The sequence below is a fragment of the Arcticibacter pallidicorallinus genome (genome assembly GCF_003002875.1).
Lineage (GTDB): Bacteria > Bacteroidota > Bacteroidia > Sphingobacteriales > Sphingobacteriaceae > Arcticibacter > Arcticibacter pallidicorallinus.
In genome coordinates, this window is sequence record NZ_PVTH01000001.1 from 57,672 (window position 1) to 173,014 (window position 115,343).

Sequence of the window (115,343 nt, forward strand, 5' to 3'; positions counted from 1 at the left end):
AAAACTGATGAGGGAAGAGTTGTTAAGGGACAGGGACAAACTTTCTACTCGGCTGAAGAGGTTATCATCGCTTACAATGAGCGTAAAATAGATCTTCACGCATTTATCAAGATAAAAGCGAAGACGAAAGAGAAAGATGGCACTATCGTTAGCAAAATCATTGATACTACTGTAGGACGTGTTCTGTTTAATCAGATGGTTCCGGAAGAAGTAGGATTCATCAATCAGCTTTTAACCAAGAAATCACTTCGTGACATTATTGGAGAAGTTGTGAAAGTAACAGGTATGGCGCGTGCTGCCCAGTTCCTTGATGACATTAAGGAGCTAGGATTCCAGATGGCATTCCACGGTGGACTATCTTTCAACCTTTTGGATATCAATATTCCTGATTCTAAGGTGACGTTGATTGAGCAGGCAACCAAGGAAGTTGATGAAGTAATGAATAACTACAACATGGGTTTCATTACCAACAACGAGCGTTATAATCAGATTATCGATATCTGGACCCGTATCAACAATCGATTAACCTCGAATGTAATGGATATTCTATCCAACGATAATCAAGGTTTCAATTCGGTATACATGATGCTTGATTCAGGAGCACGTGGTTCGAAGGAGCAGATTCGTCAGCTTGCCGGAATGCGTGGTCTGATGGCCAAGCCTCAGAAGTCTGGCTCAGGTGGTGAGATTATCGAAAACCCGATTCTTTCCAACTTTAAAGAAGGTCTTTCGGTTCTCGAGTACTTTATCTCTACTCACGGTGCGCGTAAAGGTCTTGCAGATACGGCACTTAAGACAGCGGATGCTGGTTACCTGACTCGTCGTTTACATGACGTTGCACAGGATATGATCGTTGGGGAAACGGACTGCGGTACTTTAAGAGGTATTTATACAACTGCTCTGAAAGATAACGAGGATGTAGTTGAGCCGTTATACGACAGAATACTTGGTAGAACATCATTACATGATGTTTACGATCCGATCAGCGGTGAACTTCTTGTTTCTGCGAATCAGGATATTACTGAGGAGGTTGCAGAAACGATTGAATCTTCTCCACTTGAAGGTATCGAGATCCGTTCTGTACTTACTTGCGAAAGCAAGAGAGGGGTTTGTGGACTTTGTTACGGCCGTAACCTTGCATCAGGTAAGCGTGTGCAGGCTGGTGAAGCTGTCGGTGTAATCGCTGCACAGTCTATCGGTGAGCCGGGAACGCAGTTAACACTTCGTACATTCCACGTTGGGGGTACTGCATCGAACATCGCTGCTGAATCTCAGATTGTGGCTAAGTTTGAAGGTGTGATTGAATTTGAGAACATCAGAACTGTACCTTACGAAACTGAGGAGGGACCTGTTGAAGTCGTTCTGGGTCGTTCTGGCGAGTTCCGTATCATCGAGCCGGGAACCGGCAGAATGATCATGTCAAATAATATACCTTATGGTGCTTATTTGTACGTGAAAGAAGGACAGAAACTGGTTAAGGGTGACAGAATTTGTAGCTGGGATCCATATAACGCGGTGATCATTTCTGAGTATACTGGTAGGGTTACTTTTGAAGCGGTTATTGAGGGTGTTACCTTCCGTGAAGAGTCTGATGAGCAGACTGGCCACAGAGAAAAGGTAATTATTGATACGCGTGATAAGACAAAGAATCCGGTTATTCAGATTGCTGATGGCCAGGGACAGATTGTTAAGGGCTATAACATTCCGGTAGGTGCTCACATTGCGGTTGATGAAGGTGCTAAGATTAAGATGGGTGAGGTTATTGCTAAGATTCCTCGTTCAACCGGAAAAACAAGGGATATTACGGGTGGTCTTCCACGTGTAACGGAGCTTTTTGAAGCACGTAATCCTTCTAACCCGGCAGTAGTAACGGAGATCGACGGTGTAGTAACCCTGGGTGGTGTTAAGCGTGGTAACAGAGAGATTTCTATCGAGTCTAAAGATGGACAGCTTAAGAAATACCTTGTTCCGTTGTCTAAACACATCCTTGTACAGGATAATGACTTTGTGAAGGCTGGTATGCCGCTTTCTGATGGGTCTATTTCGCCTGCTGATATTCTATCTATCAAGGGTCCGGCTGCGGTTCAGGAATATCTTGTTAATGGTATTCAGGAAGTTTACCGTCTGCAGGGTGTGAAGATTAACGATAAGCATTTCGAGGTGATTGTTCACCAGATGATGCAGAAAGTTCAGATTGAGGATCCGGGTGATACTCGTTTCCTTGAGAGGGATGCTGTTGATCGTTGGGATTTTATGCTGGAGAACGATGATATCTACGACAAGAAGGTTGTTACAGACCCGGGAGATTCTTCAAATCTTAAAGCCGGACAGATCATTTCTGTGCGTAAATTGAGAGATGAGAACTCTGTGTTGAAGCGTAAAGATCTTAAATTGGTAGAAGCTCGTGATGCTATTGCGGCAACCTCCAGTCCGGTTCTTCAGGGTATCACCCGTGCGTCATTGGGTACTAAGTCGTTTATCTCTGCAGCTTCCTTCCAGGAAACTACAAAGGTTTTGAACGAGGCGGCTATAAGTGGTAAACGTGACAACCTGTTAGGTCTTAAAGAAAATGTAATTGTTGGTCACTTGATTCCGTCTGGTACGGGCTTACGTAGCTACGAGCGTATAATCGTTGGTTCTCAGGAAGAATACGATAAGCTTATGGCTTCAAAGCTTGAAGAGACAGAAGCTTAGACTTCGACAATTAAATAATATTTGCAAGTCCCCCTATTTTAGGGGGACTTTTTTATTTTTACACCATGGAAGAACAGAACAGAAACAACGAGTTAAATATAGAGCTCTCTGAGGAGGTCGCTGAAGGTATTTATTCCAATCTGGCTATCATCACGCACTCCAGTTCTGAGTTTGTGCTCGATTTCATACGTGTGATGCCAGGGGTACCAAAGGCAAGAGTGAAGTCGAGAATTATTCTTACTCCTGAGCATGCCAAGCGTTTATTAGGTGCTCTTGCGGATAATGTAGAGAAGTTTGAGGAGCAGAATGGGAGAATTAAGATCCAGGAAGAGGCGGCGTTACCTTTGACTTTCGGAGGGCCCACAGCGCAAGCGTAAACATTCTGAAGCACTTGTGTTGGTTTTCGTGGGTGTATGACCCTTGAGGAAGCTAATTGCTGTTTAAACGATAGTTCTACCTGTTATCGTCCAGCCTGCTTTCCACAAATTCAAGGATAGATGAGTAATCTTGAGGGTCGAACCAAGCGATCTCGGGGTCTTTACGAAACCAGGTTAGTTGACGTTTAGCGAACCTTCTCGTGTTTTGTTTGATACGTTCTACAGCCCCGTCGAGACTCGATTTACCGTCGAGATAGTCAAATAATTCGGAATAACCTACGGTATTCAGCGCGTTCAGATTTCTGTATGGGAGAAGCTGTTCGACCTCTTTGAGTAACCCATGCTCCATCATTATATCAACGCGCCTATTTATACGTTCATAAAGCTGGAGACGGTCTATATTCAGTCCTATTTTTATCGATCGAAAGGGCCGGCTTTTGCAGATCCCCGTGTCCCTGAAGGAAGAATAAGGCCTCCCGGTTGTTAACGATACCTCCAAAGCTCTAATGATGCGCTGAGGATTCTCCAAATCGACCTGTGTAGCATAGGTCGGATCAAGGGTTTGTAGTTGTGATTGCAGGGGTTTAATCCCTTCAGTAGCATAAACTTTATTTAGATCCGCACGTACGGTGGGATCTGTTTCGGGAAACAGGTCAAATCCTTCGGTGACAGCCTTAATAAAGAGGCCAGAGCCTCCCACCATTACGGCGACAGGATGAGACTCGAAAATTCCGTTTATTGTGGCTAAGGCCTCCGTTTCAAACTTCCCGGCGGAGTAGGTGTCCTGAATGGAAATAGAATCAACAAAGTGGTGAGGTACAATAGCAATTTCCGATTTCGTAGGCTTTGCCGTACCAATGCTCATCTCTTTATAAAACTGCCTTGAATCGGCGGATACAATTTCAGTACCGTAATTCAAGGCAATTTTTATGGCAAGGTCTGTCTTGCCTATAGCTGTAGGGCCGGTAACGACGATCAGCGACTTAGAACTCATATTTTAAAAAGGCGATTAATAATCATCTTTGCTATTTGAATCGAAATCGTCAGCTTCATAGTTGTCGCTATCTGAGAATTCGTCCATAAATTCGTCTTTTTCCTCCTCTTCTTGTCCCACCGTTCCACTCAACTCATCAACCGAATCAACAGTATCCATATCTTCTGTCTCTTCTTCGTTGATTCCGTATTCTGTCTCGTTCAGGAAATCAAAGTCTTCATCGTCTTCGCCATCAACCGGGGGAACAGGAATGGATCCAGGCATCTTTGGCGCTTCTCCAACGCTGCGTGAGAGGTGGGGATATTGTTTTCCTGCGTCCTCGTCCAGAATCTTAACCAATTCGACGTGAAAATCATAGGGACGTTCAAAATTATATGTGTAATAGAACTTCTGGTGAGGATCATCAATGAAGCGGCTTAACTTCGTGTTGCCCATTAAAGCGACGCCTCTTTCTATTTTCCTTTGGTTGGGTAAGTATGCTATCTCATCGCTTTTGATCCAGTAGTCGTTGCAGACAAAAAAGGACGACGACGTATCTGGTTTGTAACCGGTGCTTTTGTGTATAGCGAGATGTAAGTCTTCAAATGTTTGAGTGGATTTGATATCAATTTCCCTGACAACATCATCGTAATCTTCAAAAGTTACCTTGAATCTGTAAATAGCCATGACAAGTTTTGTGTTATATGCGTGTTAGAAATTGGCGTAACATTAACGCCGCCTTCTTCAATATGTTTCAAATTATTTTAATTACTACTTTGTATGGGTTGCAATCCCAATTCCTTTCCCCGGGCAACCATATAAGCAAGGCCTTCTTCGCGCGAGTTCCTTATTTCCCCTTCCAGGATGGCCTCCCGTATCTGGTTTTTTATTATGCCTACTTCACGACCGGCTTTTATACCAAAGGTTTCCATGATATCGAGGCCAGTGACAGGGGGTTGCCAGTTCCTGATCTGGTCGCGTTCCTCCACGTCCTTGAGCTTTTGTCTGACCAGCTCGAAGTTATTCCGGTATTTCTTCTTTTTATATTCGTTTTTAGTGGTGACGTCTGCATGGCAAAGCAACATAAGCGCTTCGACATCTTCTCCGGCGTCGAACAATAGGCGTCTGACAGCTGAATCTGTAACAATATCCTGTGCGATGACAATTGGCCTCAAGTGAAGTTGTACGAGCTTCTGTACAAATTTCATTTTTTCATTGAGTGGAAGCTTAAGCTGCGCAAATATCTTGGGAACCATTCTGGCTCCGCGATCTTCATGACCATGGAACGTCCATCCGTGGTTCGCATCAAAGCGCTTTGTCGCCGGTTTGGCAATATCGTGAAGAATAGCGGCCCAGCGTAACCAAAGGTCATCACTGGTTTCGCAAATATTATCCAGGACTTCAAGAGTATGGTAGAAATTGTCTTTATGGCCTTTTCCATTTATATATTCGACGCCGAATAGTTCAGCCATTTGTGGAAAGATGAGCTGGAGTAATCCGGTATCAAACAGGTAATTGAAGCCTATGGAAGGCTTGGCAGACAAAATGATTTTGTTTAGCTCGTCCGTAATACGTTCCTTCGAAACGATGCTGATACGCTCCTTAGAGGTCTTAATAGCCTCAATGGCGCGTTCTTCAATGGTAAATCCAAGCTGGGAAGCAAAGCGAACAGCTCGCATCATCCGCAGGGGATCGTCTGAAAACGTGTCCATCGGGTCTAACGGAGTGCGAATTATCTTGTCGTTGAGATCGGTAATGCCGTAGAACGGATCCACGAGCTCTCCGTAAGTTTCGGTATTGAGAGAAATAGCCATTGCGTTAATGCTGAAATCTCTGCGTTGCTGATCGTCTTCAAGGGTGCCATTCTCTACGATAGGCTTTCTGGAGTCAGATCGGTAAGATTCTTTGCGAGCTCCTACAAACTCCACCTCAAGGTCCTTATAGCGGAGCATCGCAGTTCCGAAGCTTTTAAATATGGAAACATTTGTCTTAAGTTCCGCAGCAGCTTTCTCTGCAAATTGGATTCCGTTTCCTATAACGAGTATATCGATATCTTTGGAAGCGCGCTTTAAAAAAATATCGCGTACGAATCCACCTATTACGTAAGCATCCACGCCACATTCGTCGGCAAGACGACTGAGTTTCTTAAATAAAGGATTGTTCAGGTGTTGTTTCATAAAAACAAGTTAGCCTTAACCTCTTCTGTGAAAAGGAGCACTTACAAGGATTGCAAAAATAGTTTAATTTGAGTATTTAAGATTGTCTAATTTTAATTAGCCGTTCAGACTGACGAATGTCATCGTCTAATGAAGGAAAAGCGTCCGTCTGGCTCAAGTTTCATGATTGTGGACGACTTTTTAGCACTCAAATCTGAACGTTCGAGATTTACTACATAATCCACTCCATTGATAATCGCATCTGAAATCTCCGAAAAGTTCCCTGGAGAAGGTTCGCCACTGATATTGGCAGACGTAGATACGATAGGTTTTCGAAACCGTTGAATGAGTTGCTGACAAAAATTATGATTGGGCACTCTTATTCCGATACTACCGTCTTCATGAATTACGTTCCTGGCAAGGTTCTTTGCGTTTGAATAGATGATGGTGAGGGGATTCTCGGCATATTCGATTAACGTATAGGCGATCTCAGGAACATCATTCACGTAGGATTGCAGCTTGTTATCACTGTCGAGCAGAACGATGAGACTCTTGCCCGCATCACGTCCTTTTAACGCATAGATACGGTCAACCGCTTCGGGATTGGTAGCATCACAGCCTATGCCCCATATTGTATCAGTAGGGTAGAGGATTATACCTCCTGATTTGAGTACTTCCAGTGCTTTCGTTATTTCTGCATGCATGCTGTGATTACAATTTTAATGTGGTGCGGCTTCGTCCAATGGCTTTCTAAGGCTAAAAGAGGAAAGCTTCAAGATCCAGAGAAGGTTGTTGAAGTTTGAACTGCATAATCCGTAACCTTTTGGCAAGGGGATTATGCAGTTACTTAAGATATGACTAGATCGCTACGCTATGTTCGCGAAGCGCATCATTCAGAGAAGTTTTTTTGTCTGTCGACTCTTTACGCTTGCCAATGATAAGCGCGCAAGGTACCTGGTACTCTCCCGCAGGAAACTTTTTTGTATAAGATCCAGGAATAACAACAGAGCGCTCTGGCACAACCATCTTGTGCTCCACGGGCTCAGGGCCGCTTACATCAATAATTTTGGTAGAAGCTGTAAGAACGACGTTAGCTCCAAGAACTGCTTCCTTACCTACGCGCACCCCTTCAACAACAATAGCACGGGAGCCGATGAAACAATTATCTTCAATTACTACGGGAGCTGCCTGAACAGGCTCAAGCACGCCACCGATACCAACGCCACCGCTAAGGTGAACGTTCTTACCAATCTGTGCGCACGAACCTACGGTCGCCCATGTATCAACCATCGTGCCTTCATCCACGAATGCACCAATATTTACATAAGAAGGCATCATAATTACGCCCTTAGCCAGGTAAGCGCCATAACGCGCTATTCCGTGGGGTACTACGCGGACACCTAATTCCTTGAAATTTGTTTTCAGTTTCATTTTATCATGGAAAACAAAAGGACCCACTTCTATTTCCTCCATCTGGCGGATTGGGAAATATAAGATCACGGCTTTTTTGATCCATTCATTAACATGCCACCCTCCAGCAACGGGTTCCGCTACTCTGAGTTCTCCTTTATCCAGCATGTCTACAACACGCTCAATGGATGTTGCATATTCACTGAAAGTAAGCAGCGTTCTATCTTCCCAGGCGTCTTCGACGTGTTTTTGTAGTTTAGCAATCATTTCAATATATTTTTAGCAAAATAAAGCTTTTTTAAGGACTTTTGTTAGATGCGGTATCAATAATAGGCCCTTCGCCTACGCTGACCGATGTGCAATAGTAGATATAAGAGCAGGCATGGCTGAAAAAGAGAGACTTCGGATAGATAAATACCTTTGGGCAATACGGATATTTAAAACGCGGACGCTGGCGACGGATGCCTGTAAAGCCGGTCGGGTTAAGCTAAACGGTCAGAATGTGAAACCCTCTTATGAGGTAAAGGTTGGCGAAGTATATCATGTCTCAAAGGGCATTGAACGTAAGCAGGTGAAGGTAACAGGCCTACTTTACAATCGGGCAGATGCCAAAACCGTTGTAGGTTATTACGAGGATATTACCCCTGAACAAGAAACATATGGTTTCAAATCGATGTTTCATGCACCTGCACTTAAAAGAGACAGGGGCACAGGCCGACCTACTAAAAAGGACAGGCGGGAGATCGATGATCTGCTAAACGACGATGAGGACGCCAATCAGGGGTAGGGCGTTTAAACGGACCACACCGATTAGTAAGGAGTCTTATTTTCCGAATCTCGCCACAAGTTAAACACTATGTTCGCCTCTCCGGCTAATATTTGCTGGGTTGGTAGCTGTCGCTTTCCGGCAGGTAAAGCGAGCTCATTGTAGATGAAGTCGTCATCGAACCCTGCAGCTGCCGCATCAACTCTTGTGCTGGCATAGAAAAGCTGGGAAAGCCTAGACCAATAGACAGCACCTAAACACATCGGACATGGCTCGCAGCTGGTGTACAAGATGCAGCCGGAAAGGTCAAATGTGCGTAGCTTCTCGCAGGCTTTTCGAATCGCAGATACCTCGGCATGTGCCGTAGGGTCATTCGTAGAAGTTACGAGATTCTGACTTTCAGCTATAATTACGTTGTCTTTCACAATCACTGCACCAAAAGGACCTCCGAGACATTGATGTATATTTTCCTCTGCCAGCGTGATCGCGCGTTGCATAAATCTGAGGTGCTGATCTTTCATGTGAATTACGATTTAACTTAAAGCAAAGAAGGCTGCAAGTTGAATTTGCAGCCTTCTTTGCTTTAACTTTAAGTAGTTAAAAAACGCTTATTTCTTATCTTTCGCGTATTTATCATTAAGACCCTTGACTACTTCTGTAGTAACGTCAAGGCTTTCGTCTGCAAAGAGTAAAGATGGATTGCTCTTCGAATAAGTCAGTACCATTTTATACCCTTTTTCCTTCGCATAAGCCTTTAAATACTCGGCCACTTTATCGTATAACTTTTCGTTTTCTCCGGCAGATTCGTTTGCCAAAGCCGAGCTGGCGTTCTGATTAAATGCTTCAAGCTCCTGTTGTTTACGTGCCAGACGTTGTTCGGTTGATGCTCGTTCATCAGCACTCATACCTTGAGCCTTCTGCTGATAGTCGGCTACCTCACGTTGAAAAGCTGTTCCTTTAGAACTTAAATCTTGCTGGGCCTTCTTAGATTTAGCCTCAAGCCTGGTTTTGATATCTTTAAAGTAGTTATAATTGCTAACCAGTGAATCAGAGTTAACAAATACTATCGGTTCTGTAGCTTTAGCTGCTGATGCCGTTGTAGCCGGCGCACTTGTCTTCACTTGTTCTTTATTGCCGCATGAAGCAACCATTGCAGCAATCATTAGTCCCGCTGTTAGTTTAGAGAATGTTCCGAATGATATTGTCATTTTTAAGTTTAATTTCACGCAAATATAATCTTTCGGATGATGTAAACAATTCTGGGAATCAGAATTCGGTTCGCCTTTGGCGCTTTATTGCCTGAAAATGCTGTAGTTCCACCTAAAATGGCTAAATTTGGTGATTGTTTTAAGATAAAATATGAGCGAAGAAAAGGAAGACAAAACTAATTATTCAGCGGATAATATTCAGGTTTTAGAAGGCCTGGAGGCAGTACGTAAGCGCCCCGCGATGTATATTGGCGATGTTGGTATAAAAGGGTTGCATCACCTTGTTTATGAAGTTGTTGACAACTCTATCGACGAAGCTCTCGCAGGGTATTGTACAGATATCATGGTGACGATTCACGCTGATAATTCCATTTCTGTAGAAGACAATGGCCGCGGTATTCCTACCGGGATAATGGCCAAAGAAAAAAAGTCAGCCCTGGAAGTCGTAATGACTGTTCTCCACGCGGGAGGTAAATTCGATAAGGATACATACAAGGTTTCCGGTGGTTTGCACGGAGTAGGGGTGTCATGCGTAAATGCACTATCTACACTGCTTGTTGCTACCATCCGCCGCGAGGGTAAGATATTTAAGCAAGAATACAGCTGCGGAAAGCCTCTATATGACGTAAAAGTAGTGGGAGAGTCGGATACAACCGGAACGACCATAACCTTTAGTCCGGATAGCAGCATATTCACCATGACGACTGAATATAAGTTCGAAACTTTAGCGGCGCGTCTGAGAGAGCTGGCCTACCTGAATAAGGGTATTCGTTTGTCTCTTACAGATGAGCGGGAAACGAACGATGACGGAACCTTTATCAGAGAAGATTTTCATTCTGAAGGTGGCTTAAGAGAGTTTGTTAAGTACCTCGACGGAACACGTACTCCGATCATCCCCGAACCGATTTACGTAGAAGGGGTTAAGCAAGGTATCCCGGTCGAGCTCGCACTTCAGTACAATGAAACGTATTCAGAGAATGTTCATTCTTATGTAAACAATATCAACACCATTGAGGGTGGAACGCATGTTGCCGGTTTCAGAAGAGGACTGACGCGTACTTTGAAGTCTTACGCAGAGAGATCTGGTTTGCTCAAGAATGTGAAAGTCGATATTAATGGAGATGACTTCCGGGAAGGACTCACTGCTGTAATATCTGTTAAGGTTCAGGAACCCCAGTTCGAGGGACAAACCAAGACGAAGCTCGGTAATAACGATGTGATGGGAGCTGTAGATATTGCTGTAGGAGAGATCCTCGGTAATTATCTGGAAGAAAATCCTAAAGAAGCTAAACTCATCGTCGGCAAGGTTATCCTTGCTGCTACTGCACGCGCTGCGGCTCGTAAGGCTAGAGAGATGGTTCAGCGTAAAACCGTTATGGGTGGGTCTGGACTTCCTGGAAAGTTGGCTGACTGTTCAGATAAAGATCCTGAGAAGTGTGAATTATACCTTGTAGAGGGAGACTCTGCGGGTGGTACGGCAAAGCAAGGACGGAACAGACATTACCAGGCTATTCTGCCTTTGAGAGGTAAAATCCTCAACGTAGAGAAGGCCATGGAGCATAAGATCTACGAGAACGAGGAAATAAAAAATATCTTCACCGCTCTAGGCGTAAGTATCGGTACTGCAGATGACGCCAAAGCTCTCAATATGGAGAAGCTAAGATATCACAAGGTGGTTATCATGACGGATGCGGATGTGGATGGTTCTCACATCACCACTTTAATCCTGACCTTCTTCTTCCGTTACATGAAGGAGTTGATTGAGTTCGGATATATCTATGTTGCATCTCCACCTTTATACCTCGTGAAAAAGGGCAAGGAACAAGCTTATGCATGGGATGACTCGCAGCGTGACGCTGCCATACAACGCTTGAAAGGAACCGGAAAAGAAGAAAACGTTCATGTTCAAAGATATAAAGGTCTTGGAGAGATGAACGCGGAGCAATTGTGGGATACCACAATGAACCCTGAAACACGTACTCTAAGACGTGCAACGATCGAGAATGCCGCAGAATGTGATCATATCTTCTCTATGCTGATGGGCGATGAGGTAGCACCTCGTCGTGAATTTATCGAGAAGAATGCACGATATGCTAAAATTGACGTATAACGTTTAGTAGACAATAAAAAAAGAAGGGCTGAATTACATTGTGATTCAGCCCTTCCTTGTTGGTACTGGCCATATGCTTTCTAAGGCAACAACTTATCGCAGGATATCAGCACCTAATCATTGAACTACAGCGCTTCGCTAAAACGGTCTGGTTATCTTAAGGAGCATCAGGTCGGCTATTGAAGACGCCTTTTGTTTCGCGAGTAAGGCCATTTCGCCCGAGAAATGCTCATCCACAATCTCGAAGAAAATACTTTTCCATCTGTCGAAATGCTTTTGCTCCAGGGCATGGACTTTGTTTAACTTAAAATGAACTTCCATGGGATTACCCTTAAAACCTTTCCTTCCGAAAAGAATGGTCTCCCAGAAATCATACATCTTTGGAAGGTGATGGTCCCAGTTAACTTGAGCCACATCTGTAAAGATATACCCGATAAGTTCGTCCTCCTGAACTTTGTCATAAAACGAATTGACAAGTAATTCGATGTCCTCCCTGGTCTCTAAATTCTTATTCATAGCTAAACGATATCTTCTTCAACGGATAATTAATGATAGCATTATATTGAACAAGAATATCTCCGCCAATCACCCCTATCACAGGAGTGACAGATAGTGTTTCATATGCTGTATTGATGGTCGAAAGATCAAGAACCGCTACTTCCAAGTGATGTATTATGAGGTCACCAATCTGAATCTGGGCAAGGGACAACGTGTAGCTTTCCATCGAATTAGTTCCCAGGCCGGTAGAAAGTTTGTCGCTCACGAGAAGCGTGGTCCCGTCAACATGATTTTCGATAGCGGCCTTATCCAAAACCGTTCTGGAGGCCCCCGTATCAATAACAGCTTTAAAGGTCTGATTAAACAAAACGACTTCCACCAAAGGGTGGAAGCCGTCGTCATTCAAATTCAGAATTTCAATGTTTACGTCTATCATTAAAAGCTCAAAACATCATTCATGTTCCTTACTGCGTCAGCGCTCTTCGCAAATGCAGCCTTTTCATCATCGCTAAGTTGAAGATCAATGATCTTCTCCCAGCCATTCTTTCCGATCACTACCGGAACACCAATGGCTATATCAGACTGTCCGTATTCACCTTCCAGAGAAACGCTGCAAGGAAGTAGTTTCTTTTCGTCTCTCAATATACTTTCCACAATCGCGGCGGTTCCCGCTCCCGGAGCATACCACGCTGAAGTGCCAATGAGTTTCGTGAGAGTAGCTCCTCCAACCATAGTTGCCGAAACCACTTTTTCCTGCTGGTCCTGACTTAAAAATTGAGTAACAGGAATGCTGTTCCAGGTAGCGTGCTTAATCAGGGGAATCATGGTCGTGTCGCCATGTCCACCGATAACCATCGCATTTAAATCAGCAGGAGAGCAGCCCAGTTCCTGACTCAGGTAATATTTAAAACGGGCAGAATCTAGCGCTCCTCCCATTCCGATAATCCTATTTTTAGGTAAGCCGGAAGTCTTCAGCGTAAGATAAGTCATCGTATCCATTGGATTAGATACAACGATGATTACCGCGTTAGGAGAATATTTAAGAATGTTTTCTGTAACACCCTTAACGATGTCAGCGTTGGTTCCGATAAGTTCTTCACGTGTCATACCTGGTTTGCGAGGCAGGCCGGAAGTAATAACCACTACATTAGAGTCAGCTGTACTTGCATAGTCGTTCGTACAACCCTTAATTTTAGTATCAAAACCTAACAGGGCTGAGGTTTGCATCATGTCAATTGACTTGCCTTCTGCAAATCCTTCTTTGATATCTAGTAGAATAAGCTCCTCGGCTAACTCTTTTCTGGCGATATTATCAGTACAGGTTGCTCCAACGGCACCTGCTCCAACTACTGTAACTTTCATGCTTTGCGGTTTTAAGTGTTCTACAAAAGTTTGGCAATTTAAGTAAATCCAAGAAGCTATCGTTCACATATATTGTCAAACTGCGTTTTTATCCTGACTAGAATGGATATCCAATGGCGAGGTTAAACACCAGATTGTCCTTTCTCCATGCCTTATTGCCGAAGTCAATACTGTCGAAAACCCAGCGTTCGCCCTCAGGCAACCAAGGTTTGCGTAGGGGGAAGGCGAGATCGAGACGAAGAACGAGAATGGAAGCGTCGACACGCACACCCGCACCGGTACCTACAGCCAGCTCTTTCATGAAATCTTTGGAGAATTTAGCCCCCGGACGTTGAGGGTCGTTGTTGAGCAGCCAGACGTTACCAGCATCAAGAAATAATGCACCTCTTACAATACTAAATAGCTTCGGTCTGAATTCAGTGTTAAACTCAAACTTGATGTCTCCAGACTGGTCAGCCGAAAGATCATCTGATTCCAGCGTTGGATCTAGATGCGATCCCGGACCCAGGGAGCGTGCTCTGAATGCCCTCACGCTATTAGCACCCCCGATGAAGAACTGTTTAATAAAAGGCAGTGATCTCGAATTTCCATAAGCGTACCCATATCCAAGGATCAGGCGGCTGGCCCACTGCGAGTTTAACCCTATTTTATAGTAGTGTCTGAAATCTATTTCACCCTTCACGTACTGAGAATAAGGAGTGTCGAATATTTTCTTCTCCTCGGGTTCTTTAGCTCCCTGGATCAGCCCGAGTATATTGGCAGACATATCCAGATTCCCGTTAAAGTAGAAGGTGTTTTTCTTGTTCTGACGATGAGTATTGGTGAAATTGAAGTTATAGTTTGGACCGATGATGAACTGGTTGGCTATTGCATTCCGATAGGTAGAGTTTGTTCTGGCCAGCGAATCATACTCCGCGGATACATTGGAAGCATGTACATAAGTTAAACCAAAAACGTTAAGCTGATGCTCTTTCTCAATACTCTCCTTCCAGGTATAACCGAATGAAGTGCGGAAAGAGTTCAGTTTGTAGTTGTTCTGGCGTTCCAGCCTGTCAAAACCTAAGGTGATTTTCGTCCGCGGAATAAAGGCACTGGAAGTGTTTAGTTGGAATGGCGTTATAAAGCGTGGGATACTCAGGTTGGCTTCGGCACCATACCTGAAGATGTTACCGCCGCTATTGTTACCCGAATACTGAACGTCTGTTCCGATGTAAGCAGAAACAGTGAGAAGCTCTGCTCCCCGGAATGCATTTCTGTTCCTCCAGCTTAAGGTAAACTCAGAGCCAGTGAAGTTCGCCGAGTTAGTTTTTCCTGTAATCTCTGCCCGGATAGCCTTCTTGGGCATAGGCGTCAGGTAGTAATAAGCATCCAAAGCCGCATCTGTAGTATCTGAATCCTGAAATTGATTCTTAACGAACTTGAACGTACCCAGGCTGGTTAGTCTGCTCAGAGATAAGTTGTGGTCCGTACGATTGTAAATATCGCCTTTGTTGAAGAACATTGTGCGCTCAAATACCTGAGGTTTGAACATTTTTGTTCGGTCAATAACATAAAAATCCTTGTACAGAACGGCTTCAGGAGTGCGACCCCTCATGGTGTCTCTTAACTTGAAATTCGGATAAATGTAGATGTTGTTTATCGTGTAGGCATCCCTGGCCTTATCCGATGTCTCATCTTTCACATTCATATAAAGATCCACTTTGTGGCGCTCGGATGTGCTGTCAACCTGAACAATTAAGTTTTCCGGACTAAAGTAATAAAAGCCTTCTTCCTTAAGGCGAGAGTCGATCCGCTCACGCTCAGCCTTAATAATATCGAGGTCATAGCTGTCGCCCTTCTTCAGGAAACTGTTCTCTGCGGTCGCGTTTACAGCCTTTCCAAGAACAGAACTATCTGTTGTGAAGTTGACGCTCCTGATCAGGTACCGGGGGCCGGCGAGTGCGTTGTAAGTCAGCGAGGCCTTCTTACCGCTGATCGTTGTATCAGACGATGTTGTAGCCAGGAAGAATCCTTTGTTCTCTAATCTGTTCGATACGAGATCCCGGTTATAATCCACCTTGACGCTGCTGAATAGTACGGGAGGTTCTCCCCATTTCTTGATCCACTTAAGGGGACCCTTCTTCGCATTTTTGGTTATATTATAAATCCATAATTTAGGTCTCAAACCTAATATAGAAGAGTTTGGTTTCGGACGCAGTACGCTGGTAAGATCGGGTTCAAGTACCTTTTTTTCTTTCTTTTTGAGGTCCTTATCCTTTATCTCTACTTTTCCACCTGTATATAAGTAATCCCCCTCTGGAACATGTTTAGTAACATTACATGCAGCAAGTGCCATGCAACTTATCAGAAAATAATATATATGCTGTTTAGTCATTCTCTTTAGTTGTTTCTTTAGCGGATTTCTGAGCACGCTTGCGTCTGCGTTCTTCTCGTTTTTCTTCCCTTGTTTTAGCACCAAAAATCTGTTTGAACTTGTTGTAATCCATGGTAATCACAAAGCCTACTCCGGTTTCAATCACCTGACCCTGAAGTGCCACCTGATACTGGTTTTTCTGGTATGCCCGAAGCAAATACCGCCCGTTTTTGCTGAGTTGATACTCTGCCTGAATATCGCCCGCTATGTTCGTTGTTTTCCGGTTCTGCTGACGTGGACCTTCCAGTTCAAAATTACTACCCACCGTCACCTTCAGCCTGTCGTTGAGCAAACGCTTAGACAAACCAACATTAAGATCAGTTCGGTTGGCCATCTCACCGGTAGTGTAATCCTCGGTTGATTGAAGATCAAACTCCAGTTCAACCCCCGCTATCATATCACCTGCCAGATTATTGAGCTGGTCTGATAGCATACGGCTTACACTTTGGCGCGCCGCAGATTCGAGGCCACCACCACCTGCACTACTTGCAAACGGATTTTCCGAAACAAACCTGTTTAACAACAATACAGCAAAAACTTGCTTGTTTAACTCCGATGGTTCATTGCGAAGTTGCGTTAGGCGTGCATTAACCTGATCTATTACGTCTGAAGAAACGTTGTAATTATCTTCAGGCAGAATAATGTCGAAAGATATTTGTGGCTTCATTAATTCGCCTTTCAGCATCAAATTGACGTTGAAGGGGAGTTTTTGCTTATAAGTATTGAGCACTGTCTGAGGTTCTCCTCCTATTTGTTGCTCAACCAGGTCTAGAGGAGCGGTTTCCGCAACGTAGACTGCAGTAACATCTGCATCAGCCATTAGAGGTTCACCATTCCAGGTTAGTGTACTTCCTTTCTTGATCTCAAACCGCCTTTTCAGGAAGCTCAAGCTCAAGTCGTATGAACCCTCTTCCACCGTCAGGTTACCGGTTAGATTGACTTTTCCACTAGGGTCAATTCCACCTGTAAGCTGTGCAGCTCCTTTCATTCTCAGCATATCGCCGTTCGCCGGATCGACGAGCACATTTAGTTGCGCCTCTTTGTCCAGTTCAATGTTTATCGAGACATCCATGCCGGTAATGGTGGATGTATTGAGCGTGTCTGCAGGATCCTTAAATACCTTCGCCAATTCAGGATTGTCTTTATCCACGAATTCTACAATACCTTCGCGGTCTTCGATTCCGGGATCGGTGGCCGGAAGAACCAGCGTGAAATCCGTTTCCGGATTAATCTTCAGCGAGCCGTCCACTGCGGGTGCATTCATCGTCCCCTTGATACCCAATCTGGTATCGATGAATAACTTTCCATAGAACAAGTCATTGTCTAGAGCTGTAGAGTTGATTACCTTAAAGTTGTCAGCATCCAGACGGAGGTCAAAAGCAAAGTCGGTATATGTCTTCGTTTTGATCATTCCCGCTAATGCCATCGTATTATCGGCTGAATCAATCAGGGCAAAATTATTGAAGCTGATGCCCTCAGCCGTAAAACCTATCCGTGCGTTATCCTTAATTCTAAAGTCTGAATTGAGCATCGCCACATTAAAGCCTACATCGTTAAAGTTGATATCCCCCCTGATCGCCGGCGCAGTAGTAGTGCCTGTAATATCCAGTTTTCCTTTCAAGGCACCCTTCGCTTCTCTCACACTACCCATCGTAAATCCTTCAATGCTCTTCATGTTCAGATTAGCAATATCGAGGTCCAGATCAAAGCTGCTGTTGTTGGTGTAGTAATAGCCACTCAAATCAACCTGATTGCCCTTACCTGTAATCGCTACGTTTGCAGCAAAAGAGTTGGCCTGTTCATTATTTACTTTTAAAGCGATGTTACCCACAGTGTCTCCTCGGAAGCTGAAGTCGCTGATATTGATATCCGATGTAAAGACCGGACTGGTATCAAAGTTTCGCACAGTGGCGTTTCCGTTGATCGTACCCCCGGCCAGGAGTGAGTCCTGTTTTGCGATGTTGGTGAGGGTTTCAATTTGGAAGTTTTTAAAGTCAACCAGGAGAGGATTGTTTAAACCCGCAGGACTGGTGTTTATACTCAACTGTTGGTTGTTGTTTGACAAAATAAAGTTAGTAGCCTGTACTCCCTTGCCACCAAACTGGATATTATTATCGTCACTTACCGTCCATGGCTTTTTATTAAGAACCAGGCCGTCCGGATTTAGGCTAAACTGAAATGCGTCCTGCAAAGCCTCTAGTGCACCGGCTATACGGTAGTCCGTATCTCCCTTCTGATCCTGGGTTTTGATTTCAGTAGTTATGATGTTATTGCTTACGTCACCACCTACGCTTGCTTTCAAGAGCTGAAATGAGCCGGTATTGATCTTATCGAGCGTAACCAGATAGTTGATAGCGCTATCTGCGGTATTCACCTTCATCTGGAAATTGTTTAGATCGTTGGTCCCATACAGGATACGCGGAATCGACCCATTAACATTCAGTCGGCGGGCCTCGCTATCAAAGTCGCCTTGCAATACTACCGTCGCCAGTTCTTTCAAATCAGGTGCGAACTGCTGAATGATTGGCCCGTTGGAAATCTTCGCATTGAAACTAAGTCGCTGAGGATCGTATTTCGCCCGCTTTGCCACAGCGCCTGTGGAGTAGTATCTGCCAATAAGATCTTGCATAGCCGTTCCAAGCTGCGTAAGCTTATACTTGCCTTTGATATCTGCAGACATGATTTCAGACCGAAGCCGGAGCGTATTACTGTCAGCACTGGCAGTAGACACGATGCTTAGCGTATCCATCTGAATACGCTCGCCATTCCGCGCAAACAGCGCTTCAGTCAAAAGAATACTTCCATTGAGGTAATCAGGGTCTGCGGTAGGCAGATCCGCAGAAAGCTTACCGTGGAAGCGCATATCATCCTTCATCAAACGAAGCTTTTGCAGGTTGGCGCTATCCAGATCAAGATCAAGCTTTATAGCCGGATAGGTCTTTGACATATTTGCCGCGGCAGATAGATTAAACCGAAGATTGGGGTCATCCATTCCGGCTTTAGCCTGGATATTACCGCGACTCGCACTGCCGTCGATGTCCAGATTACGATAGGTATATCCATTGAATTCAGCCTTAATCAGCTTGGCAACAGCTTTTGCACGCATCGTTTTCGGATTAAGACCATTTCCCGCAACGTTCGCTGCGAGGGTTATCCGGCCCAGACTGTCGTTGCTGATCATACGACCCACATCGAAATTAAAGATGCGCACATTGGCCTTGTAAGACTCATTTCCCTTCACTGCGGCGTTATACGTTGCTATTGCCTTGGCACTACCGAAACTGGAGAATAAATCGAGATCCGTGCTGAAGTTGGTGATTCCACCCTTGAATTTTCCTTTAAGCTTAATGTTCTCAGGTATCCGGATATTGGCTGGAATGGTTCCGCGGGGAACAAGCGCAAGAATGTCCGCCCGCCGCGTAGTGAAGTCGTCAACCTGGATATCCAGCCAGGCCTTGTCCATATTCGGAAGACCTCTTGTTTTGGCAGAAGCTTTAATGTTTGTACCTCCCAGTCCGGATATGGTCAGATTCTGAATTTCCAGATTCTTCACTTTGCCTTTCACTTTTCCATTGATATTCACTACCGCATTCTGGTAGCCTTTTAGAGGCACAGTATTGGCGAGATCAGGCGCGAGCAAAAGAATGTCTTTAATGCCTATACGAGTTTTTTCCAGGTTGGCTTCAATGCCTAGCTCGCCCAGATTGCTGGAGATACTCGCAATAGAAGGATAGGTTACGCGTATATTATTGCTGATAGTGGTGGAGGGGGTTTGAACCAGCAGATCCTTCAGATACGCCTCTTTGCTACCGTAAAAGAACTCCGTCTCGAACTTTCTCAGATTAAACCCGCTCTTGTCGCTAAACGAACCGGAGTTTACTTTACCTGATATCGTGTCTATGGAGTAAGCCAAATCAGCTACATTCAGGTTCAAGTCCTTAATGTCAAGATGCGCAAAGTCCATTCCTCGTCTTTGCACCGGCATATTGAAGTTGTCGAAGCGGATATTGTTATTTTCCAGAATCAAATCCCCGGCACTGAATTTCCAGTTGTTAACCGTTGCTTCTGCTGCCTTCTCTGTCTCCTCGACTACCACCTTTGCCTGTGGGCTTTTTCCAAGCTGGAAAAGAATGTTGGAGTTGCTCAGGTCAATCTTATCCAGCACGATATTTTGGTTTCTCAGATCAATCTTGTCTGACTCTACCGCCAGCGCACCCAGATTAACGTCAGCCTTCATAGCCGAAATGTCATTCTGGTAATAAACCTTGATTTGCGAAAGATCCAGGGTCCCAAGCTCCAGGTCCAGGTTCATTGGCTCACTCGCTTCGGCTTCGTGTACAGCTGCCGGCTTGCTTTCCACCGCGGGCTTACTTTGTACCATCCGGGCATTCACGGATGAAAGCTTAATCTTCGGAATACTGAATTTCATTTTATCCAGGTCAAATTCCTTTACCCGGGTATCAAAATGACCTATAGAGAAGCGAATATCATTAGCTGAAGGAGCGTCCTGATAACTGATGTTGATTCTGTCAAGGTTAATCTTGTCCAGCGAAAACTTCATCGTAGAAGTAGTGTCGACAGGCTCCGGTTCTTTCTTCTGTTCGCTGACAAACGCTTTGATGATGTAATCAAAATTAAAAACACTATCCGGCCCACGCTGTATATTCGCAGTGATGCCACGCAGATCAATTTCATTGATCTCCAATTGGTTATCCAGTAGTTTTAGCAGGCTGATGTCCACCTTTAACGTATCTCCGGCAAGCAACGTGTCCTTCTTTTGATCTTCAAAATAAATGTCTTCCAGGACGATAAGCTTGGGTAAATTAAGGCTTATTTTGCTGATTTCTACCTTCGTGCCGATCTTGCCTTCCAGATAGTTCACCGCCTTGTTCTTGGCGTAATTCTGCACCGAAGGCACTCTGATGAGTACAAATACCAGTAAGATCAGGAAGATTAATATCCCAATTATCCAAAGAAAGATTTTTAAAGTCAGGGTACCGATTCTTCTCAAGTGTTCAAAATTTAGTTCAGTATTATAATTTTAAAACCAGCTAAATGTTTGAATTTTTACAAAGAATAATATTGGAGTTGTTTTACAGGTTACTCCATAGGCTGGTTCACCTGGCGGTGTGGTGGTAAGCAGTGTCAGTGCATACGGGCTCTTCACATGATTTCCCGGGAAAATCTGAAATTAATAGGCCTGGATTGCAGCGGAATCAGAGCATATGAATCAGGCTTTAGTGCGGCGGTTAGTAACGAATATTGGAAGATTGATCAACGTCAATCTTCCAGTGGAAAATAGGACTAGCCCTCAATATAAGATTCCAGTATCCGGAACCCTTCAGTGGTATGAAGCGTTACATTCTCTATCGTAGCCGGGATGAGTATGGAATCACCCATCTTAACATCGAGTTTTTGCTCGCCGTACTCCAGCATGTATGCTCCCTCAACACATACATGAATCACAAAAGAATCGAATGAATAATCGCGGCTTACCGTTTCAGTATAATCGAGGATGTTCGTAGTAAAGTAAGGACAGGTCACAACTTCAACAGGCTCATTCTGTTTTTTCTCGTAGCGTGATTTATACTCATCATGAAACGTATAGTCGATGGCCGCAAGCGCCTCCTCCGTATGTAGTTCTCTCTTGTTTCCCTGATCATCCACACGATCGAAGTCGTAGATGCGGTAGGTAACGTCCGATGTCTGTTGTATTTCTGCTATAAGCAGTCCCTTACCTATAGTATGCACCCTTCCTGCAGGCAAGAAAAATACGTCACCAGCTTTCGCTTCCTCTTTGTTCAATATTTCCGTAAGCTTGCCGCTGTTAAATTTTTCCAGGTAAATGTCCTGGTTAAGCGGTTGATTGAATCCGGTGATGAGACTGGAACCCTCATCGGCCTGAATGATATACCACATCTCTGTTTTTCCAAAGGAATCATGTCTCTCCCTGGCAAGCTTATCATCCGGATGAACCTGAATAGACAGGTCGTCGTTTGCGTCAATAAATTTAATTAATAAAGGGAATTCGTTCCCGAAGCGCTTGTAAACCTGCTCGCCAACCAGTTCTGCCTGATGTTTTTCCAGTAGTGCAACGAGCGACTGACCTGCCAGCTCCCCATTTGCTACTACAGATACATCACTCTTTACGCCGGAGATTTCCCAGGTCTCACCGCAATTAGGGAGCGGCGCAAAATCTTTTTTCAGTATGTCGCGGATTTTCTCGCCACCCCAGATCTTGTCTTTGTATATAGTCCTGAATTTGAATGGATATAAAGTTGCCATCATGTATTGAAACGTTTAGTGCCGCAAGTATACTTAAAAATCATTATTCAAAATTACTCATTTTCAAGACCTTGCCTGGTTTAGCAATAAATAGCGTATCTTTGCGCCAAATAAAAAAATCAACAATTTGTTATTCAAAGAATTAAATCTCATTGAGCCCCTTCTTAAAGCTCTGAGTGCCGAAGGATATACACATCCAACCCCCATACAAGAGAAAGCCATTCCAGTAGTACTACAGAAGAAAGACCTTTTAGGTTGTGCTCAGACAGGTACAGGCAAAACTGCCGCTTTCGCATTACCTATGCTCCAACTGCTGCAGGAAAAACAAGCACCAAAAAATACGCGCCGTAATATCCGTGCGCTAATTTTAACACCAACACGCGAATTAGCTATTCAAATCAGAGAAAGCTTCGAAGCCTACGGTAAGTTTACCGGTATAAGACAAACCGTTATTTTCGGAGGCGTATCGCAGGGTAAGCAGGTAGAGGACTTGAACAAAGGCGTAGACGTGCTCATCGCTACTCCTGGTCGTTTGCTCGACCTTGTTTCTCAACGCATCGTTAATCTGCAGCATATCGAACTGTTCGTCCTTGACGAAGCAGACCGTATGCTGGATATGGGTTTTGTCAATGACGTTAAGAAAATTATCGCTAAGATACCCGTGAAGAGACAGACACTGTTTTTCTCGGCTACGATGCCACCTGAGATATCTCAGCTTGCCAACACGATCTTAACAAATCCTACCAGAGTTGAAGTAACTCCGATTTCATCAACTGCAGAGAAGATTACGCAAGCTATCTATTCAGTAGAAAAGAAAAATAAGCCCAATCTGCTCATCCACTTACTACAGGATAAGAGCATTGAAAACGTGCTCGTATTTACTAAGACTAAGCACGGAGCAGATAAGCTGGTCAAAATTCTGGCGAAAGCGAATATAGTAGCTGAAGCTATTCATGGTAACAAGTCTCAAAATGCCCGTCAGCGTGCGTTAACTAACTTCAAGTCGGGTGAATTGCGTGTTCTGGTTGCAACAGATATCGCTGCCCGTGGTATTGACGTAGATGAGCTGAAGAATGTGATAAACTTTGAGTTGCCAAATATCCCTGAAACGTATGTTCACCGGATAGGACGTACCGGAAGGGCAGGAGCGAGTGGCACAGCATGGTCATTCTGTGATGAGGAGGAGCGTCCGTTTTTGAACGACATTCTGAAGCTTACACAGCAGGAGATCCCGTTGGTAGAAGATCACCCGTATCCTTTATATTTCAATAAGCTGGCTGTACCTTCATCGGTAAAGAAGACTAAAGCCAAGGAAAGTTTTCGATCTTCTACAAGGAAAAAAAGCTTCAGACCAAAAGAGAAGCCACAATCTTTTCACCGTAAAACAGCATCGTAGCTAAAAAATAAAAAGTGTTATAAAACAAAAGGGAATCCATTAGGGTTCCCTTGTTGCTTTTCGTAGGTAGATGAGAGCAAATATATTAAGCTGCTTGCTTGATGGTGTGTGTTTGCTTGTTGATCTTATTCTTGTAATTCTTGAGATCTGCCTTTAAAATCTCCATTAACTGCATATCGAAACCTTGTGTCAATTTATCGATGTTGGTTGTAGCTGTTACCTTTTTCATGATGTCAAGTTTTATGTTATGATGTCAAGTTTAATGTTTGATACTAGACCTTATGCCAAGAACATGCCAAAGTCATTTTGATATCATGAAAGTGTCTGTAATGTGCTCATTGTTAAACAATAAAAAATATTTATTGTCTCCAAAATCGGCCTTTCGCGGAGACATCCCTGTCGGATATTCTAATTTTCTAATCACTGTTGTCTTTATTAGACAACCGTTTATTCTCCTAAAACATTAATACTGAAAAGAGGTTCTCTAACAAAAAGACACTATGGAACAGTTTGATATGCAGTTAATGCTGAAAGACGGTGCATTTGCCGACTATCAGGTAAAGACAGAGAAGAATTCTAAGCGTTACGAGGTGTACAGCGGCGAGTCGCTGGTTGCCTCTTTTGAAGATGACAGCCAGGGCTCCTTCACGCTCAGCGACAATCCCGGAAATATCGACGAAGATCTGCAAAGCAGAATGATCGAACAATTAAAGGGGTTTTCGGCCTAGGCCGAAAACCTTCTAGAGCCATCTTTTTTTCCTGAACCAGAAATAGACGGCCACCGTAATGATCAACATCAATAAGAGTACCCCCGGATACCCCCAGGGGTGCTCCAATTCGGGCATAAACTTAAAGTTCATCCCGTAAATACCCACGATGAAGGTCAGCGGCATGAAGAAAACCGAAAATATAGTCAATACACGCATCGTTTCGTTGGTCCTTTGGGAGGCCGTCGAGAAGTAAGTGTTAAGAAGCTGATTGATGTTATCGTTCAGGCTGTCGTAAATAGTACTCAGCTTAACATACAGGTCCCGCGTATCTCGGGTATTCACATTTCCCTGATGGTCATCGATATTTTCAATGATGTCCCTCGACAACATCAGCATACGCTTTAATAAGTCAATCTTCCTCCTCAGATAGTACAGCCCCTTTAAAATTGGCATATTCCGCTTGCTCAAAAACACCTGCTCTTCGTAATAGTCTACTGATTGAGCCAGCTTATTTGACGGCTCATCATACGTCGTCAGACAGGCCCTTACAACTGCATTCAGCAACTGATGTGTATTCTTTAGCAGAGTGCCCTTTTTTATTACAGGTTCCAGAAAGGGCTGCGGATAGCGATGAATGGTAATAAAGAAAGATGCCGAGTAAAATATGGCGACCTTGTTCGTGAGTTCCTGAACCGTGTCCGCTTCCAATAAATCATAATCAGTGTACACTCTGAATATGATGAATGCGTAATCGTCCAGCGATTCGTATTTCGGCAGGTGTCCTGGTTGCAAACAATCATGCACCAGGGCAGCATGTAGCCCGTAAGAACTGGCGATCTCCTGAAGCTCCCCATCATCTGGAGCATTAATGTCAATCCAGTCATATCCGTGTTCCTCTTTATTACAAATTTGTCTGATCATGATCTTCTGTAAACGTTCTCCGGTGCGTATAGTTCTTGGTTATCCTGGTTTTCAATAATAGGGTCATATCTCGAATTGTCCCTTGCCCTTTTTCGAAAGCCATATTCATATTTTGTAAATTGCGTCCTTATTCTAAGGAAATGACATATCAGGAAAAACTATCAGGAATCCGGCGCCAGATGCTAAATGATAAAGTGGATGCATACATCATTCCGTCTGCAGACCCGCATATCAGCGAATATCTTCCTGACCGCTATAAATGTATTCTTTTCGCTTCAGGTTTTACCGGTTCAGCGGGAACATTGGTAATCACTCAGGACTTTGCGGGTTTATGGACCGACGCCCGTTATTTTGTTCAGGCGGCTGAACAACTCCATGGTAGCGGTTTCGAACTCGTCAAATTGGTTGCTCAGGGTAGTCCTGAATATATCGCCTGGCTTGCCGAGAATCTTGACGCCCAGGCTACCGCAGCATTCGACTCAAATCTCATATCAGTACAGCTCGCCCAGACCATTCAGGGGGAGTTATTAGCAGCCGATATCAATATCGTTGAAAATAAAGACTATCTGGATAGCTTATGGAAAGACCGTCCAGCTTTACCTGCTTCACCTGCATTTCTTCTGGATGATGCCCTTACAGGTGAAACCGTACCTTCGAAGCTGGAGCGCATTCAGCAGGAAATTAAAAGGAAGCGTGCCGACTATCACCTCATCTCATCGCTTGATGATATCGCCTGGGTGTTTAATATCAGAGGCGCTGACGTGAAATGCAATCCCGTGACGCTGGCGTTTGCGTTGATTTCCGTAAAAAATGTTACCCTGTTTATAGATATAGCAAAACTTAGCGCTGCTGACCGCACGAGGTTAAAAAGCTGGTCAGTAGAAATACGTCCGTATCAGGACGTATTTCAGACTGTCTCCTCATTAACATCTTCCTCTGCGATACTGATAGACCCAAAGAGAACCTGTTTCGCAATTTACCGTCAGATCCCGATGGGCATCAAAGTTATTCAGGATATCAATCCAAGCACAAACTTCAAAGCAATCAAGAACGAAACGGAAATAGCGAATATCCGTAAAACGATGGTTCGTGATGGAGTCGCACTCACACGCTTTTTCAGATGGCTGGAAGAAAGCATGGTCAACGAAGAGGAAACCGAAATCTCAGTTGCCGAAAAGCTGTATACCTTTCGGGCAGAGCAGGAAGGCTTCGTGGGCGAAAGCTTTGATACCATAGCCGGTTATGCTGAACACGGAGCCCTGCCGCATTATAAGGCAACCCTGGAAAGCGACTCAAGGCTAATGCAGGATGGCTTGTTCCTTCTTGATTCAGGAGGCCAGTATCTTCAGGGTACAACAGACATTACCCGCGTGGTATCATTAGGCAACCTCAGCCAGGAGGAAAAGGCAGACTATACACTTGTTCTGAGGGCTATGATTGAAGGGTCAACAGCACGCTTTCCAAAGGGGACTAAAGGCTACCAGATCGACGCCATCACCCGCAAGTCCCTCTGGGACCATGCCCGAAACTATGGCCACGGAACAGGACATGGAGTAGGCTATTTTCTGAACGTTCACGAAGGTCCTCAGGTCTTCAACGCATCAAACTTATTGGTCGATGTGGAGCTCGGAATGGTAACCTCCGTAGAGCCGGGAATCTATCGCCCTTCCAGATACGGCATCCGGATCGAGAATCTGGTACTTACCATTCCCGATCAACAAACGGAATTTGGTGAGTTCTATACGTTCGAAACGTTAACGCAATTTGTAATAGAAACCGATCCGGTAGATCAGACGCTTCTTGAAGCACGCCATATCAACTGGTTGAACGCTTATAATGCAAAAGTGTTCCACATGCTAAGCCCTTTCCTCGATGGCTCCGATCTGGACTGGCTGAAACGCAAAACCAAAGCGATTTAGGCTTTTATCTAATCGCTATCTGAAGTTTCGGCAGAGTTATTGCACTATCCTCGTACATACTAAAAATGAGAAACTATGGACAAGTTGCAGAAATTCGATTTGATGGCGAAGATAGTACGAGAGCTTGAAGACCTGAAAAATAGCCAGCAGGCTGTTATACAGAAGATCGCTAAGATCGAAATCGATAATATAGAGCTGGGAGATAAAAAATTAGAAAAGGATCTGCCGGATGTGCATCAGCGTACAGCCGACAATATGGATACTATAGCAGACATACTGGAGTATTTCGCCGGGAAAACTGATTCTTTTGGAGATTCCAATAATGTCGATAAGCTGCGGGAAGAGCAGGCCATTCGTGATCTGAAGTCTTAAGACCATTTCCACAAAAAAAAAGCTGTTTGGCGAAAGCCAAACAGCTTTTTTTTTGTCCGAATTCGCCGTTTCATTTAAAATAAAATATCTATATATTGCAGGATGCTACAGGACGCCCCGGGCGAAACCGGAGCGTTTAACTAATTAGCAGTCTAACCAATCATCTAGCAATTCCTATGACATAGTTAAAGACTATTATGAGCCATCATTGACCATTTATCTCTAACGTATTATTAAACCTAATTTTTATGACCAAATTTTTTGCGCTCTTATGCCTGATGCTTTGTCTCTCAGGCTTTCAGGCAAATGCCCAAAGCAGACAAGTCTCGGGGAAAGTCTCCGACATTAAGACCAACGAGCCGCTGATCGGAGTATCAGTCAGATTAAAAGGTACAAATGCAGGTACCAGTACCGATGTAAGCGGAAATTTCAGACTAACAATAACCGGATCCAACCCGGTTCTCTCCGTTTCTTACACTGGTTATCAGTCCAAAGAAGTGCCTGTCGGCAGCCAGCAAACGTTTGATATCAAATTACAGGAAGATGCTCAGGCCCTCGATGAGGTGGTGGTCGTCGGTTACGGTACTCAACGTAAGTCCCAAGTTGCAACAGCAGTTGCAAGCGTCAGTGGTGAGGCCATCGCTGAGCGCGGTACGGTAAGTGCCCTGCAGGGCGCTCAGGGCCAGGTTGCCGGGGTGGATATCTCTCAGGGTTCCGGCAGGGCCGGTGGCGGATACAACATCCAGATCCGCGGTCAGAACTCACTCGCCGGAGGGCAGCCTCTTTACGTGGTCGACGGAGTGATTGTACCGGATATCAACTTCCTCAACCCTCAGGATATCTTTAAACTGGACATCCTGAAGGATGCCGCTTCAACCGCTATTTACGGTTCCAGAGGATCAAACGGTGTGGTATTGGTCACTACCAAAGGCGGTGGAACGGTAAAGGGCGCACCAACGATCTCTTATGATGGATATGCCGGTGTCAGAGAGCTGGCCAGAATGCCAAACTTTATGACAGGCGACGAATGGTGGGAATACCGCCAGAATACATATATCTCTCCGGAACTGCTTGCTGGCAGAACCAATTATACCAATACCATCGGTAGTTTCGACAACCCTACCATCCTGAACCGCCTGGCGGAGAAAGATTATACCGATTGGATCGACCTCGTTACTCAAACCGGAGTTCAGGCCAACCATTCTCTCAACATATCCGGAACAAGTGATAATGCTAAGATCAGATATGTGGTGGGTGCGGGTTACCAAAAAGAGAAAGGTAATTTTCTTCAGGAAGAATTCAGCCGTTATAACCTGAAATCCAGTGTCGAGACTGACCTTTCAGACAAATGGTCTGCCGGTTTAAGTATTAACTATTCGCTTTCTGAAACGGAGCGCGGTAGCGATGTCGCTATCAGAAATGCCTTTGCGATGGCACCTATCTTTAAGCCTTATGATGATGAGGGCAATCTGGTATTTCGCCCCGGACAAATACCGCTTAACGCCACTACCACTACCAGCTTAACAAGTACGGTGAACCCGCTGCTTGAAATTCCGAACACCGAAAATAATACGCGACGTAACTTCGCAGTGGGTAGCCTGTTTCTTCAGTTTGCTCCGGTAAACTGGATCACTGTTCGGTCGTCGTTCCAGCCAAGTGTATCGAATGTACGCAATGGCCGATTCTGGGGGTCTCTAACCACTGAAGGCGACGGCTTGCTGCCCGATGCTCAGCGTGTAAATCAACAGAACTTCTCCTATATCCTGGATAATATGGTTACCGTTAAAAAGGATATCGAAGATCACAGCTTTACATTCACCGGATTGCAAAGTATGCAGAAGGATCAGTTTGAACAGGATTCACTCCGCGTAAATGACCTTCCCTTCAATTCTTCCTACCATAACCTGGGCTCATCGTCAAACAGACAGCTTTCAAGCAGTCAGTATAGCGAATTCTCCCTGGTATCCTACATGGCGAGGTTGAATTATTCATTCAAAAACCGTTATCATATTATTCTGGCCAACAGATGGGATGGTTCCTCCAGACTGGTTGAAGGCAACAGATGGTCATCTTTCCCCTCTATCGCACTGGGATGGCAGCTGGCTGAAGAGGAATTTATCAAGAAATACAATTTTATCTCCGAACTGAAGCTTCGCGTAAGTGCCGGGAAGGCCGGGAATAATAACGGTGTACAGCCTTATGGCACCCAGGCAACACTGGGCAGCCCGTCTTTCTATGATTACGGCGGTACACAGGCGCTGGGTTATGTCGCAAGTCGTTTGCCCAATACCAGCCTTACCTGGGAAAGAACCAGGGAGTATAACTTCGGACTGGACTATGGCTTCTTCAGAGGAAGAGTCAGTGGTAGTCTCGACCTGTACGATAAAGAATCAAAAGGTTTGATCCTCAACAGGCTTATCGCCATTGAAAATGGTTTCCCGTCGATTATCGATAACGTCAGCTCCGTTAGCAACAAAGGTATCGAGTTCTCCCTTAGAACGATCAATGTGTCTACCAAGAACTTCAACTGGACTACCTCCATCAACTTTGCACGTAATAAGAACGAAATTCTCGAGCTGTTAAACGGTAAGGAAGATATGGTAGGTAATAAATGGTTCATCGGACAGCCTATTAACGTGAATTACACGTATGTCTATGATGGTATATGGCAGGAATCAGAAAGAGCCGAAGCGGCAATATATGGCCAGTTCCCGGGACAGGCGAGGGTGAAAGATATTTTCAACCCGAACGAAGAACAGAAGAGAATCAGCAGTACAGAGGATAGGGCTATCATCGGACAGAAAGATCCAAAATGGACGGGAGGTTTCTCTACTCAGGTAACTTTCAAAGACTTTGATTTTTCCGCATCCATATTCGCCCGTCAGGGACATCAGGTCTTCAGCCCGTTCCATTCTCAATACGGAAATTACGCAGACCGCGGAACTCAAAAGGTATATTATGATTACTACATGTCAGAAAACTTAGTAACACCAACCCGTACATCCACCGCTTATCCTATGCCGAATAACATCGGGCCGTACTGGAGTGGTATAGCAGGAGTTGGGTATTACAAAGACGTTTCCTTCGTTAAAGTGCAGAATATTTCACTCGGATATACACTTCCTTCTGATCTCTTAAAGAGAGTAAACGTAAAAAGCCTGAGGATTTATGCCAATGTCTTAAATCCTTTTGTGTGGACCAAGTTTGATGGGTTCGATCCTGAAAGCGCAAACGGTGTAGACCCGAATGTGAACGCTACTAACGACAACAATTCTACCGGTTCATTAAATAATCTCGCACCCTCAACTGTCACTTATCAGCTTGGTGTGAACTTAAGATTCTAGGAAATAGATATGAAAACATTAAAAATATACTCCCTGTTGCTTCTCTTCATCACCCTCGCGGGATGCAAGGATTACCTGGAAGAGGAAAATAAATCGAACATCATTGCTGAAGATTATTACAAAACTCAGGAAGGATACGAGAAGCTCATTAATGCAGCTTATTCAACCCTTCGTAACGTGTACGCTTATACCGGAACCAGCAGTGCTTATATGTTCAGTGCCGGAACGGATATGTACGTCGAAGGCAGGACCGGCGATCAGCCGAAGAGCTTAAGCGAGTACCGGAACCTGAATCCCGACGACCCTTATGTGCTGAGCTTTTACACGAACCTGTATAAATCTATTCAGATCTGTAATACGGCGCTGTACTTCAATGCAAATACTGCAGAGTCTGCAAATTTGCCTGTAAGAAAAGGCGAGATGCAGTTCCTCCGTGCTTACTACTACTTTCTGCTCGTTCAAACTTTTGGCGGCGTTCCATTGGTTACAGATCGTACTACCACCCCTCAGTCCGAATTTACTCGTACACCGGCGGAAGAAGTATATGCATTTATCATTAGCGAAATGAATGCAGCTCTCGAACTGGTTCCTGAAACCTCCTCTCAATATGGCCGGGTAACTAAGCGCGCCATTCGTCACTACCTGGCCAAGGTACACCTTACCAGAGGCTACGAAAGCTATGGAACGGCGCAGGACTTTCAAACAGCAGCCCAATTTGCCGACGCAGCGATTAACAGTCAGAAGCTGACCACCTCTTTTGAGGATCTTTTCTATCCCGGTAATGAGCGTGATCCGGAGATTTTATTCTCAATCCAGTTCGACGCCACCTCACTGCCCACTGCAACGACAGGTGGAAACGGGCAGGGTAATTTCTTTGGTCCCTACCAGGGCGGTCAGGGAGCTGTACAGGGATATCCCTGGAGAAACTATGCGCTGGTGCCGACGATGTACACTTTTGATACGTTCACTGAAAACGATGCACGATTTGATGCCACGTTTATGGTTTACCATTATGCGAGGTATTATGATTATTACGACAAGAGGAGTGAGCGCGCTAACTTAACGATCCGCTTCTACTACAAGCCGAAATGGGATACCCGCACCGCCGAACAGTGGAAGGCGGAAGATCCGGCTCGCCGTAACACAGCCACCGTTATACCGTATTCGCTGGCCTGGGAATCATCCCAAAGAACGGTAGCCGACAATGCCAGTCCAACCGTGAAAAAGTTTGACGATCCGAAGTCGCAGTTCTCCGTTGGAAACGGATCAAGCAGTCGGGATCTTTTCCTGGCCCGTTTGGGTGAAACCTACCTGATCGCCGCCGAAGCTTATTTGAAAGCGGGAAACACTGGATTGGCAGCAGAGCGGGTCAACGAGGTCCGCAGAAGAGCTGCCAAGCCGGGAAGAACCGCACAGATGGTGGTCGGAGCAGGTGATATGAATATCAACTTTATTCTCGACGAAAGAGCACGCGAGCTGGTTGGTGAGTTTCACCGCTGGTTTGACCTGAAACGTACAGGAACGCTGATTGAAAGAACGCGAACACTGAACCGGGACATTAAGACGAACTGGTTTGATCAGGGAGTTAATCCCTTCATTGGCCCGGATGGGCAAGCCAAAATCCTCAGACCGATACCTACAGCCGCACTGGATCTGAATAATGCAGATGTAACGCAAAACCCGGGATATTAGTCCGGTTTCTTAAAAGGGCTCATCAATCCAAGCGGTTGATGAGCCTTTTCTTTTTACAAGCCTCCGCCTGAAGCCTAAGGTATACTCTTTCTGTACTTAGCCAGGTTAATAAGCAATACGCTGCCAAGTATCACGGTAAGTCCTATAATCTGAATAAAGGAAACGTGTTCGTTTGCAAAGAATACCCCAAGCAAAACAGCAATGACCGGATTGACATAAGCGTAGGTGCTCACCTGCGTTGCGGTGCGCACTTGAAGAAGCCACACATAAGCACTAAAAGCCGCGATGGATCCCATCAGGATCAGGTAAACGAGGGAAGACCATGCTTCGATGGATACAGTACTCCAGGCAATACTTGTCCATTCGCCCTGAATAAGGCTGCCCGGAAGAAAGGCCAGTCCGCCGAAAGTCATTTGCCACGCCGTGTTCACAGCCGCCGAACCTCCTTTGGACTTATACTTAGAATAAAGTGAGCCGGCCGACCAGGATATGGAAGCCAGTAATAATAACAGCAAAGCGGGAAGCCTGTTCTGATCTCCTCCCGCAGCGAAAATTTCGCTTACCTGATCCCAGAAAAGCAGGATTACACCGCCAAAGCCGATGATAAGTCCGATGACGGTACTCATACTATTGAAGTTGATATACCATTTCGATTTGTCAAGCAATACAAACCATATCGGAGAGGACGATACCATAATGGCCACTACAACGCTCGGAATATATTGCTCAGCCCAGATCACCGCTCCGTTTCCGATAAAAAGCAACAGAAATCCGGTCAATGCAGATGGCAGAATATACTCCCTTTTGAAGACTTTTTCGCCCCTGGCAACGCACCAGCCCATCATGATTAGCCCGGCTGTAACAAAGCGGATGAATCCCATTAAGAAAGGCGGTATCTCATGAACCGCCCTTTGAATGAAAAAATATGTGGAGCCCCATACTACGTAAACGGTAGCGAAGGCAATTACGACAAGTAAAAGGGAGGGTTTTTTATTTTCCAACTGAGGACTTAATTGTCAGCAAATTCGTGCTTGTTGGCGCGAATATAGGCAATCTTCAGTTTTTGTAAATCTTCCTGATCGTATAAAGAAAGAAATTTATTGTCAAATGACTTCCAGTCTGTATTCGCTGAGCCCTTCCGGTGCTCTTCGTTTACCTCACGAACCAGGTCTGCAAAACGGGAGGCTTGTATGGCCTTGAACGCTGTCTCCGCATTTTCTATAAATTTCCCTGCGGTGCTTGTAAAGAGCTGATGGAACCCGCCATTATTTACCTCTGCCTCGATCTGCCATATCGTATAGATGACCTGCCTTCCTGATGAAAATCCGCTGAATACGGCAGACTCATCGCTAAGGTTCTTTTTCATCTTTGAAAGCAAATTGTCTTTCACGAGCTGCAATACTTGATCGTCAGATGCCTCGTCAATCTGATTCGTGGAAAGAGAGGTCTGTACCTCACGGTTTGCGTAATCGATCAGTTCCGAAGAAAGCTGAGCCTCCATTTTCTGTGCAAAGGCAGAACCGGCAGAAATAACAAACAGGACAACGGCTATAAAATAGACGAATTGATTAGCGCGTACTTGCATTTTCAATAACTTAGGAATGACAAGATACGACTTTTATGTCAATTACCTATCGGTTGCCTGTAAGGTCGCCACAAGTTTGTTACCCTGGTATAAGAAGAGTCTATCGTTGCTTATCTCGTAACGCTCAGTGGATTCCAGTGCGCGGAAGAAGGCGTTCTCAACATCGAGTGCCGGACAAGCCATCTTCGTTCCCATCATTCCCCCGAATTTAAGTGCGCTACCCTTAGCAGTATAGTTTCCTCCAAAGCCGTTGCAACCCGCTTTCCCGCGTACTTCTCCTGGGGCAGTACCAAATTCAATAAACGCACCCGAAGAACCGGCATCTATATCACTAGCAGACAGCAGGGTCCATTTGTGAGATATAAGAGACTGTGACTCTGACGCTGCTTTTCTCGCTGCGCAGCCAGAAAAGATGAAAAGTCCTAAAATAATTGTCGCAATAGCTGAGTTGATTTTCATGAATTAGATTTTTTATTTCGAAATTTGAACCAGTTTAAATCTTCAACTGGCCAGTTATATACAATTACGTCGCATAGAAGACAGATGTAACATTGATAAGTGAAATAGTGCATAGAAACCAACGAAAAACAATATCAGACCGGTTAAGCAGCTACAAGACCTTCATGAATGAACTTTACAGGAAAGCGCCTGTGGGAATCTTCTTCATGAACACAGATTTTGTGGTCTATTTTGCGAACGAGGCCATGACCAAAGTGTTCAATAAAGAAAGTGTTGATGAAATCGAAGGAGAGAACATTTTTGATTTGCTTCCCGGTCTGGAAGGCGACCAGGTCTTTACCATCTTCCGGAATGTCATAAATACAGGAGAATCCTACGTAAACAAAGAGCTCGGTGTTTCCTTTCTGAGAAACGAAAAAACAGAGACTTTGTATTATAATGTACTGATTGAACCTGTCAGAAATCAACGTAATGAAATCATCGGAGTGGTTAATGTTTCAGTCGAACTGACTGAACAGGTGGTTAATAGAAAACGTCTTGAGGAAAGCCAGCATCGTCTTGCTCTGGCAATCGACGCGAATAAGCTCGGTGTCTGGGAGTTTGATCTGATTAGTAATACCTCTATCCGTTCGGCAAGATATGACGAGATTTTCGGCTATGAAAACGGTGCACCTTCCTGGTGGGGTCGGGAGGATTTCGTCCGACATGTCGTCGAAGAAGATCTGCCCATATATAAAGATGCGTTTGACAAAGCATTGCAGCACGGTGATATGGAAGCCGAGGTCAGGATCATTACCGCCCAAGGTACAAGGAAATGGATCGGTATTCGGGGAGTCATTCTCAAGGACGATGAAGGTATTCCGGTCAAAGCCATCGGTATTACAGTAGACGTCACGGAACGTAAAAAACAGGAAACTCAAAAAGATGAATTTATCAGTATAGTCAGTCACGAGTTGAAGACCCCAATCACCTCCGTTAAAGCTTACACACAAATCCTTCAAAGGGAGCTCAGCAAACTGGGGGATCCCAAGATCAGTCAAATGTTCGACCGTATGAATAAACAGTTAAACAAGCTGACAGGCATCATATACGACTTGCTCGATGTAACGAATATGGAAGGGGGTAAGCTTCGTTATAACCATGTTGAGTTTTCTTTCAATGAGTTGCTGGACGAGGTGGTCAGTGAGATTCAGGTAGGTGTAGATACGCATTTTATACGCACTATAAAAGAAGGACAAGACAGAATTAAGGCCGACAGAGAGCGAATCAGTCAGGTATTAACTAACCTGATTACCAACGCCATCAAATATTCCCCTAAAGCTAACGAGATAGTTGTGCGGACGTACCCGTCCGAAACGGTTTTAATGTGTGGGGTACAGGATTTTGGCTTCGGTATTTCAGATGAAATGAAACCAAAGCTCTTTGAAAAGTTCTATCGTATCTATAATAGTCAGCATAGCACCGTATCTGGATTAGGTCTTGGGCTGTATATTACCCGTGAGATAATGAAACGACAGAATGGTAGAATATGGGTAAATAGTAAGCTTGGGGAAGGCTCGGAGTTTATATTCGAACTGCCGCTTAACCTAGCCTGAAAGGAAATCCAATCAAGCAAAAAGGGGATGGCCGTTAACTGGTCATCCCCTTTTTGCAATATGCTTTATCTGGACTATTTAGCCAGTTTCGCTTTTAAATTCTCATCGATAGCATCAAGGAACTCCTCAGTGTACAGGTAATCAACTCCATGTTCTACCTTAGCTTTAGCAGTGATCGCTAAATCTTTGGTCATTTTACCACTTTCGACAGTCTCGATACAAACTCTTTCCAATGTATGGCAGAAGTCGATCAGCTCCTGGTTGCCATCAAGCTTACCACGGAATTCCAGACCTCTTGTCCACGCGAAGATAGAAGCGATAGGATTAGTAGATGTAGGGTTACCTTTCTGGTGCTCGCGGTAGTGCCGTGTTACCGTACCGTGTGCAGCCTCAGCTTCCATAACTTTCCCGTCCGGAGTGATTAACGTAGATGTCATCAGACCCAAAGAACCAAATCCTTGAGCAACAGTGTCCGACTGAACGTCGCCATCGTAGTTTTTACAAGCCCAAACAAAGTTTCCGTTCCATTTCAAAGCAGCAGCAACCATATCATCAATCAGACGGTGCTCATAAATTAAGCCGGTCTTATCAAACTCAGCTTTGAACTCCTGCTCATAAATTTCCTGGAAGATATCCTTGAAACGACCATCGTATTTTTTTAGGATGGTGTTCTTGGTTGAAAGATATAGAGGCCATTGTTTCATCAATGCCTGGTTGAAACAAGCACGTGCAAATCCTTTGATAGATTCGTCAGTGTTGTACATCGCTAAAGCAACACCATCACCCTTAAAGTTGTAAACCTCGAAAGACTGCTCTTCGCCACCGTCTTCAGGGCTGAAAGTTACAGTCAGCTTTCCTTTACCCTTAGTAACGAAGTCTGTAGCACGGTACTGGTCACCGAAAGCGTGACGGCCGATACAGATAGGCGCAGTCCAGTTAGGAACCAAGCGAGGAACGTTATTCATCAGGATAGGCTCGCGGAATACAGTTCCATCCAGGATGTTACGGATCGTCCCGTTAGGAGATTTCCACATCTGCTTCAGGCCGAATTCTTCCACACGCTGCTCATCAGGAGTGATGGTAGCGCACTTGATACCTACACCGTATTGTTTTATCGCATTAGCAGCATCCACAGTGATCTGGTCATTGGTCTCATCACGTTTCTCAACACCCAGGTCATAATACTTAATATCAAGCTCCAGGTACGGAAGGATCAGCTTATCCTTGATGAATTTCCAAATGATACGAGTCATTTCGTCTCCGTCCAGCTCAACTACCGGATTCGCTACTTTAATTTTTTGCACTGACATATTTGAATTTGTTTTGAGTAATTTGTTCAGATACACAAAGATATAAAAATTGAATAGACAGAAAGGTTTATGCCTGTTCAAAAGCTATTTCTGACAAACATTTAACCCTTTCGGTTGCTTTTAACGGTATAAAACCTATTTGCACTATGAATAACGAAAATACACCGTTTCCTGAGCTGAATGATGATAACACAGACAGGAACAGAACTCAGAAAGATGATTTAGGAGCTAATGTAGGGAGTGAAGACCTGGTATATAATGAAGACGAGGAAAGCTACGAAATTGATGTAGCGAGTAACGATCCGGATTACCAGCATCCCGACCCTTACGACACTGCAGGCAGAAACGGAAGCGACTTTGACTCAGATTTTGATGAAGCAAATCCTACGGCCAACGATGAATATCATCGTACCAATGACGGCGCCGATCCGGCTGTTACACCCGAATACGGTATGCACATAGACAGCGGCAAGATCGTGGAGCTTGACGAAATAGACGAAGAGCTTGCAGAAACTCCCGAAGATCAGCGTGACGATCTTGATGAAGAAGGTTATCCGAAGAATGATGACCCCGATAAAGAAGGAAACTTTCTTTAATTGATCTCTAGATTGAACTTTTTTCTAAACTCTTCCAGCACAGGGTTTTTGGTAGCCATGTGCTGGTACTTTTCATGAGAAGTATATAATCGCTTCTTCTCATTTTTCTCCGCCTGCCGGAGAACCAGATCAATGCTGTAATTCCGGAGCTGTACTCTCAGCGCATTTAAAAGATCTACTTTTTCAACAGTAAGTAAATCCTCCTGTATCCGATTCTCAATAGTGACCTCCACCTGGAAATTATCTTTCAAAACAGGCGTGTTGCTGGTCATCAGCGTATAGAGGTTTATCTTATTTTGCTTTAATAATTTCTCTGTGTATTGATTCCAGGTAGTGATCAGCTCCGCCTCATTAAAAGGCTCTTTGGAATCACCCGATAGGTATTTGGGCCCATTATCTTCCTCCTCCATCACCGGTGCCGATAAATCGTTGAGATTAGGAATCAGGGATGCTACCGCCTTCATAGGCTTGATGGCAATCTTCGGTTTCGAAACAGCGTCCGGTTGTACAGATGACGTCGCTGCTGGTAGCGGAGCAGACGCATTTGCTTGTGAGGACGGCGTCGATGACGGCGCACTAATCGGTAGTGCCGGCTTAGTCGTTGCCTGTGCTTGTGCCGGGTCTGGCTTCTCCAAAGCCGGAAGAGATGGAATGGCAGATGCCGGTTGAGAAGATGCACCCTGAGGAGCAATATTTGCCGCAGCAGCTGCCGGATGCCCTGACGTTACCCCGCTAGCTGATTTTTTTTTTGCTGCTTCAGTCGGACCGGAAGCAGCGAGATTTAGTGCGGAATGAATGTGGCATATCTTTATCAGCGAAATCTCTACCTGCAGCCTCTGGTTCTTACTGTTCCTGTAGTTCAGGTCACATTGATTGGCAATGTTAAGCCCTGAAAGCAGGAAGGAAGCCGAAGCTTTTTTGGATTGCTCCAGGTACTTCGTTCGGATTCCGTCGCTTACTTCCAGTAGTTTCAGAGTAGCACTGTCTTTCCCTACGAGTAAGTTGCGGAAATGCGAAGCCAGTCCCGTTATAAAGTTATTTCCGTCGAATCCGTTGGTCAGGATCTCATCAAACACCAGCAGGGTGGAAGCGATATCCTGATTCAGCAGATAATCGGTTATTTTGAAGTAGTAATCATAGTCCAGAATGTTCAGGTTTTCAATAACCGCCTTGTAGGTTACATTCCTGTTAGAGAAGCTGACGATCTGGTCAAACATCGATAGGGCATCTCTCAATCCGCCATCAGCCTTTTGGGCGATCACATGTAAGCCGTCTTTGTCAAAAGCTACATTTTCTTTATTCGCAATATTAGCCAGGTGACCGGCCATATCCTCTACCTTGATACGGTTGAAGTCAAAAATCTGACACCTTGATAAGATGGTGGGCAGGATCTTATGCTTTTCTGTAGTCGCCAGAATAAATATGGCGTACGAAGGAGGTTCTTCTAAAGTCTTCAGAAATGCGTTAAAGGCCGCCTGAGAAAGCATATGAACCTCATCAATGATATAGATCTTATACTTGCCGGACTGGGGAGGGATACGAACCTGTTCCGTCAGACTGCGGATGTCGTCTACGGAATTGTTAGAAGCGGCATCCAGTTCATGGATATTGAATGAGTTTCCATTGCTGAAAGCGCGACAGGATGCGCAGGTTCCGCAAGCCTCATTTTCGGCCGTGATGTTCTCACAATTGATTGTTTTCGCCAGGATACGCGCACAGGTAGTCTTACCCACACCACGCGGTCCGCAGAATAAAAAGGCCTGCGCAAGCTGGTTGTTCTTAATGGCGTTTTTTAGCGTATTGGTGATATGTTGCTGGCCTACAACGCTTTCGAACGTCGCTGGTCTGTACTTTCTTGCCGATACCAAAAAATTATCCATCGCCACGAAGATAAGGAGAAGGCCGATGATGTGCAAGGCTGCGAAGAATAGAATGGAATTTGTTTTTATCAATAGAATCTGCTACATTTGCACTCCCTTATTAAGAGGGTAAACAACTGATAATTAAATTACAAAATGCAACAGTACGAAACAGTAATCATTCTTACCCCGTTGTTATCAGACGAAGCTGCGAAAGAGGTTTTAACCAAATTCCGCGGTGTTCTTTCAGATAACGGAGCCGAGATTGTCCACGAAGACAATTGGGGTTTGAAGAAACTTGCGTATCCTATCGAGAAAAAGACTACAGGATACTATCACCTAACTGAATTTAAGGCTCCGGGTGACTTAATTAAAAAACTGGAGATTGAACTAAGACGTGACGAGCGAGTGATGCGTTTCTTAACGATTTCTCTTGACAAGCATGCACGTGCGTACAACGAAAAGAAACGTAGCGGAGCATTCTTGAAAAAAAACAAACCTGAAAATCAAACTGAGGACGCTGCAAAATAATGGCAAGAGAAACAATTCAGTACGTAACAGCCCCTAAAGTAGAGGATACACGTAAGAAATATTGCCGTTTTAAAAAGAACGGTATCAAGTATATTGATTATAAGGATGCAAACTTCCTTTTGAAGTTCATTAACGATCAAGGTAAAGTTTTACCACGTCGCTTAACCGGAACATCATTGAAGTTCCAGCGTAAGATTGCTCAGGCAGTTAAACGTGCACGCCATATTGGTATATTACCTTATGTTACTGATTCATTAAAATAAGAGGAGGTAGATCAGCATGGAATTAATTTTAAAACAAGATATTAAGAACCTCGGCGAGAAAGACGATGTAGTAAACGTTAAGCCAGGTTTCGGACGCAATTTCCTTATTCCTAAGGGATATGCAATTCAGGCTACTTCTTCTGCAAAGAAAGTTTTAGCTGAAAATTTAAAGCAAGCTCAGTTCAAACAAGAGAAGATCAAAAATGACGCTCTTGCTGTAGCTGCTAAATTAGAAGGTGTTAAGTTATCTATCGGCGCTAAGGCTGGTGAAAGCGGAAAAATCTTCGGTGCTGTAAATACCATCCAGGTAGCTGAAGCATTGAAAAAAGAAGGTTTTGAAGTTGACCGTCGTCGTATCACTTTCGAAACTGAGCCTAAATTTGTTGGCGAGTATGTTGCTAACTTAAACCTTCACAAAGAGGTTAAGGTTCAGGTTCCTTTCGAAGTGGTAGCTGAATAAGTTAAACTAAGAACTATAAAAGGGCGCCCCATATCAGGGCGCCTTTTTTCGTAACTAATAAATGGCCCGCAAAAAATCCCGCTCTACCTCCAGGTCTTCATTCTTTAAATTTCCCAGGCTGCTTCGTTGGGTTAAAAAGATCATCCTCTACTTTTTTGCTATCAGTGTACTATGGGTACTCTTGTACCGCTTCGTTAACCCGCCTATTACCTGGCTGATGGTACAACGTGCGGTAGAACGTAAGTGGGATGGCAAAACCTGGAAGATTGATCATGAGTGGCGGGATTATGATAAGATGTCGCACAACCTTAAAGTGGCCGCCATTGCGGGTGAAGATGCCGGTTTCCTCGAGCATTGGGGGTTCGATGCAGATGCTATTCAGAAGGCCTATCTGAAAAATAAAGCCGGTCAGCCCATCAGGGGGGGCAGTACCATCACTCAGCAGACCGCTAAGAACGTATTTCTCTGGGGTGGACGCTCCTGGCTGCGCAAGGGATTCGAAGCCTATTTTACCATGCTGATTGAGATATTCTGGAGCAAAGAACGTATCCTCGAGGTGTACCTGAATGTTATTGAAATGGGAGATGGTATCTATGGTGCAGAAGCCGCTTGTCTGGAGTACTACTCCAAAACAGCAGAAAGCTTAAGCAAAAGACAGGCCGCCTTACTCGTAGCCGTGTTTCCAAATCCACGAAAATGGACACCTGCAAACCCAACCCGTTATATTTACTATAAGCGCGGACTTATCCTCCGCAATATGCGCTTTATCAAACTGCCGGATTAAGTCGGTTATTCTGCCTAAGCAAAAACCCTTGCGTGCCAGCTGTCCTTCAAAGGAATCTCCCAGTTAGCATCCAGTTCTCCTTTGGTGAGTACCAAATTGTTGAATACGATGGTATCGCCATCGATCTCGTTGGCTTGCACTAAAGACTCAAACTCCTCCCGTGTGCATGAATACACCTCGTTGTTCTTCTTATAAGCCATATTAAAGCGGTCGAACATATTCACGCCGTATTCTTGCTCCAAGTCGCGTATAAAGCCCGCAGAGCGATCTATAGAGCATCCCGAAGCCATTGTCTGTACTTCGTCCACTATCAGTATCACGAAGCGGTTATAACGCAGCTCGCCCTTTGCCTTCAGTTGAGCACCATGCGCTTCCCACTGAGCTGCGAAAGCATTCAGATCTTTTTCAATTGTAGCCGCTTCAGAAGCGGTGAAAGCCCTGTTGGATTGGTAGATCCAAACTCTTGATTGATCAGAAAATTCCATGGGTCAAATATACGTAATCCGTATAGATCCCTGTCTCAGCGCAATGTCTAGTTTTGAAGGTTTCCGAATGCGGTTATTCTATTTGGTTAACTTGTTAAAAGATAATTTTTTACCTAGAGTACATCCCGTTTGCTGCCTTTGTGTCGAGGGAGTGGTAAGGCCTTGGTCCGGCTTATATTTATTTTGGAACTCTTTTAGCAACCGGTTACCATCATAACCCATTTCCTGTATCTTCTCGTGACGATCCGGGTAGGCCTCTTTGCTGAGGCGGAAGGGTTTGGCCGCCATCGGCGCCGCCTGTTCAGCCGGGAAGGCCCCGATAATGGCGCAGGGACTGAAGCCCTTGGTGTTCAGCAGAACATATTCGCAGGTATGTGGCACCTGATCATACATCAGCAGCGACATGCTCAGCATCACGATGCAGCCTGGGTCTGCCTTTGCGTTCAGGGTAATGGTTTGGGCCTCCATAACCGCTGTCTTGTGCACATCCAGATCCTTGATGTCCAGATACTCCAGGTACTCCTGCCGGAAGTCCAATGCCACCACCATTAGCCGTATCCGGTAACGGGATGCGCTATCGGGATATCCTGCAGCCTTTTTCACATCTTCTTTGGGTTTGAACCTGCCCAGGCTTACTTCGAGATTGCCCTCTGCATTCCGGAATACGCTGTGGCTAATCTGCAGGACTTCTGCAAGCGGACTGGCACCGTTGAAATCCATCCCCAGCAGGTCCTGCAAATTGGCATCGTGAAGGTCACGCTGACCGATGCTGCCGCTCAGGCTGTTACGCAGACTGCGGTACACCTGCTGGGTGGTGCGGCTCACCGCTTCACCGTCCCGGTGGATATAAGCCGGCTCAAAAGCCCGGCGGATCGCCGCCGCAGCCGAGCTGCTCAAGCCGAATTCGGTGGATGCCCGGATGCTTCCTTCAGTCTGTTCAAATTTGCGGGGCTTCCCCTGCATGATGTTCTTGCCGCGGTACATGCGGTAAATGACGGAACCTGCCTTTCCGTGTATTCTTCCTTTGTTGTCAATGCTTGCCATAATGTTATTTTGATTTAGAGAGGCAAGGTAGATCAGCAAGGCCCTGATGACGATTTTTTCCTGAAAATCGACAAAATTTTATGCTATTTTTAAAAAAACGTATCTCAAAATCCGTCTGGCGGTTGTCAGATTGAAGCATATACGCTTTTGTATACGCCCATATTTCAGCAGTGTTTAAGGCGGAATAAGTCCGACTTACAACATGCTAAGTCGGACTTATCACTACCGCAAAGCGCTTTCTATAGGCCAGCATATAAAAGCGGAATATTAGACGTTGAGGCAGGTCTTCTTATACTGAAAATACCTTACACTTAGCGGATAGTTGTTCTTTTATTAAATAAGTTTCGGTTGGCGCAAGGTAAGGTCTTATGCCGCCTTGTTTCAAGATTGTATAGCTGAAAGATAATGATCTCATAATCAAGAGGCAACTGGAATTTGAGCGATTGAGGTAAGATTTATTTGAAAAAAAGTTTTAGAAATTAGAAAAAGAACCTACATTTGCAGACCCAATCACGGGAACGGTATCATAGCTCAGTTGGTAGAGCAAAGGACTGAAAATCCTTGTGTCGCTGGTTCGATTCCAGCTGATACCACCAAAAAGCCTTTCAGTACATACTGGAAGGCTTTTTAGATGAAGGGAGTTTAGCTCAGCTGGTTTAGAGCACTACCTCGACAAGGTAGGGGTCACTGGTTCGAACCCAGTAATTCCCACGATATGGGCCTTCCGGAAAACCGGGAGGCTTTTTTGTTTTTTACCGAAAAAAACTTGGCCATATCGCTTCCGTTGTGAATACTTCATTATATTTATTGCGCTAACCTATAGCTAACCTAAAACCCAATAATATGATCAGGAAACCTTTGGCCCTTTGTGTATTGCTAACCATGGCTACACTGGCTATGTCTACACCCGGATTTTCACAGCAACAGTCTGTTGCTGTTCGTCCTACTTCGAGAGTTGTAGAAGATGGAGGAACAGGTCCACACAGCGCCATTATGATAAGCGAAAGTAGTCTAACTACCCATACCGTTTTCCGCCCTAAAGACTTAAGTGCATTCGGTAGTAAGACCAAGCTGCCGATAATTGCCTGGGGTAACGGAGCCTGTGCGAACTCCCCCTGGGAGCATATAAACTTTTTGTCGGAGGTCTCTTCTCATGGATTCCTGGTAGTGGCCATCGGTCCGATGCCGGCAGAGGGAGAGAAAGGTAGCGGTAGATCAACATCTTCGCAGCTTACGGATGCGATCGACTGGGCTATCGCTCAGAACAATGATAAGAATAGCCCTTATTTCAATAAGTTGGACGTGAAGAAGATAGCGGTGAGCGGCATGTCATGCGGCGGACTGCAAACACTTGAAGTATCTGCAGATCCACGTATCAGCACAATAGTGGTCTGTAACAGCGGTATCTTTAATACTCCCGGCAATGGCATCAGCAATATGCCCAACCTGACCAAGAATAACCTTCAGAAGATTCATACTCCTACTCTGTATCTTCTCGGTGGAGAGACGGACATTGCATATGCGAACGGGATGGACGATTACAAGCAGATCAATCACGTACCGGTTTTTGTTGCGAATATGGACGTCGGTCATGGCGGGACCTATATGCAGCCACATGGTGGTGAGTTTGCAAAAGTCGCTACAGCATGGTATAAATGGCAGTTGAAGGGCGACAAGGAGGCCGGCAAAGTGTTCTCAGGCAACCCGGCGGGTCTCGCCAAGAATTCGCAGTGGCGCTTTGATAAGAAAAATATGCCTTAGTCCATTCGGCTGTACATGCACGTATACTTAAATTTTCTTTCTAGTACCAATGCGGTGCGCTGTTTCTTTGCACTTAGCTTTCTTGTCTGCACTTGCACTCAGGTAGCAGCTCAAAAGCTCAATATCAAAAATGATGCATTCTGGGACACCACTGACGGCAGGCCGATCTATAGCCAGGGCGGAGGTGTTTTCAGGTTCAAAGATCCCGGCAGCGGCAAAGAGAAATATTACTGGTATGGCGTTCATTACAAGGAAGCGGAAACCTACCGGAACTCTCCCAACCGCACCTTGCCACAGGCAAGCTTCGAATCTGTTACTTGTTATACCTCAGTCGATTTAGTTAGCTGGACATTCGAAGCAGAGGCGATGACAAAAGCTGAAGCCTTGCCCGATGGAAAGTGGAATTGGGTAGGGCGACTCGGGGTCGCCTTTGTGAAGGAGATAGACCAGTATGCGATGTTCGTGCAGCATGGCTCGGAGGTGCTCATCGCCCTTTCAGATGTTCCTGCCGGACCATTCAAATGGCATCAGAAGATCAGCATGCTGGATCGTATCGGAACCACAAATACCGGCGATCAGACGGTCTTTACAGACGAGGATACGGGGAAGTCTTACCTGGTATATTCTTATGGCAGAGGAAGGCATAAGATCTATGTTTCAGAAATCGGGATGAAGAATGGGAAAGTGGATCTGTTGGATTGTACAAAGATCTTTGAGGGAGCAAGTCGCGAAGGAAACTGCATGTTCAAGTATAAAGGGAAGTTCTACATGGCTGCCTCTAATATCTATGGCTGGGATGGATCTCTGGCTTATTACCTGGTAGCCGACGATGTAAGAGGGCCATACAGGCCGCATAATGAGATGTTGGTGATGGAGGGTGCCGAGAAAGATTATGCTCATGTATCTCAAACCGGATTCTTTGTAACGCTGAAAGGGAGTAAGCAGGAAACGGTTGTGTACTGTGGCGACAGGTGGGCTAACTTCGCCGGGAATGGCCTGGGATACAACGTATGGGTTCCGCTGTCGTTCAACGGGGATCGGCCTTATTTTAATTCTCTAAGCTCCTGGAATTTGGATGCCAGGACAGGGGAGTGGGAGGTAGCAAAGGATAATAACTATGTTAAGAACGGAAGTTTTGAGGCGGATCGCAAGCGGATTCCGAGTGTGGTGAAGCCGGTGCAGATGGTGCTGACAGGCTGGGAAACTAGAGTGTTGAAGGGTAATGAGATCTCTCTTGATAGCTTGGTGTCGCCCGCTCTTAACTATTTTAATACAGAGGAAGACCGATTGAAAGTATCAGGAGAGAAGAGTCTGCAGATTAGCGATGTGGTTGATTTTGAGCGTAATGTTTCGCAGGTGATCAGTTCTTCTCCTTACTTTAAGTTGCCCGACGGGTTTTACAACCTCAAGGCTGTTATCCGGAACACCGATGGATTTTCAGTCCTGGAAGTGTATGCGGAGAGTGGAGGAAAACGGCAGGTGTACAAGATAGAAGGTGCGGATTCTGATTGGAAGGCTTTTGAGCTGAAACGTATACCCATCAGAAATGGTACGGTTGAAATAGGGTTTAGAGCTAATGGCCGTGGCGGGGCTTCCTGCCAGGTGGATGATGTTTCTTTGACTTTATTGCATATTGAGGCCGGAGAATAAAAAAATAGACTATATTTGCATCCCCAAACAGGGAATGGTATCATAGCTCAGTTGGTAGAGCAAAGGACTGAAAATCCTTGTGTCGCTGGTTCGATTCCAGCTGATACCACTAAAAAAGGTCTTTCTCATAGCGAGGAAGGCCTTTTTTTGTGTTTCAAAGATCGTTATTGATCATCGAGCTTTCTCCGTGAGTTGTCTTGTCTGGAAAGGCTTTAAATGATTTTTTCTGTCCTTTTTTAAGCCATCTGATGCAACTTAAACCACATAACCTAAAATTAGCGATTGCGAGGCGGAAAACTGTTACATTTCCTGATCGTCTATAGCGTTGCCTATGTGTCTGATATATTCAGCGTCCCCAAGCTCCGCTGATGCCCAACTCTGCTCAGCGTTGATCCATTCGCGTTCAATAACACCGAGCCGTTTATCTCCCTGATAGATGATATAGGTATCATCGCCCTGAGGAATGACAAATAGGATGTTTTCGTCGATATGGATAGCAAATCTTTCAAATTCCATTTTATGCGATTTTTGTATATTGATTATTGATGGTCGTTTGGTTCGGTCAGTGGGCACCGTTTCCCTGTTGGCATCCGCCAATCTGATCAACATCCGGAATTCGGTTTAGTTTCCCTGCCGAAAAAACTCCATTACCCCCTAAAATTGTGGATTTGACCCCTGTCGGCAGTTGAAAAATGCCATAGATTAGTTTAACTAATTCAGTGATAAGCCAACTAACTACTCAACCATTAAACCCGTATGCATGATTAAACCATAGACTCTTCGATTAAAGGATTGTCGCCCTGAAGTAGGCGTATCAAACCGGAACTTCTTTTCATTTAAAACCAACCAATACCTAACAAAATTTAAATCTTTATTATGAAGCTAACAATTAACTGGCGAAATATTTTCTTCATGTTATTCGTTTTGGTCATCCCTTGCCTGACTTCCGTCGTTCAGGCCCAGGACGGAATCACCGTAAAAGGGGTGGTTACCGACGAAAAAGGAGAAACGCTACCCGGAGTAAGCGTGAAACTCTCCAATAGCACCAGGGGGACTACAACCGATGCTAGGGGTAGCTATACTATTGTCGCCCCGCAGGGCAGCAATCTGGTCTTTACTTATATTGGCTATACTGCGCGGACGGTAGTGGCCCGCGAGGGAACTATCAATGTTTCTTTAATCCCAGATGCGACTTCAACCAATTTGAATGAGGTGGTAGTAGTGGGTTATGGTACGCAGAAAAGGTCAGACATAACCGGATCGGTTGCCTCAGTATCAAAAGAGCGCCTGTCAAAACTCCCTGTCAATAACGTTATGCAGGCTATTCAGGGAGCTGTTGCGAACGTCACGGTTAACCAGGCCTCTTCCATTCCGGGGGATGCACCCTCTGTTCAGGTAAGAGGCAGGAGTTCGATCAATGCTTCTTCTGAGCCGTTTATCGTGGTGGACGGAATCCCACTCACAAAAACGGACGGAAGCATAAATGATATCAATCCCAACGATATTGAATCAGTAGAGATTTTGAAGGATCCTTCTGCTGTAGCCATTTACGGGGTGAACGGATCAAACGGAGTAATTCTAATAACCACCAAGCGCGGTAATACCGGTAAACCTACTATCCGATATAGTACTTATGCTGGGGTGGAGAATGCAACGGATGTTTTAGAAGGAGCTTCGCCTGAGGAAATGCTGGCGCGGTACGCCGAGTATGCGAGGATTAACCAGGCGCCCCTGTTTAATGGGGGACCCGTGAGAAATGAGTACGAATTTGAAAATTATCAGAATGGCGTTACAACCGACTGGCTGGATGCTGTCATGCAGACTGGTGTTAATCAGAATCATAATTTAAGTTTGAGCGGAGGGAATGAATACGCCAAGTACTATGTGTCAGGCGACTATCTGACGCAAAAAGGTGTGGTGCTCGGGTATGATTACAAACGCTATTCTTTTCGTCTTAATACAGACATTAAGCCTACCAAATATCTAACGGTTGGAACCTCTTCATTCATAGCATCTCATAACCGAGACGGTGGGCGGGCTCATCTTTTGAACGCTACGGCAATGAGTCCGTTTGCAAGAATGTATGAAGCTGACGGAAGACTTACCCAATTTCCGATGAGGGGAGAGCAATTATGGACCAATCCTTTGCTTCCGACTACGATCAACCCTGAGCGACGTCAGTTCAATATGACCCTGAATGGCTATGGGGAACTCAATTTTGCAGAACTCGCAAAGCCACTGGAGGGATTGAAGTTTAGGTTAAATGCAGGATATACCTTTGTGCCAGGTCGTGAAAACTATTACGAGGGAGAGACCGTGTACAATGTGAACGGGCTGGGCAGGATAACCAACACCGAATCGCAAAGTTATACGATCGAAAATATTCTTACTTACAATAAAGATTTTGGTAAGCATCATATTGATTTCACCGGCTTGTACTCAGCTAAGCAAAAATACTGGCAAAGGGCTGTTGCGGAAGGGCAAATCTTTCCGAACGATGACCTGGAGTGGGGTAATCTGGGAGGAGCCACAACCCAGATTGCAGCTTCTATAGCTGATAAATACAATACGCTTTCTCAAATGGGTCGTTTGAATTATGGTTATGACAGCAGGTATCTCGCTACTTTTACTGTGCGTAGAGACGGATCTTCAGTATTCGGTGCTAATAACAAGTACGGGGTGTTTCCTGCCGGGGCGTTAGCCTGGAATGTGCATAATGAAGCGTTTATGAAGCCGATAGAAGGCGTTATTAATACCCTTAAACTTCGCGTGTCTTATGGACTTGCAGGAAATGAAGCCATTGGGATTTATCAATCTCTGTCGCTTTTGAATACGAATGGTCTTGCAATGGGCGGACAGTCGAGAACCGCCCTTGATGTAAGGGCACTGATGGGTAATCCTGCGCTTGAGTGGGAGAAGAACAGATCTTTTAACACTGGTGTAGATTTTGGATTATGGAATAACCGTGTGAGTGGATCGGTAGATTTTTATAAGTCTAATACGTATGACCTGCTGTTGCAACAGAGCCTGCCGAGGTTAACGGGTTATGAGCGAGTGTTTTCGAATCTTGGAGAAGTGTCTAATACAGGCCTGGATGTGACGTTAAATACCCGCAATATCGTTAAAGAAAACTTTAGCTGGTCAAGTGCTATCGTATTTGCAACCAACAAAAATAAAATCACTAACCTCTACGGAAATGGTCAGAGTGATGAAGGAAACCGCTGGTTTATAGGGCAGCCGATTGGTGTTATCTATGATTATACAAAGGTTGGTATCTGGCAACAGGAGGAAATTGCTGCCGGCGCAAATGCGACCTGGGATGCAAATGCACAGGCGGGTGATGTAAAGTTAGCTGATCTGAGCGGGGACGGTAAGATCGACAATAATGACAGATCCATTTTGGGTCAAACAGCTCCGAAATGGACGGGTGGTCTTACCAATACTTTCACTTACAAAAATCTTTCGTTGAATGTGTTTATCAACACCGTTCAGGGCGCTCTTAGGGAGAATAGCCAGCTTCGGGTCGCTGGAGATGAGACGGGCCGCCGAAATTCTCCTGCTGTGATCGGGTACTGGACACCGGAAAATAAAAGCAACGAGTTCCGTTCATTGGGAAATAACTCCAACAGGTACGGGTATGGATTTCCTTCAGATGCAAGTTTTACACGCCTGAAAGATGTTACCTTAAGCTACACCCTTCCGGGTTCGTTCGTAGAGAAAATCGGCATTGGTAATGTGCAAGTGTATGCCAGCGGCCGTAACCTGTATACCTGGACCAACTGGGTGGGATGGGATCCTGAATCAAGGGATATAACCCGGGGATCTGAGTTTGCAGATTTAAATTACCCGATGGTAAGAAGCTTTGTTTTTGGTGCTAACATAACCTTTTAACCGATGAAACTACAGAATATGAAATGCAAAAAATATATATGCGGTATCCTCGCCGTTACAGCCCTGGCTGCAACATCATGCAAGGATGATTTTCTTGAAGAGAAACCTTATTCCCAGTATAGCCTTGCGGGTTTAAGCAGTTCTACTATTGAGGCTCAGCTCGTTGGCTTACATCGAACTTATGCCGAGCTCTGGGGCTATAGTGGGGAACAGGGCTTCCTGGCTGCCTGGCAAATCGGCACAGATATCGCCAGTGCCGGTTCAACACAGGGAGTAGAAAATCCTTTCTACCAATATGCCACTCTAAATCCGGAGAACGGTGCGGTGCGTGTTATGTGGCAACGCTGTTACGACTTTATAAATAATGCAAATATTGTGATTGCGGCAGCAGGAGAGAATAATAAGGCAGCGAATGCTGAAGCAAGATTCTTCAGAGCCTATGCTTACAATACGCTGGTAACTTTATGGGGAGATGTGCCTCTTCTGACCGAGGCTGTCTCCGTTCCCAAGTTTGATTATACTCGCCAGCCGGTTGCTGAAGTTGATAAGGTAATTGATGAGGATCTTACTTACGCTATTGCCAACTTGCCCGATGTGGATCAGTCGGGTGTTTACCAGAGTCGCACGAATAAAGATATGGCCCGTCAGCTGGCGGCCGAGGCTTATTTGAGAATAGGAGCAAGGGACAATTCTTTCTTCGCTAAAGCTGAAAAAATGGCCACGGAGATTATCGTCAGTGGCAAGTATAAGTTGATTGAGGCCCGGTATGGCAAGTTCCTTGGAGAAGGTGGTGATTACTACCGCGACATGTTCCGGTTTGGGAATCAGCGTCGTAATCAGGGAAACACAGAAGCGATCTGGACCTTTGAGATGGAATACAACCGGAATGTACCCAATGGGACAATTGACAATCCTCAACATCGTCGGGTGTGGCAGCCATCTTATCATAACTGGGCCGAAATGGTAAATGCCGATTCTTTAGGTGGCCGTGGAAATGGTCGACTTCGTTTAAGCAACTTTATGAAGTATACCGTATGGCAGGGCCTGCAAGGCGATATTCGTAACAGTAATTACAATATCCGGCGGACCACCAATTACAATAAGCCTGGTGTTAGTACAGTTATTGGTATTACCGCAAACGGATTCCGTATTGCAGCGAACTCTCCTCTGGCTGTTAGTACCAGGACGATTAAAACGGGCGATAAAGTTATACCATTTGAAGCAGACAGCCTACAGAACTGGTATCCGTATCCAACGAAATGGGGTGGATATGACCCAGCGGATGATTTCGGTTATGCGTTAGTCAAGGATTATCCTGTAATGCGTCTCGGGGAAACTTATTTATTGCGTGCTGAGGCGCGTTTCCGTCAGAACAATCTGGCTGGGGCAGCTGAGGATATCAATGTGCTGCGAGACAGAGCGTTTAAGCTTGCAAGGGCGGCACAGGCTAATCCAAATCTCGGAAGAGTAACTGCCGGCGATATCAATATTGATTTTATTCTTGATGAACGCGCTCGTGAATTGATTTCAGAAGAGAATCGCAGGATGACTCTGGTTCGTACGAATAAGCTGAAAGACAGGATTGCAAAGAATGGCGATGCGGGACCGGCGAATAAGATTATAACCGGTTTCCAGGACTTCAACGTTTTGTTGCCTATTCCACTACAGGATATCCAGCTTAATAATAAGTCGGGCGAGTCTCTTGTGCAGAATCCGGGATACAGTAAGTAAAACGGAAGATCGGTTGAAGACAGTTTCCGGCAGTTAATTTTCTCGGCTCTAAAACAGCGAAGACCCAGGATAATATCGGGTCTTCGCTGTTTTAGAACCGAAATTAAAGTCATGTCCTTCGCTTGATCAAATATCCCGACATGGAGGGTTTTAGATATGTTGTTCAGTAAATTTTTTATTCTTATTTTCGTAAACGATTACGGAGATGAAGAAACCAGTCACGATAAATGATATTGCCAGGGAGCTGAACATTACTGCGGCAACGGTTTCACGTGCTTTAAGTAACCATCGGGAAATCAGCGCGGCTACAAAAGAGATTGTGCGACAGGCTGCTATCAGACTTGATTATAATCCAAACAAGGTCGCCTCATCATTGCGATCTGGAAAGACAAATATTATAGGGGTACTTATTCCTACGGCTGAGCATATTTTCTTCGGATCTGTAATTCATGGTATATCCAATGCTGCCAGTATGAATGGATATGAGGTCTTGATCTATCAGTCGAATGAATCAGAACAATTTGAGAAGAAGGGCATTAATGCGTTCTTAAATGCGAGAGTCGATGGAATACTTGCCTCAATTGCAAAAGACACAAGGGATTTTTCACACTTTAGCTATGTCAAAGAAAAGAATGTCCCCATTGCGTTTTTCGACCGCTTTAATGACAGTTTAGGAATTTCCTCAGTTTGCATAGACGACTACCGGGGTGCTTTTTTAGCGGCAGAAAGCTTAATTAAGGAAGGGTATAAACGCATCGCATATATCTCCGGTCCCTTGCATATCAAAACCTTTTCTGAACGCGTAAGGGGTTACAAAGATGCGCTTGAACAATATGACATGAACTTTGATCCCGGACTTATTTATAATGGCGATATCAGCATTGAGGCGGGAAGGAATGCGATTAAGGCATTCTTTAAACTGGAACGAAAGCCTGATGCGATATGTGCGGTGGAAGACTTCACAGCCTTGGGGGCACTTAAGGAATTAAAGGGAATGGGCATTAATGTTCCGGGAGACGTGGGCGTGATAGGTTTTTGTAATGATTTGTTCAGTGAGCACATTTCTCCGTCGTTATCTACTGTGGATCAGCAGACTGTTGCGATGGGCGAGGAGGCGTTTGAGCTTATACATAAATTAATTAAGGATGGACATAAGAATCAAAGAGTACATAGGAAAGTACTTGAGCCCATCATTGTACTTAGAGAGTCGTCTAAGAGAACCTAAGGGTTTTTTTATGCTGCTACGTAAACGATTACGGTAAATTGCTTTATCCTTATCGAAATACTAACGATTAACCAATATAACCTTTCCAATGATGACATATATCGCAGAAGCAAACCGTTACGAGGCCATGGATTACCGAAGATGCGGAAATTCGGGACTGAAATTATCTGCATTTTCTCTGGGTTTATGGCATAATTTCGGATATGCTAACAGCTTTGAAAATGCCCGGAACCTTTTAAGGACAGCGTTCGACCACGGAATTACGCACTTTGATTTGGCAAACAATTACGGCCCCCCTTATGGGTCGGCTGAAACTAACTTTGGCAGACTGCTGGATCTCGACTTTCAGCCGTATCGGGATGAACTGATTATCTCCACTAAAGCAGGCTACGATATGTGGGAAGGGCCTTATGGAAACTGGGGATCAAAGAAATATCTCACGGCCAGTCTTGATCAGAGCTTAAAACGGATGAAGCTGGACTATGTCGATATCTTTTATCATCATCGTCCTGATCCTGAAACGCCCTTGGAAGAAACGATTTCGGCTCTTGATCTGATGGTTCGTCAGGGTAAGGCATTGTACATAGGTATATCAAATTATCGTCCCGCAGAAGCGGCGGAAGCCTTTAAAATACTGAAATATCTAGGTACCCCTTGTCTCATTCATCAGCCGAAGTATTCGATGTTTGAACGCTGGGTAGAAGATGGTTTATTAGACTTGCTGGAGCAGGAGGGTGTAGGTTGTATTCCTTTTTCACCGCTCGCCCAGGGCTTGCTTACCGACAAATATTTGCAAGGTATACCCTCAGATTCCAGAGTGGCTACAAGCGGTAAATTTCTTAACGAAAGTCATATTACGCCCGAGAAGATTGAAAAACTCACTAAACTAAATGTATTGGCCAATCAAAGGGGACAAAAGTTGGCGCATATGGCTTTATCCTGGTTGCTTAAAGACCAAAGGGTTACATCAGTTCTCATAGGGTCGAGTAAGCCCGAACAAATTGTGGATTCTATTATGGCTTTGCAAAATACTGAATTCTGTGAAGAAGAGATTGGCATCATCGACCATATATTAACATGAAGAGTACATATATCGCTAAAGAAAACAATTAATAGTCAATTATATAAATAACCGAAAAAGAACAGCATGGTAAATTGGAAAAAGATCACTTTGTTATTGCTCCTTGCGATATCACAGGCAGCTATTTATGCGCAGGTAAGAAAGATAACCTCCTTCGACGATAGCTGGAGGTTTTTCAAGGGGGATGCCCCGGGTGCCGAGAAACCCGCTTTTAACGATCTGGAATGGAGACTCCTTGATGTTCCGCACGATTGGAGTATTGAGGGGCCGTATGACAAATCCAATCCAACGGCACGCGGTGGTGGTTATCTCCCTGCCGGCATTGGCTGGTACAGGAAAACATTCACCCTGGATGAAACGGATGCCCGCAAAAAGCATTGGATAGAGTTCGATGGTGTGATGATGAACAGCGAGGTATGGATAAACGGAGCTTATCTGGGTAAACGTCCGTACGGGTATATCAGCTTTAGCTACGATCTGACGAAACATTTGAAAGTTGGAAAGGGGCAAAAAAACGTTTTGGTGGTGAAGGCAGACAATACTACGCAGCCAGCATCCAGATATTATCAGGGTGCGGGTATCTATCGTCATGTTCGTCTTGTCTCGGTAAATCCGGTGCACTTTATGAAGTGGGGGACTTTTATCACCACTCCCGAAGCGACAGCTGCGAGCGGTAAAGTAGCTGTCCAGGCTAAAGTGGTCAATGCAAGTGATAAATCAGCTGAGTATACGGTTGAAACCATTATTCAAGATGACAGAGGTAAGCCTGCTAAGAGTTCGATATCTAACAAGTCCATCGCTGCGGGGGATACCCTGGAATTTTCTCAAAATCTCGAAGTGGCTAAGCCTAAGCTTTGGGATATTGAGCAGCCTAACTTATACAAAGTGGTGGTCAAATTAAAATCAGGAGCTACCGTTATTGACGATCAGACGATTACTTTCGGTATAAAAACCTCAAAGTTTGATGCTGCCACCGGCTTCTGGCTAAACGATAAGAATTATAAGATCAAAGGGGTTTGCCTGCATCATGACGCAGGTGCAGTAGGCTCGGCGGTGCCGTTAGCTGTCTGGGAGGAGCGCTTTAAGTTATTGAAAGAAGTTGGGGTAAATGGAATCAGAACTTCTCATAACCCGGTAGCCCCGGAATTTCTTGATCTTTGCGACCGTATGGGGTTTGTGGTTATGGATGAGACATTCGACACCTGGACGGCGTCTAAGCATAATGGAGAGAAAGGCTATAATCTTTACTTCAAAGAGTGGTGGGAACGGGATACCCGCGATATGATTTTGCGAGACCGGAATCATCCTTCTATTGTGATTTACAGCATCGGAAATGAAATTCATGATCCGCTCACCTATCCTGAAGGTTATAAGCGTTACAAGGAGCAGGAAGACGTAGTGAAAAAGTTTGATCCTACCAGGCCGGTGACGATGGCGTTATTTCGACCAAATGTTTCAAAGGTTTACTCTAACGGCTTCGCAGAACAGATGGAAGTTGTGGGGCAAAATTATCGTGAGAATGAACTTGTCGCAGCTCACGAAGCGAATCCTCACTGGAAAGTTATTGGGACAGAGAATACGCATGTATTAAGTCAATGGCTGGCATTGCGGGATAAGCCTTATATGGCGGGTCAGTTTCTGTGGACAGGATTTGATTATCTCGGTGAAGCGGACTGGCCTGAAACAACTAATAATCAGGGACTATTCGATCGTGCGAATAACTGGAAACAACAGGCGCTGCAACGCCAAAGCTGGTGGTCGGCTAAGCCAGTGGTTCGTATCGTTCGCAAGTCTGATAACGCGGGAGCAGGAAACTGGGTAGCTAATTGGACGCCGACAGACTTTGATACATATGATAACGCAAAAATACAGGTATATAGTAATTGTGATGAGGTGGAGCTTTTCCTGAACGGTAAATCTCAGGGTACAAAGTCAAAGCCAGCTGACGATTCAGCCCGCGAGTGGGATATTACCTTTGAGCCAGGGACTCTTAGAGCCGTTGGCAAAAACAAAGGGGTTGAAGTGACGTCAGAAGAATTTAAGAGTGCGGGAGCTCCTGCGAAGCTGATTCTGTCGGCTAGTAAGAACAAGCTGAAGACTAGTTGGGACGATGCATCGATCATACAGGCAACTATTGTGGACTCAAAAGGGATCCCGTGTACCAATGCAGATAACCTGATTAAGTTTAGTGTTACCGGCTCTGGAAAGATACAGGGTGTCGATAACGGGAACATTATCAGTCACGAACCCTATGCATCATCGCAGTATCCAGCTTTTATGGGCAAAGCAATCGCAATTATTAAAGCTCAGAAAGGATCCTCGGAAAAAATAACAGTTAAAGCACAGGCGGATGGTTTAGAAATGGCCTCTGTCATTATTGATATATCGAAATAGTTAATGTTCACAGACGTGTCATATTGCTTCGCACAGCCATGTGCACATCGAATATCTAACCAGAAGGCCTTTAGCTCCCCGAGCTAAAGGCCTTCTGGTTAAAACGGAAAACTAGCATTCCTATTTATTTTTGCGACTTAAAAATCGGGCAAAGGCATTTGTCGCATACGATAATTGTTTAGTGTTCAACCGGCTAACAAAGAGCTTTGAGTTCTGAGTCCTTATGAACGATAAAAATCAAAGGACAGGTGCAATGAGTTTGATGATGCGGCAAGTATATGCTTGGGAGTTCAGGGCATTATTGAACGAAGCTCTACTATTAAATTTTGAAAGTGTTTTCCGGCTGTATATGAACATTCCTGTTGTTCATTTAGACAAATGTCCCATCCTGTTCCCTTTCTTCTGTTGATTTTTGTTTAGATGGTTGTTTCGGCAGCCGTTGGCTAACCATGGGCCCCGACCGGCGTACAGTCGGCGCCCGCTTATAAACCCATTACTAATGCGTATCAAGAAAATCGGACTGCAGCTGGCTGTAGTTTTTTCAGCCTTCACGGCACAGGCACAAAACCCAATCATTCAGACCATCTATACTGCCGACCCGGCTCCAATGGTGCACAACGATACTGTTTATCTCTACACCAGCCATGATGAAGACAATTCGACCTGGTTCACCATGAACGACTGGAGATGTTATTCATCGACGGATATGGTAAACTGGACCGATCGGGGATCACCGCTCTCATTGAAAACTTTTAGCTGGGCAAACAAAGATGCCTGGGCCGCACAGTGTATTCCGCGAAATGGCAAATTTTATTTCTATGTGCCGGTTAATCATCGCACCATGGGGATGTCGATAGGTGTTGCAGTTTCCGACAGTCCTACTGGTCCGTTTACCGATCCTCTTGATAAACCACTTGTTCATAGTGGTCATGGAGACATTGATCCATCTGTTTTTATTGATGACGACGGACAAGCATATCTGTATTGGGGTAATCCTTATCTCAAATACGTAAAATTGAATGAGGATATGATATCTTATTCGGGAGATGTCGTAGAGGTGCCTCTCAACAAAGAAGGCTTTCATGTGCGTTATAAAGATACGGAGAAGAGACCTTCAGCTTATGAGGAAGCTCCATGGTTTTACAAACGTAATAACCTTTATTACATGCTGTATGCGGCAGGGGGAGTGCCCGAACACCTGGCATACTCAACCAGCAGCAGCCCTACCGGTCCATGGCAATACCGCGACACCATCATGCCGGTAATCACTAAAGGCGGGGCTTTTACGAATCATCCGGCTGTGATCGATTATAAAGGGAAATCTTATCTGTTCTATCATAACGGTGCGCTTCCCGGAGGGGGAGGTTTCAACCGTTCGGTGTGCGTTGAAGAGTTTGAATACAATGCGGACGGAACTATCCCGAGAATCGCCAGTACGGTAGAGGGGGTTCGGCCGGTTGGCAAACTCAACCCTTATCAGCGGCAGGAGGCAGAGACAATTGCCTGGGAAGTTGGAGTTGAAACGGGGAGTAGTGCTGAAGCGGGGGGACTATATGTAACGGATATAAACAATGGCGATTATATCAAGGTAAGGAACGTTGATTTCAGGAAAGGAGCTAAGGGCTTTGAGGCAGATGTGGCATCGATGGGCAATGGTACAATAGAAGTGCGTCTCGGCGCAACGGATGGAGCACTGTTGGGCGTTTGCGAAGTATCCAACACCGGGGGAATGCAGGCATGGAAAACTGTCTCAGCAAAGATGAAAAAGGTCAAGGGAGTCCATGACGTCTATTTTGTATTTAAAGGTATAGAAGGTGCTGATCTGTTCAATTTTAATTGGTGGAAATTTAATTAGAGAGTAAAATGCAGATTCAAAATAAGTCCTTATTCGGGTCGGTACGGTTGTTCATACTGATGGCTTTGATCGTAATGAGTGGCCATTCGTATGCTCAGAATACGCAAACTGTTTGGCTCGATGAGCTTGATCTTAGTGCCGCTACGCAGGGGTATGGAGTTCCGAAGAAGAATACGACAGTAGACGGGAACAAGATGACCATAGCCGGCAAAACTTTTGAGCGGGGCTTTGGCACACATGCCGAAAGTTCATTGATTGTTGTGCTTAAGGGAGATGCTACATCTTTTTCTGCGCAGGTTGGCGTGGATGATGAGATGAAGGATCATGAACCGGCTGTTGAATTTGTAGTTAAAGGGGATGGTCAACAGCTTTGGTCAAGCGGCGTGATGCGTCTGGGTGATGCCGCCAGAGCCTGTTCGATTTCGGTCGCCGGTATTCAAAAAATAGAGCTGGTGGTTACGGATGGAGGAAACGGCAATTACTACGACCATGCGAATTGGGCAGATGCAAAATTCGAGACCAAGGGTACGCAGAGCATCGCAACTTTTAACCCTATCCCCAGTGAGCCTTATATATTAACTCCGCCTGCACCTGCAACGCCAAGGATTAATGGTACGGGAGTATTCGGTGTACGTCCGGGTTCTCCGTTTCTGTTCCGGATTCCTGCAACGGGAGATCGGCCGATGACTTTTTCTGCGACTGGCTTACCAAAAGGGCTGCAGTTGGACGCTAAAACCGGTGTAATCACGGGCAAGCTTTCAAAAGCGGGGACTTTTATCGTTGGATTGAAGGCTCGAAATGCCAAGGGCATCGGAGAAAAAAAACTGCGAATAGTTTGTGGGGATCAGATTGCTTTGACACCGCCGATGGGCTGGAATAGCTGGAATTGCTTCGCCGGGGAGGTGTCGGCTGATAAGATAAAGCGTGCCGCTCAGGCAATGGTGAATAGTGGCCTTGTGAATCATGGCTGGACTTATATCAATATTGACGATTTCTGGCAAAATAACAGGGCCTCTAGGGATCCGGCTTTGCAAGGAAAGTTACGTGATGAAAATGGTTATATACTGCCAAACGCCAGGTTCGGCGATATGAAAGTATTGGCAGATGATGTGCATAATCTGGGTCTGAAAATTGGTATCTACTCCAGTCCGGGTCCCTGGACTTGTGGTGGATGTGCAGGCAGCTACGGATTTGAGAAACAGGATGCGGAAAGTTATGCAAAGTGGGGTTTCGACTATCTGAAGTATGATTGGTGCAGTTATGGTGGTGTGATAGATGGTATGCCCGGCAATGATCCTTATAAAGTGGGTTCTTTATCTTACCAGGGAGGGGATAAACTGGAAACGGCAATGAAGCCATTTCAGGTTATGGGTGATCTTCTCCGTGCGCAGCCAAGGGATATTGTATATAGTTTGTGTCAGTATGGGATGTCTGATGTTTGGAAATGGGGTAACTCGGTTGGCGGACAGACCTGGCGTACAACGAATGACATTACTGATACCTGGACAAGTGTGAAGAATATCGCGCTGGCCCAGGACCAGTCGGCCGCATGGTCTAAACCCGGAAGCTGGAATGACCCTGACATGCTGGTAGTGGGTACAGTGGGCTGGGGGGACCCGCACCCCAGCAAGCTCAAACCAGACGAGCAGTACCTTCATTTCAGTCTATGGAGCTTGTTTTCGGCGCCACTGCTGATTGGCTGTGACATGGAAAAGCTCGATGCGTTCACCTTGAATTTATTGACTAATGATGAAGTGATTTCGATTAACCAGGATCCTCTTGGCAAGCAGGCGACATGTGTCCAGACGATTGGCGATCTGCGTATTTATGTCAAGGAGCTTGAGGACGGCAGTCGTGCGGTAGGTTTCTGCAATTTTGGTCTCGAAAAGGTTAATCTTTCTTATAAAGATTTTCAACAGCTGGGAATCACGGGCAAACAAAAGGTTCGTGATCTTTGGAGACAAAAGGATGTTGCTACCCTCAATACTGATAATGATTCACTTTCGGTTGATGTTCCGGTTCACGGAGTAATGCTTTATAAACTAACCTCGTTATAGTAATGATAGTTAATAAACAAAGATATTTGCGTTCTAGCGCTTGGAATCAGTTTCGGCGAATTCGTTTGGAGCGGAAGAATGTTTGCTGGATTTCTTTGCCGGCGCTTCTTAGTGGTTTCCTTGTATTTTCGCTTTCTCTGGGCTTTCAGCATTCTTTTGCTCAAAAGCTAACCATTCAGTCGCCAAACAAGAAATTAACCGTCAGTCTGGATGCTGAAGGTCCGGAAGATCAGCTAACCTGGTTTTTGCGAGCATCTTTTCATGGCACAGGAAAAAGTACCGAAGTTATTCCTGAGATCGCACTTGGATTAAAAAGAAGTGATCAGGACTTCTCAAAAGGGCTTCGATTTCTCAAAAAAAGTAATGAGCGGCTAATAACCGAGAAGTACAGTGCTCCTCATGGAAAAAGCTCCAGCCGCAGTAATGCTGCAAACGAGGTGACCATTGCATTTGAGAATGCTGTAAAAGGAAAGATGAATCTGATCATCCGGGCTTATAACGATGGTATAACATTCAGGTATCAATTTCCTGGCAAGGGAGGTACGTATGTAGTGGAAGATGAGCTTACGTCCTACACGGTGCCGAAGGAAACGAGACGCTGGATGCAGAAGTGGAATCCTGCAAACGAAGGGATTTACACGGCGATGAGTGATAGTACGATACAGCTTCGTGAGTGGTGTTATCCGGCTCTTTTTCAGACCAAAGATGCGTCGTGCTGGTACTTGCTGCATGAGGCAGATTTAGACCGGACTTATTGTGGAACGAAATTAAGTAATAAAGCGGAGGGGAATAAGTATAAGCTTACCTTTCCGGACCAGGGCGATGGGCGTGGGCAAGGCGCTTCCAAGCCAGTTATATCTTTGCCATGGAAGTCGCCCTGGAGAGTGATCATTATGGGCAGCCTGCAGGATATTGTAGCTTCTACACTTGTTGATGACGTTTCTCCTCCCTCTCTTGTCAAGAATACAGAATGGATCAAACCGGGCAACGTGTCATGGAACTATTGGTCGAGCAATCATGGAACAAAAGATTATAAGATCGTTACAGATTTCGCTGATCTGGCCGCAGAAATGACCTGGCCTTACACGTTGCTGGATTGGGAGTGGGATGCCATGTCAAATGGCGGCAATGTAGAAGATGCGGCCAAATACATTTTGTCGAAGGGGGTAAAGCCATTGATCTGGTATAACTCAGGTGGGGATCATACCTGGGTGCCGTCGACTCCCAAAGACAGAATGCTGACTCATGAAAATCGGGTAGCCGAGTTTACCAAGTTGAGGAAGATGGGTTTTGCAGGGGTGAAGATAGACTTCTTTGAAAGCGAAAAGCAGGATATGATCAAGTACTATCTGGATATTCTGGACGATGCCGCGAAGTTCGAGATGCTGGTCTATTTCCATGGCTGTCTTGTACCTCGTGGCTGGGCAAGAACCTATCCGCATCTGATGACCTATGAAGGAGTAAGGGGAGCGGAATGGTATAATAACGGTCCGGAACTTACTTATACGGCTCCGGAACATAACACTATTCTGCCGTTTACACGTAACGTGGTTGGTGCAATGGATTATACGCCGGTCACTTTCACGAACTCTCAATTTCCGCATATCACTTCCTACGGTCATGAACTGGCACTGAGCGTGTTGTTTGAATCGGCCTTACAACATATGGCAGACCGTCCGGAGGGTTATCGGCAGCTGCCGGACTTCGCCAAGTCTTTTCTTAAGACAGTTCCTGCTGCGTGGGACGAGACAAAGTTGCTGGGTGGGTTCCCGGGCAAGGATGTCATAATTGCCAGACGGAAAGGTGATGTTTGGTACATCGGGGGAATTAACGGAGAAATAAAAGAGAAGAAGCAGACTGTTGCGCTTGACTTTCTCCAGGGCGGTACTAAGTACTCGCTTGGCCTGATAGCCGATGGCAAGCATGATAAAGAATTTACTACGAGATCTGCAGAAGTTGACTCTTCTTCTTCTGTGGATGTCAGGCTACTTAGGCGTGGTGGTTTTGTCGCGACGCTGACACCCATTAATAACATTTAACGAGAATAAAATGAAAGCTACCATTCTGACCATATTACTGTTCCCGTTAATTGCGTTTAGTCAAACCTATGAAAAGTATGCCCTAAAAGATGACAGGCTGTCTATAGAGCTGTCGGAGGGTATTCTTCATTTAATACCGCTGTCTGAAAAAGTGATCAGAGTACAGCTGGAAAAAGGCGGGATGAGAGAAGAGCAGCAATTTGTGGTCATTAATAAGCCCATCAGTCCCAAGTTCAAGTACGCCGAAACGCCCTCCCAGCTGAGGCTAAGCACATCAGCTTTAACAGTTGTTTTCAACAAAGAAAGCGGGAGTTTGAATTTTCTGGACAAGCAGGGCAAAGTTTTCCTTAGCGAGAAGGCCGGTAGCAGAAGAATGGTGGCGGATACCGTCATGGGCGAGCCTTGTTTTGTCGCCGAACAGAGTTTTAACTCGCCTGAAGGGGAGAGTTTATTTGGGCTCGGTCAGTTTCAGGACGGGAATTTTGATCTTAAGAATGTCAGCAGGAAGCTTACGCAAGTGAACTCTCAAATAGCCATACCTTTTCTGTATTCTAGTAATAATTATGGAATTCTGTGGCATCAGTATGGCTTAACGCATTTTAATCCAACAGATCATGTTGTTTCACTGGAGAAAGCGGCTAGCTCCTCGAATGATAAAGGTGATGCGGAGGTAACAACGACTATGGGAACGCAACGTATATCTCAGCAACAGGCAGTGTACAACGGCAAGTTTAAGGTGGACAGAGACGGAGATTACTCGATTATGTTGGACCTGGGGGATATGGACAACCGCCATTTGGTCGTCATCGATGGCGTGCCGCTCATTGATCAGAGTAATTTATGGCTTCCACCGTCAGCAGGCAAGCTGGTAACTTTGAAAGCCGGGGAGCACAAGGTCCAGATCGTTTGCAAGGCTACCAACATACCCAGGTTTTCATGGAAGCCTGCTGAAAACCTGACAACCTTCCGCTCTCCTCATGCAAAGTCATTGGATTACATCGTGTTCCAGGGAGAGAATGCTGATGAGGTTATTGCCAACTATCGTCATTTAACCGGTGAAGTTCCGATGCTGCCATTGTGGGCCTATGGGTTCTGGCAGTGCAGGGAGCGTTATACATCCGGAACTCACCTGGTAGAGACAGTGAAGGAGTTCAGAAAGAGGCAGCTTCCGATGGACGTGATTGTGCAGGACTGGCAGTATTGGGGGAAATACGGTTGGGGGGTGCCTAAATTTGACGAGGCGAATTATCCCGAACCCGGCAAGTTTATTAAAGAGCTGCACGACCTGAATGCGAAGTTTTCTATTTCGGTTTGGGAAAATATCGATAGGAAATCGGAGGTAGCGAAAGCCTATCTGGACAAAGACTTATATATTCCCAATAGTCCGTGGATCGACATCTATAATCCGGAAACACAAAAGACTCACTGGAATGCTTTAAATACGAATTTGTTTACTTACGGAGTTGATTCCTGGTGGATGGACGCTACAGAACCGGAGAATGATGCGCTGAGAGGGAAGAAAACATATTTCGGACCAGGCGAGTTCTATCGTCTGACCTATCCCTTGTTTGTTAGCAAGGCCGTTTACGAGGGACAGCGCGCAACAGATCCCGGTAAGCGTGTAACGATCCTCACCCGCTCGGCCTTTTTGGGGCAACAGCGTTTTGGAACAATCAACTGGTCTGGCGATATTGGCTGGAACTGGGATACCTTCAAAAGACAGATCGTGGCAGGGCTCAATTTCAATATGACCGGGATGCCGTACTGGACGACAGATATAGGCGGTTTTTTCCGTCCGGGACAAGCGCAATACACGGATGAGAAATACCACGATATACTAGTGCGCTGGTTTCAATGGGGTGCTTTTAACCCTATATTCAGAATACATGGTTACCAATCGGAAACGGAGCCATGGAAATACGGTGAAAAGGTAGAGAGCGCCATGAGGAAGATGTTGAATCTGCGCTATCGCCTGATGCCGTACATATATTCTACGGGTTGGCAAGTCTCAAAAAATGGCTCAACAATGATGCGGCCATTAGTCATGGATTTTCATGCTGATCAAAATGCTGTTCGGCAGGGCTATGAGTATATGTTTGGCAAGTCAATGCTGATCGCTCCGGTTACAGAGCCCGGTATAAAGCAGTGGGGAGTTTACCTCCCTAAGTCGACGATCTGGTATGATCTGTGGACAGGCGAAGCGTTCGATGGCGGAAAAACGGTACAAGCAGATGCTTCCAATGATAAAATACCTGTATTTGTTCGAGCTGGTGCTATTATCCCTGTGGGAAAAGTGATGCAGCATACTGCTCAGGCACCTGCGGATACGTTGGATGTTCTGATTTATCAGGGGGCTGATGGAAGCTTTGAATTGTATGAAGATGAAGGGGATAATTATAATTACGAAAAGGGGAAATATACGACTATCCCGTTCACCTGGAATAACGCAACTAAGAAACTGACTATTGGGTCACGCCAAGGTTCATACTCGGGTAACCTGCAAAACAGGGTATTTAAGGTGAAGATAGTGAAACCGGGATCAGGTATTGAGGCGACTGAAGGTGCAGCAGGTAAGCTGATTGCCTATCGCGGTAAGCAGGTATCTATCAAATTATAAGTTGAATAGAAACTATTATTGATAAACATAAACGACCGATTATATGAAAGTAACAATTCTCAGCGCCGCGTTGGCGCTTGGCGCAATCTTTAGTGCCAAAGCTCAAAATCCTATTATCAAACACATCTTTACAGCTGATCCTGCACCGATTGTATACAACGACACTTTGTTTCTGTACACCAGTCATGATACCGCATCTGTAAAGGATACGAATTACAAAATGCCCGACTGGCATGTGTTTTCAACAACCGACATGGCTACCTGGAAGGATCATGGCGCTCTGTTATCTCCAAAAACTTTTTCCTGGGCAACCGGTGATGCGTATGCAGCGGAGTGTATCGAGCGGGATGGCAAATTCTACTGGTTTGTTTCCACTTTTCATAAAAAGGACGGTCGGAGTCAGGGTGGCGCAGCTATCGGGGTAGCGGTTTCGGACAGGCCTACCGGTCCTTTCAAAGATGCTATCGGACAAGCATTGATCATCAACGAAATGACAAAGGACCTGCCTCACGCCTGGGACGATATCGATCCAACCGTTTTGATCGACGACGATGGTCAGGCGTATATGTACTGGGGTAACGGTAGCTTAAAATGGGTGAAGCTTAAAAAGAATATGATCGAAATGGATGGTCCTATTACCACGCTAATGCCAAAGAATTTCATCGAAGGTCCATGGGTGTATAAGCGTAAAGGAATGTATTATCTGGTGTATGCCAGTGCAGGTACAAAGCCTGAAATGATCGAATATTGTACTGCAACAAGTCCTACAGGTCCATGGACCTACCGCGGAATTATTCAGGAAAATGTTCCGAACAGCTTTACAACACATCCGGGTATTATCGATTATAAGGGCAAGTCCTATTTCTTTTATCATAATGGGGTATTACCAACAGGGGGTAGCTACAGACGCTCCATTTGTGTAGACTATATGTATTACAATGAGGATGGTACCATTCAAAAAATTGTTCAGACGACAAAAGGTGTAGATCCAATTAAGTAAGAAAAAATTCTTTTGTGATTGACCATAAGAAGAATCAGCATGACTAAGGGCTTTTTATTTACAGCAATTTTCATATTCTCGGGTGCATTCCTTGCCTTACGAGCACAGACTTTTCAACGGACCGAAGCAGGCGTCAAAACGACGTTTGGTTCAGGTGAGGTTGAAATCCGGTTTTATTCCCCGTCGATTGTGCGGATTTTAAAGTCCCCTGGACCTGGCCTGGTAGCAAAGGAAAGTTTATCGGTGACTAAAACCCCGGAGAAAACGTCTTTCAGCGTGAAACAGGTGGGGGATGAGATCGAGTTGCGCAGTACTGAGATGATTGTGGTCTATAATCAAGAGAATGGTCAGGTCTCTTATAAAACTTCGAAGGAGAATAATCTTCTGAAAGAACAGGTTGCCGGGGCATCATTTACTCCTTTCAATGATGCAGGTAGCTCTACGCATACTGTGACGCAGGTATTTCAGCTTGAAAAAGATGAAAGTGTATATGGTTTGGGTTCACAGCAACAAGGGAAGATGGTTCAACGCAACCTCAGGATGAACATGGTCCAGGGAAATACAGATGATTACGTCCCTTTTCTACACTCTGTTAAAGGCTATGGTGTTTTTTGGGATAACTATTCACCAACGGTCTTCGAAGACAATGTAAAGGGAACAAGCTTCAGATCAGAAGTGGGTGAGGGAGTCGACTACTACTTCATGTATGGAGGGAACGCGGATGGGGTTATCGCGAAGATGCGTGATCTGACAGGGCAGTCGCCCATGTTCCCTCTCTGGACGTTTGGCTTCTGGCAGAGTAAAGAACGCTATAAAAGTCAGAATGAGCTCGTCGGTGTTGTACAAAAATACCGTGAGCTGGGGGTTCCCCTGGATGGTATTATTCAGGACTGGCAATACTGGGGTAACAATTATCTGTGGAATGGAATGGAGTTTCTGAATGGTGAGTTCTATAATCCAAAGAAGATGGTTGATGATGTACACGCCCTGAATGCCAGAATGATCATATCCATCTGGTCTTCTTTTGGTCCTCATACCAAGCCCTATCGAGAAATGGAGAAGCAAAATATGCTTTTGAACTTTGAAACTTGGCCACAGGCGGGCACAGATACCTGGCCGCCAAATATGGACTATCCTTCAGGTGTCCGGGTTTACGATGCATACAATCCCCTTGCACGCGATATCTACTGGAAATATCTGAAAAAGGGAATTTTCTCCCTCGGTATGGACGGGTGGTGGATGGATTCCACAGAGCCAGATCACCTCAGCTTTAAGCCAGAGGACTTTGACAATAAGACCTATCTGGGATCCTTCAGAAAGGTTAGAAATGCCTATCCGTTGATGACGGTAGGAGGAGTAGCGGAGCGTCAGAAAGCAGAGAGCCGTGAAAAGCGAGTTTTTATACTTACGCGTTCAGCATTCGCCGGTCAGCAGCGCTATGGGGCGAATACCTGGTCGGGTGATGTAACAGCATCCTGGCAGGCACTGCAAAATCAGATATCAGCTGGACTGAATTTTTCGCTAACGGGGATTCCCTATTGGAACAGCGATATAGGCGGCTTTTTTCTTTCCAAATTTCCCGCAAAGCTGAATGATCCTGAGTACCGTGAGTTATATGCCAGATGGCTTGAGTTTGCCGCATTTACTCCGATGATGCGCTCACATGGAGCAGACGCTCCACGGGAGATCTATCAATTTGGTAAAAAGGGAGATAGGGTTTATGATGCACTTGAGAAATTTATTCATCTGAGATATAGTTTGCTCCCTTATATCTATTCTACCTCCTGGGATGTGACGAATAAACAATCCAGTATGATGAGAGCCCTGATGATGGATTTCGCGTCGGATCATAAAGCCTTGAATATTAATGATCAGTTTATGTTTGGTAAGTCTTTCCTGGTGGCGCCTGTTACCGAGGCGATGTACATCGAGCGAGCGCAGGGAGCCGGGGTTCCGTCCGAGGATTTCAGCAAAGTCAAGGCTAAAGCTGTTTATCTTCCTCGAGGAACCAGCTGGTATGATTTCTGGACAGGCGAAAAAGTCGGCGGTGGCAGTACTGTGAATAAAGAGACCCCGATTGATATTATCCCCCTTTATGTCAGAGCCGGTTCTATTATTCCTTTTGGTCCCAAGGTGCAATATGCGGAAGAAAAGAAATGGGATAATCTGGAAATCCGGATATATCCCGGTGCGAGTGGATCCTTTACCTTGTATGAGGATGAGAACGATAATTATAATTATGAAAAGGGAGCTTATTCTACGATCACGTTTAACTGGGATGATGTGAAAAAGACTTTGGTCGTAAGTAACAGGAAAGGGTCTTTCCCGGGGATGCTGAAAGCCAGAAAGTTCAATGTTATTGTTGCCGGTGAACAAATGGATGGTGCTTCTAACGGTCAATTAGTAAACTATAACGGCAAAAAAGTGACTTTGAAGCTCAAAAGCTAGTGAGTTTTTGCAGACTTTCATTTCTGGTATTTCCGTGAAAATTTATTTTTAACATTTAAACATTGTCGACTATAGTCATTGAGAAAGGATTTATTTCGAGCAGGCTTAACTTTTTGATAATCGTGGTTGGAAGAGGGTGTATCACTACACAATGGTCACCCTTTCGCGGGCCTTTTTAAGAATGTCACCAAGATTGCTTATTTTTAGCTATAAATCTAAAGCGCATGAAAACGAACATTCCCGCCATTTTATTTTTGGTCTCCGCTGTTTTTTTCGGATGCGGCTCCGGCCAAGAAGGTAAACAGTCTCAGCAAAATAATGAAACTGCAGAAGATCTGATTAAGCAAACTCAGTGTTATGTTGCCATTGACGGTCCGGATACAGCCTACCTTAATTTGGACAGCCGTGCCGACGGTAAGATCAGCGGAAAATTGTTAATTGATTTTTCTGAAAAACCAGACAATGAAGGCGGTCTTGATGGAGAGTTCAAAGGTGATACTTTGTATGTAAATTACACGTTTACGACCGGGGAAAGTAAGACGATTTATAAAAATCCTCTTGCGTTTTTGAAAGATAACAATAGGCTGCTTCTGGGTGTCGGGGAAATCGAGTCTTATCTGGGCAAGTCTTATTTTAAGAAGGGGACTGCAATCGATTTTGAAAGGGGACGTTTTAAATTTGACCCGATCGATTGTCAGGATCAAAAGTTAAAATAACACATTTTACAGCAATATCTTTATTTTTTAAAATTCTTGTCAGCCATTGCCTATTCATGATCTGGGTGGGATGGTGCTGCTATGTTTGCAATTATCTACTTGACTGTCTTTGCTTTAAATAAAATGTCAAAGTTGGATGATGCTTGATTTAACATTTTTACCCAAACTATAACGAATGCTTTCGGTCACCAATTGTGATTCAATCTATCTTTACTTCCAGGAAATAGCCAAAGAACTTTTTATGTTGAGCCCGCGAGGTTAGAGAAAGGTACCTAAAAAGGTTTAGACCAGAAACCCATTCAGTTGGATATTTTCGAACAACTCACCAAAAGTAGAATAAATGCCATTGTATAACCGCTAATTTTTAAACACATATTCGCTACCCATTTATGAATCGGAATAAATTATTTTTTTTACTTTCCCTGAATTTTTTCTTTCTTCAAAGCACTTTCTCTCAGGTAACGCTTCCCCGGCTCATAAGGGATAGTATGGTGCTGCAGCGCGATACGAAGCTTAAAATATGGGGTTGGGCCTCGCCAGGTGAAAAGGTGAGCATTCGGTTTAACGGCAAATCGACATCAGTAATTGCCGCTTCTAATGGAAAGTGGAATGCTGTGCTTCCGGCGATGAAAGCTGGGGGACCTTATGTTATGAATATTAAGGGGAAAAATACCATTCAACTTAAAGATATTCTTATAGGAGATGTATGGCTTTGTGCCGGCCAGTCGAACATGGTGCACCAGATGTCATTACACAATATTACGTACGCTTCCGATATTGCAGAAGCGAACTATCCGGAGATACGGCAATTCTGGGTGGCGACAACAACCAGTCTAACCGGTCCTGAAAAAGATTATTCCAGCGGCAGCTGGAAGTGGGCTAATCCCACAAATGTTGATGACTTCTCTGCGGTCGCTTATTTCTTCGCGAGACAGATTTATCAGAAACATCGTGTGCCGATAGGAATAATTAATACGAGCGTAGGCGGTACTCCGATAGAGGCCTGGACCAGCGAAGATGGGTTGAAGGATTTCGCAGAGATCGCTGCAACCATCACAAGGAATAAAGATACATCGTATGTAAACGAAAGAAACCGACAAGCAGCTGCAAGTCAGAGGCGGCCCAGGACTATTGTCGACAAAGGGCTGACAGGTGAGTTGAAATGGTACGAGACCAATTATGTTCCGAAAGGCTGGCAGCGCATAAGCGTTCCCGGCTACTGGGAAGATCAGGGAGTAAGAGATCTGAACGGTGTCGTGTGGTATAGGAGGGAAATAGATATTCCCCAGGAAATGACCGGGGTCCCTGCAAAGATATTTTTGGGGAGAATAGTCGATGCCGATGTGGTATATGTTAATGGTAAGCAAATTGGACAAACGGGATATCAATACCCTCAAAGGAGATATTCTGTCGCGCCGGGGATTCTTAAGCCGGGTAAAAATATACTAGTTGTGCGGGTGCAGAATAACGGAGGTAAGGGAGGATTTGTACCAGATAAGCCTTATTTCGTAGAGGCGAATGGAAAGACTGTTGAACTTACGGGATACTGGCACTATAAGGTCGGCGAAGTTTATACACCTGTAAGACGAAGTAATGTTGAACCTATCTCTGCTCAAGGTCAACCGACCTCCCTGTTCAACGCGATGGTAGCTCCTGCGACTAATTTCGCCATAAAGGGGGTTCTCTGGTATCAGGGGGAAAGCAATTCAGGCAATGCAACGGAGTATTATAAACTACTACCCGCTTTAATCAAAGACTACCGACAAGTATTTTATCAGCCTTCACTTCCGTTTTTATATGTACAGCTTCCTAATTTTGGTGACGCCAACTATCTTCCAACTGAAGGGGGGTGGCCTATTTTGCGTGAGGCTGCTTTGCAGACATTAAGTGTGCCAAATACTGCCATGGCAGTGACGATAGATTTAGGCGAATGGAATGATATTCACCCGGATAACAAAAAAGATGTTGGAGAAAGGCTGGCCCTCGCGGCGAGAAAGCTTGTTTATAATGAACGGCATCTCGTTTCTTCGGGACCACTATTTAAATCATCACGAATAGACGGGAATAAAATAATCATTGATTTTGATCATGTGGGCAGTGGCTTGGTTGCAAGCGATGGCGAGGAACTTTCGCACTTTTCTATATCTGATGATAGTAAGAAATTCGTCTGGGCTAAGACCAGAATTGAGGGGAACAAGGTTATCGTTTGGGCGGAGGGAATGAATAACCCTAAGTATGTCAGATATGCATGGTCAGATAATCCTGCCGGTGCAAACCTCTATAATTCTGCTGGTTTACCTGCATCGCCTTTCAGAACGGACAAGTAATCATACTCTTTTACCGGCGCATGAGAATTTAAGGAAGTTATCCTTCCGCATTTATAATTGGCCAGACGGAAACACCTGAAAAAGACATTTGCTTTAAATGCCTCAAATTTATGTGTATTTTCGTTTGGCCAATTTTGTGTAGTTTGTAACTCTAATCAATTACCTTAACACATAAGAGTATCAGATAACGTCAAAATGGTATCTAAGAGGAGTCTTGTACCTATGTTGAACTGCTTAATATTCAAACCATTTTCCTGTTTCTGTATCCTGTTCTTATTTATCCTGCAAGGGATATACGCCCAAGAAAAAAAAATAAATTTCACGTCTCTGACATCTAAGGATGGTCTGTCGTCTAACGTTGTTACGGCGATTCTGAAGGATCGTTTTGGCATCATGTGGTTTGCCACCGAGGATGGGTTGAACAAGTATGACGGCACCAGTTTTACCGTTTATAGGCACATTGCCGGTGATAGTAGTAGCTTGCCGACAAATGAGGTGGTTGCTTTGCATGAAGACCGCTCGGGGACATTATGGATAGGCACCAATGGTGGCTCCATTTGTTCATATGACAGAAAAAAAGACAAGTTCAGAACACTGTCTTCTCATAAGGGATTCAATAGTAAAAATAATGTTATACGAGCAATTGCGAGTGACTATGCAAATAATCTATGGATCTCCAATGTTAATGGCTTAAGTGTATTAAATCCCAGCACGGGGAAGCTCAGTAATTTCTTGACCGGCCCCGTCAATAGTGGGCGTCTGGCAAGCAAGACCGTGCTGTGTATTTTTGAAGATAGCAAACGCCGAATATGGGTCGGGTCGGCAGATGGACTGTTTTTATACAACAGGGCGAAAAATTCCTTTTCTCAGTTCATAAATGTTCCGGGCGACGAAGGTAGTTTGCCAAGTAATGCGGTGAGAAGTGTGGAAGAGGACGCGAACGGCGTCATTTGGGTTGGTACGGATCGGGGACTTGGAATGCTATTGCCCGATGGGAGAAGGTTTAAAAGATTTCGTTATGGTGAAGGTCAAGGTGCAATAAGCAGCAGCGAGATTTACTCGGTAGTTGCAGACCGCAACGGTGGATTATGGTTAGGCACTGAGGACGGAATCAGTGTTTTGGACATTCATTCTGGGAAGGTCGATGTTTACAAGCCAGACAGTCGCAATATCTACAGCCTGGCAAGTAAATCAGTCCGTTATATTTATATTGACGACCTCGGCACGCATTGGGTAAGTACCTATAAAGGGGGTATCAATAAGTCAGATGTAAACCTCAACCTCTTCAACCTAAAGCGAAGCAACCCATTCGATGACCGGGGCTTGAGTTCGTCAAACGTAACATCTTTTGCGGAAGCTGCCAACGGCGATATTTTTATTGGAACAGATGGAGGTGGATTAAACTTATTTGATCGTCGCACCGGGCTGTTCCGTCATTTCGACTTGAAGCCAACAAATGCTGCTTCAGCTAAGCTGGCTATTCTTTCGCTTGAGATGAGCAAAGACGGTAAGCTATGGATTGGCACTTATGTTAATGGGCTCTTTGCACTTGATGTACGTACGGGTAAATATGAGCAATACGCTAAAAATGGAGTGGTTAAGGGCCTTATCAACAATAGTGTGTTCTGCTTAAAAGAAGATTCAAGGGGGAATATATGGATTGGCACCAACGGAGATGGTATAAGTGTCTATAACCCGGAGACAAAAGTTTTCAGATCAATATATAAAAACACATCTGCAGCAGGTACTCCCCGCTTACCTACCAACGGTTATATCCGGGCGATAGAAGAAGACAGCAGAGGGGATATTTGGATCGGCTCCCATGGTTCGGGCTTGGCTGTATTCAAACCCCAAAATGAATCTTTCAAACTCTATGATAAAACTAATAGCCGGCTTCCCAATAATGTAGTTCTGTCTGTCGTCATGGACAGGAACAAAAAGATATGGGTAGGCACGAGGGGAGGCCTAAGTTTGTTTAACGAAAAAACCGGTCAGTTTACTACTTATTCAGAAAAGGACGGATTATCAAATGCAGCAGTCTATGAAATTATAGAGGACGGAAGAGGGCTTTTATGGTTGAGCACCACCTCCGGAATTAGCAGTTTCGACCCGAAGACCAAGAAGTTCCATAATTATAATACTCACAACGGTGTTCAAAATAGTAATTTTAATAGCGGTGCAGGACTCAGGACTTTAGATGGTGAGCTGTTTTTTGGTGGTCAGGACGGTTTCAATCACTTCAATCCGGCAAACTTAAAAACGAATGTGGAAGTTCCATCTGTGTTGGTTACTGAACTGAAAGTGGACAACAAAGTGGCTGTTCCCGGTGAGGACTCGCCAATAGATGAACATATCACCGTTTCGCGAGATATTTATCTTGATTATGCTAAAAACTTCTCCCTGGATTTCGTCGCGTTGAGTTATGTTACTTCCCAACAATACCGGTATGCGTACATGTTAGAGGGCTTCGATAAGTCATGGAACCACGTCGGCCAATCCAGAACTGCGTCATACACCAACCTTGACCCTGGAGACTATATATTCAAGGTGAGGGCCTGCGATGCTGACGGAACGAAATGCGGGGAAGTCACATCGATTAGGATCCACGTAAAGCCACCATTCTGGATGACAATATATGCCTACATACTATATGTTGCTACAGCTCTTGGGATACTGCTATATGTACGATATCGAGGAATTCGAAATTTGAAAAGGAAATTCGAAGCAGAACAGGAAAGAAGCAAGGCAAAACAACTGCTCGAACAGGAACGAAAGGAAGCAGAACGGCTGCATGAACTTGATATGCTTAAAATCAAGTTCTTAACAAATTTAAGTCACGAGTTCCGTACTCCGATTTCTCTCATTATGGGTCCTGTCGATACTCTTCTATCGGAAGAAAAGTTTGAATCCGGCAGCAGCCACCTATTCATGATTAAGCGCAATGCCCGAAGACTATTGAATCTGGTGAATCAACTCCTGGACTTCCGGAAAATGGAGGAGCGGGAGCTAAAGTTGAGCTTATCAGAAGGTGAGTTTGTTTCTTTCGTGAAAGATGTCTCTGAATTATTCAGGGATCTCAGTTCACGGAAAAATATCGACCTGGTCTTTGAAAGCCAGCTCCACTATTTCAACACTTCTTTTGATCACGATAAACTGGAGCGTATCCTATTTAATGTACTTTCAAATGCGTTTAAGTTCACACCTGCAGGCGGAATCATCAAGGTAGAAGTGGAAATCCGCCATAGTGAAGATGCAGCGGTTGGCTCAGGCATAGTGGTTAAAATATCTGATACAGGTATAGGAATAGCACCTGACAAGAAGGATAAGGTGTTTAACCGGTTTTTCCAGGGAGATTCCAACACTTCAACACTAAACCAGGGTAGCGGAATTGGTTTATCGATTACCAAAGAGTTTGTAAAAATGCATGGTGGAAGTATAAGTGTGGTAAGCGAGCAGGGTAAAGGAAGCTCTTTTATTATTAATTTCCCGTTTGTGTCTGAAAATTTTGCTGAAAAAGCAATTGATAGTGTTACGGCACCAATTGCTGCAGAACAGCAATTCAATGATAATATTAAGGAACCCGAAACTCCGGTAGTTGAGGACGTACCTGAAAAGGAAGATTTATCAAAGACGGACGTGCCGACGGTTTTACTCGTTGAAGACAACGATGATTTCAGATTTTACCTTAAAGACAACCTGAAGAGTTTTTACCGCGTTTATGAGGCCTCTAATGGTAAAGAGGGCTGGCAGAAGGCGCTCGCGCATCATCCACAGATCATTGTTAGCGATATAAGTATGCCTTTTATGGACGGAATAGAACTTTGCAACAAAGTTAAAGCTGACAAACGCACCAGTCATATTCCAATCATTTTGTTAACAGCCCTCACGGGCGAAGAGGAACAAATCAGGGGCTTACAAACAGGGGCAAACGATTACATGACGAAGCCATTCAACTTTGAAATCCTGAACGCTAAGATCAAAAACTTGCTCGTCCTTAACCGGACACTGAAAGATACCTATACTAAGCAGATCAAAGTGCAGGCTCCCGAATTGGTGATTGAATCGCAGGGAAACATATTACTCAATAAGATTATGCTGTATCTGGAAGAGAATCTGAATAATCCGAAATTGTCTGTAGAAGACCTCAGCAGACATGTGGGGATGAGCAGAGTATCTTTATATCACAAGATCTTAGAACTTACCGGCCAGTCTCCGGTGGAGTATATCCGTTCAATCAAATTGGAAAGAGCTGCGGTTCTGTTGGAGAAAAGCGATCTGAATATTGCGCAAATTTCCTATATGGTAGGGTTTGCCACACCTAACTACTTTGCGAAATCCTTCAAAGCCCGCTTCAATATGCAGCCGTCTGAATACATGGCAGCTAAGCGGAAAGGTGCAGAGGGTAAGGTAAGGATGGAAAAGTAAAACTTTAAACTCTATAGTATGTCCCAAAAGCAATCTTTATTTGTTCTGACCCTTTTTATGGTATCTCTCGCTGCTAACTCTCAGGTTCGCATTGTCACGGAATTAAGCAAGGGTTGGAAGTTTGAAAAAGGTCAGAACGACCAGGCCTATCAGGTGGAGTTTAATGATAAGAATTGGGAAAACGTCAGTGTTCCGCATGACTGGGCAATCTACGGTCCTTTCGATAAGGAGATCGATAAGCAAACGGTGGCCATTGTGCAAAACGGGGAGGAAATTCCGACGGAGAAAACCGGCAGAACAGGCTCCCTGCCCTATATTGGCCAAGGCTGGTACAGAAACCAGTTTGCGCTCCCCGATTATAGTCCCGGGCAAAAGGTAATGATCGTGTTTGAGGGCGCTATGAGCGAACCCAGGGTTTTTATAAACGGAAAAAAAGTGGGGGAATGGAATTTTGGTTATAACTACTTCTATTTTGATATCACGGAACATATCGAAGCCGGAAAAAAGAACCTGTTAGCCGTTCAGCTGTCTAACAGGGGGCTATCATCGCGCTGGTACCCGGGAGCCGGCTTATATAGAAAGGTTCAGATCGTAGTAAAAGATCAAGTAAGTATCGATCAATGGGGTACCTATATAACAACCCCGTTTATATCCTCCGAGCTCGCTAAAGTAAATATCAAAACAAAGGTGTCGGGGCAGGACGCCCGTTTGGTTACCTCTATCATCAATTCCGAAGGAGAGACAGTTGCGACGCAAAGTAGTGATATGCCTTATGGTAAAGAGTTCGACCAAAATCTTGCTGTAGACAATCCAAAGCTATGGAGTCCTGAAACACCCTATCTCTATAAAGCCGTCACGAAACTATATGTAGGAAACGATCTGAAAGATGAAACGACCACTAGATTCGGGATCCGGGAGATCAGTTACACAGCGGCTAAGGGCTTTAGCCTTAACGGTGAGGTGCGTAAGTTTAAAGGCGTGTGCCTTCACCATGATCTTGGCCCCCTCGGAGCGGCGATCAATGTAGCGGCTCTGCGCAGACAGCTACGGATTCTAAAGGACATGGGGTGTGACGCGATAAGAAGTTCGCATAATATGCCTTCCATTGAACAACTAGAGCTATGCGACGAGATGGGTTTTATGTTTCTAGCGGAGTCTTTTGATGAGTGGGCCAAACCAAAAGTGAAAAATGGATATAACCGCTTTTTCAATACCGATTCGGAAAAAGATATTGTCAATCTTGTACATGCTACCCGGAATCATCCCTCAATAGTGATGTGGAGTTCGGGGAATGAAGTGCCGGATCAGTATGGTGCCGAAGGCGTAAAACGCGCAAAATGGCTGCAGGAGATTTTCCATCGCGAGGATCCAACCCGGCCGGTGACGGTAGGGATGGATCAGGTTAAGGCGACAATGGCGTCGGGCTTCGGCGCTTTGCTGGATGTGCCTGGCCTAAACTATCGTACTCATCTTTACGAAGATGCATATAAGTCTTTTCCACAAGGGTTCATTCTTGGCTCTGAAACTGCTTCTACCGTAAGCTCAAGGGGGGTGTATAAGTTCCCTGTGGTGAAAGGAATTGAGAAAACTTATGCTGACAATCAATCATCATCCTACGATCTGGAGTATTGCAGCTGGTCAAACCTTCCTGAGGATGATTTTATTTTTGAAGACGATAAGCCCTGGGTTATAGGACAATTTGTATGGACAGGTTTCGACTATCTTGGTGAGCCCACGCCGTATGATAATTTTTGGCCATCAAGGAGCTCCTATTTCGGAATAAATGATCTGGCAGGTTTACCCAAAGATCGTTTCTACCTCTATCGCAGCAAGTGGAACAAAAAGGATGAAACCCTGCATATCTTGCCTCACTGGAACTGGGAGGGAAGAGAAGGGCAGACAACGCCGGTGTTTGTTTATACCAATTATGACAGTGCAGAGCTGTTTATAAATGGTAAGAGCATGGGCGTGCAGAAAAAAAATAGTTCAAGCCCTCAGAGCAGATACCGTCTGATGTGGATGGATGTCAAATATGAACCAGGAACCCTGAAGGTTATTGCTTACGACAAAGAGGGAAATGCCGCTGCCGAAAAATCGGTGATAACAGCGGGCAAACCAAGTAAGCTTGTACTTGAAGCAGATCGTACCGAGCTTGATGCAGATGGGAGAGATATGTCCTTTATTACTGTTTCTGTCGTGGATGAGAAGGGGAATCCTTGTGAGACCGCAAACAACCAGCTGACTTTCAGCGTTAGCGGCAACGGAACGTACCGTGCGGCGTGTAATGGCGATGCGACTTCCTTAGAGCAGTTTCATCTTCCTACAATGAAACTGTTTAACGGAAAGCTGGTAGTTCTTGTGCAGTCGGGCAATAAAGCAGGCCCTATCAAATTATCTGTCAAGGGAAGTAAATTAAAGTCTGCTGAACTTGCTCTTAGGGCAAGATAGAAGTTCATAGTATTCGCTGTCTAAATAGTAAATCTTCTAAATATCGCCTTCTAAAAAAGCTTCAATGGAAAGAAGCGTCCGTTTTCTAATTCAATCCTTGTGTCATTTCTTAAAACAAGAACGATATATCGGGAAATTCCGATATATCTTTGTGCCATGGATCAGGTAGAAATTTTTAAAGCGCTTTCAAACAAAACCAGGTTACAGATCCTCATTTGGCTTAAGGATCCCGAGGGGAATTTTCCCGATCAGGACCAATATGGCTTCGATAATGGAGTTTGCGTTGGCCAGATACAAAAGAAGGCCGGACTTACGCAGTCGACTGTTTCAGAATACTTATCAGTGCTTCAAAGGGCCGGCCTTGTGAAGTCTACAAGGATAGGACAGTGGACTTATTACCAGCGGAACGAAGAAGCTTTCGCCGCATTGAGCCAACTCCTTCAAACGGATATATAATTTTTCAAGAATGAAAACAGACAGCTTATTCAGGCCTTTCAGCCTGAAATCATTAAATCTTAAGAACCGCATTGTTATGGCACCGATGACGCGTTCTTTTTCTCCTAACGGAGTTCCTACGTCAGACGTTGCGAAGTATTATCAAAAAAGAGCAGAAGGCGATGTAGGCCTCATCTTGTCCGAAGGTACGGTTATAGAACGTCAGGCATCATCAAATGATCCGAATGTTCCTCATTTTTACGGAAATGACGGACTTAATGGTTGGCAAAACGTTGTCAACGGTGTTCATCAGGCAGGTGCAAAGATGGCGCCACAGATATGGCATATGGGCGTTATGGATCCCCACCCTTCTGGCTGGCTTCCTTCTGCGCCTTTTGAAGGTCCGTCGGGCATGGGCCGTCCGGGCTTTGTAAATGGAATCTCCATGACTGACTCCGATATTGCTGATACGATTTCCGCATTCGGACGCGCAGCCGCTGACGCTAAAAGGCTGGGTTTTGACAGTGTAGAGCTTCATGGAGCGCACGGCTACCTTATTGATCAATTCTTTTGGGAAGAGACAAATAGGCGCAGTGATATCTGGGGAGGAAACACTCTTGCAGAACGGTCCCGGTTTGCAGTAGAGGTAACCAAAGAGGTGCGCAAACAGGTAGGCGATGATTTTGCCCTAATCCTGCGTATTTCACAGTTTAAGCCCTCATTGTATACCAACCAACTTGCCAAGTCTCCACAGGAGATCGAAGCCTGGTTAAATCCCTTAGCCGAGGCGGGAATCGATATATTCCATTGTTCTCAGCGTCGCTTTTGGGAGCCAGAGTTCGAAGGATCAGACTTGAACTTTGCCGGATGGGTGAAAAAAGTTACCGGAAGTGCAACAATAACCGTCGGTTCGGTAGGCCTGACAGGTGAGTTTCTGGCAGCCTTTGCTGGAGAAAGCTCTCAGCCAAGTTCCCTTGATGAGCTTCTTCGCCGTATGGACCGAGGAGACTTTGATCTTGTGGCTGTTGGCAGACCTCTGTTATCTGATCCGAAATGGGTTAAGAAGATCTATGAGCAACGCACAAATGAGTTGAAGGGCTTTACAAAAGATGCGCTTACAGAACTCGTAATGGAATAAAAAGGAGTAGACACGTCATGTTTCATGACGAAGAGTCTTCCGATTGAGCACCCGTGTGAAAGAATGTTAAATTTCTTCTTCCTGTTTTTTTCTTAGGTATCTTTATGTAAGCCTTAAACCGGAAGAAATGAAATTTAATCTGCTTTTTGTGGTGCTTTTTTTTCGTATAAGTGTGCTGATGGGGCAGCAACAACTCGTAGGTACAGTTGTCGATTCTGCGTCCAGGTTGCCATTAAAGAATGTAACCGTTCACAATCAGACGCTGAACACCAAAGCTTTCTCAGATGCAGAAGGAAAGTTCTCTATAGCTGCTCAGCCAGGTCACTCCATATCGTTTTCGATGTTTGCTCATCAAACTCAGACCATAGGGCTGAACACTCTCCAGCCTCTTAAGGTATTTTTATCTCCCAAAGTCAACCTTCTCCAGGAAGTGGAAGTCAGACACCTCAAGACGTCACCATCATCCTGGCAAAGTCCCGTTTTTCATGGGCAGTCCATGGTTTATAAAAAAGAATATGACGACCCATCAGCCGGAGGCGTTGTGTTCAGGGTCTGGTATTGGAAAAAAGACGAGAAGCGCAGGAAGAAGCGTCTCGAAGCAGAGAAAATGAGGTCTGTTGAAAGCCGTGTTAAAGAGATTTTTAGTCCGCTTAATATCGGCCTTCACGTTCCGCTTAGGGGAGAAGATTTGAATAACTTCATCTGGCGCTATACCCCCTCTCCTGAGACTTTTAGCAGTTCAAACTTTGAGCTGCTATTATACCTGAACGATAGTTACAAGGAGTTTCAGAATCTGCCTGCCAGTGAAAAAATGATTCCAAAACTGAGTAAATAACATATCTACCACTTTATCCCCTTCTTATTGTTATTTACCCCCCTTGCTTTCTCGAAAATAAGTGCATTTTTGTACCTCAATTATATACCTAAATTAATGAAGACAAGCAAATTGTTGCAACTCCTTGTTGTTCTATCTTTGATGATTAGTCAGGCCTTCAGTCAATCCCAAAACAACGACTGGGAAAATCCGAGGCTAGTCGAGTTTAACAAAGAAAAGCCCAGAGCCACCTTTATGCTGTTTGATCATGCTGCCGATGTGAAGGCAGACGTCTACAGTAAATCCCAATGGCACAAAACTTTAAATGGTACATGGAAATTTGTGTACACAGACAAGTATGCAAACCGACTCACGGACTTTTACCGTGACGATCTGAATGATAAAACATGGGCCGATATCCCAGTTCCTTCCAACTGGGAACTGAAAGGGTTTGGTGTTCCAATCTATACCAACGTTGTCTATCCACATCCCAGAAATCCACCCTTTATCGGCGAGAATAACCCGGTAGGGACCTATAGGCGAACGTTTACGGTTCCGGAGAACTGGAGCGGTCGCGAAGTACTTCTGCATTTCGCATCCATATCCGGATACGCTGAAGTCTATGTGAATGGTAAGCGTGTCGGAATGTCGAAGGTTTCCAAATCACCCGCCGAATTTAACATTACAAATCACCTCAAAAAAGGGGATAATGTTTTAGCGGTACAAGTATTCCGTTGGCATGACGGAAGCTATTTGGAAGATCAGGACTTTTGGCGCCTGAGCGGTATAGAAAGGGACGTGTTCTTGGTCGCCGTTCCTAAAGTCAGCGTCTGGGATTTCTTCGTCAAAGCAGATCTCGACAATCAGTACAAAAACGGCGTGCTGACAGCTTCGATAGATTTGAGGAAGTTCACAGGTGCCAGTACTAAGGTCGCTACGGTCAATGTTGCCGTGGTGGATAAGAGTGGTAAGACCGTATTTACTCAGGATCAGAAGCTTGACATTAAGTCTGATGTCAATACCGCTAATTTCAGCGGAACAATTAATAATGTTTCAAAATGGAGCGCCGAGTCTCCTGCGTTATACGACTTTATCATCACCACTAAAGATGAAAAGGGAACCTCGTTAGGTGTAACAGGTTCGAAGATAGGATTTCGCAAAGTGGAGATCAAGAATGCTCAACTGATGGTAAACGGTATGTCTATACTGGTCAAAGGAGCCAACCGGCATGAACATGACGATGTAAACGGGCGGGTGCCAAGCCGAGAGCTCATGGTTAAGGACATACAACTCATGAAACAATTTAACCTCAATTCGGTACGTACAAGCCATTATCCCAACGATCCGTTGTGGTATAAGCTGTGTGATCAATACGGACTCTACGTCGTAGATGAGGCTAATATTGAAACACATGGTATGGGTGTATCATATGACCGGTGGTTAGACAAATCAAAGCATCCCGCTTATCTTCCCGAGTGGGCACCTGCTCACATGGACCGCATCGAAAGATTAGTCGAGCGGGATAAGAATCACGCGTCTGTGATCATCTGGTCTCTAGGGAATGAATGCGGAAACGGGCAGGTGTTCTTTGATGCCTACAAGTGGATCAAAGAACGTGACAATACTCGCCCTGTGCAGTTTGAGCAGTCAGGTGAAGATTCGAATACCGATATTGTTTGCCCTATGTATCCCTCGATTGAATACATGAAAAGCTATGCAGCTGCAAACAAAGAACGCCCTTATATCATGTGTGAGTACGCTCACGCTATGGGTAATAGCAGCGGAAATTTTCAGGAGTATTGGGATATTATCATGAGCAGCAAGCACATGCAGGGTGGCTTTATCTGGGACTGGGTAGACCAGGGTATCAAGACCACTTCGCCGGATGGAAAGATATTCTGGGCTTACGGGGGAGATCTCGGCGGTTACCATCTGCAAAACGATGAAAACTTCTGCGCCAATGGCCTGATTTCTGCCGACCGTATACCACATCCAGGGCTGTATGAAGTTAAGAAGGTCTACCAGAATATACTCTTTAAGAACAGCGACCTTGCTGCTGGAACCATCAATATTCACAATCTTTTTGATTTTACAAACCTTGACCAATTCGACTTCAAGTGGGAGTTGTACCGCAATGGTGAGAAAATCAAGGAAGCTCCATTTATAGTTAGCCTGGCACCACATCAGCAGAAAAAGGTAAAGTTGCAACTTCCTTCTATGAAGTCTCTTCCCGGAACGGAGTATTATCTGAACGTTTATGCTTACACCAAACAAGCTGATGAGCTTGTCCCTGCCGGACATGAGATCGCCAGAGAGCAGTTCAAGTTAAACGGCGACTATTTCCAGTTTGAATCAAAAAACAATAGCCGTCTGGTGGTATCAAAAGAGAATAACATACTTAAGCTGACAGCGGGGGATGTGCTTACGGAGTTCGATACTCGCAGTGGACGGATCATCAGGTTTGGCGCTAAGGACGGCTCCCGCCCTATTATTCAGTTCCCGGAACCACATTTCTGGAGGGCACCGACAGACAATGACTTTGGCAGCGGAATGCAGGTCCAACTTGGTATCTGGAGAACAGCACATGTTAACAGGCTTGTTAAGAACATTACAGTAGGGCAGGAGAGCTCTGCTGGAATCCCCGTGAAAGTAGAGTATGAGCTTTCCGGTGTTCAGGTGCCGTATACAATAGAGTATCTTTTCAAGAACGATGGTGCCATCCAGGTCACTGCTTCCATGGACATGTCGGGCAGGGAGCTGCCTGAACTTCCGAGGTTCGGAATGACCATGGAGCTGCCAGGTGCATTCTCTACGCTAAGCTATTACGGTAGAGGGCCGTGGGAGAACTACAGTGATCGTAAAGCCTCTTCGTTTGTTGGCCGTTATAAAGATCAGGTTGAAAACCAGGCTACCTGGACTTACATACGCCCTCAGGAAAACGGGTATAAAACAGATGTTCGTTGGCTGAGTCTGACCGATGGGAAAGGAAAGGGTATCCACATCGAAGGTTTGCAACCACTCGGCTTCAGTGCGCTGAATAATCGCACAGAAGACTTTGACCCCGGATTGACCAAGAAACAGCAGCATCCAACAGACATCAAGCCACGTCAAAATGTTTTTTTAAACGTCGATCTGAAGCAGCGCGGTGTAGGTGGCGATAATAGCTGGGGTGCACTTCCTCATCAGCCATACCGCCTGCTGGAGAAGCAATATTCATATAGCTATATCATCAGACTGCTTAACTAAGATGACGAAATACGCTTCTCTTCTATTTTGCGCACTGTTGTCCCTATCGGGCATCGGTGCGCTTGCAGTTAGCCCTGATAGCATATCCAGCCTCAAAGAAGGTGTTTCTGGTAAACAGATCTTTCGGATTAACAGACCCGACTTGAATCGAAGCCCTTATACGGGCATAACGCGGAAGCACTGGAAAGAAGCAGCATTGTACCTGCTGAGTGGGGCCTTCGACTATGTGAAAACGGCCGATGACCCGATGAGGTTCCCGAAGCAGCCGGGCAAAAGTTACCCTCAGGATGGGAAACCAAACCGGACCGAGAACCTGGAAGGGCTATGCCGAACCATGTTCATGGCCGCTCCGCTCCTGAAAGATGATCCTTCACTGCAAATCAACGGCTTGGGTATTGGTCCATATTACCGTCATCAATTAAACTTGCTGCTCGACTCCACCAGCAAGTCTTATGTTCCCCGAAGGGCTAAGAATGGTGGTCCGAGTCAGACACTCGTAGAGTTTGGCGGTCTTTCTGTTTCCCTCTTTTCCGCCCCTGAAGTATTCTGGGATCCGCTTCCAAAAGCAGTAAAAGACTCACTCGCCTCAACGATGCTCAGTTATGGAAACGGACCCACTATTGACATGAACTGGAGATTCTTCAATATTTTCATTATGAGCTTCTTCAAAAGCCGGGGGTACGAGGTGAACGAAGCTTACCTGAAAGATTTGCTCGAGAAATCCCTGGCCGATTATAAGGGGGAGGGCTGGTATACAGACAGTCCATATTATGATTATTATAGTATGTGGGCATTCCAGATGTATGGAATGTTATGGACGGAATACTTCGGGAAAGAACATTATCCCGCATACGCAGACAGGTTCATGAAAAACTTCAACGGTTTGCAGTACAATTATCCCTATATGTTTGCCAGAAGCGGGGAGATGATCATGTGGGGCCGAAGCATTGCTTACCGTATGGGAGCAGCAGTTCCCTTTCCGCTGATGGGATTTACAAATGATCCCTCAATCAATTATGGATGGATGCGGCGCATTGCTTCCGGATCGCTCCTTCAATTTGTGAGAAGTCCCGAATTGCTGCAAGACGGTATCCCAACGTTAGGCTTCTATGGTGCGTTCGAGCCGGCTGTACAACAATACAGCTGTCGTGGAAGCGTCTTCTGGATGGGTAAGTTATTTCTGGGACTATTTGTGCCAGAAACAAGCGCTTTCTGGACAGCTCAGGAAAATGAAGGAGCCTGGGAGACCGAACTTAAAAAAGGGCAGGTTTATAACAAATTTGCAGAGGGTTCCAATATCCTCGTTACAGATTATCCAAATATTGGTGCTGCCGAAATCAGAGCATGGTGTTATAGCAAGACCCAGGGTTACTATCAGGGAACAGAAAACTATAACCGTCTGTCCTACAACAGTGCCTTCCCATGGCAGGCCGACGGTCCAAACGGTGAAGTCGCGATGAATTATGTGGTCAAAAACAGGGAAGCTAAGTGGGAAGCTTTCAGAATGTTCAGCTTTAAAAAGTACGAGGACGGGATTTATTACAGGGACGCGGTGCTTGCTTCTGATGAGCAGGTAAAGATGAATCTTGCAGACATCACCCTTCCGAACGGGATACTGCGTATTGACCGGAATACCAGCACTGTTCCAACAGAACTCAGGCTGGGTCATTACGCTTTACCTGCTTTGAACGGTGCAGTCAAAACCCGAACGCTGAAGATAAAGGGTTTGGAGGCGCTGATCATGGATAACGGCGTCTACCAGCTGGCTCTTGTGCCGTTAAAAGGTTGGGGAAAGCATGAAATAGTAAAGGCTGAAGGACTCCATCCGGAAGCAAAAAATAGTGTAGTTCTCAATGTATCCGACAGGTATGTGCCTCAAGGAAAACAAGAAGGTGTTTATGCCACGCTACTGCTTTGGAAAAAGTCGGGAGAAACATGGAGCAACGATGAGCTCCTGCCTGTTAAACAGCTAAGCTACTCGCCGGTCAGCAATCAGGTCAGCATAACATTTAAAAACAACGGAAGGAAAGTTGTTACTTTTTAGCCCGGCGTGCTGTGTTGTAACTCCCATTAGAAATTAGCTATATTCAGTTAACTGGTCGAGGATATATTTAAGGTCGTAAAGAGATGGATAAAACGTTTAATGACACTGAATCTTACATCAGTAGCTTTCCTGAAAATGTACGACTGATCCTACAGCAGCTTCGGTCGGCCATAAAGGAAGCTGCACCCGAAGCCGAAGAGACGATTAAATACGACATGCCAACCTATGTTCAGCATGGTAATCTTGTTCATTTTGCTGCTTACAGGAACCATATTGGATTTTACGCCACACCGACAGGACACGCCGCATTTGAGCAACAGCTCTCCGGATACAAAAGTGGAAAAGGTTCGGTGCAGTTTCCAATTGAAGAAGCACTACCCCTGGAGCTGGTTAAAGAGATAGTCCGGTTCAGGGTATTGGAAAACAAAGAAAAAATCCAAAAGAAAAAAAACCTCCGAGTGTGTAAAAAGGGGCATCAATACTATAAGAGCAGCGACTGTCCGATTTGTCCCATCTGTGAAAAGGAATCTGAGCGACCCGAGAGCTTTCTCTCTTTTTTGAGCGCCCCGGCCCGGCGGGCGCTGGAGAGTAAAGGAATAGGAAGCGAAGAAACCCTCTCCCAGTACAAAGAAAAGGAGATCTTACAGCTTCATGGCTTAGGAAAGACTTCTTTGCCTCCTCTTCGGGAGGCGCTTTCAAAAAAAGGACTTAGTTTCAAAGAATAGCGAAATGCGAAACCGGACAATAATCAACCCCTCTCCCCGACACCTATTAAATAAGTAAGGGGGCGAGGGGTGACTACTATCGTAAGCACATGTTCCTATGCTTTGGTCGGTATATTGGCCAATATCTCCAGCAGGAACTTCCAAAACTTCTGCACGGAGCTTATAGAAACTCTTTCAGCGGGCGAATGCGCTCCCCGGATTGTCGGCCCGAAGGAGATCATATCCATATTCGGATAGTTTCTTCCCAGTATACCGCATTCCAGACCTGCATGGCAGGCAACAACATCAGCTTTCGAATCATTCTGATCCTCATAAATTTTTATAAGCACTTTGAGGATCTCAGAATCAGGGTTCGGTGTCCAACCCGGATAAGAACCCGAGAATTCTACATCACATCCCATCAGTTCAAACGCAGCACTCAAGGAATTAGCAAGGTCAAACTTGGATGATTCTACAGATGAGCGGGTCAAGCATTTAATGCTGATACTTCCTTTCCCAGCGGATACCCGTGCAATGTTATTCGATGTCTCAACGAGATCTTCCAACTCCGTGCTCATCTTATAAACGCCATTGTGTGCAGTGTAAATGGCCTGAATAAGAGCTTTTTGTTCGGCCACAGGCATGACCCTGGCGGGTACAGTATCCTGCTTATCAAAGGTGATGGCTAAGGAAGGCTCGGTACTGCGGTATTCGAATTTGATATCATCGACTGCTACCTGCACGCTTTGGAGGAAGGCCACCTCCCTATCAGGTTCAACTACCGTCAGAGCCACACTCTCCCGTGGGATAGCGTTCCGTAAGCTTCCTCCCTGCAGATTTGATATTCTCAGTCCGGCATGCTTCTCAGCCTGAAATAAGATCCTGTTCATAATCTTATTGGCATTGCCGAGTCCCTTATGGATGTCCATTCCTGAATGGCCGCCCTGTAGTCCTTTTACAGTAATCAGATAGGACAGACTCTTCTCCGGGACAGGCTCCTCAACATAAGATTTCGCCGCAGTGACGTCAATTCCCCCGGCACAGCCTATGTCAATTTCATCATCTTCTTCCGTATCCAGATTGAGCAATATTTCACCTTTCAAAACACCACCTTTTAATCCCATCGCACCGGTCATCCCCGTTTCTTCGTCCACAGTAAAAAGTGCTTCAATCGAAGGGTGAGCAATCGTCTCAGAGGCAAGGATCGCCATAATGGCTGCCACACCAATCCCATTATCAGCGCCCAATGTAGTGCCTTCAGCACAAACCCAGTCACCATCAACCAACATCTTAATACCTTGCGTCGTGAAGTCAAACTCCGTATCGTTATTCTTCTGGTGTACCATATCCAAATGGGATTGTAATACCACCGTCTTCGCGTTTTCCAAGCCCGCTGTTGCAGGCTTTCTGATGATGATATTTCCGGTTTCGTCTTTATAAGCATCCAGTGAAAGCTTTGCGGCGAAGTCCATCATAAATGCAATCACCTGCTCTTCCTTTTTAGAGGCACGTGGCACAGTATTCAGTGCATCAAAATTGCTCCACAGCTCGCGAGGTTCCAGCTGCGCTATTTCGTTATTCATATTTTATCAATTCTAGTAAGGTGAATTTCAGTGCTTTTGAACAAAAAAGGCTGCCGGAATCTTCGGCAGCCTTTTTCTGTTACCAGATGCGGATACGCTCTTCTGGTTTTTTATACAGCTTGTCGCCAGGCTGCACATTAAATGCTTCGTACCAGGCATCCATGTTTACCGGAGCGCCGATAGTGCGGTATTGTCCTGGTGAATGCGGATCTGTCAGAATAAACTGAGCAGCAGTTTCCGGGAGAATGTTGCCTCTCCAAACCTGTGCCCACGACAGGAAGAAACGCTGATCTGGAGTAAATCCATCAATCTTGTCATTCGACTGTCCTTGCTTAGTCATCTTAAAAGCTTCGTAAGCAGCATTCAAACCGCCAAGGTCACCTATGTTCTCACCCATCGTGAATTTGCCGTTTACATGCAAAGTGTCAAGTACGGTGTATTTGTCGAATTGCTCACCCAAAGCCTTGGTCTTTTCTTTAAATCTGGCAAGATCTTCTGCGGTCCACCAGTTACGCAGGCTTCCGTCTTTGTCATACTGACTGCCGGAATCATCAAAACCGTGAGACATCTCATGTCCTATTACCGCACCTATGCCGCCATAATTCACGGCGTCATCTGCATTCGGGTCAAAGAACGGGAATTGGAGTATACCGGCAGGGAATACGATTTCGTTCATAACCGGACTGTAGTACGCGTTTACAGTTGGTGCTGTCATACCCCAGCGGCTGCGGTCAACCGGTTTGCCCAATTGGCCTACCATTTCGTTATAAGCCCAAGTATCAGCATTACGAACATTCTGGAAGAATGTGCCTGATGTAATAGCCAGTCCATCGTAGTTTTTCCATTTATCAGGATAGCCAATCTTCGGTCTGAAAGCGTGAAGCTTAGCCAGTGCTTTTTCCTTCGTTACATCGCTCATCCAGTCCAGATTCTTGATTCGAATCTCGAAAGCCTTCCTCAGGTTTTCCACAAGAACCTGCATTCTTGCTTTAGCCTCAGGCTTGAAATATGTTTTCACATAAAGCTGTCCCAGGAGATCGCCGATAGAATTGTCGGTGAGAGATGACATTCTTTGCCATCTTGGAGTCTGCACCCGCTGACCCGATAGTACCTGGTTATATTCAAATTGAGCAGCAACAAACGGCGAGCTCAGGTATGAAGCAGAGTTTTTCAGGACATTCCATTTAAGATAAACTTTCAGGTCGTTTACAGGCGTCTGTTTTAACGTGCTGTTCAACGCAGTAAAGAAAGACGGAACACCTACCAGAATGGTATCTTGCCCGCTTACCTTCAGCTTGCTTAACATAGAAGGCCAGTTAAAAACGGGCGTGTTTTTGCTGAACTCAGAGATAGCAAACTTGTTATACGTTTTGTGTGGATCACGAAGCTCCACGCGGCTAAGCTGGTCTGCAGCTAGTGTTTTTTCGAAATTAAACACGATGTCTGCATTCTTTTTTGCCTCTGCTTCTGTTGAACCGGTCAGACGGAAAAGCTTGGTCATGTATGTTTTATAAGCCTCCTGGATTTTCAGACTTCTTGCATCTGATTTCAGGTAGTAGTCGCGGTCAGGAAGTGAAGTCCCTCCCTGTGAGAGCTGCGGTACCATGTTGTTAACATTCTTGCGGTCCTGACCCACATAGAAGCTAAAGAATGGAGAAGCTAATCCGCTCGTGCGAAGCACTGCTGCTTCGTTCAAGATACCGCTAAGATCTTTGATGGAATTGACGCGGGCAAGATCTTTTTTGATAGGGGTATATCCCAACTTTTCGATCGTCACGCTATCCATAGCAGCGGTATAGAAATCGCCTACTCTTTTTTCAGGAGAACCGGCAGGTGCGTTCTTGTTGCCCGCAGCTTCTTCAATAATGCCCTTAACCGCATTGATATTGAAGTCGCGTAGCACGTTGAAACTTCCCCAACGCGTTTCTTTGGCAGGAACCGGATTGTTTTTAATCCATGTACCACTGGCATACTCGTAGAAATCGTCGCCGGGTTTTACTGAAAGATCCATATTCGCAGGATCGATAAACTTAGTCTGAGCAGACTGTTGAGCCTGAGCCTGAAGTTGAAATGCAACCAGACCAGGTAGAATTAAGTGAAGGTATTTACTTTTCATGAATGATTATAACGCGCTTCTATATGAGAATATGGTGCAAAACTATTGATTTTACATTTCAAAAGTAAATGCTCACATAATTAAGGCGTTAAAAAGCTAAGGAGTACTTAAGACGAAAAGGGTTTACGGTAGGCGCTTACTCAGCCTGTTAAAAGCCCTAATGCAACCTGAGAAGGTTGTTGGATGTCAAATGAGCCAGCGGCCGCAACTGCAGCCCCTGGTCTCGGCATCCCGCATTACTTACTTATCAATCATTTTGTATACGCGTACGTAGTCTACTTCCATTGATTTAGGGAAGATAGTATCATCTACACCTTGCGCCCCGCCCCAGTTTCCGCCTACTGCCACATTCATCAGCAAGTGAAAGCGTTTGTCAAACGGCCAGGCGGCATAGCCCTGTCCGTTATTGATAAACTCAAAAATGAGCTCATTCTCAATATAACCGCGAATGGCATAGGGAGTCCAGTCGAGGCGATAGAGCTGAAACTCATCAAACGCCTTGGGAAACTTCTTCGATACGCCTTTCTGCGTATTGATCGAGTGGTTGAAGGCCTCCGTGTGAACAGTCACATGTATGACTGTGGGGTCGTAACCAACATGCTCCATGATATCGATCTCCCCCGACTTTGGCCAGGTTCCATATGCATTATCCGTCGGAAGCATCCAGAGCGCAGGCCAGGTACCGCGACCTGAGGGTATCTTCGCCTTTATTTCTATACGTCCGTAGAGAAAATCTCCCTTGCCTTTGCTGACAAGGCGGGCGGATGTATAAGCGTTTGCTCCCGAGTTCTCCTTCCTTGCCGTGATGGTCAATATGCCATTGTTCACGCTGGCATTACTTAGGCTGTTGGTGTAATTCTGCAGCTCATTATTTCCCCATCCGGTTCCACCCAAATCATAGCCCCATTTAGCGGGATCAGGTGCTCCGTTGGTATTAAACTCATCAGCCCAAACGGGATTGGTCTCAAATGCCCAGCCTTTGTCTGTCGGCGGACCTGTTTCTACGACCGTCGGGTCCTTTGGAATGGGTTTCAAGTCTGCTTTACCTGAACATGCCATGAGCAGCCCGGCAAGTACTACTTTACCAATGATTAGTGTTTGCATGTTAAATATCTTGATGTTCTGAATCATTATATGCCTTTCTTTAGGTAGCGAATACGTTATTGAAGCTCAAATAAGCCGAGATAGAAAATCCCTGGTGTCTGATGTCCCTCGCCTCCGGGTTGGATAACGATCTGGTCATAGATCGTTGTGGATGAGATAGCTGAGAAATCGAATTCCAGTTCCACCCATTGGTTAAGCTGAGGTACTTGCTTTATAACCTCGGTTTGCGTCTGCCAGGCATTTCCGCCCGCAAGCGAGTTCTGAAGTTTTACGGCGACCTGCTGCTTTACTGCCGGATACTCATTTCCTCCGGGGAAGAAAACCTTCATTTTGAATTTATTACGGGTACTCAGATCGATGCGGTAGTCAAGAGTGGTCTGAAGATTGCCATACTGGTTAGCTTCTCCCTGCAGGCGCTGGTAATAGGCTACCTTTGCATCAGTATGAAGCCCCTGCGGGAATGGATTGTCAAAGTTTGGTTTATAGATGATGGCGTCTGCCCTCCATGGAATGGTACCGGTACCATCGAATTTATCCAGGAGATTTGCCGTCTTCAGAGGTTTCTCAACAACCGGACGGGTGAATCCTTTTGGTACAAGTTTCAGATACCAGGCATTAGCGGGGGTAGCCTTATCCGCCGCCTTCAAGTACAGCTCCGTATCATTCAGTGCCAGGATCTCATATTTTGACATGCCGGTGTAGTAAGCGATAAATCCGCCGCCTGAAATGGAAAGGAACTGTTTTCCGCCTTCTTCTGTGATACTCCATTTCATTCCGGTGGGTGGAGTGTAGCTCACCGCCCGGTCATCCCCGGGGCCGCCACCATTAATTCCTGCGGCGTTCGCCCCATTGGCAAAGGTTTCTCCGTTGTTTACATAGGTATAAGCGAGGTTATTACTGAGTGTGAAAGTCATTTCGTCATCGTAAAAACCGAGGTCTTTCTTTTCATTCGGAGCGGCTGTATACCACTCTGGTACGGATTTCTCTGCCGGACCCACCCCAAGGTGTCCGGAGGCTTCTTTGTCGATAACCCATGTTTTTCCGGGTACATTGCTTCCTCCGCCTGTCAGGAAATTATAATCCGCACGGTCGAGCATCTCCGGCTTGGTCTGTGCGATGTTAATTGTTTTCGTACTGCTCGCAGAACCGCCACTGGTGTATATGGTCAGTTTGACCACATAGTCGCCCGAAAGAGGGAAGGAGCCGGTAAGCTGGTCGCCGGCTCCGGTCTGTCCGTTACCTAGATCCCAGATGGCCCTGTTTACAGGTCCTGATTCGTTTTTGAAGGTAATGATATTGGCATTGTCGGATGAGGGACTCGCCGAAAATTTCACCTGCTCTTCAGAAGGAGCGGGTCCGAGTTCAGGATCTTCCACCTGGCAGCCGATCAGTCCTGTTGCTATATAAAGCAGGAGGACCAGATTATTTATATGTGCTTTCATCTTAATCGGGTAATTTTAAAAGTTGGGTTTAAGTACTCCGGCGCATTGATCAATCTCACTTTGAGGGATTGGGAAGAGACCGCGCGTCGCCGGATTGAACGTGACGTTAAAATCTATCTGATCCCCTACATAACCTGGACCCCGCTTGTTCTGGATACTGATGTTTTGGTTTGCAACAGTCAGTCCCTGCCGTAAAAGATCCCAATAGCGATGTCCTTCCAGCGCCAGCTCAACCCTTCGTTCCTGATAGATGTTGGCCAGGGTCGCTGGTTTTCCGGGCAGGTCAACCCGGTCTCTTACACGGTTGAAATAGGTCTGGGCCTGAGTTCCTCCTGTAGTTACTTCCAGCTCTGCAGCCATCAGCAAAACATCTGAGAAACGGATTGACCGGTAATTGTTCCCCCAGTTCAATTCATACTGCCCGTTAATAGGCCTGTATTCGTTCGTAGTCGTGTACTTTTTGCTGAAGAAGCCGGTATGCTGATACCCGGTTGAAACTGCGCCGCTCAAATCATCTGCCTGAGACAGAATGGTAGCGCCCCTTCTTGGATCGTTGGGTTCGAAAGCGTTATTCAGCTCCTGGGTTACCGGGGCAAAGCTCCAGCCGGAGTTGTAATTTGGATCACCGTTTATGCGTGGGCCTTGCATCAACGGTTGCATATTGCCCTCACCACCTTGAATATAGTTCCAGTCGAACCAGGGATTGTCGCTTGAATAAGAGATTTCCCAAACGGATTCTTTACTGAACTCGTTGGCCTTGCTGAAGTTATCGGCATAATTCTCCAGCAAGGTGTGCCCGCTATTATCAATCACATCCTTAAGTTGCTGCAGAGCGTAGGCTGCGTTAACCGGTGTGCTGCCCGCCTGTAGATCGCCATTATAAACCCCTTTGTAAAACAAGTATACTCTTGCAAGCAAAGCCTGAGCAGACCAGCGGGTAGCATGTGCTTTGCTCGTGCGCAGGTCGGCTTTTTCTAAAGCAGGGAACGCTTCGATAAGGTCCAGGGCAATTTGCCCGAACATTTGTGCGGGCTCCGCTGCAGGGCTGCAGTATTCGCCGGGCGACTGTGGCGCTAATATCAGAGGGATGTTTCCGAACCACTTCGCCAGATCAAAGTAAAAATGGGCTCTGAGAAACTTACATTCCGCAGCAATTCTGTTTTTCTTATCCTCGCTCATAGGAATGTCCGGAAGCTTCTGCAGCAGCAGGTTAGCCCGGTAGATGCCGGTGTAATGATTAGCCCAGTACACCCTGGTCAGCGAGTTGGTGGTCAGCATATTGTGCTGGTCTATCTGGATCATATCGGGAGAGTCTGAACGACTGGAGCCACCTGCAAAGGCGTCATCAGAAGCAATGTCAGACATCATGGGGTCGGGACTAAAACCTCCTCCTCCGGCATTAGTATGCCATTGAAGTGCATCATAGACGCTGTTAAGCGCTTCCTGCGCATCTTTTTCCGTCTTATAGAAGTTCTGCTCCACGCGATTATCCAACGGTGCCAGGTCAAGAAAATCTTTACAAGAGGAAATGCTGCCAAAAAGTAAACCTGACAGTAGGAATATGGAGAGTTGTTTTTTAGTTGCTTTCATCATTTCTCGGGTTAAAAAGTAGCACTTAAACCAAACCGGAATGTCCGCGCCTGCGGATAGATCCCGCGGTCAATACCGATATCCAGACTGCCACGCGCTCCGATTTCAGGGTCGAATCCTGTATAATTCGTCAGCGTGATCAGGTTATCGGCAGAAGCGTAGAAACGAATCTTCTGAAGCCTGATCTTTTGGCTAAGCTCCGTTCCCAGGGTGTAACCCAGCTGCAGGGTTTTCAATCGCACGTAATCGCCATCTTCCAGGTAGAGGTCTGAAATCTTGGTGTAATTGCCATTGTTATCACTCGAAGTGAAACGAGGCATATCGTTGGTGCTCCCTTCGCCAGTCCAGCGGTTTAGAAACAAGGTTTGCATATTAGAGGAGGAGAAGTCGTGTCGGCGTGTCCCGTTAAATATTTGGTTACCAAACGCTCCGGTGAAAAATCCATTTAGGTCAAACCCTTTAAAGTCGACGCCGAAAGTGAAACCTGCGGTGATCTTAGGGGTAGGATTGCCGATCATGGTGCGGTCGTCCTGATCAATCTCCCCGTTGCCGTTCCTATCTTTAAATCGCACGTCACCTGGCTGCGCCAGAGGTTGAATACGGGTTCCATTCACGCTGTGAGCATCAATTTCAGATATATTCTGGAAGATGCCGTTGGTTTCGTAGCCGTAGAAATATGAAAAAGGCTGTCCCACCGTGCTTCGCTCCACCTGGCCGTATGTGGAGATACCGGCTCCCGGAAGAATCCGTTCCGCATTATTAATTTCAGTTACCTCATTCTTGTTGAAGCTACCGTTGACGCCGGCATTGACTTTAAACTCTCCAAAATTCTGCTGATAGTTCAGAGCGAGCTCTATACCTGAATTCCTGACAGAACCCCCATTGGCTGTGCCGGCTGCCACACCTACGCTAAGCGGGATAGGCACCTGCAGAAGCCAGCCTTTGGTCGTTTTGATATAGTAGTCGGCGGAGAAAGATAAAATATTGCGCATAAAAGAAAGGTCGAGCCCGATATCAGTTTGTTCAGAGGCCTCCCATTTGATATCAGGGTTGGCAATGTAGGAAGGGGATGCGCCGTTGATATACCCGTTGCCGGTGCCGTTATAAAAGGTGTAGCCGCGTCCAACCCCAATTACTGCCGCCCATGGATAATCACCAATCCGGTCATTTCCGTTTTGTCCCCATGAAGCACGTAACTTCCCGAAGGTCAAGAAACTGCTCTCTGCCAGGAAGTTTTCTTCTGTAAATATCCATCCGGCAGAAACGGCTGGAAAATACCCGTAAGGGTTGTTCTTTCCAAATTTCGACGATCCGTCGCGTCGCAGCGATGCTGATAACAGATATTTATTGTCGTAGCTGTAGTTAACACGTGAAAATAAAGAGAACAACGCATTCTCTGATGCCCCTCCGGTCGCTTTCGCTGAACCGGCGTCTACGGCCAGATTGAGGTAGGCCATATTGGGATCGCTTACGACAAGCCCCGTATTAGATCCAAAGAGTGTTTCACTGTTTTCTTTCCGGCTGGTCGTTCCCAGGGTGAGTCCCAGGGAGTGATTCTCCCAATCCTTATTGTAACTCAGCACGTTCTCGGCCTGCCATGTATAATAGCGGTCCACATTCTTGTTGACACTTGAATTGGCGTTCTGCTGTGCCGCGTTTAGATAGAAGATGGGGCTGTAGTTGTTTCCGTTAACATAGCCAAGGTCTATGCTGAAAGCGGAACGAAACGTAAGGCCCTCCACGATTTTCAATTCCGCATAGGTGTTACCCACGATCTTGTCAACGCGGGTCAGGCCGTTCAGAACAGCAAGCCGGGCGAGGGGGTTCACTACTTCCTGCGTTACGTATGGCGAGATGCCGTAGAAATTTCCATTTGGATCTCTTACCGAATTAGGATTATACTTGGCGGTAACCGCCGGATCGGTTTCGATAACCGGAGTGATGGGGTCAAGATTGATGGCGTTATTAATTAAGCCTCCAAACTCTTGATTGGGATCGATGGCTGACCGGCGGATATGAGAGTACGCCATATTCGCGCCCACCTTTAGAAACTCCTTAACCTGGTTATCCGAATTAACACGGAAGGTATAGCGCTTAAACTTGGACTTGTCGCCACCCACGAGTCCTTCCTGATCAAAGATGGAAAAATTGCCAGCAAAGCTATTTTTTGCTGTACCGCCCGTTACTGACACCTGATGGTTGTTTATTGGGGCATTGGTCTGGAATAATGCCTTTTGCCAGTCGGTTCCTGTTCCTGATGGATACTTGCTGACATCCGGGAATGGAATGGAGCCGCCGCCGTTAGCTGCGCCTTCATTCATCATCACAACATATTGACGGGCATCTAGCAGGCGCATTTGTCGCCAGGCGTTCTGGATGCCGGTGTAGCCATCATAGGAAACATGCATCCGTCCGTCCTTGACACCGCTCTTGGTTGTGATGAGCACCACGCCGTTTCCACCTCGGGCGCCGTAGATGGCTGCCGAAGCAGCATCCTTTAGTACATCCATTGACTGGATATCGGCAGGGTTCAGGTAATCAATGCCTCCGACCTGAAATCCGTCAACTATATAAATTGGAGAGGCATCGCCGTTGGTGCCTATTCCTCTGATACGAACGGTAGGGGCATCGCCCGGCTGACCGGAAATATTGGTAACCTGGACCCCGGCTACCCGCCCCTGAAGCGCCTGCTCCACACGTTGAACAGGTGTCTGCGTGATGTCATCGGGCTTCACAGATGAGATCGCGGAAGAAATCTCTCTCCTTAATTGCGTTCCATATCCGATTACTACCACTTCGCTGAGGTTGGTAGCCGTCTCCGTCATCGAAATGTTGACAGCGCGAGAATCCGTAACGGTGTAGCGCTGGCCTTCCAGACCGATCTGGCTGAAAACAAGAACAGATCCCGCTTTGGGAACGCGAATGCTGAATCCTCCCTCAGGATTTGTTGCTGTACCCAAAGATGTTCCCTGAACGGTTACGGTAACGCCAGGCAGAGGTGAGTTGTCGCTTTTGAGCGTGACTTTTCCTGATATCTGCAAATCCTGGGCGCTCAGGTGCATTGCATACAATAGCAGGGCCAGTAAAAAAGAGGTAATTCTTTTTTTCATAACACATTGGTTTTTGGTTAGTTGACAGGATGGCTCCTGTGTTCAAACAAATATATACAGCTTTAGGGCTGAACGATCATTTTCAATCTCCTAAATCAACTATACATAACCACGGAACCCCTCGTATTGCCCCTACATTACCACTACACGACACGGATTTTTTGCCGAGGTTGTCATTATTTATAGTTTCTGTTTGAAAAGTAAACCCTACGACCGCGACCTTTTCGGTCGCTTTTCAAATTAGTGCATAACTACGATAAGGAAAGGAATCTTCCTTATTCCTGGCAAAGACATTGCTTATATGCAGCCCATAATATATCGAGATTATGCCGTGATAAGTCCGACGTTAAGCTCATCAAGTCGGACTTATCATGGCATAAAGACGGCTTGGATACGCCTTGATTCAGAGGTCATAGAGGGTGCCAGTAGATCCAGATACGCTACTTAAGACAACCGCGAAAAGGCCGTGATTAAATAATTGACCGGAATAAATACTATGATTAGATTTACTGAAGATGAAGCCTCTCCACCTAACCATTCTGATCAGCTTTTTCTTTTTGTGCGCAAGTGCCCAGAATCCGATCGGGCTGCCGCAGATTGTAAATTATGACAATCTGCAATACAAAGCAGGCATCCAGAACTGGGCAGTAGACCAGGACCGGGAGGGGAGGGTGTACTTCGCCAATAACGAGGGGATGCTATCTTTTGATGGGAAGCACTGGAGGTTGTACCCTTTGCCTAATAAAACAGTGGTTCATGCAGTGAAAGCTACTGATTCGGGGCGGATATACGTCGGTGCACAGGACGAAATCGGATACTTTGAACCGGATAGTCACGGTATTCTTACTTTCAGGTCACTTAAATCTTTTATCCCGGGCTCAAGCAGGCAATTTGCCGATGTTTGGAACATCTGCCAGGTTGGGGAGATGATTTTTTTCAGAACTACCGATAAGATCTTTTATCTGAAAGATAACGCTATTAAAGTGTTTCGTACCGGATCGGAATGGTTGTTCCTGGGGCAGGGGGAGAGCGGGATATTCGCCCAGGAGAAAAATAAGGGACTCATGATCTTCAGGGATGGAACATGGCAGATCATGTCCGATGATAAGATTTTTAAGGAAGACGTGATCACGGCTGTGCTTGATTACAAGTCCGGCGTACAGCTTGTGGCGACACTCAAACACGGTCTCTACTTACTGTCTGAGGGAAAGCTGAGCAGAAAAGAAACGGTATTGGATGGTATTTTCGGTGCCAGCTATATTTATAGCGCTATCGCCGTTAATAAAGATTGGTTTGCAATCGGCACAACCACTTCGGGTTGTTATATAATAGACAGGGCAGGACGCGTCGTGCAGCAATTTTCAGCGAACGAAGGCTTGCAGGCAAATTACGTTCGAAATCTTTTGGTAGACAAAGGTAAGAATCTCTGGATCGCTCTTGATGACGGTCTAAGTATGGTTGCATTCAACAGCGCGATCAAGCAGATCTTTCCGGACGCTAAGAAACAAATCAGCAGCTACTCTGCGAGAATTTTTGATAAGCATTTATACGTGGGTGCTTCGAACGGTTTGTTCTACCTGCCACTGGATATGGGAATTAGAGACCTTAGCTATTCAAAAGGGAAGTTTGAGGAGGTAGGTAAATTAAAAGGGCAGGTATGGGGACTTACGGAGATCAACAGGAAGTTATTGCTCGCCCATGAAGATGGAGCATTTACCGTTAGCAAGAGTTTACTTAGCCCACTAACGGGTACGCAGGGGACATGGTTGTTTGAAGCCTTGTCGTCGGTGGAGCCTTCGAGTCATATCATGGCAGGAACCTATGAAGGGCTGCAATTGTTGGAATATGAAGCTGGCAGGTTTCCAGGAGGGAAGGCGGTAGGGCCGCTGGAGAAGACCTCGCTGCGGTTTATGGGCTATGATGGCGGCAGCAATACCGTTTGGGCGTCGCATCCCTATCGTGGAGTGTTCATGCTGAAGCTATCTTCTGATTTCAGCCGAATAACCAGCAAGAAGATACTCACGAAAGACGACGGACTTCCTTCTACTCTTGGCAACTACGTATTTCAGGTCAAGAACCGGATAGTTGTCGCTACAAAAGATGGGATCTATGAGTACGATGACAACAAAAAAAGATTTCAACGTTCTGACTTTTTCTATCCCTACCTGAAGAATACCGCCGTTCACTATCTAAAAGAAGATCAGGCGGGAAACGTTTGGTTTGTCCATGAAAAAAAGCTGGGCGTGATAGACTTCTCAACGAAGCGGGGTGAAAGCGCTGTAGTTTACATTCCGGAGCTTACTTCCAGAATAGTCTCTGGATTTGAGCATGTTTATCCTTATGATCAGCAAAATATATTCGTGGGATCCAATAAGGGTATCTATCACATCAACTTTGATAAATACAGGGCACAGCGTAATGAGCTGAACGTACTGCTGGCACAGGTTAAAGTTTTCGGAGAAAAGGACAGTATAGTATTTGGTGGATACGGTAATTACAAAGGAAATAGTCCGATTGAATTGCCGTACCATAATAATTCCGTTCAGTTTGAGTTTGCGTCGACCCTCTTTGAGCAACAAAATAATATTGAATTCAGCTACCAGTTAAGCGGTTTCGACAGTCAATGGTCGGCATGGAGCACGAAAGCAGAAAAGGAGTACACCAACCTTCCTTCGGGTACTTACATTTTTAAAGTCAAGGCCAGAAATAATCTGGGGAACCAGTCTGCTGTTCTTGAATATCAGATTGCAATCAGTCCGGCCTGGTACGAGACCTGGTGGTTTTATCTGTGTAGCTTTCTGATAGTAGCCAGTTTAATCTTATTGGTTATCAGGAGGCAGCAAAAGCAACACCTGAAAGAACAAGAGCGACTGAAATATCTGCATCAGTTGGAGCTTGAACATAACGAACGGGAGATCGTGAAGCTGCATAATGAGAAGCTGACTGCAGATGTGGATTATAAAAATAAAGAGCTTGCCTCGATTACGATGCATCTTGTTCAGCGCGGTAAGCTGCTTGCCAGGATAAGGGAGGAACTTTTGCAGGAGACTAAAGAGAACAATAACGGGACGGAACTTAAACGGGTTATACGAATGTTAGCTGAAGCGGAGAAAAGCGATTCGGACTGGACGCAGTTTGCCCGCCATTTCGACCAGATACATTCGAACTTTCTGAGCCGCCTGAAGGAACGCTTCCCTGATTTGAGCTCCAACGACCTCAAGCTCTGTGCTTATCTGAAGATGAATATGACATCCAAGGAAATTGCCCAGTTGATGAGTATTACCATTAAGGCGGTAGAGGTAAGTAGATATCGTCTGAGGAAAAAGTTGCAGATCCCGTCGGACGTTGCGCTGTTTGATTATCTGCTGAGGGCTATCGGTTCGAAGGAGCAAGAGCCCCGGATAGAATAAAAGATCACTATCAGGGAACTTTTCCGGGCTTATTTGTTTAGGTAAGATGCAATATGGGTCGGTGGTAAATTCGCAGAAGCAAACGGCAGTCATCATCACGATCTTTCTGCTTTTGAAACTTTTTATTCATCTTCCTTTCAACGGCAGATATGGATATCATGCAGATGAGCTGTTGCATATCGCCATGGCTGAACAGCTGGCTTGGGGCTACAAAGAAGGCCCCCCTCTTATTTCATTCTTAACGTGGATTTGGCTGCAGCTGGGGGAGGGTTCGCTGTGGACGCTTCGTCTGCTTCCTACATTGTGTGGTGCTGCGCTGGTTGGCCTTACGGGAATGATGGTAAGGATGCTGGGGGGAGGCCCCTTTGCCGTACTCATAGCGTGTATGGCTCTTCTTTTGGATCCTTCGTTTTTGGCGACAGGGTATATGATGCAGCCTGTTGTCTTTGATCAACTTGCCTGGGCGCTTTGCGGTTTTTTCTTAATTCGGTTTGTCAAGAACGGGAACAGAAGCGAATTGCTTTATCTGGGCGTTACTGCGGGACTTGGTATGATGAACAAGCTTTCTATTGCTCTATATCTCTGCAGTTTGTTGATTGCTTTATTGATAAAAGCGGGAAGGAAGCTGAAGACCAGGGAGATGATTTATGTCGTAGTTCCCGCTCTGATAATTCTCTTGCCACATTTGATTTGGCAGATAAACAACGGTTTTCCTTTTATCTCCCAGCTGGGGGAGCTGAACACCTATTACTGGTCGAGGACGGATTACAGCACTTTAATACAGCAGATGCTCTTCTCTCATGGAGCATCGGGAATAGTATGTGGCTTTGGTCTTGCGTCCTTTTGGTTTTCAACAAGCCTGCGTCCATTTCGGTTCATTGGTATTTCCTTTCTGGTGCTTCAGATAGTGATCCTGTGTCTCCAGGCGAAGACGTATTATTCATTCGGAGCTTTTCCTGTTCTTTATGCGGCGGGAGCCATCGGTACAGTGCGCTTGCTGAAGGAATGGAAGAGGCCGCTGGTAAATGGGACTTTTTTCGTGATGATTATTTTATCAGGAGTGCTGGCCATGCCCGCGGTTGTCCCTGTCCTCCGTTTAAATCATACAATTGCCTGGTTCGAGATGATGCGGAAGCACGCCGGTATTACAGCACCTCTGAAATGGGACGACGGTACCACAGGGCAGATCCCTCAGTATTTTGCACAGATGCTGGGATGGGAAGAATTGACGAAAGAAACCTTAGGTGTTTACCACTCGCTCCCTGAATCAAAAAGGGCCTCTACGGTAATTTTAACGGATAATTATCAGCAGGCAGGGGCAATTTCTTTCTTTGGAAAAGATCAATTGCCAGCGACCGCGTCGCTAAGGCCTAGCTTCTTTTCTTTAAAAGATGTGCATCAGAATGCTGAATATACGATAATAGTCAGCTCCGGTCCGCGGGAGGAAAGCGTTACTCCGGCAGGATTGCTAAGCAGTCAGCAGATTGATTATCCGAATGCCGAGGTTGATGGCTCGGTCATCTATCTGATTCGCCGGGGCGCTGTAATTGCTTATCGGGCCCCCTGATCGCGGTTAGAACTCTTTGCTCATTTCTTCAGTGCTGATCGCTGCAGATAAACGGGTATAAAATCCTTCAACTGCCAGACATCACCTAATCTGGATTTGATGTATTCGGCGATTTATGCGCCTCCCAATTGTTTTTTTCACTGAACCGAGGGGTATTTTCGGCTTGTTTGTATTAAATTTTAAAAAAATAATTACAGCCAGGCGTTTTGTAATTTGTTGTTACCAAGCTGATTAAAATATTACTTGATTTTTGATTCAGGAATTCTTATGAAGAAAATTCTTAATTTCGTGCAGAATCAGGCGATTAAGCGTAACTCATTTGTTAAAAAGATCATGTAAAATTGAACAAAGTTTTTTTACTTTGCCTCCATTGCACATTGCGGACGAAAGCCTGAATAGCATTTAAAACTTAACTATGATATTGACGAATATCCCCTTTAACGAATTTATCAAAGACTTCGAGGAAACTCTTGATCACCTCTTTCATGAAAAGGAAGATATCAACCAACTGAGCTTGGAAAGAGGGCTCCCACCTGAAATAATAGAAGGCATCATGTCGAAGAGACCGCTTTCTGTGGCTATTCCGGAGCAGTATGGAGGGCGCGGTTCGAAAGTTAAAGAGTGTTTGGGATTGCTGGCAGCGGCTTCATACGAATCGCTTCCGCTCTCGTTAACGTTCGGGATCAATATCGCGTTGTTTTTGGAGCCGATCTCTAAATACGCAAACGAAGAGGTTAAGCAGGGAATATTTAATCGTTTTCTTGAGAATCAGAACATGGGCGGTCTGATGATTACCGAGCCTGGCTATGGCAGTGATGCCCTCAATATGAAAACGAGCTATGTACCGACAGAAAACGGTTATAAGATCAAGGGTACCAAGCATTGGCAAGGACTAACAGGTCTCGCGGATTACTGGCTTATTGCTTCCCGTAAGGAAACGAACGGAGAGCTTGGCAGGGACATCGATTTCTTCATTTGCGAAGGAGAGAAGATTGTTGTAGAGGAACTTTATGACAATGCCGGCCTTTACATGATCCCTTATGGCTTAAATAAGCTGGATCTGGAGGTGCCTTCGAACTATAAATTACAACCGGAAACTACCGGTATTAAGATGATGCTCGATATTCTGCACAGAAGCAGGATGCAGTTCCCTGGAATGGGCATGGGCTTTATCAAGCGTATGCTGGACGAAGCCATCGGGCATTGTAAAAACAGAGTGGTTGGTGCAGGAAACTTGCTCTCTATTGACCAGGTGCAGTTTCAGCTGGCCCGCATTCAGTCTGCTTTCACGATTTGCTCGGCTATGTGTTCCAGAAGTACAGATATCAGCAGTATCGATCATAATCTGGCTTCTGAGGGACTGGAAGCCAATAGCATGAAAGCTGTGGTTACCGATCTGATGCAGGAATCTGCACAGTTGCTGGTACAGGTTTCGGGAGCGAATGGTTACCGGATAAGCCATATCGGTGGACGCGGCATTATGGACAGCCGTCCATTCCAGATTTTCGAAGGTTCAAACGAGATGTTATATACGCAGATCGCAGAAATGATCACGCGTGCGATGAAGAAAGGCAAACAGTCTAACGTTTATGAGTATCTGAAAGAGCTGAAGCTGACATCTCAGGCTTGTGAATATTTCAAAAAAGACTTGAACTTTGATTTGAATGCGACGCTGACGCAGCGTAAAATGGTTGATCTTGGTAAGATCTTCGCGCGAGTAATCTGCACCGAATACGTGTTGCAATTGCAACAGAAAGGTTTCAGGAAGGATCTGGTAGATAACAGTATCCGTATGATTCAACAGGAAATAGGCGGACTTATCTGTGCTTATCACTTTGATAATACTGTAGGGGTTGTAGATGACTATTCAGAAAACAGCTCCTGGTTAAACTTGTAGATCTTTCGGTTCTCTAAGCGACCAATAGTACAAAATAAACAAAGCTCCTTCCGAGGGGCTTTGTTCGTTTCCGGATTATAGCTTTTTCTGTAGCCTTACAGTACTTCTCATATTTTCCCTAAGTGTGATACAATGGAATTGCTTGCTTCATTAAAGCAGGTTATCCATGTATTTTTATGTGAAAATGCGGCGGTATGTGAATGAAGCATAACCTCAAAACGCAGATCTATAAGTTTGGTTATGTCTTTAAAAATACTACTTCTGTCTAATAATTTTTATCCTGACATAGGAGGGATTGAGATCAATTCAGAAATTCTGGCTAATGAGTTTACAAAGGCCGGACATCGGGTAAGGCTCGTTACATGGACGGCTGATGAGCGTGAAAATAGGTTTCCCTTTGCCGTTGTGCGCCGGCCAGGCAAACTCGATTTGTTCAGGGAGCACAAATGGGCGGATGTCGTTTTTGAGAATAACCCTTGCCTCCGGCTGACATGGCCCGGGCTGCTGCTTGGCAAACCTAACGTAATTGCTTTAAATACCTGGGTGGCGCGAGTAGACGGCAGCATAGGCTGGCAAGATAGACTGAAGACACTCTGGTTCAGGAAATCAAAAAGCGTCATCGCTGTAAGTGACGCCCTGAGAAGAAAGAACTGGGAAAAGGCAATAGTCATCACGAACCCATATAGAGCAGAACTCTTCAGAATAAATGCTCAGGCAGACAGGCATATCGACCTCGTTTTCTTGGGCAGACTCGTGTCTGACAAAGGAGCCGACATGGCGATAGAGGCGCTCCATACGCTGGAGAGCGAGGCGGCGGGTGAAGCAGGAGCACGCTCCGGATTTCGCCTTACCATCATCGGAGATGGCCCGGAGGCGCCGGTGCTGAAAGCATTGGCGGTGAAATACGGACTTGAGCATAAAGTGGATTTTAAGGGGTCCCTGCAGGGTAAGGAGCTCGTTGATTGCTTGAACCAGCATAAGCTGATTCTTGTGCCTTCCAGATGGGAAGAGCCATTTGGTAATGTCGCCCTAGAGGGAATGGCTTGCGGATGTATTCCCGTGGTATCGGATGGCGGGGGACTGCCTGATGCAGTTGGCCATGCGGGCTTAACTTTCAAGAGAGGAGATACCGCTGACCTGGTCAGATGTATCCGGCAGATTCTGCAGTCTGAGGATCTGCAGGGAAAATTAAAACATGAGGCCAGGCAACACTTGAAAGACCATCAGCCTAAAAAGGTTGCAGATCGTTATTTGAAGGTTATCCGGGCGGCCGTATCATCGAGGATATGAAGATTGTTTTTTTTACTCATCCGCACTTTTTGGGCCATCAAAGTATGCCCAGGTATGCGAACTGGCTTGCCCGGGGAATGGAGGAGAGGGGGCATCAGATTGATCTGTGGTCGCCAGAGGGAGTTCTTTCTGCCTTACCTTTAAGCAAGGGTCCGTTGAAAAAGTGGCTGGGTTATGTCGATCAATACCTGATCTTTCCGCTTCAGGTCAAGAAGAAGTTAAAAGTGCTTCCTCCAGATACGCTCTTTGTTTTTACAGACCATGCGCTTGGGCCATGGGTTCCGCTCGTTAAAAACAGACCACATATTGTTCATTGTCATGATTTTCTGGCTCAAAGGAGTGCTCTGGGAGAAATTCCGGAGAACGTGACGGGACGAACCGGGAAGATTTATCAGTCATATATCCGCAAAGGATACACCGCGGCCCGTAACTTTATTTCTATTTCACAGAAGACTCAGGCTGATCTGCATCGGATGCTATCGAGGCCGCCTCACATATCCGAAGTGGTTTACAATGGCCTAACCCGAAAGTTCGCGCCGGCAGATGATGTATTTCTGTTGAGAAAGGAATTGAGCGGGGAGACGGGTATAAATCTTCAAGCAGGTTTTATTTTGCATGTAGGGGGCAATCTTTGGTACAAGAATAAGTCAGGCGTTATTTCAGCGTACGAGAAATGGAGGAGCAAATCAACGCAGCAATTGCCATTGCTCCTGGTTGGAGAGAATCCCGATGATATTCTCAAGGCCCAAATAGACTCATCTCCGTTTAAAGCTGACATTCATGCGCTGGTTGGTATGCCTGATGATTTTGCTAACAAGGCCTATAGTGCCGCGTCTTTATTTTTGTTTCCTTCTTTAGCTGAAGGCTTTGGCTGGCCCATTCTGGAGGCAATGGCTTCAGGTTGCCCTGTGATCACTACGGGGGAGGCTCCCATGAGCGAGGTAGGCGGGAAGGCTGCTTTTTACGTAAGTAAACTGCAGGTCGATTCTGAGCAGGAATGGAGGGAAGAATGCGCAGCACTAATCGACCGGGTCTTGGGTCTAAGCGTAGATGAGCGCTTAGCTCTGGCTGCTCATGGAGCGGACAACGTAAGGCGATTTCACTCGAACAGCGCCCTCGACAGTGTGGAAGAGATCTATATCCGGGTCGCAGATGAGGTATTACTTCGAAGAAAATCTGAACTTCATGAACAGCATAGTAATCGTCACCAACGATGAAAAGATATTGGTGACGATTATAGGAAGATCATCTTTAAGGAAGCCGTAATAAGTCCATATGCTTGTTCCGGTCAGTAAAATGAAGAACATAAGAGGAGACACATCTTCTGCCTTCTTTTCCTTGATTGTTTTTACCAACTGAGGAATAACGGCTGTGCTTGTACAAGTACCGGCGACTATGCCGATTAGGGTTTCGTTTATATTCATATAGCGCTTCCTGATGAATTTTAAACTCTTCCGTAGCTATCCAGTTCTTCCTGGGAATTAAACTCCAGCTGATCCTGCAGGGTTATCTCGCAATCTTTAAACTTCGGGTTCTTTGTTTTGATGATTTCGATGAGTGCGTCCTGAGATGGCAAGCCTTCTTTTGACGTCATAGTAGCGTTTCCGGATAAGCTTCGGCCGTCAGGATAGGTCGCGGTCCACGATATTAAACAGTACTTCATATTCTTCTATTAGGGGTTTTTACTTTTAACTACGTACTTTCCGTGATCGGGGACAGCGATTCTGCTGAAGTCCTCCGAAAGTTTCTTTAATCCGGATGCAAGTTCCGCACCATGCATATATTGTCCGTGGCCGGAGATTACAAGCTCGGGATTAAGCAGTTCGAGACGACGAACGGTGTCCCAGGCCGCCTGCCAGTCTGTTGTAAGGTATCTGGGAGGCCCGTTTACTTCTTCTTTTTGAAGCAGCACTTTGTAAAGGGAGTCTTGTCTGACTGTGACAAACGCGTCGGCAGAAAGCAAAGTACGGTCACTTTCTCTAAAAAAAGCCACCTGACCCGGCGAATGTCCGGGGGCGTGAATCCATTTCCAGTCCGGTAACCCGGGTACGGTTCCGTCCTCGGGCAGTGGAAGCAGGCGTTCCTGAATATTGATAGGCTCATTCGGATAAATGGATGATATTTTGGCCAGCATACCCCCCTCCACTGTAGGGTCTGGTTCAGGATAGCTCTGCTGGCCGGTCAGAAATGGAAATTCAAGGGGATGGGCATAGACAGGCACCTCCCAGCGATCCAGGAGATGAACAATACTGCCTACATGATCAAAATGGCCGTGTGTAAGGAGAATAGCGCTGGGTTTTGTACCCTCGCCAAATCTCTTTTCGGCCGCATCTATGAGTTTCTTGCCGCTATGCGGCATTCCGGCATCTATAAGTACCCAGTCTCCCTGCTCCGGATCGCCTATCATGATGATGTTGACGATCTGATTCGTGTAATAATAGACGCCTTTTTTGACTTCTTTTCCATGACCGCTTTCTATAGAAGTCATCGGTATAAACTTGTTATCACCACTCTGATTCATAGGTAATTGATTTGGATGTCTTCTGTTAACAATTTTTGGGGTTAACTGTTGATAGGTCCGCTGATAAATAGTGTTATCACGTATTTCAAACATGAGAAAACCGTATTTCTCGAACGAACACTTGTTGTGCAACTGCTGTTGTTTCACTATCTAACAAAATGAAAAACATGAAAAACATGAAAAAACTAGCTATTTTATGTGCAATTGCTTTTAGCAGTGCCACATTATTTCAGTCATGTAGTGACGATGATGACGATGCAGTAATGACCAACCAGGAGTTCGTTACGCAGGCGTCAAGTAGTAACAGCTTCGAGATCCAGTCAGGCAGCCTTGCCGTAACCAAGGGAGAGAATCCATTGGTCAAAATGTTTGGCCAACACATGGTGACAGATCATACCATGGCGGCTGAAGAGTTAGCTCCTTTGGCGCAGCGTAAGGGCTGGACTTTAAGTCAGACCCTCCTTAAACGGCACCAGGACAACTTCAATATGCTAAGTCCCCTTACCGGGAACGCTTTTGATAAAGAGTTTGCGCGCCTGATGGTTGTATCACATGAAGAAGCCGTATCGCTGTTTCGTTCAGCATCCTCCTCTGATGGAGTTCCAGATTCAGAGCTTCGCTCCTGGGCTGCAGGTAAACTTCCTAAGCTCGAGCAGCATTTGGAAGAAGCAAAGGACCTCCACGATGCAGTGAATTAGAGGATCTTTTGGTTGTTCGATCTTCTGAAGTATGTGAAATATGGGTCGGAGCAGGATGATTGGGACACACATTCCCACATCTTTCAACACAAATAGGCCTTATAGCTGTTTCGTAGGTTAACCAATATTATCAGATATGTTAAAGAAGACATTAAATTCGATGGGAGCATTAGTTTTGCTTCTCGCAGTTGCTTGTACGAATACAAAAAACAGTAACAGTTCAGATTCTTTGAACACTGACGGTACAAGTGTAGCCGATAGTGCAAGCGCTAAACAGGCTCATGCAGACATCTCCGCTACCAAGGCAGACACATCCGGCAGCGGTATGGCTCATTTTACCGCTTTGGGCGATGGAAAGGTTGAAATGAAGCTAACGCTGGAGTTCCCGGCGAAAGCGAATCAATCTGTTGCAGTGCACTTTCACGAACATGGCGATTGTGGTGACAGCGGTAACGGAGCTCATGGACATTGGAATCCAACGGGAGAGAAACACGGTAAGTGGGATTCTGCTGAACATCACTCAGGCGACATAGGAAATATCAACCTCGACGGCAACGGTAAAGGCGAGATAACTATTCAGTCTGACCGCTGGAGTATCGGTGGTGATGAGAAGACTAACATTTTGGACAAGGCTATTATTGTTCATTCAGGTGTGGATGATTATACCACTCAGCCTACTGGCAACTCAGGAAGTCGTATCGGCTGTGGGGTAATTATGGAGATGAAATAACCGATATCATGTTTGACAAAGTATTAGATCTGGTAAATCAGCACATTTCCAATAATCCGGAAATAGCGAAGCTTGTTCCTCCTGGTCAGCAGGAAGATGTGAACAGAGAAGTGGCCTCAGGAGTAAACGATGGCTTGAAAAACAGTTTCACGTCGGGTGGAATAGGGGGAATGTTATCCTCTCTGACAGGAGGGGCGGGAAACGGAGACATGTCTGAGAATATTGCGAAAGCTGTAGCAGACAGACTACAGGGAAAGTTTGGTCTTTCGCCTGAGGTTATCCAAAAGATCGCAAATGCCATCCCCGGCATTATTCAGAAGTTGCGGGGCTAGAGAGAATCGAAAAAGCCGGAAATATCAATCTTCCGGCTTTTTTCTTAAGATGTGAAATATGTATCATTATCAACTTTTATTAAAGGTTTTAAGCACGGTTAGCTAAATTGCAGTCTGAAACCTGCAAATGATGCGTACCAAGCTACTGGTTACTTCTGCTTTCATTACAATCGGCGCTCTTGTGGGCTTTAGCCTTCGACGAGAGGCCACTCGTCTCGCCATTGAAGACACCTCTATATGGCAGAGTTACGACCGTTATCAAGAGCAGGGTATACAACATCTGATGGTCAAGCATACAGAGATACAGCCACTCATCAACAAGCATCTCGCTTCAGGGCTATTACGATCTGGTCTGCAGGGAACCTCTGTGCAAGGAAGGAGTATCAATCATCTTGTCGCCGGAAAGGGGAAAACTAAGGTTCTTCTATGGTCGCAGATGCACGGAGACGAATCAACCGCAACCATGGCTTTATTCGACATCTTCAACTTCCTGTCTGCCGCCGATGAAAACGATTCATTCAGGCGTTTGCTGATGGAGAAGCTTGAACTCCACTTTGTTCCAATGATCAATCCTGATGGGGCAGAGTTATGGAAGCGCAGGAATGCGATGGATATAGACATCAATCGTGATGCGCGTGCGCTAACTACGCCGGAGGGACGTTTCCTGATGAAGGTGGCAGATGAGATAAAACCCCGCTTTGGTTTCAATCTGCATGATCAGAATGCTTTACACTCCGTTGGCTCGTCAAGCAAACCAGCTACTATTTCTTTTCTTGCACCCGCCTATAACCACGCAAGGGACATGAACGAGACTCGTGAGAACGCAGCGAAAATGATTATCCTGATGAACCGTACCCTCCAGAAGTACCTGCCGGATCAGGTGGCTAAATATAACGATGCGCACGAGCCTAGAGGCTTTGGAGATACATTTCAGAAGAAGGGGATTTCAACCATTCTTATTGAGTCAGGAGGTTACCTTAACGATCCTCAAAAGCAATACATCCGAAAGCTTAACTTTTACGTACTTCTGAGCGCACTGCATGCAATCGCAAAGGAAGCTTATGAGCAGGAGGATGTTGAACGATATTATTCTATTCCAGAAAATGGGCGATTTCTTTTCAACGTGGTTATCCGGAACGCTGAGATCGTGAAAGATAGCCTGCGTTATCGCACGAGTGTCGGAATTAACCATTATACATCATTGGACGCTACCCGGAAACGGTTGAATTATCGGGGTGCTATTGACGAGCTTGCCGACATGCATGATAATTACGGATATCATGATGTGGACGCCGCTTCGCTGCTGTCGGTACCCGGCAAAGTGATCGCTATGAAAAAGGATGAATGGGAAAAGCTTAGTTTGAAAAGCGAAGCTGCTCTTTTGAGACAGGGCTATCTGTATATCCGTTTTTCCGACCAGCGTTCTCCTACTGGTCCTGTACCAAATCGTCTTCTGAATCTGATTAATGGATCTCCCCTTAGCTTGTCTATCGCCCTATACCAAAATGCCAACTTCGTTCTTGCAGCCCGGGATGGAAAGCCGGCCTATGCAGTAGTTAACGGCTTTCTGATTGACCTGAATAAAGAAAAAATTTCCTCTCTGCCAAACACCTATGGCTATTAGGCATAAATGGTTCTGAGCTTTTAAACGCAGCTTGTTTCTGCAGGCTTTCAAAACATTATCAGTTATGAAATAGTTATTTATTTATGGAAAATGATGAGCTAAAAACCAAAGAGTTCGGGATAACCATAGAGATTTCCTGCGATCCGGATATTGATTCGCCATTTCAGGGATACGATATCGCTCCCTTGCAAGGACAAACTTATCAGGTTAGGCGGGGTGGCAAAGAAGTCGGCAAACTGCGATTGTCTGGCCAGGACAGCTGGGAGTGGACTGAAGGAAGCTTGTCGCAAGAATGTGCTGACGCCATCGGTAAAGCTGTCAATGCACATAACAGACGTTATTCCGGCTAATCTGAAAACAGGAGTAAGTAGTAAAAGCCGAATCTGCAATCAACTATGGCGCAGAGAAACGCCTCAGCATATTCCTTAATTCTCGTACCTTTGCAGTAAAACATGCAGCATACGTGAGAATGGTAGACGTCTTAGCGAGAAACAACGTCAGAATAACGGGTAAAGGTGAGCAAATTATAATGTTTGCTCACGGTTTTGGATGTGATCAAAATGTCTGGAGATATCTTTTAAGGGATTTTGAAAAAGGCTACACCACCATAGTGTTTGATTTCGTCGGCTCTGGACAGTCTGACCTGGCCGCGTATGATTCCCAAAGATACAGTAGCCTCGATGGGTACGCACTGGACGTCATCGAAATCCTCGAGACTCTAAATCTAAAAAATGTGGTTTTTATCGGTCATTCAGTCGCGTGTATGATTGGAATGAAAGCAGCTATAGTGCGTCCAGAATACTTTGGTAGTCTGATATTCGTAGCACCTTCTCCATGTTATATAATCGACGAATCGTATAATGGAGGAATGCAAAGGGCTGATCTTGAAGCATTATTTGAGGTCATGGATAGCAACTATCTGGGGTGGTCAAGCAGTATGGCACCGCTCATCATGGGAAATCCGGAAAGACCGGAACTCGGGGAGGAACTAACTGACAACTTTTGTGCTACAGATCCTGACATAGCGCGAGAGTTTGCGCGAGTCACGTTCTTATCGGATAACCGAGCTGATTTGAAAATGCTTGAAACCCCAAGTCTTACGTTACAATGTTCATCCGATATGCTCGCTCCCATAGAAGTTGGTCATTATATTCATGAGAATACGGCTAATAGTACCCTGGCCGTACTTAGTGCTACGGGACATTGCCCCCATATGAGTCATCCCGAGGAAACGATACGGGCTATCCGCTCTTATATAAACGATCATGGGTTCTGATAATGTGAAATCGGATCCGAATGGGCAGAAATCAGACTTTGCCTTCCTCTATGACAATGCCGCATGCGGATTGATCGTATTTAACTTATCCGGTAAGATTTATCAGACGAACCAAACCCTCCGCTTATGGACCGGTTTGGAAGAGACTCAGATTAATGGATCGACTTTTTCACATCTATTCGACAAGGGAAGCCAGTTATATCTTCAACTGTTCGTATATCCGCTCCTTAAAATGCATAAGGAGGTAAAGGAAATTAATCTTACAGTCGAAACGGAAAGCCAGAACTTTCAATGCTTGCTCAGTGCGAAAGTGATAGAGAACTCCGCCCAAGATGACAAGATGCTTGTTCATGCAGCCATATTTAAGGTGGTTGACAGGAAAAAGTTTGAGGATGAGCTTCTGTTAAAGAAAAAGGCGGCAGAACAAGAGAAACTACAAAAGGAAGAGACCTTAAGGAAAGTTGCTTCCGACCAATCTCACCTTGTCCGCGCCCCACTTGCAAATATCCTGGGCTTAGTGGCCTTACTTGAGCAAGCTGAGATGACCGAAGATTCCAAAGAGTTGATCTCTATGTTGAAAGAGTCAGCTAATCAGCTTGATATGATGGTCAGAGGTATTGTCAATAAAGCAAATACTTAATCGACTTATCAAAGAGGCCGAATTAGGTAATAATGGTATCTTCGCACATCTGATACCATGAAAAAGATTGTTCTGTTCCTCGCTTCTTTCTGTGTGGCGATCGCTTGCTTTGCGCAGATAGGCGACTTGTCTAAGATAGGTCAACTGACTTACGGAGGCCTGCCTGTGAGAGAAAGCCTCTCATCAAACGACGAGGTAAAGGTCCTTATTAATGCTGCTTATATATCGTGTTATGATGAGCTGTTGAAAAATCCTCTCTGGGTAGCCTATCGCCTGGGAAATATAAAAGGAGATTTCAAGTATGTCAATTGGGAAAGGCCCTTCCGGTTCCTTACAGACTATCGCACGGAAAGCAAGGTGGATCATGATGCGTTTAAAAGCTCAGGATACGACAGGGGCCATATGGCTCCCAACGCCACTATTTTATCCCAGTACGGACAGCTGGGGCAGCTCGAAACTTATCTGATGACCAATATCAGTCCCCAAAGTCCAGCTCTCAACCAGGGACTCTGGGCAAACCTGGAAAAACTCGAGAGAGAAAGTCTGTCACAGGATGATACTCCAAACAAAGAAGTGCACGATCTCTTTGTGATCACTGGTCCTGTTTTTGATAAAAGCCCTCGTATGCTCACATCGGGAGTCGCCGTTCCTTCTGGTTTTTATCGCATTCTGGCTTTCCGCAAAGGGTATGCCGGCACTCTTAAGGCCGTGGCTTTCCTCTTTCCTCAAAATCCGAAATCTAAAAATCTTACGGATTACCTCACAACAGTCGATAACATTGAATCATTAA

Annotated in this window: 84 protein-coding genes and 3 tRNA genes (2 of these 87 cut by a window edge); 55 read left to right on the forward strand and 32 right to left on the reverse strand. The window is 45.4% G+C overall.

Annotation, left to right across the window (positions count from 1 at the left end):
• Both rpoC and B0I27_RS00315 read left to right on the forward strand, forming a co-directional pair.
• Nucleotides 1-2,694, forward strand: the 3' portion of a protein-coding gene (gene rpoC / locus B0I27_RS00310) for a DNA-directed RNA polymerase subunit beta' (protein ID WP_106290251.1). The gene continues 1,593 nt to the left of window position 1, outside the view; 2,694 of the gene's 4,287 nt are visible here — the last part of the coding sequence; the start codon falls outside the window, past its left edge; it ends in the stop codon at nt 2,692-2,694.
• Between the two features lie 65 nt (nt 2,695-2,759).
• Nucleotides 2,760-3,071 carry a DUF3467 domain-containing protein gene (locus B0I27_RS00315; protein WP_106290253.1) on the forward strand — a complete coding sequence of 104 codons (312 nt, stop codon included), beginning with the start codon at nt 2,760-2,762 and terminating at the stop codon, nt 3,069-3,071.
• Between the two features lie 76 nt (nt 3,072-3,147).
• On the opposite strand, the gene miaA is transcribed toward B0I27_RS00315, so the two are convergent.
• The 5 genes from miaA to B0I27_RS00340 all read right to left on the reverse strand — a co-directional run bounded on the left by miaA (nt 3,148) and on the right by B0I27_RS00340 (nt 7,877).
• The gene (gene miaA, locus B0I27_RS00320) at nt 3,148-4,065 is read right to left on the reverse strand and encodes a tRNA (adenosine(37)-N6)-dimethylallyltransferase MiaA (protein ID WP_106290255.1); all 918 of its coding nucleotides are present in this window, start codon (nt 4,063-4,065) and stop codon (nt 3,148-3,150) included.
• A gap of 15 nt (nt 4,066-4,080) precedes the next feature.
• On the reverse strand, nt 4,081-4,731 hold the full coding sequence (locus B0I27_RS00325) for an IS1096 element passenger TnpR family protein (protein ID WP_106290257.1): 651 nt from the start codon (nt 4,729-4,731) through the stop codon (nt 4,081-4,083).
• Nucleotides 4,732-4,808: 77 nt separating this feature from the next.
• Nucleotides 4,809-6,221, reverse strand: coding sequence for a CCA tRNA nucleotidyltransferase (locus B0I27_RS00330; protein WP_106290259.1), 1,413 nt, complete (start codon nt 6,219-6,221; stop codon nt 4,809-4,811).
• Nucleotides 6,222-6,340: 119 nt separating this feature from the next.
• Entirely contained in the window at nt 6,341-6,904 is a 564-nt protein-coding gene (locus B0I27_RS00335) for an L-threonylcarbamoyladenylate synthase (RefSeq protein WP_106290261.1), read from the reverse strand.
• Between the two features lie 154 nt (nt 6,905-7,058).
• Nucleotides 7,059-7,877, reverse strand: coding sequence for a 2,3,4,5-tetrahydropyridine-2,6-dicarboxylate N-succinyltransferase (locus B0I27_RS00340; protein WP_106290263.1), 819 nt, complete (start codon nt 7,875-7,877; stop codon nt 7,059-7,061).
• Nucleotides 7,878-7,992: 115 nt separating this feature from the next.
• Between B0I27_RS00340 and B0I27_RS00345 the strand changes: the two genes are divergently transcribed.
• On the forward strand, nt 7,993-8,397 hold the full coding sequence (locus B0I27_RS00345) for an RNA-binding S4 domain-containing protein (RefSeq protein ID WP_106290265.1): 405 nt from the start codon (nt 7,993-7,995) through the stop codon (nt 8,395-8,397).
• Nucleotides 8,398-8,420: 23 nt separating this feature from the next.
• Here B0I27_RS00345 and B0I27_RS00350 read toward each other — a convergent pair whose 3' ends face one another.
• Both B0I27_RS00350 and B0I27_RS00355 read right to left on the reverse strand, forming a co-directional pair.
• Complete coding sequence (locus B0I27_RS00350) at nt 8,421-8,897, reverse strand: nucleoside deaminase (RefSeq protein WP_106290267.1); 477 nt, start codon at nt 8,895-8,897, stop codon at nt 8,421-8,423.
• Between the two features lie 87 nt (nt 8,898-8,984).
• Entirely contained in the window at nt 8,985-9,584 is a 600-nt protein-coding gene (locus B0I27_RS00355) for an OmpH/Skp family outer membrane protein (RefSeq protein WP_106290269.1), read from the reverse strand.
• Between the two features lie 151 nt (nt 9,585-9,735).
• On the opposite strand from B0I27_RS00355, the gene gyrB reads away from it, so the two are divergent.
• Nucleotides 9,736-11,694 carry a DNA topoisomerase (ATP-hydrolyzing) subunit B gene (gene gyrB / locus B0I27_RS00360; RefSeq protein ID WP_106290271.1) on the forward strand — a complete coding sequence of 653 codons (1,959 nt, stop codon included), beginning with the start codon at nt 9,736-9,738 and terminating at the stop codon, nt 11,692-11,694.
• Between the two features lie 138 nt (nt 11,695-11,832).
• Here the strand turns inward: gyrB and B0I27_RS00365 are convergent, their stop codons facing one another.
• The 6 genes from B0I27_RS00365 to B0I27_RS00390 form a co-directional block, all read right to left on the reverse strand.
• Entirely contained in the window at nt 11,833-12,210 is a 378-nt protein-coding gene (locus B0I27_RS00365; RefSeq protein WP_106290273.1) for a group III truncated hemoglobin, read from the reverse strand.
• On the reverse strand, nt 12,203-12,628 hold the full coding sequence (locus B0I27_RS00370) for a retropepsin-like aspartic protease (RefSeq protein WP_106290275.1): 426 nt from the start codon (nt 12,626-12,628) through the stop codon (nt 12,203-12,205). Before B0I27_RS00370 ends, B0I27_RS00365 begins: the two co-directional genes overlap by 8 nt.
• Nucleotides 12,628-13,554: a malate dehydrogenase gene (mdh, locus tag B0I27_RS00375; protein WP_106290277.1), complete on the reverse strand. Its 927-nt coding sequence runs from the start codon at nt 13,552-13,554 to the stop codon at nt 12,628-12,630. Before mdh ends, B0I27_RS00370 begins: the two co-directional genes overlap by 1 nt.
• Nucleotides 13,555-13,651: 97 nt before the next feature.
• Nucleotides 13,652-16,009: a translocation and assembly module lipoprotein TamL gene (gene tamL / locus B0I27_RS00380; RefSeq protein ID WP_245925381.1), complete on the reverse strand. Its 2,358-nt coding sequence runs from the start codon at nt 16,007-16,009 to the stop codon at nt 13,652-13,654.
• Entirely contained in the window at nt 15,921-20,978 is a 5,058-nt protein-coding gene (locus tag B0I27_RS00385) for a translocation/assembly module TamB domain-containing protein (RefSeq protein ID WP_181276637.1), read from the reverse strand. The genes tamL and B0I27_RS00385 overlap by 89 nt, the downstream gene beginning before the upstream one ends.
• 293 nt (nt 20,979-21,271) lie before the next feature.
• Complete coding sequence (locus B0I27_RS00390; protein WP_245925382.1) at nt 21,272-22,255, reverse strand: type I phosphomannose isomerase catalytic subunit; 984 nt, start codon at nt 22,253-22,255, stop codon at nt 21,272-21,274.
• Nucleotides 22,256-22,379: 124 nt separating this feature from the next.
• On the opposite strand from B0I27_RS00390, the gene B0I27_RS00395 reads away from it, so the two are divergent.
• Nucleotides 22,380-23,648, forward strand: a complete 1,269-nt coding sequence (locus B0I27_RS00395) for a DEAD/DEAH box helicase (protein ID WP_106290281.1) — start codon at nt 22,380-22,382, stop codon at nt 23,646-23,648.
• An 85-nt stretch (nt 23,649-23,733) separates the two neighbouring features.
• Here B0I27_RS00395 and B0I27_RS17420 read toward each other — a convergent pair whose 3' ends face one another.
• Entirely contained in the window at nt 23,734-23,877 is a 144-nt protein-coding gene (locus B0I27_RS17420; RefSeq protein WP_181276638.1) for a hypothetical protein, read from the reverse strand.
• A 271-nt stretch (nt 23,878-24,148) separates the two neighbouring features.
• Between B0I27_RS17420 and B0I27_RS00400 the strand changes: the two genes are divergently transcribed.
• Nucleotides 24,149-24,376: a hypothetical protein gene (locus tag B0I27_RS00400; RefSeq protein ID WP_106290283.1), complete on the forward strand. Its 228-nt coding sequence runs from the start codon at nt 24,149-24,151 to the stop codon at nt 24,374-24,376.
• 12 nt (nt 24,377-24,388) lie between these two features.
• Here the strand turns inward: B0I27_RS00400 and B0I27_RS00405 are convergent, their stop codons facing one another.
• Nucleotides 24,389-25,279 carry a magnesium transporter CorA family protein gene (locus B0I27_RS00405; protein ID WP_106290285.1) on the reverse strand — a complete coding sequence of 297 codons (891 nt, stop codon included), beginning with the start codon at nt 25,277-25,279 and terminating at the stop codon, nt 24,389-24,391.
• Between the two features lie 140 nt (nt 25,280-25,419).
• Here B0I27_RS00405 and B0I27_RS00410 point away from each other — a divergent pair, with 140 nt between their 5' ends.
• The 4 genes from B0I27_RS00410 (at nt 25,420) to B0I27_RS00425 (ending at nt 32,606) form a co-directional block, all read left to right on the forward strand.
• Complete coding sequence (locus B0I27_RS00410; protein WP_106290287.1) at nt 25,420-27,198, forward strand: aminopeptidase P family protein; 1,779 nt, start codon at nt 25,420-25,422, stop codon at nt 27,196-27,198.
• Nucleotides 27,199-27,273: 75 nt separating this feature from the next.
• On the forward strand, nt 27,274-27,570 hold the full coding sequence (locus B0I27_RS00415; RefSeq protein WP_106290289.1) for a hypothetical protein: 297 nt from the start codon (nt 27,274-27,276) through the stop codon (nt 27,568-27,570).
• 248 nt (nt 27,571-27,818) lie between these two features.
• The gene (locus tag B0I27_RS00420) at nt 27,819-30,914 is read left to right on the forward strand and encodes a SusC/RagA family TonB-linked outer membrane protein (protein WP_106290291.1); all 3,096 of its coding nucleotides are present in this window, start codon (nt 27,819-27,821) and stop codon (nt 30,912-30,914) included.
• A 9-nt stretch (nt 30,915-30,923) separates the two neighbouring features.
• Entirely contained in the window at nt 30,924-32,606 is a 1,683-nt protein-coding gene (locus B0I27_RS00425; protein ID WP_106290293.1) for a RagB/SusD family nutrient uptake outer membrane protein, read from the forward strand.
• Nucleotides 32,607-32,680: 74 nt separating this feature from the next.
• Here B0I27_RS00425 and B0I27_RS00430 read toward each other — a convergent pair whose 3' ends face one another.
• Genes B0I27_RS00430 through B0I27_RS00440 form a run of 3 tightly spaced genes read right to left on the reverse strand, consistent with a single transcriptional unit; the run spans nt 32,681 to nt 34,650 of the window.
• Nucleotides 32,681-33,607, reverse strand: a complete 927-nt coding sequence (locus B0I27_RS00430; protein WP_106290295.1) for an EamA family transporter — start codon at nt 33,605-33,607, stop codon at nt 32,681-32,683.
• Nucleotides 33,608-33,615: 8 nt separating this feature from the next.
• The gene (locus B0I27_RS00435) at nt 33,616-34,191 is read right to left on the reverse strand and encodes a DMP19 family protein (RefSeq protein WP_106290297.1); all 576 of its coding nucleotides are present in this window, start codon (nt 34,189-34,191) and stop codon (nt 33,616-33,618) included.
• Between the two features lie 42 nt (nt 34,192-34,233).
• On the reverse strand, nt 34,234-34,650 hold the full coding sequence (locus B0I27_RS00440; protein WP_106290299.1) for an META domain-containing protein: 417 nt from the start codon (nt 34,648-34,650) through the stop codon (nt 34,234-34,236).
• A 164-nt stretch (nt 34,651-34,814) separates the two neighbouring features.
• Here B0I27_RS00440 and B0I27_RS00445 point away from each other — a divergent pair, with 164 nt between their 5' ends.
• On the forward strand, nt 34,815-36,245 hold the full coding sequence (locus B0I27_RS00445) for an ATP-binding protein (RefSeq protein WP_106290301.1): 1,431 nt from the start codon (nt 34,815-34,817) through the stop codon (nt 36,243-36,245).
• A gap of 74 nt (nt 36,246-36,319) precedes the next feature.
• Here B0I27_RS00445 and B0I27_RS00450 read toward each other — a convergent pair whose 3' ends face one another.
• Complete coding sequence (locus B0I27_RS00450) at nt 36,320-37,555, reverse strand: NADP-dependent isocitrate dehydrogenase (RefSeq protein WP_106290303.1); 1,236 nt, start codon at nt 37,553-37,555, stop codon at nt 36,320-36,322.
• 146 nt (nt 37,556-37,701) lie between these two features.
• On the opposite strand from B0I27_RS00450, the gene B0I27_RS00455 reads away from it, so the two are divergent.
• Entirely contained in the window at nt 37,702-38,151 is a 450-nt protein-coding gene (locus tag B0I27_RS00455) for a hypothetical protein (RefSeq protein WP_106290305.1), read from the forward strand.
• Here B0I27_RS00455 and B0I27_RS00460 read toward each other — a convergent pair.
• A complete protein-coding gene (locus B0I27_RS00460; protein WP_106290307.1) occupies nt 38,148-40,031 on the reverse strand; it encodes a DNA polymerase III subunit gamma/tau in 1,884 nt (627 codons plus the stop codon). The genes B0I27_RS00455 and B0I27_RS00460 overlap by 4 nt on opposite strands.
• 135 nt (nt 40,032-40,166) lie before the next feature.
• Here B0I27_RS00460 and rpsF point away from each other — a divergent pair, with 135 nt between their 5' ends.
• From rpsF to mtgA, 4 genes are all read left to right on the forward strand, one after another.
• Nucleotides 40,167-40,541, forward strand: a complete 375-nt coding sequence (rpsF, locus tag B0I27_RS00465) for a 30S ribosomal protein S6 (protein WP_106290309.1) — start codon at nt 40,167-40,169, stop codon at nt 40,539-40,541.
• Nucleotides 40,541-40,804, forward strand: a complete 264-nt coding sequence (gene rpsR / locus B0I27_RS00470) for a 30S ribosomal protein S18 (protein ID WP_106290311.1) — start codon at nt 40,541-40,543, stop codon at nt 40,802-40,804. Before rpsF ends, rpsR begins: the two co-directional genes overlap by 1 nt.
• Nucleotides 40,805-40,820: 16 nt before the next feature.
• Nucleotides 40,821-41,264 carry a 50S ribosomal protein L9 gene (gene rplI / locus B0I27_RS00475; RefSeq protein WP_106290313.1) on the forward strand — a complete coding sequence of 148 codons (444 nt, stop codon included), beginning with the start codon at nt 40,821-40,823 and terminating at the stop codon, nt 41,262-41,264.
• Between the two features lie 61 nt (nt 41,265-41,325).
• On the forward strand, nt 41,326-42,048 hold the full coding sequence (mtgA, locus tag B0I27_RS00480) for a monofunctional biosynthetic peptidoglycan transglycosylase (RefSeq protein ID WP_106290315.1): 723 nt from the start codon (nt 41,326-41,328) through the stop codon (nt 42,046-42,048).
• Nucleotides 42,049-42,062: 14 nt separating this feature from the next.
• Here the strand turns inward: mtgA and B0I27_RS00485 are convergent, their stop codons facing one another.
• Together B0I27_RS00485 and B0I27_RS00490 are read right to left on the reverse strand one after the other, a co-directional pair.
• On the reverse strand, nt 42,063-42,533 hold the full coding sequence (locus B0I27_RS00485; protein WP_106290317.1) for an ABC transporter ATPase: 471 nt from the start codon (nt 42,531-42,533) through the stop codon (nt 42,063-42,065).
• 78 nt (nt 42,534-42,611) lie between these two features.
• A complete protein-coding gene (locus B0I27_RS00490) occupies nt 42,612-43,577 on the reverse strand; it encodes a hypothetical protein (protein WP_146133067.1) in 966 nt (321 codons plus the stop codon).
• Between the two features lie 520 nt (nt 43,578-44,097).
• On the opposite strand from B0I27_RS00490, the gene B0I27_RS00495 reads away from it, so the two are divergent.
• From B0I27_RS00495 to B0I27_RS00515, 5 genes are all read left to right on the forward strand, one after another.
• Nucleotides 44,098-44,173: transfer RNA gene (locus tag B0I27_RS00495), tRNA-Phe, on the forward strand.
• A 40-nt stretch (nt 44,174-44,213) separates the two neighbouring features.
• Nucleotides 44,214-44,288, forward strand: a tRNA-Val gene (locus B0I27_RS00500).
• Nucleotides 44,289-44,420: 132 nt separating this feature from the next.
• Entirely contained in the window at nt 44,421-45,338 is a 918-nt protein-coding gene (locus B0I27_RS00505; RefSeq protein ID WP_219904950.1) for a poly(ethylene terephthalate) hydrolase family protein, read from the forward strand.
• A 15-nt stretch (nt 45,339-45,353) separates the two neighbouring features.
• Nucleotides 45,354-46,988, forward strand: coding sequence for a family 43 glycosylhydrolase (locus B0I27_RS00510; protein ID WP_106290323.1), 1,635 nt, complete (start codon nt 45,354-45,356; stop codon nt 46,986-46,988).
• 36 nt (nt 46,989-47,024) lie between these two features.
• A tRNA-Phe gene (locus B0I27_RS00515) sits at nt 47,025-47,097 on the forward strand.
• A 191-nt stretch (nt 47,098-47,288) separates the two neighbouring features.
• Here B0I27_RS00515 and B0I27_RS00520 read toward each other — a convergent pair.
• Nucleotides 47,289-47,504 (reverse strand): hypothetical protein, encoded by a 216-nt coding sequence (locus B0I27_RS00520; protein ID WP_146133068.1) that lies wholly within the window; start codon nt 47,502-47,504, stop codon nt 47,289-47,291.
• 360 nt (nt 47,505-47,864) lie between these two features.
• Between B0I27_RS00520 and B0I27_RS00525 the strand changes: the two genes are divergently transcribed.
• The 21 genes from B0I27_RS00525 (at nt 47,865) to B0I27_RS17685 (ending at nt 87,644) form a co-directional block, all read left to right on the forward strand.
• Nucleotides 47,865-50,879: a SusC/RagA family TonB-linked outer membrane protein gene (locus B0I27_RS00525; protein WP_106290327.1), complete on the forward strand. Its 3,015-nt coding sequence runs from the start codon at nt 47,865-47,867 to the stop codon at nt 50,877-50,879.
• Between the two features lie 18 nt (nt 50,880-50,897).
• Nucleotides 50,898-52,610: a RagB/SusD family nutrient uptake outer membrane protein gene (locus B0I27_RS00530; protein ID WP_106291169.1), complete on the forward strand. Its 1,713-nt coding sequence runs from the start codon at nt 50,898-50,900 to the stop codon at nt 52,608-52,610.
• Nucleotides 52,611-52,815: 205 nt separating this feature from the next.
• The gene (locus B0I27_RS00535; protein WP_106290329.1) at nt 52,816-53,835 is read left to right on the forward strand and encodes a LacI family DNA-binding transcriptional regulator; all 1,020 of its coding nucleotides are present in this window, start codon (nt 52,816-52,818) and stop codon (nt 53,833-53,835) included.
• Between the two features lie 91 nt (nt 53,836-53,926).
• Nucleotides 53,927-54,916, forward strand: coding sequence for an L-glyceraldehyde 3-phosphate reductase (mgrA, locus tag B0I27_RS00540; RefSeq protein WP_106290331.1), 990 nt, complete (start codon nt 53,927-53,929; stop codon nt 54,914-54,916).
• 66 nt (nt 54,917-54,982) lie between these two features.
• The gene (locus B0I27_RS00545; RefSeq protein WP_106290333.1) at nt 54,983-57,310 is read left to right on the forward strand and encodes a glycoside hydrolase family 2 TIM barrel-domain containing protein; all 2,328 of its coding nucleotides are present in this window, start codon (nt 54,983-54,985) and stop codon (nt 57,308-57,310) included.
• A gap of 499 nt (nt 57,311-57,809) precedes the next feature.
• Nucleotides 57,810-59,165, forward strand: a complete 1,356-nt coding sequence (locus tag B0I27_RS00555) for a glycoside hydrolase family 43 protein (protein ID WP_106290337.1) — start codon at nt 57,810-57,812, stop codon at nt 59,163-59,165.
• Nucleotides 59,166-59,173: 8 nt separating this feature from the next.
• Entirely contained in the window at nt 59,174-61,222 is a 2,049-nt protein-coding gene (locus B0I27_RS00560) for an NPCBM/NEW2 domain-containing protein (protein WP_219904951.1), read from the forward strand.
• Nucleotides 61,223-61,248: 26 nt separating this feature from the next.
• Nucleotides 61,249-63,261 (forward strand): glycoside hydrolase family 97 protein, encoded by a 2,013-nt coding sequence (locus B0I27_RS00565; RefSeq protein WP_245925383.1) that lies wholly within the window; start codon nt 61,249-61,251, stop codon nt 63,259-63,261.
• Between the two features lie 10 nt (nt 63,262-63,271).
• Nucleotides 63,272-65,878, forward strand: coding sequence for a glycoside hydrolase family 31 protein (locus tag B0I27_RS00570; RefSeq protein ID WP_106290342.1), 2,607 nt, complete (start codon nt 63,272-63,274; stop codon nt 65,876-65,878).
• A gap of 43 nt (nt 65,879-65,921) precedes the next feature.
• On the forward strand, nt 65,922-66,878 hold the full coding sequence (locus B0I27_RS00575; protein WP_106290344.1) for a glycoside hydrolase family 43 protein: 957 nt from the start codon (nt 65,922-65,924) through the stop codon (nt 66,876-66,878).
• A gap of 39 nt (nt 66,879-66,917) precedes the next feature.
• A complete protein-coding gene (locus tag B0I27_RS00580) occupies nt 66,918-69,326 on the forward strand; it encodes a glycoside hydrolase family 31 protein (RefSeq protein ID WP_106290346.1) in 2,409 nt (802 codons plus the stop codon).
• A 224-nt stretch (nt 69,327-69,550) separates the two neighbouring features.
• Complete coding sequence (locus B0I27_RS00585) at nt 69,551-70,042, forward strand: hypothetical protein (protein ID WP_106290348.1); 492 nt, start codon at nt 69,551-69,553, stop codon at nt 70,040-70,042.
• Nucleotides 70,043-70,431: 389 nt separating this feature from the next.
• Entirely contained in the window at nt 70,432-72,369 is a 1,938-nt protein-coding gene (locus tag B0I27_RS00590) for a sialate O-acetylesterase (protein ID WP_106290350.1), read from the forward strand.
• 222 nt (nt 72,370-72,591) lie between these two features.
• A complete protein-coding gene (locus B0I27_RS00595; RefSeq protein WP_181276639.1) occupies nt 72,592-76,794 on the forward strand; it encodes a hybrid sensor histidine kinase/response regulator transcription factor in 4,203 nt (1,400 codons plus the stop codon).
• Nucleotides 76,795-76,812: 18 nt separating this feature from the next.
• Nucleotides 76,813-79,242 carry a DUF4982 domain-containing protein gene (locus tag B0I27_RS00600; protein WP_106290354.1) on the forward strand — a complete coding sequence of 810 codons (2,430 nt, stop codon included), beginning with the start codon at nt 76,813-76,815 and terminating at the stop codon, nt 79,240-79,242.
• Nucleotides 79,243-79,398: 156 nt separating this feature from the next.
• Entirely contained in the window at nt 79,399-79,698 is a 300-nt protein-coding gene (locus tag B0I27_RS00605; RefSeq protein ID WP_106290356.1) for an ArsR/SmtB family transcription factor, read from the forward strand.
• A 10-nt stretch (nt 79,699-79,708) separates the two neighbouring features.
• The gene (locus tag B0I27_RS00610; protein WP_106290358.1) at nt 79,709-80,815 is read left to right on the forward strand and encodes an NADH:flavin oxidoreductase; all 1,107 of its coding nucleotides are present in this window, start codon (nt 79,709-79,711) and stop codon (nt 80,813-80,815) included.
• 127 nt (nt 80,816-80,942) lie between these two features.
• Nucleotides 80,943-81,650 carry a carboxypeptidase-like regulatory domain-containing protein gene (locus B0I27_RS00615; RefSeq protein WP_106290360.1) on the forward strand — a complete coding sequence of 236 codons (708 nt, stop codon included), beginning with the start codon at nt 80,943-80,945 and terminating at the stop codon, nt 81,648-81,650.
• 96 nt (nt 81,651-81,746) lie between these two features.
• Nucleotides 81,747-84,875, forward strand: a complete 3,129-nt coding sequence (gene lacZ / locus B0I27_RS00620) for a beta-galactosidase, LacZ type (RefSeq protein ID WP_106290362.1) — start codon at nt 81,747-81,749, stop codon at nt 84,873-84,875.
• Nucleotide 84,876: 1 nt separating this feature from the next.
• Nucleotides 84,877-86,919 carry a DUF2264 domain-containing protein gene (locus tag B0I27_RS00625; RefSeq protein WP_106290364.1) on the forward strand — a complete coding sequence of 681 codons (2,043 nt, stop codon included), beginning with the start codon at nt 84,877-84,879 and terminating at the stop codon, nt 86,917-86,919.
• Between the two features lie 83 nt (nt 86,920-87,002).
• Complete coding sequence (locus B0I27_RS17685) at nt 87,003-87,644, forward strand: DUF1801 domain-containing protein (protein WP_106290366.1); 642 nt, start codon at nt 87,003-87,005, stop codon at nt 87,642-87,644.
• Between the two features lie 95 nt (nt 87,645-87,739).
• Here the strand turns inward: B0I27_RS17685 and B0I27_RS00635 are convergent, their stop codons facing one another.
• The 6 genes from B0I27_RS00635 to B0I27_RS00660 all read right to left on the reverse strand — a co-directional run bounded on the left by B0I27_RS00635 (nt 87,740) and on the right by B0I27_RS00660 (nt 98,568).
• Entirely contained in the window at nt 87,740-89,206 is a 1,467-nt protein-coding gene (locus B0I27_RS00635; RefSeq protein WP_106290368.1) for an aminoacyl-histidine dipeptidase, read from the reverse strand.
• A gap of 79 nt (nt 89,207-89,285) precedes the next feature.
• Nucleotides 89,286-91,322 (reverse strand): M13 family metallopeptidase, encoded by a 2,037-nt coding sequence (locus tag B0I27_RS00640; RefSeq protein ID WP_106290370.1) that lies wholly within the window; start codon nt 91,320-91,322, stop codon nt 89,286-89,288.
• 240 nt (nt 91,323-91,562) lie between these two features.
• Entirely contained in the window at nt 91,563-92,426 is an 864-nt protein-coding gene (locus B0I27_RS00645; protein WP_106291173.1) for a glycoside hydrolase family 16 protein, read from the reverse strand.
• A gap of 56 nt (nt 92,427-92,482) precedes the next feature.
• Nucleotides 92,483-93,868, reverse strand: coding sequence for a PKD domain-containing protein (locus B0I27_RS00650; RefSeq protein ID WP_106290372.1), 1,386 nt, complete (start codon nt 93,866-93,868; stop codon nt 92,483-92,485).
• A gap of 15 nt (nt 93,869-93,883) precedes the next feature.
• Nucleotides 93,884-95,461: a RagB/SusD family nutrient uptake outer membrane protein gene (locus B0I27_RS00655; RefSeq protein ID WP_106290374.1), complete on the reverse strand. Its 1,578-nt coding sequence runs from the start codon at nt 95,459-95,461 to the stop codon at nt 93,884-93,886.
• Nucleotides 95,462-95,469: 8 nt separating this feature from the next.
• Nucleotides 95,470-98,568: a SusC/RagA family TonB-linked outer membrane protein gene (locus tag B0I27_RS00660; protein ID WP_106290376.1), complete on the reverse strand. Its 3,099-nt coding sequence runs from the start codon at nt 98,566-98,568 to the stop codon at nt 95,470-95,472.
• Between the two features lie 515 nt (nt 98,569-99,083).
• Between B0I27_RS00660 and B0I27_RS00665 the strand changes: the two genes are divergently transcribed.
• The 5 genes from B0I27_RS00665 (at nt 99,084) to B0I27_RS00685 (ending at nt 107,949) form a co-directional block, all read left to right on the forward strand.
• A complete protein-coding gene (locus B0I27_RS00665; RefSeq protein WP_106290378.1) occupies nt 99,084-101,978 on the forward strand; it encodes a triple tyrosine motif-containing protein in 2,895 nt (964 codons plus the stop codon).
• A 46-nt stretch (nt 101,979-102,024) separates the two neighbouring features.
• Entirely contained in the window at nt 102,025-103,545 is a 1,521-nt protein-coding gene (locus tag B0I27_RS00670) for a glycosyltransferase family 39 protein (RefSeq protein WP_106290380.1), read from the forward strand.
• Nucleotides 103,546-103,960: 415 nt separating this feature from the next.
• Nucleotides 103,961-105,442 (forward strand): acyl-CoA dehydrogenase family protein, encoded by a 1,482-nt coding sequence (locus B0I27_RS00675; RefSeq protein WP_106290382.1) that lies wholly within the window; start codon nt 103,961-103,963, stop codon nt 105,440-105,442.
• Nucleotides 105,443-105,682: 240 nt separating this feature from the next.
• The gene (locus B0I27_RS00680; RefSeq protein WP_106290384.1) at nt 105,683-106,732 is read left to right on the forward strand and encodes a glycosyltransferase family 4 protein; all 1,050 of its coding nucleotides are present in this window, start codon (nt 105,683-105,685) and stop codon (nt 106,730-106,732) included.
• The gene (locus tag B0I27_RS00685; RefSeq protein WP_106290386.1) at nt 106,729-107,949 is read left to right on the forward strand and encodes a glycosyltransferase; all 1,221 of its coding nucleotides are present in this window, start codon (nt 106,729-106,731) and stop codon (nt 107,947-107,949) included. Before B0I27_RS00680 ends, B0I27_RS00685 begins: the two co-directional genes overlap by 4 nt.
• Here the strand turns inward: B0I27_RS00685 and B0I27_RS00690 are convergent.
• Genes B0I27_RS00690 through B0I27_RS00695 form a run of 3 tightly spaced genes read right to left on the reverse strand, consistent with a single transcriptional unit; the run spans nt 107,893 to nt 109,253 of the window.
• Nucleotides 107,893-108,156 (reverse strand): SemiSWEET family sugar transporter, encoded by a 264-nt coding sequence (locus B0I27_RS00690; RefSeq protein ID WP_106290388.1) that lies wholly within the window; start codon nt 108,154-108,156, stop codon nt 107,893-107,895. The two genes, B0I27_RS00685 and B0I27_RS00690, sit on opposite strands and share 57 nt — an antisense overlap.
• A 20-nt stretch (nt 108,157-108,176) precedes the next feature.
• Nucleotides 108,177-108,395, reverse strand: coding sequence for a hypothetical protein (locus B0I27_RS17355; RefSeq protein WP_146133069.1), 219 nt, complete (start codon nt 108,393-108,395; stop codon nt 108,177-108,179).
• 9 nt (nt 108,396-108,404) lie between these two features.
• Nucleotides 108,405-109,253, reverse strand: a complete 849-nt coding sequence (locus tag B0I27_RS00695) for an MBL fold metallo-hydrolase (RefSeq protein WP_146133070.1) — start codon at nt 109,251-109,253, stop codon at nt 108,405-108,407.
• A gap of 176 nt (nt 109,254-109,429) precedes the next feature.
• Here B0I27_RS00695 and B0I27_RS00700 point away from each other — a divergent pair, with 176 nt between their 5' ends.
• From B0I27_RS00700 to B0I27_RS00735, 8 genes are all read left to right on the forward strand, one after another.
• Nucleotides 109,430-109,951, forward strand: coding sequence for a DUF4142 domain-containing protein (locus B0I27_RS00700; protein ID WP_181276640.1), 522 nt, complete (start codon nt 109,430-109,432; stop codon nt 109,949-109,951).
• Nucleotides 109,952-110,087: 136 nt separating this feature from the next.
• On the forward strand, nt 110,088-110,681 hold the full coding sequence (locus B0I27_RS00705; protein ID WP_245925384.1) for a superoxide dismutase family protein: 594 nt from the start codon (nt 110,088-110,090) through the stop codon (nt 110,679-110,681).
• An 8-nt stretch (nt 110,682-110,689) separates the two neighbouring features.
• Complete coding sequence (locus B0I27_RS00710) at nt 110,690-111,013, forward strand: hypothetical protein (RefSeq protein ID WP_106290392.1); 324 nt, start codon at nt 110,690-110,692, stop codon at nt 111,011-111,013.
• A gap of 127 nt (nt 111,014-111,140) precedes the next feature.
• Nucleotides 111,141-112,637 (forward strand): M14 family zinc carboxypeptidase, encoded by a 1,497-nt coding sequence (locus B0I27_RS00715; RefSeq protein ID WP_245925385.1) that lies wholly within the window; start codon nt 111,141-111,143, stop codon nt 112,635-112,637.
• 83 nt (nt 112,638-112,720) lie between these two features.
• Entirely contained in the window at nt 112,721-112,987 is a 267-nt protein-coding gene (locus tag B0I27_RS00720) for a hypothetical protein (protein WP_106290394.1), read from the forward strand.
• A 119-nt stretch (nt 112,988-113,106) separates the two neighbouring features.
• Nucleotides 113,107-113,913: an alpha/beta fold hydrolase gene (locus B0I27_RS00725; RefSeq protein ID WP_106290396.1), complete on the forward strand. Its 807-nt coding sequence runs from the start codon at nt 113,107-113,109 to the stop codon at nt 113,911-113,913.
• Nucleotides 113,903-114,553 carry a nitrogen regulation protein NR(II) gene (locus tag B0I27_RS00730; RefSeq protein WP_106290398.1) on the forward strand — a complete coding sequence of 217 codons (651 nt, stop codon included), beginning with the start codon at nt 113,903-113,905 and terminating at the stop codon, nt 114,551-114,553. The genes B0I27_RS00725 and B0I27_RS00730 overlap by 11 nt, the downstream gene beginning before the upstream one ends.
• Nucleotides 114,554-114,610: 57 nt before the next feature.
• Nucleotides 114,611-115,343 carry the 5' portion of a DNA/RNA non-specific endonuclease gene (locus B0I27_RS00735; RefSeq protein WP_106290400.1) on the forward strand. It continues 92 nt past the right edge of the window, so only the first 733 of its 825 coding nucleotides appear in the window; its start codon is at nt 114,611-114,613; its stop codon lies beyond the right edge, outside the window.

Excerpts from the sequence above, each read along its gene's own strand:
- B0I27_RS00315 (WP_106290253.1), top strand. The coding sequence starts at position 2,760 with ATGGAAGAACAGAACAGAAACAACGAGTTAAATATAGAGCTCTCTGAG.
- miaA (WP_106290255.1), bottom strand. The coding sequence starts at position 4,065 with ATGAGTTCTAAGTCGCTGATCGTCGTTACCGGCCCTACAGCTATAGGC.
- B0I27_RS00325 (WP_106290257.1), bottom strand. The coding sequence starts at position 4,731 with ATGGCTATTTACAGATTCAAGGTAACTTTTGAAGATTACGATGATGTT.
- B0I27_RS00330 (WP_106290259.1), bottom strand. The coding sequence starts at position 6,221 with ATGAAACAACACCTGAACAATCCTTTATTTAAGAAACTCAGTCGTCTT.
- B0I27_RS00335 (WP_106290261.1), bottom strand. The coding sequence starts at position 6,904 with ATGCATGCAGAAATAACGAAAGCACTGGAAGTACTCAAATCAGGAGGT.
- B0I27_RS00340 (WP_106290263.1), bottom strand. The coding sequence starts at position 7,877 with ATGATTGCTAAACTACAAAAACACGTCGAAGACGCCTGGGAAGATAGA.
- B0I27_RS00345 (WP_106290265.1), top strand. The coding sequence starts at position 7,993 with ATGGCTGAAAAAGAGAGACTTCGGATAGATAAATACCTTTGGGCAATA.
- B0I27_RS00350 (WP_106290267.1), bottom strand. The coding sequence starts at position 8,897 with ATGAAAGATCAGCACCTCAGATTTATGCAACGCGCGATCACGCTGGCA.
- B0I27_RS00355 (WP_106290269.1), bottom strand. The coding sequence starts at position 9,584 with ATGACAATATCATTCGGAACATTCTCTAAACTAACAGCGGGACTAATG.
- gyrB (WP_106290271.1), top strand. The coding sequence starts at position 9,736 with ATGAGCGAAGAAAAGGAAGACAAAACTAATTATTCAGCGGATAATATT.
- B0I27_RS00365 (WP_106290273.1), bottom strand. The coding sequence starts at position 12,210 with ATGAATAAGAATTTAGAGACCAGGGAGGACATCGAATTACTTGTCAAT.
- B0I27_RS00370 (WP_106290275.1), bottom strand. The coding sequence starts at position 12,628 with ATGATAGACGTAAACATTGAAATTCTGAATTTGAATGACGACGGCTTC.
- mdh (WP_106290277.1), bottom strand. The coding sequence starts at position 13,554 with ATGAAAGTTACAGTAGTTGGAGCAGGTGCCGTTGGAGCAACCTGTACT.
- B0I27_RS00390 (WP_245925382.1), bottom strand. The coding sequence starts at position 22,255 with ATGATGGCAACTTTATATCCATTCAAATTCAGGACTATATACAAAGAC.
- B0I27_RS17420 (WP_181276638.1), bottom strand. The coding sequence starts at position 23,877 with ATGAAAAAGGTAACAGCTACAACCAACATCGATAAATTGACACAAGGT.
- B0I27_RS00400 (WP_106290283.1), top strand. The coding sequence starts at position 24,149 with ATGGAACAGTTTGATATGCAGTTAATGCTGAAAGACGGTGCATTTGCC.
- B0I27_RS00405 (WP_106290285.1), bottom strand. The coding sequence starts at position 25,279 with ATGATCAGACAAATTTGTAATAAAGAGGAACACGGATATGACTGGATT.
- B0I27_RS00410 (WP_106290287.1), top strand. The coding sequence starts at position 25,420 with ATGACATATCAGGAAAAACTATCAGGAATCCGGCGCCAGATGCTAAAT.
- B0I27_RS00415 (WP_106290289.1), top strand. The coding sequence starts at position 27,274 with ATGGACAAGTTGCAGAAATTCGATTTGATGGCGAAGATAGTACGAGAG.
- B0I27_RS00420 (WP_106290291.1), top strand. The coding sequence starts at position 27,819 with ATGACCAAATTTTTTGCGCTCTTATGCCTGATGCTTTGTCTCTCAGGC.
- B0I27_RS00425 (WP_106290293.1), top strand. The coding sequence starts at position 30,924 with ATGAAAACATTAAAAATATACTCCCTGTTGCTTCTCTTCATCACCCTC.
- B0I27_RS00435 (WP_106290297.1), bottom strand. The coding sequence starts at position 34,191 with ATGCAAGTACGCGCTAATCAATTCGTCTATTTTATAGCCGTTGTCCTG.
- B0I27_RS00440 (WP_106290299.1), bottom strand. The coding sequence starts at position 34,650 with ATGAAAATCAACTCAGCTATTGCGACAATTATTTTAGGACTTTTCATC.
- B0I27_RS00445 (WP_106290301.1), top strand. The coding sequence starts at position 34,815 with ATGAATGAACTTTACAGGAAAGCGCCTGTGGGAATCTTCTTCATGAAC.
- B0I27_RS00450 (WP_106290303.1), bottom strand. The coding sequence starts at position 37,555 with ATGTCAGTGCAAAAAATTAAAGTAGCGAATCCGGTAGTTGAGCTGGAC.
- B0I27_RS00455 (WP_106290305.1), top strand. The coding sequence starts at position 37,702 with ATGAATAACGAAAATACACCGTTTCCTGAGCTGAATGATGATAACACA.
- B0I27_RS00460 (WP_106290307.1), bottom strand. The coding sequence starts at position 40,031 with ATGGATAATTTTTTGGTATCGGCAAGAAAGTACAGACCAGCGACGTTC.
- rpsF (WP_106290309.1), top strand. The coding sequence starts at position 40,167 with ATGCAACAGTACGAAACAGTAATCATTCTTACCCCGTTGTTATCAGAC.
- rpsR (WP_106290311.1), top strand. The coding sequence starts at position 40,541 with ATGGCAAGAGAAACAATTCAGTACGTAACAGCCCCTAAAGTAGAGGAT.
- rplI (WP_106290313.1), top strand. The coding sequence starts at position 40,821 with ATGGAATTAATTTTAAAACAAGATATTAAGAACCTCGGCGAGAAAGAC.
- mtgA (WP_106290315.1), top strand. The coding sequence starts at position 41,326 with ATGGCCCGCAAAAAATCCCGCTCTACCTCCAGGTCTTCATTCTTTAAA.
- B0I27_RS00485 (WP_106290317.1), bottom strand. The coding sequence starts at position 42,533 with ATGGAATTTTCTGATCAATCAAGAGTTTGGATCTACCAATCCAACAGG.
- B0I27_RS00490 (WP_146133067.1), bottom strand. The coding sequence starts at position 43,577 with ATGGCAAGCATTGACAACAAAGGAAGAATACACGGAAAGGCAGGTTCC.
- B0I27_RS00505 (WP_219904950.1), top strand. The coding sequence starts at position 44,421 with ATGATCAGGAAACCTTTGGCCCTTTGTGTATTGCTAACCATGGCTACA.
- B0I27_RS00510 (WP_106290323.1), top strand. The coding sequence starts at position 45,354 with ATGCACGTATACTTAAATTTTCTTTCTAGTACCAATGCGGTGCGCTGT.
- B0I27_RS00520 (WP_146133068.1), bottom strand. The coding sequence starts at position 47,504 with ATGGAATTTGAAAGATTTGCTATCCATATCGACGAAAACATCCTATTT.
- B0I27_RS00525 (WP_106290327.1), top strand. The coding sequence starts at position 47,865 with ATGAAGCTAACAATTAACTGGCGAAATATTTTCTTCATGTTATTCGTT.
- B0I27_RS00530 (WP_106291169.1), top strand. The coding sequence starts at position 50,898 with ATGAAATGCAAAAAATATATATGCGGTATCCTCGCCGTTACAGCCCTG.
- B0I27_RS00535 (WP_106290329.1), top strand. The coding sequence starts at position 52,816 with ATGAAGAAACCAGTCACGATAAATGATATTGCCAGGGAGCTGAACATT.
- mgrA (WP_106290331.1), top strand. The coding sequence starts at position 53,927 with ATGACATATATCGCAGAAGCAAACCGTTACGAGGCCATGGATTACCGA.
- B0I27_RS00545 (WP_106290333.1), top strand. The coding sequence starts at position 54,983 with ATGGTAAATTGGAAAAAGATCACTTTGTTATTGCTCCTTGCGATATCA.
- B0I27_RS00555 (WP_106290337.1), top strand. The coding sequence starts at position 57,810 with ATGCGTATCAAGAAAATCGGACTGCAGCTGGCTGTAGTTTTTTCAGCC.
- B0I27_RS00560 (WP_219904951.1), top strand. The coding sequence starts at position 59,174 with ATGCAGATTCAAAATAAGTCCTTATTCGGGTCGGTACGGTTGTTCATA.
- B0I27_RS00570 (WP_106290342.1), top strand. The coding sequence starts at position 63,272 with ATGAAAGCTACCATTCTGACCATATTACTGTTCCCGTTAATTGCGTTT.
- B0I27_RS00575 (WP_106290344.1), top strand. The coding sequence starts at position 65,922 with ATGAAAGTAACAATTCTCAGCGCCGCGTTGGCGCTTGGCGCAATCTTT.
- B0I27_RS00580 (WP_106290346.1), top strand. The coding sequence starts at position 66,918 with ATGACTAAGGGCTTTTTATTTACAGCAATTTTCATATTCTCGGGTGCA.
- B0I27_RS00585 (WP_106290348.1), top strand. The coding sequence starts at position 69,551 with ATGAAAACGAACATTCCCGCCATTTTATTTTTGGTCTCCGCTGTTTTT.
- B0I27_RS00590 (WP_106290350.1), top strand. The coding sequence starts at position 70,432 with ATGAATCGGAATAAATTATTTTTTTTACTTTCCCTGAATTTTTTCTTT.
- B0I27_RS00595 (WP_181276639.1), top strand. The coding sequence starts at position 72,592 with ATGTTGAACTGCTTAATATTCAAACCATTTTCCTGTTTCTGTATCCTG.
- B0I27_RS00600 (WP_106290354.1), top strand. The coding sequence starts at position 76,813 with ATGTCCCAAAAGCAATCTTTATTTGTTCTGACCCTTTTTATGGTATCT.
- B0I27_RS00605 (WP_106290356.1), top strand. The coding sequence starts at position 79,399 with ATGGATCAGGTAGAAATTTTTAAAGCGCTTTCAAACAAAACCAGGTTA.
- B0I27_RS00610 (WP_106290358.1), top strand. The coding sequence starts at position 79,709 with ATGAAAACAGACAGCTTATTCAGGCCTTTCAGCCTGAAATCATTAAAT.
- B0I27_RS00615 (WP_106290360.1), top strand. The coding sequence starts at position 80,943 with ATGAAATTTAATCTGCTTTTTGTGGTGCTTTTTTTTCGTATAAGTGTG.
- lacZ (WP_106290362.1), top strand. The coding sequence starts at position 81,747 with ATGAAGACAAGCAAATTGTTGCAACTCCTTGTTGTTCTATCTTTGATG.
- B0I27_RS00625 (WP_106290364.1), top strand. The coding sequence starts at position 84,877 with ATGACGAAATACGCTTCTCTTCTATTTTGCGCACTGTTGTCCCTATCG.
- B0I27_RS17685 (WP_106290366.1), top strand. The coding sequence starts at position 87,003 with ATGGATAAAACGTTTAATGACACTGAATCTTACATCAGTAGCTTTCCT.
- B0I27_RS00635 (WP_106290368.1), bottom strand. The coding sequence starts at position 89,206 with ATGAATAACGAAATAGCGCAGCTGGAACCTCGCGAGCTGTGGAGCAAT.
- B0I27_RS00640 (WP_106290370.1), bottom strand. The coding sequence starts at position 91,322 with ATGAAAAGTAAATACCTTCACTTAATTCTACCTGGTCTGGTTGCATTT.
- B0I27_RS00645 (WP_106291173.1), bottom strand. The coding sequence starts at position 92,426 with ATGCAAACACTAATCATTGGTAAAGTAGTACTTGCCGGGCTGCTCATG.
- B0I27_RS00650 (WP_106290372.1), bottom strand. The coding sequence starts at position 93,868 with ATGAAAGCACATATAAATAATCTGGTCCTCCTGCTTTATATAGCAACA.
- B0I27_RS00655 (WP_106290374.1), bottom strand. The coding sequence starts at position 95,461 with ATGATGAAAGCAACTAAAAAACAACTCTCCATATTCCTACTGTCAGGT.
- B0I27_RS00660 (WP_106290376.1), bottom strand. The coding sequence starts at position 98,568 with ATGAAAAAAAGAATTACCTCTTTTTTACTGGCCCTGCTATTGTATGCA.
- B0I27_RS00665 (WP_106290378.1), top strand. The coding sequence starts at position 99,084 with ATGAAGCCTCTCCACCTAACCATTCTGATCAGCTTTTTCTTTTTGTGC.
- B0I27_RS00670 (WP_106290380.1), top strand. The coding sequence starts at position 102,025 with ATGCAATATGGGTCGGTGGTAAATTCGCAGAAGCAAACGGCAGTCATC.
- B0I27_RS00675 (WP_106290382.1), top strand. The coding sequence starts at position 103,961 with ATGATATTGACGAATATCCCCTTTAACGAATTTATCAAAGACTTCGAG.
- B0I27_RS00680 (WP_106290384.1), top strand. The coding sequence starts at position 105,683 with ATGTCTTTAAAAATACTACTTCTGTCTAATAATTTTTATCCTGACATA.
- B0I27_RS00685 (WP_106290386.1), top strand. The coding sequence starts at position 106,729 with ATGAAGATTGTTTTTTTTACTCATCCGCACTTTTTGGGCCATCAAAGT.
- B0I27_RS00690 (WP_106290388.1), bottom strand. The coding sequence starts at position 108,156 with ATGAATATAAACGAAACCCTAATCGGCATAGTCGCCGGTACTTGTACA.
- B0I27_RS17355 (WP_146133069.1), bottom strand. The coding sequence starts at position 108,395 with ATGAAGTACTGTTTAATATCGTGGACCGCGACCTATCCTGACGGCCGA.
- B0I27_RS00695 (WP_146133070.1), bottom strand. The coding sequence starts at position 109,253 with ATGAATCAGAGTGGTGATAACAAGTTTATACCGATGACTTCTATAGAA.
- B0I27_RS00700 (WP_181276640.1), top strand. The coding sequence starts at position 109,430 with ATGAAAAAACTAGCTATTTTATGTGCAATTGCTTTTAGCAGTGCCACA.
- B0I27_RS00705 (WP_245925384.1), top strand. The coding sequence starts at position 110,088 with ATGTTAAAGAAGACATTAAATTCGATGGGAGCATTAGTTTTGCTTCTC.
- B0I27_RS00710 (WP_106290392.1), top strand. The coding sequence starts at position 110,690 with ATGTTTGACAAAGTATTAGATCTGGTAAATCAGCACATTTCCAATAAT.
- B0I27_RS00715 (WP_245925385.1), top strand. The coding sequence starts at position 111,141 with ATGATGCGTACCAAGCTACTGGTTACTTCTGCTTTCATTACAATCGGC.
- B0I27_RS00720 (WP_106290394.1), top strand. The coding sequence starts at position 112,721 with ATGGAAAATGATGAGCTAAAAACCAAAGAGTTCGGGATAACCATAGAG.
- B0I27_RS00725 (WP_106290396.1), top strand. The coding sequence starts at position 113,107 with ATGGTAGACGTCTTAGCGAGAAACAACGTCAGAATAACGGGTAAAGGT.
- B0I27_RS00730 (WP_106290398.1), top strand. The coding sequence starts at position 113,903 with ATGGGTTCTGATAATGTGAAATCGGATCCGAATGGGCAGAAATCAGAC.